A 115,343-nucleotide genomic window follows, 5' to 3' on the forward strand; every position below is an offset into this window, starting at 1 on the left:
TGTCGCCGAAAGCGTGCGGCTGGCGTTGGCGGGGGAGTTCGTGCCCGACGCGGTCAATGTCGGCGGCGGCGTGGTCAACGAGGAGGTGGCGCCCTGGCTGGACCTGGCGCGCAAGCTCGGGGTGCTGGCCGCCGCGCTGTCCGATGGCCTGCCCGCGTCGCTGTCGGTCCAGGTGCGCGGTGAGCTGGCGTCCGAAGACGTTGAGGTGCTCAAGCTTTCGGCACTGCGCGGTCTGTTCTCGGCGATCATCGAGGACCCGGTGACGTTCGTCAACGCGCCGGCGTTGGCTGCCGAGCGCGGCGTGACCGCCGAAATCACCACGGCCACCGAGAGTCCCAACCATCGCAGCGTGCTGGATGTGCGCGCCGTGGCCCACGACGGCTCGAGCGTCAACGTCGCCGGCACCCTGTCGGGTCCGCAGTTGGTCGAGAAGGTCGTTCAGATCAACGGCCGCAACTTCGACCTGCGCGCTCAGGGAAAGAACCTGGTGATCAACTACATCGATCAGCCCGGAGCGCTGGGCAAGATCGGCACCCTGCTGGGTGCGGCCGGGGTGAATATCCAAGCCGCACAGCTCTCCGAGGACGCCGAGGGTCCGAGCGCGACGATCCTGCTGCGGCTCGACCAGGACGTGCCCGCCGACGTGCGCTCGGCGATCTCGCAGGCGGTCGGTGCCAACAAGCTGGAAGTAGTTGACCTGTCATGAAACGCGCCGGCTTCGATGCAGAGCGAAGCGATGAGGTGGGGGCACCTCCCGCTGGCGGGGGAGAGCGGCGCCGATGAAATTGGCGATCATTGGCGGCGACGGGATCGGGCCGGAGGTAGTCGCCGAGGCGGTCAAGATCCTTGATGCGGTCTGTCCGGGCGTCCAGAAGACCGAATACGACCTGGGCGCACGGCGTTTCCACGCCACCGGCGAACTGTTGCCGGAATCGGTGATCGCCGAGCTGCGGCAGCACGACGCGATCCTGCTCGGGGCGATCGGTGACCCGTCGGTGCCCAGCGGTGTGCTGGAGCGAGGGCTGTTGTTGCGCTTGCGCTTTGAGCTAGACCATCATGTCAACTTGCGTCCGGCCCGGCTGTACAAGGGCGTCAGTAGCCCGTTGAAACTGCCGGGAAACCCCGACATCGATTTCGTCGTGGTGCGCGAGGGGACCGAGGGGCCCTACACCGGCAACGGTGGCGCGATCCGGGTCGGGACCGTCCACGAGGTGGCCACCGAGGTCAGCGTCAACACCGCGTTCGGGGCGCGTCGCGTCGTGGCCGATGCATTCGAGCGGGCCCGGCAGCGTCGCAAGCATCTGACGTTGGTGCACAAGAACAACGTGCTGACCTTCGCCGGGAAACTGTGGTCGCGAGTCTTCGCCGAGGTCGGTGCGGACTATCCCGATGTCGAGGTGGCCTATCAACACGTCGACGCCGCCACCATCTTCCTGGTCACCGACCCCGGACGCTTCGACGTGATCGTCACCGACAACCTGTTCGGCGACATCATCACCGATCTGGCCGCCGCGGTGACGGGCGGAATTGGCTTGGCCGCCAGTGCAAATATCGATGCCACGCGGACCAACCCGTCGATGTTCGAGCCGGTGCACGGCAGCGCGCCCGACATCGCCGGCAAGGGCATCGCCGATCCGACCGCGGCCATCGTGTCGGTCGGGCTGCTGCTTGCCCACCTCGGCGAGGCCGAGGCCGCTAGCCGGGTGGACCGAGCGGTCGAGACGTATCTGGCAGCTCGGGGGGACGCACGGCGCTCCACCGCCGAAGTCGGCGAGCGGATCGCAGCCGCGCTGTAGCTGCTGCCCTGGATTCCAAGCCCGGCGGCAACAGCTTGACGGGCACCAACGGCAGTGCAGCCAAAGGGAACAACGCGCACAATGCCCAGGCCGTTGGATATTTGGCCGCGTCGATCAGCACACCGAACAGCGGGGCGCCCGCGGCCGCGATCAGCCGCTGGGTGGTGTTCTGGATTCCCAGCGCGCGTCCGCTCCAGAAGGGGCCGGCGAATTCGGTGATCGCCGTTGCCTCCAATCCGTTGTCGAGCACCGCGATCACCGAGGCGACGATCATCACCGGCACTTCGAAACCCCAGTCGCCGTCGTCGGCGAGCGTGAGCAGGAACAAGCTCAACGTCGCGGCGACGGCGATGATGCGCACCGGGCGCATCCGGGAGCCCACCCGGTCCGACCACCGGCCGACCGCGACGCGCCCCAGCGCGCCAAGGACCTGCGAGAGGGTAACCACGCCACCGGCTTCGGCGACCGTCCAGCCATGGTGCCTCATCAACCACACCAACATGAACGTCACCGTCACGGTCTGCGGCATCATCAGCAGACCAGCCACCGCGTGGATTCGCCACAGCGTCAGTGACTCCCGGTACGGGCTGGCCAGTTCTTGCGGCGTAGCAACTTTGCGGTGTTTGCGCGGCGCGTCGACGATTCCGATCGCGCTGGTTACGGCGGCTGCCGAGCAGGCGATCGCCGGAAACATCAGCCCGCCACGCAGGCCGTGTTGGGCCAGCTCGGGCATCACCAGTGCGCCCAGGGCAATGCCCAACGGCGCAGCGGTCTGGCGGATGCCCATCGCCAGGCCGCGCTGGTGCGCCGGGAACCACGCCGACACCAGCCGACCCCCGGCGGCGTTACAACTGGCTGCCGCCATGCCGCCCAGAAACAGGTAGGCACCGACCACGACGAGCGCATGGGCCGAGGCGGCGGCATAAGCCGCTGCCGCGGTGAGCGCCGAGCCGACCGTCAGCACCACCCGCTCGCCGACGCGGTCGAGCACATAGCCCCACCCGATCAATGTCGTGACCATGCCCCAGCTGGGCATCGACGACAACAGACTGGCTTGGGTCAGCGGAACTCCGCGATCGGCCTCGAGTTCGGGAATCAAGAACGCAACGCCGTTGACGAACAGGAACGAACTCGCCGTTGCCCACAGTGAGATGATGAGGATGCGCCAGCGTTTGACGTCGCTGCGTTGGCCCGTGACTTCCGGGTCCGTGGGCATCCCTCATCGTGGCACATGCATCGGCCCGCCCGGCTTCGCCGCGCTCGCGACCGTCACTGGGCACTATGGTGACGGTCCGCAGCGCCCGGCTTCGCCGCGCTCGCGACCGTCACTGGGCACTATGGTGACGGCCCGCAGCGCCCGGCTTCGCCGCGCTCGCGACCGTCACTGGGCACTATGGTGACGGCCCGCAGCGCCCGGCTTCGCCGCGCTCGCGACCGTCACTAGGCTTTGGTGAATGCGCCTAGGTCGAATCGCCAGTCCGGACGGTGTCTCGTTTGTCAGTATCGAGGGTCCGCTGGAGGATCCCAGCGCGATGACTGCCCGTGAGATCGCCGAGCACCCGTTCGGCACACCGACGTTCACCGGCCGCTCCTGGCCGGTCGCTGACGTCCGGCTGCTGGCCCCGATGCTGGCCGGCAAGGTGGTGTGCGTCGGCAAGAACTACACCGACCACATTGCCGAAATGGCAAGCTTCGCAACGGGCCCGGCCGCAGCCGATCCGATCATCTTCCTCAAGCCCAACACCTCCATCATCGGACCGAACGTGCCGATTCGCTTGCCCGCCAACGCATCACCTGTGCACTTCGAAGGGGAGCTGGCTGTGGTGATCGGCCGGCCGTGCAAGGACGTGCGCGCCGCCCAGGCCGCCGATAACATCCTGGGCTACACGATCGCCAACGACGTGTCGGCACGCGACCAGCAACAGGCCGACGGCCAGTGGACTCGCGCCAAGGGTCACGACACCTTCTGCCCGGTGGGGCCCTGGGTCGTCACCGACCTAAGTCCGCTAGACCCGGCCGACCTGGCGTTGCGCACCGAGGTCAACGGCCAAGTCAAGCAGGACAGCCGCACCTCGCTGATGATTCACGACGTCGGCGCCATCGTGGAATGGATCTCGGCGGTGATGACCCTGTTGCCCGGTGACCTCATCCTCACCGGGACGCCGGCCGGCGTCGGCCCCATCGAGGACGGCGACACCGTCGCCATCTCCATCGAGGGCATCGGCACCCTGTCCAATCCCGTGGTCCGCAAAGGAAAGTCGTGACCGCGCCAGGGACTGTTCGGGTTCGATTCTGTCCGTCGCCCACCGGCACCCCGCACGTCGGGATGGTCCGCACCGCGCTGTTCAACTGGGCCTACGCGCGGCACACCGGCGGCACCTTCGTCTTTCGCATCGAGGACACCGACGCCGAGCGTGACAGCGAGGAAAGCTATCTGGCGCTGCTCGACGCGTTGCGTTGGCTCGGGCTGGATTGGGACGAGGGGCCCGAGGTCGGTGGACGTTACGGCCCCTACCGGCAGTCGCAGCGGAGCGACATCTACCGCGAGGTGGTGGACAAGCTGCTCGCCGCGGGTGAGGCATACCATGCGTTTTCGACGCCGGAGGAGGTCGAAGCCAGACACGTCGCCGCCGGCCGCAATCCCAAACTGGGCTACGACAATTACGACCGCGAGCTGACCGAGGAGCAGCGTGCGGCGTATCGGGCCGAGGGCCGCAAGCCGGTGGTGCGGCTGCGCATGCCCGACGAGGACCTCGTGTGGGATGACCTGGTGCGCGGGAGGACCACCTTCGCGGCGGGCTCGGTCCCCGATTTCGCACTGACCCGCGCAAGCGGAGATCCCTTATATACCTTGGTCAACCCGTGTGACGACGCGTTGATGAAGATCACCCATGTGTTGCGCGGCGAGGACCTGCTGCCGTCGACGCCGCGTCAGCTGGCGTTGTACCAGGCGTTGATCCGGATCGGGGTGGCCGAACGCGTCCCGGAATTCGCGCACCTGCCAACGGTATTGGGGGAGGGCACGAAAAAGCTGTCCAAGCGCGACCCGCAGTCGAATCTTTTCGCCCACCGCGACCGCGGCTTCATCCCCGAGGGACTGCTGAATTACCTTGCGCTGCTGGGCTGGGCGATCGCCGACGATCACGACCTGTTCAGCCTCGACGAAATGGTGGCCGCGTTCGACGTCGTCGACGTCAACTCGAACCCGGCCCGCTTCGATCAGAAGAAGGCCGACGCGCTCAACGCCGAACACATCCGGATGCTCGACGTGGCCGACTTCACCGGCAGGCTGCGCGACTACTTCGCCGGGCACGGCCATCGCCTGAGCCTCGACGAGGTGGAATTCGCCTTCGCGGCCGAGCTGGTCCAGACCCGCATCGTGGTGCTCGGTGACGCGTGGGACTTGCTGAAGTTCCTCAACGACGACGAATACGCGATCGACCCCAAGGCCGCCGCCAAGGAGCTGGGTCCGGAAGCGGGTGCGGTGCTGGACGCCGCGTTGACGGCCCTGGCGGGAGTGACGGACTGGACCGTGGCCGCGATCGAGGAGGCGCTCAAGACCGCGCTGATCGACGGTCTGGCGCTCAAACCGCGCAAGGCTTTCGGACCGATCCGGGTCGCCGCGACCGGGACGACGATCAGCCCGCCGCTGTTCGAGTCGCTGCAGCTGCTCGGTCGGGACCGAAGCCTCGGGCGGCTGCGGGCGGCGCGGCAAGATGCGGTCTAAATCTTTGGTAGTCTGCACTGCGGTTTGCAAAGCCCGACAACGGCTGGCGGCGGCGGACTCCCAGGTTGGCAACAGCCCTTGAAGAAGTACGGGAAACCGCTCTGAGCAGCTGTTTTGGGCAGCCAATGGGGTATGGTGTAATTGGCAACACAGCTGATTCTGGTTCAGCCATTCTAGGTTCGAGTCCTGGTACCCCAGCAAAGTCCGTCAAGGTTGCAAGCAGATGCTGAGCGATTAGGCGGCCCCCGTGGGGTGAGCTATGCTGGCAGCTCGGATCGGTTCTGGCCCCGTCGTCTAGCGGCCTAGGACGCCGCCCTCTCACGGCGGTAGCGTGGGTTCGAATCCCATCGGGGCTACATATTTACTGGCCGGTCCGCAGCGCGGCCGGTGCGGTGGAACCACCCACCGGCATCGGCGCCAATCCCAGTTTGCGGTGATCCCACGAGCGCGCGCGTCGCGCGACGATGCGCACGCAGACGCGCTTGTTCATCATCTGCTCGACGAACGGCTTCATCTCGTCGGTGTAGGGACCGGTGTAGCGCTCCCACACGCTGACGCCGACCCGGTGCGCGACGTCCGGATCGTCGACGATCTCCGCCACGCCTTCGAAGGACACCCCGCGCAGCGTGTCGTAGGTGTCGCCGTCCTCGATCAAGAACGTCACCCGCGGGTCCCGCGTGAGGTTGACCGCCTTCTGCGACTTGGCCTTGGTCTCGATCCAGATCTCGCCGTCGACGACGGCGTACCACATGGCGGTCAGGTGTGGCTGGCCGTCGCGTCCGATGGTGGCCATCGTTCCGGTGCGGCTCTTGACGACGAAATCGGCGATCTCGTCCTCCGACATGACGATGCTCGCGCGCTGATTGGTTCCCATGGCGTCAGTGTTGCAGGTCGGATTGCGATGTGCACCGGCGGCTTACAGGCGGCGCGTGATGGCCTCGGCGGCCGCGAGAAGGTCGGCAGCCCAGCGTGCTCCCGGACGCTTGCCGATCCGGTCGATGGGTCCCGATACCGAGATGGCGGCCACGACCACGCCGCGACCGTCGCGCACCGGCGCCGAGACGCTCGCGACTCCCGGCTCGCGCTCGGCAACGCTTTGCGCCCAACCGCGCCGGCGTACTTCGGCCAGCGTGCGGTCGGTGAACTTCGCTGCCGGCAGCACCGCTTGCTGAGTCGCGACATCGCTATGAGCCAGCAGTACTTTCGCCCCGGAACCGGCCGTCATCGGCAGCCGCGCGCCGACCGGAACCGTATCGCGAAGGCCCGCAGCCGGTTCCAGGGCGGCCACACAAACCCGCGACGTGCCCTCGCGTCGGTACAGCTGCACGCTTTCGCCGGTGGTCTCGCGCAATTGGGGGAGTATCGCGGCACCGGCCGCCAGCAACGGATCGTTGACGTGCGCGGCGAGTTCGCTCAGCGCGGGGCCCAGCTGCCAGCGCCCGTCGTCGTCACGCGCCAGTAGGCGATGTACCTCCAGCGCGGCGGCCAGCCGGTAGGTGGTGGCCCGCGGAAATCCGGTTCGTTCGCACAGTTCGGCTAACCCGCAGGGGGATTCCGCGACCGTGTGCAGCACATCCACGGCTTTATCCAGGACGCCGATGCCGCTATGCTGTCTCATAAAGAGATACTAGCGTCTCGCATTATGAGAACACGGCCCAGGTTGATCAGCGAGTCGCGAATGAGGCGAATAGAGGCGAATTTCACGATGGAAACCACCGAGAGGCAGCGACCAGGCGGAAAGCCGCGCACCCTGGCCGAAAAGGTTTGGGACGACCACGTTGTGGTATCCGGCTCGACAGGTGAGGGGGCCGGAGCGCCCGACTTGATTTACATCGACCTGCATTTGGTGCACGAGGTCACCAGCCCGCAGGCGTTTGACGGCCTGCGCCTGGCTGGTCGCCCGGTGCACCGGCCGGATCTGACGATCGCCACCGAGGACCACAACGTGCCGACCGTCGACATCGACAAGCCGATCGCCGACCCGATATCGCGCACCCAGGTCGAGACATTGCGGCGCAACTGCGCGGAATTCGGTGTGCGGTTGCATCCGATGGGCGACATCGATCAGGGCATCGTGCATGTCGTCGGACCCCAATTGGGGCTGACCCAACCGGGAATGACGATTGTGTGTGGGGACAGTCACACGTCCACCCATGGTGCATTCGGCGCACTGGCGATGGGCATCGGCACCTCGGAGGTCGAGCATGTGCTGGCCACCCAGACATTGCCGTTGCGCCCCTTCAAGACAATGGCGGTCAACGTCGACGGCGAATTACCGCCCGGTGTTACGGCCAAGGACATCATCCTCGCGCTGATCGCCAAGATCGGCACCGGCGGTGGGCAGGGCCATGTCATCGAATACCGGGGCAGCGCGATCGAATCGCTGTCCATGGAAGGCCGGATGACGGTCTGCAACATGAGTATCGAGGCCGGGGCGCGGGCCGGAATGGTGGCCCCGGACGAGACCACCTATGAATTCCTGCGGGGTCGCCCGCACGCGCCGACCGGTGCCCAGTGGGACGCCGCGTTGCAGTATTGGCGACAGCTGCGCACCGACGACGGTGCCGCCTTCGACACCGAGGTCCATCTGGACGCGGCGTCGTTGACCCCGTTCGTCACCTGGGGCACTAATCCGGGCCAGGGCGTGCCGTTGGGAGCTGCGGTGCCCGACCCCGAATTGATGACCAACGACGACGAGCGGCAGGCCGCCGAGAAAGCGTTGGCGTATATGGACCTTCGGCCGGGCATGCCGATGCGCGACATCGCCGTCGACACGGTATTCGTCGGGTCTTGCACCAACGGCCGTATCGAAGATCTGCGCATGGTGGCCGACGTGCTGCGCGGGCGCACGGTGGCCCGGGGGGTACGAATGCTGGTCGTGCCGGGCTCGATGCGGGTGCGCGCGCAAGCCGAAGCCGAAGGCCTCAGTGCGGTATTCACCGCCGCCGGCGCCGAATGGCGGCAGGCCGGCTGCTCGATGTGCCTGGGCATGAACCCCGATCAGCTTGCGCCCGGCGAGCGTTGCGCCGCGACGTCCAACCGCAACTTCGAAGGGCGGCAGGGCAAAGGCGGCCGTACGCATTTGGTATCGCCGGCCGTCGCGGCGGCAACCGCGGTCCGCGGCACATTGTCTACCCCGGCCGACTTGAACTGAAAACGAAATCGAGGACGAAGATGGAAGCCTTTCACACCCACACCGGGATTGGCGTGCCGCTGCGGCGCTCCAATGTCGATACCGACCAGATCATTCCCGCGGTCTATTTGAAGCGCGTCACCCGAACCGGTTTCGACGACGGCTTGTTCGCAACGTGGCGTACAGATCCGTCATTCGTGCTCAACCTCAGTCCATTTGACCGAGGTTCGGTCTTGGTCGCCGGACCCGACTTCGGGACCGGATCGTCGCGCGAGCATGCGGTGTGGGCGCTGATGGACTATGGGTTCCGGGTAGTCATCTCAACTCGATTCGGTGACATTTTTCGGGGCAACGCGGGCAAGGCGGGGCTACTCGCGGCCGAAGTCAGCCAAGACGGCGTGGAACTGCTTTGGAAGCTGATCGAGCAGAGTCCAGGACTGGAAATCACTGCCAATCTTCAAGATCGAAATATCACCGCGGGAACGACGGTGTTGCCGTTCAAGATTGACGACCACACCGCGTGGCGACTGCTCGAAGGGCTCGACGATATAGGCCTTACGCTGCAGAAACTCGACCAGATCGAATCTTTTGAGTCGGCCCGTCCGGAGTGGAAACCACGCACGATACCCGCCCCGTGAACGGTTGATCGGGGTGCAAATTCACCCCGATCGCCTTAGGTAGCAAGGCTTATTTTTCGCCCGTGTCACCGGCCAAGGGCGGCAAGCAGATTCCGAAATTTCCTGTCGCATAGCCGTGAAATTGCGCGTGGCGCTTGGCAATTTGCCAGGTGAGGGTTTACCGTGTTCGCTAGTCGGTTCCCAAAATGGGACCACTGGCTTCGGAGGGTTTTGGATGAACAAAGCAGAGCTCATAGATGTGCTCACACAGAAATTGGGCTCGGACCGTCGGCAGGCGACCGCCGCCGTCGAGAATGTTGTCGACACCATTGTGCGTGCGGTGCACAAGGGCGACAGCGTGACCATCACCGGGTTCGGTGTGTTCGAACAACGGCGCCGCGCAGCGCGTGTGGCCCGCAACCCGCGTACCGGTGAGACGGTGAAGGTAAAGCCGACGTCCGTCCCCGCGTTCCGCCCGGGTGCTCAATTCAAAGCGGTTGTTGCTGGCGCACAGCGCCTCCCGTCGGAAGGACCGGCCGTGAAACGTGGTGTTGTCGCAGGAGCAGCCAAGAAGGTTGCCAAGAAGGCTCCCGCCAAGAAGGCTGCGGTGAAGAAGGCCGCGACCAAGGCTCCGGCTAAGAAGGCCGCGACCAAGGCTCCGGCTAAGAAGGCCGCGACCAAGGCTCCGGTCAAGAAGGCCGCGACCAAGGCTCCGGTCAAGAAGGCCGCGACCAAGGCTCCGGTCAAGAAGGCCGCGACCAAGGCTCCGGTGCGCAAGGCCGCAACCAAGGCTCCGGCCAAGAAGGTCGCGAAGAAGGCTCCGGCTAAGAAGACCGCCGCCAAGCGCGGTCGCAAGTAAGTCAACCGAGTTCAAACGCGAATGCCCTTCGGGCGGCATTGCTGCCTCCGAAGGGTATTTCGCGTGTCAGGCCCGAACGTTGGCGGCCAGCGAACCGCCGATGTGATCGGCCGCCACCAGTCGGCCGTCGGACAGCGACAGCACCCAGGTGCTGCCTTTGTGGTTGCGTGACTTATCCGGGTCCACTCCGTCGCGTTCGCACCACCACGTGATCAGATCCGGAATTACCTTGCCCTGTGTACAGATCACCGGTGTGCCCTCGTGGCCGGCGATGTGCAGCATCCGGTGCCGGCCCCGTTTGGGGCTCTTGGCGTAAGCCTCTTCGGTGAGCGCGGACTCGCTCTCGATGCTCACACCCAGTTCCTCGGCGAGCGGTTCAACGGTCTGATGGCAGCGCACTCGATCGGCGGCATACACGTCGGTGGCGCCGAACGCCATCAGCTGGGGGACCAACGCCTCCGCTTGCGCGCGTCCTCGTTTGTCCAATGGTCGTTTGGTGTCGTCTCCGGAAAAACGTGACTTCCGGCCTGCGGTGCCGTGCCGCACCACCAACACGGTGTGCGTGTCTGCAGGCTGTTTTGTGAAGCGCCGCAACACATTTCGGTCCTGAGCGTAGTCGAGTTTCTTCATCGCGGCGTCGACGGGCAACCAGATCAATTCGTCGACCTCTTTGCCCGGTTCGAATTCGCCACCCGTGCTGCGCGCCGCCCAGTAGTACACCTTCTTGACGCCGGCGTCGATCGGATAGCTCACCTTGGCCAGGCGCCGGCCGAGAACGGCGTGGTGCCCGGTCTCCTCCTGGACTTCGCGTACCGCGGCCACGGGTGCCGTTTCGCCGGGGTCCACTTTGCCCTTGGGCAACGACCAGTCGTCGTAGCGGGGGCGATGGATGAGGGCGATCTCGAGCTCGGGGTTGTCGGAATCAGCACTGCTGTGTCGCCACAGCACCGCGCCCGCGGCGTAGACGATCCGCTTCCCTGAGCGCCGACCGCCTGACGAGTTCTGGTCCGACACCTCACTCCTGCAGGTCAATTCGGCCAGCGCCACTGCCGGCCATTCGGTGGCCATTCGGTGGCCTGGAAAGTTACCAGATGGGTGTTAGGCGCCCCGGTGCCGCTCCATCAGCGACTCCTGGTGGTCGCGCACGGAGTGACCTTCTCGTGGCGACGCGATCCACTGCCCGTCGGACTCGAGTTCCCAGCAGCGCGTGGACGGGTCCAGAGCCGAATCGAACAAGTCGTTCAGATAGGAGGTCAGCTTCGGGTCCTTGACCTGAACCAGCGCCTCGACGCGACGGTCGAGATTGCGGTGCATCATGTCGGCACTGCCGATCCAGAACTCGTTGATGCGATTGAAATGCATGATCCGCGAGTGCTCCAGGTATCGGCCGAGGATTGAGCGCACGGAGATGTTCTCCGAGAAGCCTTCCGCGCCCGGGCGCAGCGCGCAGATTCCGCGCACCACCACCTCGACTTGCACCCCGGCCCGCGACGCGCGATACAACGCGTCGATGACCTGCTCGTCGACCAGAGCGTTCATCTTCATCCGGATCCGGCCGCCGCCATGTTCGCGGTGCGCCGCGATCTCTAGATCGACGCGTTCGATGATGCCCGTCCGGATGCTGTGCGGGGCAACCAAGAGATTGCGGTAGGAAACCTTGCGTGAATAGCCGGTCAGCGAATTGAACAAGTCGGTCAGGTCGGCCCCGATCTCGGGAGACGCGGTGAGCAGACCGACGTCCTCGTAGAGCCGCGCGGTCTTCCCGTTGTAGTTGCCGGTCCCAATGTGGCAGTAGCGCCGGATGGTTGAACCTTCGCGGCGCACCACCAGGCAGGTCTTGCAGTGCGTCTTGAGCCCGACGTAGCCATAGACGACGTGCACGCCCGATTGCTCGAGGGTGCGTGCCCAGCGGATGTTGGCCTGCTCGTCGAAGCGTGCCTTGATCTCCACCATTGCCACGACTTGCTTTCCGGCCTCGGCGGCTTGGATCAGCGCCCGAACGATCGGCGAGTCACCGGAGGTGCGGTACAGCGTCTGCTTGATCGCCAGCACGTTGGGGTCGGCGGCGGCCTGCTCGATGAACCGCTGCACGCTCGTGGAGAACGACTCATACGGATGGTGAAGCAGCACATCGCCTTCGCGCAGCGTTGCGAAGATGCTCTTGGGTGTTTCCTTGTCGGCAAATGCCGGACTGGTGGCCGGAACGAAGGTCCAGTCCTTGAGCGCCGGCCGGTCGATGCCGTATATCTGCCACAGCGACGAGAGGTCCAGCAGGCCGGGAACTTCAATGACATCGCTGGGATTTACGTCGAGTTCGCGCAGCAAAAGCTCCAACATGCTCTCGGTCATGTCGTCGGCGATCTCGAGTCGCACCGGCGAACCGAATCGCCGGCGCGCCAATTCCCGTTCCAGCGCCTGCAATAGGTCTTCGTCGCGGTCCTCTTCCACCTCATAGTCGGCGTTGCGGGTAATGCGGAACGCGTGGTGTTCGACGATTTCCATGCCGGGGAACAGCTCCGGGAGGAACGCGGCGATCAGCTCTTCCGTCGGCAGGTAGCGGACGACGGGGTTGCCCTCCTCGCCGCTGAGTTCGACGAAGCGGTTGACGTTGTCGGGCACCTTGACTCGTGCGAAGTGCTGGCCACCGTCATCCTTGACCGTGACGGCCAGGTTCAGGCTCAGCCCGCTCACGAACGGGAACGGGTGCGCCGGGTCGACGGCGAGCGGGGTCAGGACCGGGAAGACCTGCTCGGTGAAATAGGTCGACAGTTGGTCGCGCTCAGCCTGATCCAAATCGGCCCACGTGACGATATAAATGCCTTCGTGCGCGAGCGCCGGGCGCACCGAGTCGAGGAACTCGCGCGCATGCCGGGTCGCGATCCGCTGCGTCTGCTCGCCGATGCGGGCCAGTTGCTCACGCGGTGTCAGGCCGTCGGCCGAGCGGACCGACAACCCCATCTCGTCGCGACGCTTGAGGCCGGCGACCCGGACCATGTAGAACTCGTCGAGGTTGGACGCGAAGATCGCCAGGAATTTGGCCCGCTCCAACAGCGGCAGCGAGGTGTCAGCGGCCAGTGCCAGCACTCGCGCGTTGAAGTCCAGCCAGCTCAGTTCACGGTTGAGGTAGCGGTCCTCCGGCAGCGAATCATCGATCGCCGCGTGGGTAGTGGCAGGTGGTGCTCCCAGGGCGCTGTCGCCGGGTTGCCACTCGGTTTCGTCAAGCCGCGCTTCAGCTTCGATTTCGGTCACGATGGAATCATTGCTCATCACGGGGTGGTGCTGCTAGCGCTCGGTAGAGATCCATCCGCCGTTGGCGCGCCGTTCATCCCCCGGACAGGTTTGCTACGCCCTTACGGGTGGCCGATAGCGCGGGCGGTTGCCCCGCCGACGCCGAGCCGGCGGGCGGCGGCCAAATCGGCGGGGGTGTCGACGTCACAGCGCAGGCCGGGCCACGCGCCCGTCAGCTCGATTGCACCCGAACGACGATGCCGCGCGGCCGAATCCGACCCGAAGTGTGGATCGAGCGCCGTGCCGAATGCGCACAAAGCCGCGGTGCCGGTCCCCAGCCGATCGGCGACGAAGCTGCGCTGGTGCGCACGTGCCGCGGCAATCGCCTCCGCCAGTTCCTGGGTCTGCAGCGCAGGCAGATCACCTTGCAGCGCAACAACATTGGAGAACGATTCAGCGACTAAGCGTTCGGCGGTGGCGATCGCATGGTTCAGCGGATCGTCGTGGCCCTGGGGCGTCGGGTCGGCGATCACCTGTGCCCCGAGCCTTTCCGCTGCGGCCGCCGCGGCGTTGTCGGGGGTGATGACCGAGATCGAGCCGACGGCGCCGACGCCGGCCGCGGCCGTCACGGTGTCGACCAACATGGCCAGCACCACGGTCTCGCGGGTCCGCGCCGAGAACACCGGAGCCAGTCTGGTCTTGGCGGCGGCCAACCGCTTGACGGCGATGATCAACGCGACATCGCCGGCGCCGTCACCCCGTGTGCCGCTCATAACGTCAATCCTGCCAGCGCGCCGTGTCGCGCCGGTCGCGAGCCATCATGGTGACGGCGGCCCGTCCCTGTTCTAGGGTGTAGCGGCTGCAGATGCCGCGTTTGTTACAGATCGGGATGGGAAATGGCCAGCACAGCGGGCGCCGTTGCGGTGATGGGCGCCGGAGCATGGGGAACGTCGCTGGCCAAGGTGCTCGCTGAGGCCCGCGAAGGGGCTGAACCGGAAGCGCAGATCAGGCTGTGGGCCCGGCGATCCGACGTCGCCGAGCAGATCAACGCCACCCGCTACAACCCCGCCTACCTGCCCGGCACCCCGTTGCCGCCGGGCATCCGGGCCACCGCCGACGCGGCCGAGGCGCTACACGGCGCGACAACGGTGCTGCTGGGCGTCCCGGCGCAGAACCTGCGCAGCAACCTCGAGCAGTGGGCGCCGCTGATCGCCGACGGCGCGACCCTGGTCAGCCTGGCCAAAGGCATCGAGCTGGGCACCCTGATGCGAATGAGCCAGGTCATCGTCTCGGTGACCGGCGTCGACACGTCGCAGGTCGCGGTGATCTCCGGGCCGAACCTGGCCAGTGAAATCGCCGAATGTCAACCCACCGCCACCGTGGTCGCGTGCAGCGACTCCGGGCGCGCGGTTGCGCTGCAGCGCATGCTGAACACCGGCTACTTCCGCCCGTACACCAACAGCGACGTGGTCGGTACCGAGATCGGCGGGGCCTGCAAGAACGTCATCGCGCTCGCGTGCGGGATGGCGGCCGGCGTCGGGCTGGGCGAGAACACCGCCGCGGCGATCATCACCCGCGGTCTGGCCGAGATCATGCGGCTTGGCATCGCGCTGGGCGCCAAGGGGGCGACCCTGGCGGGCCTGGCCGGTGTGGGTGATCTGGTGGCTACCTGCACGTCTCCGCATTCGCGCAACCGGTCGATGGGCGAGCGCCTGGGCCGGGGCGCAAGCATGGAGGTGGCCCTGCAGGGAAAGGACGGCCACGTCGTCGAGGGCGTGACGTCGTGCGAATCCGTGCTCGCGCTGGCGTCCAGCTACGACGTCGAGATGCCGCTCACCGACGCGGTACACCGGGTCTGCCACAAGGGACTCTCGGTCGACGAGGCGATGGCCCTGCTGCTGGGCCGCAGCACCAAGCCGGAATGAGCGCGCCGCCGGCCGGCCCTCCGGCAAAATCCCGCCACCCGTCGGCGCTCCGGCCTGTCGGCTCCCCAACCGGTACCCTCTCCAGGTTGTGAACGCCAGCGATGCGACCAAACGGCCCTCCGTGTCAGGGGGCCGCCGGGTGCGCGTTGCTGTCGTCTTCGGTGGGCGCAGCAACGAGCACGCCATCTCGTGCCTGTCCGCGGGCAGCATCCTGCGCAACCTCGACCCGCAGCGATTCGATGTGGTCGCGATCGGCATCACCCCCGAAGGCTCCTGGGTGCTCACCGACGGCGATCCGGACGCGCTGGCGATCAGTAACCGGCAACTGCCCGGGGTGACCATCGGATCGGGAACCGAGCTGGCGCTGCCGGCCGATCCGCGGCGCAGCGGCCAGCTGGTGTCACTGCCGCCGGGCGCCGGTGAAGTGCTGGGTTCGGTCGACGTGGTCTTCCCGGTTCTGCACGGCCCCTACGGCGAGGACGGCACCATCCAAGGGCTGCTCGAGCTCGCCGGTGTGCCCTACGTCGGCGCCGGTGTGCTGTCCAGCGCGGTCGGGATGGACAAGGAATTCACCAAGAAGCTGCTTGCCGCCGAGGGGATTCCGGTCGGGCCGTATGTGGTGCTGCGCCCGTCGCAGCAGACGCTGGCGCCCGAGGAACGCGAGCGGCTGGGTTTGCCGGTGTTCGTCAAACCCGCGCGTGGTGGTTCGTCGATCGGGGTCAACCGGGTAGCGAGTTGGGACGAACTGGCCACCGCGGTGACCGATGCTCGCCGGCACGATCCGAAGTTGATCGTCGAAGCCGCGATCAATGGTCGCGAGCTGGAGTGCGGTGTGCTCGAAATGCCGGACGGCACAATAGAAGCCAGCACGGTGGGAGAAATCCGGGTGGCCGGTGTGCGCGGCCGCGAGGACGGCTTCTACGACTTCGAAACGAAATACCTGGACGACGCAGCCGAATTGGATGTACCCGCCAAGGTCGACGACGAGATCGCAGACGACGTGCGGCAATTGGCGATGCGCGCGTTCAGGGCCATCGACTGCCAGGGCCTGGCCCGGGTCGACTTCTTCCTCACCGAGGACGGGCCGGTGATCAACGAGGTCAACACGATGCCGGGGTTCACCACGATCTCGATGTACCCGAGGATGTGGGCGGCCAGCGGCATCGACTACCGGAGTCTGCTGGCCACCATGGTCGAAACGGCCCTGGTCCGGGGCACGGGTCTGCGCTAACGTCCGCCGGGCCGGGCGGGGTCGATCGGCACCGCCGCGATGGTGTGGTCGATCACCTCGGAAAGCTGCTGGATCGGTGTCGGTCCGGATCCCGACGGCAGGGTCAGCGCCAGATACACCGGCCGGTCCACCGTGTACCAGGTGGATCTGCCTGCGTCGCCGCCGGATTGCGGCTCGGCCGCTACCTCGAACCACTGCACCCGGTCGACGATCTGGATCGGGGAACCGACCACAAAGGCGGTCGGACGGTCGAGCCCGCAGCGCAATACCACCGGCTCGTTGCCGGTTCCGGTGCGCCAGGCGGTCGCGCCCTCGGGTGCCGGCTGTGCCAACGGCGCACGCTGATAGTCGCCAAGCCGCTGTGGCAGCGCCGCCGACAGCGCGTGGCATGCCGGGCTGCCGGCCTGCGGCGCCGGCACCGTGGGCAGGGCGACCGGCTGCGGCGGCGCTTCGCGGGTCGCCGCGACCACAAGCACGATGCCGATGGCGAGGACCGCCACTACAACCGCGGCGATCAGTAGGGCCCGCGGCGGTCCGCCTGGGTCGTCGGAGTCCGAACCGGTCATCATCGCCCGGCCGTCGACGCCCGTAGCGTCGACCCCCGGGCACCTCCCATCTCATACACTGGCGCCGTCCGCCCGCGCGGGCAGGGACCAACTTACCGCAGGTCGGACCGCTCTACGAGAGCCTTTAGTACCGGAGGAGGTGACGTGCGCGAAGAAGTATCGGGCGAGTCGCCCACCCTGGGGCAGCTCGGTGAATTCGCCGTCATCGACCGGCTGGTGCGCGGCCGGGTGCAGCCCGATGCGGTGCTGCTGGGCCCGGGTGACGACGCGGCGGTGGTTTCGGCCGGTGACGGCCGCAGCGTGGTGTCGACCGACATGCTGGTGGCGGGCCGGCATTTCCGGCTGGACTGGTCCACGCCGCATGACGTCGGCCGCAAGGCGATAGCCCAGAACGCCGCCGACATCGAAGCGATGGGCGGGCGGGCCACGGCGTTCGTGGTCGGCTTCGGCGCCCCCGCCGATACGCCGGCGGCGGACGCGGGCGCGTTGGTCGACGGAATGTGGGACGAGGCCGCGCGCGTCGGCGCCGGCATCGTCGGCGGCGACCTGGTCAGCTCCCCGCTATGGGTGTTGTCGGTGGCGGTGCTGGGCGACTTGGGCGGCCGGGCGCCCGTGCTGCGCTCGGGGGCAAAGCCCGGAGCGGTGCTTGCCGTCGCCGGTGAACTGGGCCGTTCGGCGGCGGGATACTCGTTGTGGCACAACGAGATTAGTGGATTCGACGAGCTGCGTGCCCGCCACCTGGTGCCCGAGCCGCCCTACGGCCAGGGCGCGGCGGCCGCGGCCGCGGGTGCGCAGGCGATGATCGACGTCTCCGATGGCCTGGTCGCCGACCTGCGGCATGTCGCCGACGCGTCGGCAGTGGGAATCGACTTGTCAACCGCGGCGCTGGCTCCCGATCGCGACGCGCTGAGCGAGGCCGCGGCGGCGGCCGGGGTCGATCCATGGTCGTGGGTGCTGGCCGGTGGCGAAGACCACGCCCTGGTGGCTTGTTTCGCCGCTGAAGTGCCATCCGGGTGGCGCGTGATCGGGCGGGTGCTCGACGGGCCGGCCCGGGTACTCGTCGACGGCGCGCAGTGGCAGGGATACGCGGGTTGGCAATCGTTCGAGGGCTGAGGTGGTTTTTAATAAGAGCGTGACCGCGCGCCCGTTGAGTGAACTCGTCGAGCAGGGGTGGGCGAGTGCGCTCGAGCCGGTGGCCGAACAGGTGACCAAGATGGGGCAGTTCCTGCGCGACGAGATCGCGGCCGGCCGCAAATACCTGCCTGCCGGTCCGAATGTGTTGCGCGCCTTCACTTTCCCTTTCGACCAGGTGCGGGTGTTGATCGTCGGACAAGATCCCTACCCGACGCCGGGGCATGCGGTGGGCCTGAGTTTCTCGGTGGCTCCCGAGGTGCGTCCGCTGCCGCGCAGTCTGTCCAACATCTTCGACGAATATTCGGCCGACCTGGGTTACCCGCCACCGTCGTGCGGCGATCTGACGCCCTGGGCTCAGCGTGGCGTGCTGTTGTTGAACAGGGTCCTCACGGTTCGTCCGAGCAACCCGGCGTCGCATCGCGGCAAGGGCTGGGAAGCCGTCACCGAGTGCGCGATCCGCGCCCTGGTCGCCCGGTCGCAGCCGCTGGTGGCGATCCTGTGGGGCCGCGACGCGTCCACCCTCAAACCGGTTCTGGCAGAGGGCAATTGCGTGGCGATCGAGTCGCCGCACCCCTCGCCGTTGTCCGCCTCACGCGGATTCTTCGGCTCGCGTCCGTTCAGCCGCGCCAACGAGCTACTCAGCGGGATGGGCGCCGACCCGATCGACTGGCGGCTGCCCTAAGCTCACGCGAAGTTCACGTCCTTCGTGACGGCTTTCCACTCTTCGATCGACGCCGACATCGCAGCGATCTTGTCGCGTATCGCCTTCAGAACGTCGCGGCCCAGCAGCAGCCGCAACGGTGGTTCGTCAAGCGTGGTGACCATCAGCACCGCCTCGGCCACCTTGCGTGGGTCGCCGGGCAGATGGTCGGCGAACTGCTTGATCAGGTCCTTGCGTGCGGCCACGTCGGCGTAATCGGCGATCGGGCTGCCCGATTCCTTCATCGACCGGGTGGCCCAGTCGGTCCGGAAGGCGCCCGGCTCGATGGCGGTCACCTTGATGCCCAGCGGCCGTACCTCGGTGGCCAGCGCTTCGGTTACCGCCTCGAGCGCGAACTTGGTCGAGGAGTAGTAGGCGTTGGGCGGGTTGGCCACCAGGCCGGTCATCGACGAGATGTTGATGATGTGGCCGCTGCCGCGGGCACGCATGGCGGGAAGTACCGCCTTGATCATGTCAACGGCGCCGAAGTAGTTGACGTCGAACAACTTTCGGACCTCGGCGTCCTCACCCTCTTCGACCGAGGACAGATACCCGTGACCGGCGTTGTTGACCAGGACGTCGATCCCGCCGAACGCCTCGTCGGCCGCAGCCACTGCGGCGGCGATCTGGGCGGCATCGGTCACATCGAGCGCGACAGCGGCGGCCCGGTCCCCGAATTCGTCGGCCAGATCCTGCACCGCCTCGGCCCGCCGCGCGGTCACCACCACGCTGTGACCGGCTTCCAGTGCTGCGCGGGCGATCTCACGTCCGAAGCCGGTGGAGCAACCGGTGATCAGCCAGCGCGCCATCTCAGGCCGTCCCTTCCGGCAGGCGGCGCAGATACGCCTCGCGCCGCTCGGCCAGCGCGGCGGCCCGCTCTTGGGCGGTCACCCGCGGCAAGTGCGGCACCTCGGCGTCGAGCCGGTCCAGCTTGATCACTCGTCCGCGAGCGCCGAGGTCTTCGCGGGGGCCCGTCTCGCCGAATTCCGCCATGCGCAGGGTCAGGATGGCCTCGCGCAGGCCGTCGGAGTCGATCCAGTTCGCGACGCCGGGATCGACCGGCGAGATCACGTAGGTGTAGGTGCCGTCTTCGCCTGCAATCGATTGCGCCTTGTTGAGGCTGCCGGTGCGGTCGACGATATCGAGTGTGGTGCCCCAGATATTGCTCAGTGGCACGGTGAAGTATTCGGCACCCCCGTCGTGCACGTCGACCACGAACGCCTCGTCGGGCTCGAGTTCGAAACGGCCCATCACGTACACCTGGTTGCGCATCGCGCCGACCTTGTCCGCCGACCAGGCCAGGTTGAAATGGTTGGCCGGCATCTTGTACACGCCATGGCTGAGCTTGCCGGTGAAGTTGGCGAAATATTCCATCATCGCCGCGGTCGCCTCGGCCTGTTCGTCGAGCGTGCGCGCCGGAGTTGCCGGGGAGCCGCCAAGTCGTTGCACCTCAATGTAATTGGGGTCGTCGCGGCCCCAGTCCAGCAGCACATCGCGGATGTAGAACTCGTGAGCTTCCGGGGAGGTCTGCACATGGTTTCCCCGCCCGTTGGCCGGGTCGGCGTCCACGGTGATGGTGTAGCCGCCGTCGGAGTCGACCTCCATGGTGCGACCGTTGAGCACGTTGACGGTGCCCATGTTGGCGTCCCACAGGGTGAAGTAGTTCTCGGTCATGCGGTGCTCGCCGACGCGCCCGCGGATCTCGTAACGCTCGTCGCCCGAGATCGGGATCACCCGATACACAGTGTCGGGATTGTCGATGCCCCAGCGTGATCCGGGTATACGGCGGCCCTCAACCGGGTGCGCCAGCCGGGTGATGCAGCTGACCTTGGGCCGCAGCTTGTCCTGATTGGACGACCACATCGCCGCCGAGAACATCACCTCGGCGAACGAATCGTCGAACCGCTCGCGCATCGCATCCGACGCGTTGGCCCGCCCCAGCCAGGTCTCGGCCACCGTTCGATAGGCGGCCTTGACCGTCGGGTGCTCGATCAGGTCGAGGGCGGCCAGCTCCTGTTCGCGCTGGGATGCGGTCGAGACTGGATCGTCAGGCATGTGCAGTTCCTCCGATATGCTGTCCAAAACGCTTGTTGTACAAAGTGAATCGTTCATCGACCTGCTCGGGAAGCAAGCCGTATTTCTCCAGCCCGTAGGGCGGGCGGGCGGCCTCGCGGGGGCGCTCGACCAGCCAGCGCCGCATCGCATCCTCGGCGGCAGCGGTGAGCGGCAGGCCGACGGCGTCGTAGACGCGGGCCACCTGTCCGATCGGATCGGCCACCGCGTCGTCGAATCCGATATCGGTCACCACGGCGGCATCGTCGGTCCAGCCGGCGCGGGTCGACATGGCCCGATCGTTGGTCCAGCCCATCCGCTGCAGCCACTGCGCGCCCACCCGATGTACATCGACGGTGTCGGCGTGCATCGCGTGCAGAGTGGCGTTGAGGCTGGCGCCGGACGCGATCGTGGTGCGCGGGTCGCGGTGCATGTGCACGATGTGCAGATCGGGGAACCGCGCGCGCAGTAGGTCCAGATACCCAAGGTGCGCGGGCGATTTCAGCACCCAGCGCTGCGGGGGTCGGTGCCGCCCCACCTGACGTTGCCGCTTCTGCCATTGGACGAATTGCAGCATGCGGTGCAGGTAGTCGTAGGCGGGGGAGAAGTCCTGTTCGTCGAGCCAGGACCGGTAACGCGGAAGGTGTGCACCGGATTCGGGCACGTGGGACAAAAACGCGTCGGCCAAAAAGACGATCTCTTCTTCGGCCTCGCGTGCGTACATCGGGTGGATCGCGAACAGATCCGGCGCCAGTTCGCGGGATTTCGCTTCGCGCGCTTCGCTGATCGCGATGCGGGGATCGTCGGCGGCGCCGAAACCATAGTCGAGCCGCGGCGCGACCTCGACAACCTCCCAGCCGTAGGCGCAGACGAAACGCGGGTCGGCGGCCAGCAGTCGCTGCAACAGGGTGGTGCCGCTGCGCATCATTCCGACGACGACGATCGGCGCGGCGACCTGCTCGTCGAGGATCTCCGGGTGCCGGCGGATCCACTCCTGGGTCCGAAGCCGCATGCGCAGGCTGTGCACGATGCCGGAGCGCAGGATGTGCACACCGATGGCATTGAGGTCGGCGCCCGCATAATCGTCCAGCAGCACCCGCAGCGGCCCCTCGAATTCGCCTGGGCCCCAATCGGTTAGCGTCTCTTTGCGCTGCGCGTCGGCCAGCACGGCCGCGACGTCAAACACGCGTTTCAGAACTTCAGGTGCTGGCTGACGTCGCCGACCTGGTCGACGAACATGACGCGGCTGTCGAACCACCAGGCTCCGTCCACCCGGTGGAAGGTGTCCTTGTAGTGGCCGGTGACGATCACCTGCAGCGGAAGCTCGGGGGTGGCCTGCGTGACGCAGTAGTAGGACGTGCTGCGTGCGGTGCCCGCGGCCTCGTCGATGTGAAGCTGCACATTGCTGGTGTTGTGTTTGGTCTTCGGGGTGCCGTCCTCGTAGATCCGGGTGGCCATGTCGTACATCTGGCGCACCCGGGCGGACCCCTCGAACACCGTCTCCGGCGGGCCGTCTTCCATGCCGCAGATGCGGCCATGCGCGAAAAGCCCGGCCACCCCGTCCAGGTCGCCGCCGTCGAGGAGCTCGGCGTACGTGTAGATCAGGTTGGTGATTTCGCGTCCGCTGTCACTCATGCAGACCATGTTGGCAGAACTGACCCAAGTTACATAGAACCGCCCATTACTCTTAATCGCCGTGACATTACCTTGGACGCCGAGCCGACTCGGCAACTTGACCGGCAAGCGAGTCATCGTGACGGGGGCAACCAACGGCGTCGGCCTGGGCACCGCGCAGGCGCTGACCAAAGCCGGTGCCCATGTGATCCTGGCCGTGCGCAACACCGACCTGGGCACGCAGCGCGCCGCGGAGATGGGCGGCTCGACGTCGGTGATCAAGCTCGATCTCGCGGACCTGTCCTCGGTGCGGGCCTTTTCCGATCAGGTCGACGGGGACATCGACATCCTGATCAACAACGCCGGCACGCTCTGCGACCAGCGCAAGGAGACCGTCGACGGCTTCGAGATGACGCTGGGCACCAACCTGCTCGGGCCGTTCGCGTTGACCAATCTGCTGCTGCCCCGGGTGCGTTCGCAGATCATCAACGTCGGCTCCGATGCGCACAAGTCGGCGACGCTGCGCCTCGACGACATGCACCTGCGTCGCAACAAGTGGACGCGGCTGGGCTCCTATGCCATGTCCAAGCTCGGCGTCATGCTGTGGGGGCTTGAGCTGGATCGCCGGCTGCGCGCGGCCGCCTCGCCGATCGTCACGCAGCTGACTCATCCCGGATGGGTGGCCTCGAACCTGTCGAACATCTCGGACGCGCCGTTGATGTCGTTGGTGCAAAAGGGCGTCACGGTCGTGGCCGACCGGTTCGCCAACGACATCGCCGAAGGCGCGGCCACCACGTTGTACTGCATCAGCGAGCCGGTGCCGCCGGGCAGCTTCGTCGGTGTCAGCGGCAGGCTCGGGCTGCGCGGCGAGCCGGCGCTGATCGGCCGCACACCGCTGGCGTCAAACTACGACGTTGCCGCCCGCCTGGTGGCTTTCGCCGAAGAACAGACGGGCACCACGCTGCCGCTATAGCGGCCTGTTCAGACGTGCGGTAGCCAGCCGGACCCGTGCGTCGACAGCACGAAGCCATGGCCTTCGGGGTCTTTGCACGCGGTGGTGCCCGCGTTGTCGACGCCGCAGATCACGCCGTCCACAGTGATCGAATGCAGCGGCGGCAGCGTCCTGACTCCGTTGGGCGCACCCCCGGAGGGCGCGATTTGTTGTAGACCTGTCCGGGTTCCTATCCAGTTTGTGCGGACAGAACCCTTGGACGTCGGTGCGGCAGCGGGGATTCCGGGGAGATTGTTTCCCGTGCACTGCGCCTGTCCCGATTGGAAGTTGCAGTTGACGCCGTCAGGGGTAACGAAAAATACTTGCGCCGCAGGTATTCCGGGGGTGGAGGCGTCTAGTTCGTAGTCTGCGACGTTGACCGGTGCATAGCTCGCGACATCAGGGAAAGCCGGCGGATCGGCGTGGGCTGTACAGGCGCCGAGCACCGCGGTGATCGCCGGTGCCGCCAGTGCTGCTGCGAACGCCTTGGTGATCATGTATGTCCTAGCGAGAGTTGCGGTCTATCTATTACTTCGCACCTTCGGGCGCGACGATCATGGCCCCGGATTGACCAGAACCTGTTGCACGTTGTACGGGACATTGCGCTGGGTGTTCCATTGGCTGACGAAGATATTCAGACTGTCTAGGGTCGAGCCGGGCATGATGTAGCCTCGCCGCCGGCATGCGCAATCAGCATGGGGATGTTGATGGACTGCAGCTGCTTTGTCATGGCCATCCTCCCCTGCTGGAGATGTTAGGGCCGCAGGCAGGTACGTTGCCGGTCATGGGTGAACTCGACAACTCGGTCGCCGTCATCACCGGTGCGGCACGCGGTCAGGGACGCAGCCACGCGGTGGCGCTCGCCGAACAGGGCGCCGACATCATCGCCGTGGACATCTGCGCCGATATCGACGCGATTCCCTATCCGTTGGGGACCAAAGCGGATCTCGAAGAAAGCGCGCGCCTCGTCGAAGCCGCGGGCCGCAAGGCGGTGCCCGTCGTCGCCGATGTCCGCGACCTGTCGCAGTTGCAGGCCGGGGTGCAGACCGCGATCAACGAACTCGGCGAGGTCGACATCGTCATCGCCAACGCCGGGGTGGTGGCGATCGGTGACACCGAAATCCGTAACGAGCCGGTGTTCAACTCGATCGTCGACACCAACCTCAAGGGGGTCTGGCACACGCTGCTGGCGACGGTGCCGTCGATCATTCGCGGGGGCAAGGGCGGATCGATCGTGATGGTCAGCTCGTCGCAGGGCCTGACCGGCCGGGGCGGCGACGGCACCGCGGCGATGTTCGCCTACGCGGCGTCCAAGCACGGCGTGGTGGGGTTGATGCGGTCGGCCGCCAATGCCTATGCGCCGCACAAGATTCGAGTAAATTCGATCCATCCGGCCGGAGTCATGACCCCGATGATCCTCAACGACTTCGTGGTGAACCGGATGCTGGAGAATCCGAACCCAGCCGTGGCGCAGATGCTGCTGCCCGACGTGCCGCTGGTCGAGCCGCAAGACGTGACCGAGGCCGTGCTGTGGCTGGTCGGTCCCCGCGCGCGCTACATAACCGGCGTATCGATACCCGTCGACGCCGGACACATCGTGATGTAGCTGCGGCTAGCCGCGTACGACCTTGCCGGCCTTGATGCAGGACGCGCAGACGTTGAGGCGTTGCTTGTTGCCACCCGGACGCGCCACGACGTGCACGGTCTGGACGTTCGGGTCCCAGCGCCGGCTGGTGCGCCGGTGGGAGTGCGACACCGACTTGCCGAAGCCGGGGCCTTTCCCGCAGATTTCGCACACAGCGGCCATCGTTCAAGCTCCTCAAATGTTCGGGGATCCGGCACGGATAGATCGCGCCGCGACAGCCCAGGATACCGACTGTGGTGGGCAACCACCAAAACGATCCACAACGACGGTCGGCTTGCCCCTGAGCGTGTCGCCGCGGCTGGCTAGGCTCAGTAGGCCGGTCGGTGGAGGAGGTGGGTCACAGTGGGCAGTTCGGATCGTCTGCTCGACGCACCGGCGCTGCGGGACTGGGCGCACACCGCCGTCAGCGACCTGATCACTCACATCGACGAGATCAACCGGCTGAACGTCTTCCCGGTCGCCGACTCCGACACCGGCGCAAACATGCTGTTCACGATGCGTTCCGCGCTGGCCGAGGCCAGCGCCGGGGTCGGCGCCGACGGCGGCCCGGGATGCGTCGCCCGGGTCGCATCCGCCCTGTCCGCGGGTGCGCTCAACGGCGCGCGCGGCAACTCCGGGGTGATCCTGTCGCAGATCCTGCGCGGTATCGCCGACGTCACCGCCACCGCGGCCGCGGACCGCGGCGGTGAACTGCCGCACCTGGACGCGGTGTTGCTCGGGGCGGCGTTGCAGCGCGGCGTCGAGTTGGTGATCACCTCGATGGGCGGCCAGGAAGTCCCGGGAACCATCGTCTCGGTGCTGCGGGCGGCCGCCGACGCCGTCGAGAAGCGCGCGAACGAGGGGCTGGCCGCGGCGATCACCGCGGCCGGCGACGCCGCCGTCGTCGCGCTGGAAAAAACCCCTGAGCAGCTGGATGTGCTGGCCGACGCCGGTGCCGTGGACGCCGGGGGGCGGGGCCTGCTGGTTCTGCTGGATGCGCTGCGCTCGACGGTCGGCGGCCAGCCGCCCGCCCGCACGGTCTATCAGCTCGCACCGCGCAAGCAGCAGGTGGCCGTTACCCCCGAACGGCCGACACCGCAGTTCGAGGTGATGTATCGGCTGGACGGAAGCAGTCCGCCGGCGGCCAACGCGCTGCGGGACCGGCTGATGAAACTGGGTGATTCCGTGGCCATCGCCGCCGCGCCGTTCACCAACCAGGCCAGCTACTCGGTGCACGTGCATACCGACGACGCCGGCGCGGCCGTGGAAGCCGGACTAGTGGCCGGACGGCTGAGCCGGATCATGATTTCGTCGCTGAGCTCCGGGGCCGTCGGGCTGCCCGTGGGCAGCTGGACCAAGGAACGAGCCGTGCTGGCGGTCGTCGACGGTGACGGCGCCGCCGAGCTGTTCGCGGGCGAGGGCGCCCACGTGCTGCAGCCCGCTGCGGACGCGGGCGACCCGGTCACCGGTATCAGCGCTCACCAGCTGATGCGGGCCGTGGTCGACACCGGCGCCGCGCAGGTGATGGTGCTGCCCAACGGTTACGTGGCCGCCGAGGAGCTGGTCGCCGGCTGCACCGCGGCCATCGGCTGGGGCATCGACGTGGTGCCGATACCGACGGGGTCGATGGTGCAGGGGCTGGCCGCGCTGGCCGTGCACGAAACGGATCGGCAGGCGGTCGACGACGGCTACACGATGGCGCGTGCCGCCGGCGGCGCCCGGTGCGGGTCGGTGCGTGTCGCCACCGAGAGCGCGCTGACCTGGGCGGGCCGCTGTCAGCCCGGCGACGGGCTGGGCATCGCCGGCGACGAGGTGTTGATTGTGGCCGCCGACGCGCCGGGGGCGGCGATCGGCCTGCTCGATCTCCTGTTGGCGTCCGGCGGCGACCTGGTGACCGTGCTGGTCGGTGCCGGCATCGACGACGATTCGGTGACGTCCGTCTTGCAAGAGCACGTCCACGACCACCATCCGGGCACCGAGTTGGTGACCTACCGCACCGGCCATCGCGGCGACGCCCTGCTGATCGGCGTCGAGTAATCGTGGCGTCGCGCAGCGATCGGCTGGACTACGTGCTGGGCGCCAAGGCGGCGAATTCCCTGGACGAGGTGTTCGGCATCCGCACGGTCGACGACCTGCTGCGCCACTACCCGCGCAGCTACACCGAGACGGCCGCGAGATGGGACGCCTCCGAGGAGCGGCCGGAAGTCGGCCAGCACATCACCCTCGTCGACACGATCACCGACACCGACTCGTTCCCGATGAAGAAGAACCCGCGGCGCAAATGCCTGCGTATCACCGTGGGCTCGGGTCGCAGCAAGGTGACGGCGACGTTCTTCAACGCCGACTACCTCAGCAAGGACCTCACCGAGGGCACCCGGGTGATGCTGTCCGGCGAAGTCGGCTACTTCAGAAACGTCATGCAGCTGACGCACCCGGACTTTCTCATCCTAAATTCGCCGAGCGGACGCAACCGCGGCAGCAAATCGCTGAAAACCATCGCCGACACCTCCGCGACCTTCAGCGGCGAGGAATTGACGTCGGCATTCGACCGGCGCTTCTTCCCGATCTACCCGGCCAGCACCAAGCTGCAGAGCTGGGACATCTACGCCTGCGTGCGCCAGGTGCTCGAGGTTCTCGATCCGGTGACCGATCCGCTGCCCGCGGAGCTGGTCGCCGAATACGACCTGATGTCTGAAGACGCTGCGCTGCGGGCGATTCACCTCGCCGAGGACGAGGCGCAGCGCCGCCGTGCCCGCGAACGACTGACGTTCGACGAGGCTGTCGGTCTGCAATGGGCGCTGGTTGCACGCCGGCACGGCGAGCTGTCGCAATCGGGACCACCGGCGCCGCGAGGCTCAGCCGGTTTGGCCGCGGAACTGTTGGGCCGCTTGCCCTTTGAGCTGACGGCCGGACAGCGCGAAACGCTCGACGTGCTGTCCGATGGACTCTCGGCCAATCGCCCGATGAACCGGCTACTGCAGGGAGAGGTCGGCTCCGGCAAGACGATCATCGCGGTGCTGGCGATGCTGCAGATGGTCGATGCCGGTTACCAGTGCGCGCTGCTGGCTCCCACCGAAGTCCTTGCCGCACAACATCTGCGGTCGATCAACGACGTGCTAGGGCCGCTGGCGATGGCCGGCCAGCTGGGCGGGGCCGACAGTGAAGGCGGCGTGGCGACCCGGGCCGCGCTGCTCACCGGATCGATGTCGACCGCGCAGAAGAACCAAGTGCGCCGCGAGATCGCCGGCGGTGAGGTCGGCATCGTCATCGGCACGCATGCCCTGCTGCAGGACGTGGTGGAATTCGCCAACCTCGGCATGGTCGTCGTCGACGAGCAACACCGATTCGGCGTCGAGCAACGAGATCAGTTGCGCGCCAAGGCACCTGCGGGCATCACACCGCACCTGCTGGTGATGACGGCGACGCCGATACCGCGCACCGTCGCGCTGACCGTCTACGGCGACCTGGAAACCTCGACGCTGCGCGAACTGCCGCGCGGCCGCCAGCCCATCACCACCAACGTCATTTTCGTCCAGGACAAGCCCGCCTGGCTGGATCGCGCTTGGGAACGCATCCGCGAGGAGGTGGCGGCCGGCCGGCAGGCCTATGTGGTGGCACCGCGCATCGACGAGGCCGACGAGTCAGGGAAGGAGCCGCAAGACGCGCGTGCGACGGAGACCGCCGAGGGGCTTTATGCCCGCCTGCGTTCCGGTGAACTGTCGAACTTGCGGCTGGGGCTGATGCACGGACGGTTGGCCGCCGACGAGAAGGACGCCGCCATGGCCGCCTTCCGCAACGGTGAGACCGATGTGCTGGTGTGCACCACCGTCATCGAGGTCGGCGTCGACGTCCCCAATGCCACGGTGATGCTGGTGATGGATGCCGACCGATTCGGGATCAGCCAGTTGCATCAGCTGCGTGGCCGCATCGGCCGCGGCCGGCATCCGAGCCTGTGTCTGCTCGCCACCTGGAGCTCGCCGGAGTCTGCGGCCGGCCGCCGGCTGACCGCGGTCGCCGGGACGCTCGACGGGTTCGCCCTGTCCGAGCTGGATCTGCGAGAGCGCCGGGAAGGAGATGTGCTGGGCCGCAACCAATCCGGCCGGGCGATCAATTTGCGGTTGCTGTCGCTGGCCGACCACCTGGCCTACATCGAAGCGGCGCGCGAATTCTGCACCCGAGCGTATGAGGCTGACCGCGAGAACCCCCAATTGGATTCGCTGGCGGCACAATTCACCGATACCGACCGCATCGAATACCTGGACAAATCGTGACGCGCCAGCGACGATGCTCAAGCGCAGCGATGAGGTGCAGTGGCGCGGATTAACAGCAAGGTGCTGCTGTGGTTATCGGCAGCCGCGGTGCTCGCGGTGTTGGTCGCCTACCAGACGCTGGGCTCGACGTCGGCCAGGCACGCGCAGATCGCCGCGCGCGCCGATGTGCCCACCGTGGCGCCGGGCACCGATGTGCTGGCCGGCATTGCCGTGGCGCCACTTCGGGTTCATCACTACGACTACCGCAGGTCGGCCTTCGGCGATTCGTGGGACGACGACAACGACGCCCCGGGTGGGCACAACGGATGTGACACCCGCGACGACATCCTCGACCGCGATCTCGTCGACAAGACCTATGTGGCGATCAAGCGATGCCCGAACGCCGTTGCCACCGGCACGCTGCACGACCCGTATACCAACACCATCATCGGATTCCAGCGCGGTGCCAAGGTCGGCGAATCGGTGCAGATCGACCACATCGTCCCGCTCGCCTACGCCTGGGACATGGGCGCTTTCGGCTGGCCGGATTCCGAGCGGCTGCGCTTCGCCAACGATCCGGCCAACCTGCTGGCCGTGCAGGGCCAGGCCAATCAGGACAAGGGTGATCTGCCGCCGGCGCTATGGATGCCGCCCAATCGCGCGTTCGCCTGCCAATACGCGATGCAGTTCATCGCCGTGCTGCGGGGCTATCAGCTACCGGTGGATCAGGCATCGGCCGGCGCGCTGCGCCAGGCCGCGGCCACCTGCCCGGTGGGACACTAGTGTCGCATCCGCATCGCCGCGCGGCCCCATGACCGAATCGCAAAAGCGATATCACGGGCGCTATCACGTTCGCGGAGCAACTCCGTCCGATCGACAAGGGGTTGATGTGGCGCCTGTGAAAAAGACGTGCCACCTGTACAACGGAGCATTAGTCGAACCCGGCAACGAGCAGACGGTAACCGAGATCCAGCTCCTCGACGTCCAACAGATCGCGGTATCGGCGGGCCCATTCGCCGCTGTCGAGGTCCGCTTGCAGCTGTGAGAGACCCTGCTCGAGTTCCGATTTCGGTGTCAGGGCGAACAAGGACATCCCGGACTGAACGGCGGAATCGAGATAGGCGTGTGGTCGGCGCCAATAGGCGCCGCCGAAGCCGTCGAGGCAATCGTGCGGAACGGGCACCGGGATGATCCTCGGATCACCCAGCAAAGAAGCAAGTTTCGCGATCGGAACGGCAAGGTCGGCGTCGGTCTGCGCGGCAGCCGGCAGGTAATCGCGGATCAACCAGAACTGTCGGAAAAGGGTTTGGTCCCAGGTAAAGACGACAAGGCGACGACGCGCGATACGCCGCATCTCTTCGATGCCCTGCGCGAGGTCATTCCAATGGTGGACGGTCAGCACGGCAAGCGCGGCGTCCACGGCGTTCGAGCGAATCGGCAGCTGCTCGGCGACGGCGAGAACTGCCGGGGCACAACCGGGAGGCCGCTGGGCGATCATCACCCGGCTGGGTTCAACCGCGACGATGGTGTGCGCCGGTTCGTAGGATCCCGTGCCCGCGCCGATATTGGCGACTGTCGCCATGTCCAGCAGCGCCTCGTCGACCGCCGCGGCGACGCGTGGGTCCGGACGACGAGTGCGTGCGTAACTGCGCCCGGTCCGGTCGTACCGGCTCGTTACGCGCCTTCGTAGGTGTTGGGGTCCGGGCGCAGCCGGGTGCCGTCGTTGAGTGCGTTGATCGCGTCCATGTGCTCGGCCGCCAATTCGAAATCGAACACGTCGAAGTCGGTGGCGATGTGCTCAGGGTTGGCCGAGCGGAACACGACCGCGTTCCCCAATTGCACGTTCCACCGCAGCAGCACCTGCGAGGGCGTCTTGCCGTATTCGGTCGCAATGGAGTTCACGGTCGGGTTGTCGTCGAGCTTGCCCAGGGCCAGCGGTGTGTAGGACTGGGTCACGACATTGTGCTGCGCATTGGTCTTGCGCATGTCGGCTTGGTTGAGCAGCGGGTGCAGCTCGATCTGGTTCACCGCCGGCGTCGTGAAGACGAGGTCGATGACCATCTCCAGGTATTCCTCGGTGAAGTTGGCGACACCGATGGAGCGAGTGTGGCCGGTGGAGCGCAGTTGCAGCAGCCCCGCGAAGGAGTCCACATATTTGCCGAGCGCGGCAGCCGGCCAATGGATCAGGTAGAGGTCAAGGTAATCCAGGCCCAGTCGTTCCAGGCTGGCTTCGCAGGCATCCTGCGCGCCCTTGAGACCCTGGTCGGCAGTGGCGAGTTTGGTGGTGACGAACAGCTCCGCGCGGGGAATCCCGGATGCGGCAATGGCGCGACCGACAGCGGCTTCATTGCCGTAAGCCGCGGCGGTGTCGATCAGCCGGCAGCCGAGCTCCAGCGCCGCCGATACCGCACGTTCGGTCTCGTCCTCCGACAAATCCGCGACGCCGAGGCCAAGCACCGGCATCGTGTTTTCGTCATTGAGAGTGATCGAGGGTACGGCGAGGCCCGCATCGCCAGTCAACGTCATTCACCTACCTGTGAAACTGAAGGTTCGTGGATCAGGACCAAGCCGAGTTCCGTCGTCGAGCGAGGAAATCGTCGCCATTTCATCGGCGCTGAGCTCGAAATCGAACACGTCGAAGTTACTCGCAATCCGGGCCGGGTTCACTGACTTGGGGATCACGATATTACCGAGCTGGATATGCCATCTGATCAACACCTGCGCGGGTGTCCGCCCACATCCTTCGGCGACGGCGGTGACGGTCGGATCTGTCAGCAGCGCTCCTTGCCCCAGCGGCGCCCATGCCTCGGTCGCGATTCCGCGCTGGGCGTGCACGTTTCGTAATTCCGTCTGGGGATAACGAGGGTGCAACTCGATCTGATTGACGGCAGGAACCATGCCGGTGGCATCGATCAGAACCATCAGATGCTCGGGTTCGAAATTGCTGACTCCGATGGAGCGGATCCGCCCCTGGTCGCGCAGGTGCGCGAATGCCTTGAAAGTTTCGACAAACTTTCCCAGCGCCGGCACCGGCCAGTGAATGAGGTAGAGGTCGAGATAGTCGAGGCCGAGCCGGTCCATGCTGGCGTCGAAGGCCGTCAACGTGCTGTCGTAACCCTGCTCGGAGTTCCACAGCTTGGTCACCACGTAGAGTTGATCGCGCGGCACGTCGGAATCGGCGATCGCGCGCCCGGTTTCCCGTTCATTGCGGTAGGCGGCAGCGGTGTCGATATGCCGGTAACCGACTTGCAGCGCCGTACGTACCGCCTGCTCGGTCTCTGCCGGAGGGACCTGGAAGACTCCGAACCCGACGGCGGGGATCGCATGACCGTCATTGAGCATGACTGAGTTTGGTTCAAGGGGGCCGGACATGACACAGAGTCTGCCAGGCGCGCCGGACCTGCATCCCGGAGCTAGACGCGGATCGACGCGCTGGGCCGATCGCGTGCAGGACGTCGTCACCAATGTCGGCGTCAAGGCGATCCCCTGGATACCGACACCGGCCAAGCGGCTGATATTCGGCGGTCGATCGATCATCATCGATGGCAACACGCTCGATCCGACGCTGCAGCTGGCGCTGTCCGCGTCGCGGCTTTCCGGCATCGAGGGGTTGGACGTCAATGACGACCCGGTGGCGTCGCGCGCGCAGATGCGCCAGACGCTGCTGTCGCTACCCGGTCCCCAAATTCACGTCATGGTCGACGACCTCACGATTCCTGGGCCGGCCGGCGAGATCGGGGCCCGCCACTACCGTCCGGCCAACGAGGGGCCCGCGGACTTGCTGGTCTTCTACCACGGCGGCGGCTGGACGATCGGAGACCTGGACACCGCCGATGCGCTGTGCCGCCTGACCTGCCGCGACGCCGGGATTCATGTGCTGTCGATCGACTACCGGCTGGCCCCGGAGCATCCGGCGCCGGCCGCGATCGAGGACGCCTACGCGGCGTTCACGTGGGCCCACGACCATGCCGGAGACCTCGGCGCGAGACCGGGACGCGTCGCGGTCGGGGGAGACAGTGCGGGCGGCAACCTGGCCGCCGTCGTATGCCAATTGGCACGTGACGAGGACGGCCCGGCGCCGCTGCTGCAGTGGCTGATCTATCCCCGGACCGATTTCACCGCGCAGAATCGCTCGCTGAGCCTGTTCGCCCGCGGCTTCCTGCTGACCAAACGCGATATCGACTGGTTCACCGCGGAGTACCTCAACGGCACCGGCATCGACCTGACGGATCCGCGGGTCTCGCCCGCACATGCCCAATCATTGTCCGGGTTGGCGCCCGCGCTGATCGCCGTCGCGGGGTTCGACCCGTTGCGCGACGAAGGTCAGGCTTACGCCGCCGCGCTGCAGGACGCCGGCACCCCCGTGGACCTGCGGTACATGGGCTCGCTGACACACGGATTCGCCAGCCTGTTTCAGCTCGGGGGCGGCAGCGCGGCGGCGACCAGTGATCTGATTTCTGCGCTGCGCGCTCACCTGAGCCGGGCCTGATTTGCCGCGATTCGGCCGCCGGTAATCTAGAGGCGCGGTCTCCGACGTAACGCCCGCACGCCGACCCAACACAGAAGGATCACCAAACCTGTGGCCGACAAATCGAAACGTCCCCCCCGATTCGACCTGAAGGCGTCAGACGGGAAGTCCGGCCGGCTCATCCAGATCGGCGGTACCGCGTTCATCATCGTCTTCGCGGTCGCGCTGGTGTTCTACATCGTGACGTCGCACAAGGACAAAAAGGGCGGCATCGCCGGTCAGGGTGACACCGTTCGCGTGACGTCGAGCAAGGTGGTCAACCAGCCCGGGACCAACAACCCCAAGGCGGTCGTGACCTTCTACGAGGACTTCTTGTGCCCGGCCTGCGGCAATTTCGAGCGCACCTTCGGACCGACGATCTCCAAGCTGATCGATTCCGGCGCCATTGCCGCCGATTACTCGATGGTGGCAATTCTCGACAGCTCCAAGAACCAGAACTATTCGTCGCGGGCGGGGGCGGCAGCGCTGTGCGTCGCCGACGAGAACATGGATGCGTTCCGTCGTTTTCACACCGCGCTGTTCACCACCGGGATCCAGCCCGACGAGCGCGGGAGCAGCTTCCCCGACAACGCGAAATTGATCGAACTCGCCCGCGAGGCCGGCGTCGTCGGCAAGGTGCCGGATTGCATCAACAGCGGGAAGTACCTCTCCAAGGTCAGCGGCGAAGCCTCGGCCGCGAGCATCACCGCAACCCCGACGATCAAGATCAACGGTGAGAACTACGAGCCGTCGACACCCGATGCGCTGGTCGGAAAGATCAAGACCATCGTGGGCGACGTTCCGGGTATCGACGGACCCGTCGCTCCTCCGGCTTCGTGACGGTCGCGGTGTCGGTCGAACCCACCGGGCGATCCGGCGATCCGACATCGGCTTCGACACGTGATTCATCAGTACCGGCGCGCGGCGCGTGGTGGGTGCTGATCGCCGGGGCGATCGGGCTGGCCTCGTCGGCGACCCTGACGGTCGAGAAGATCGACCTCCTGCTCAACCCGTCGTATGTGCCGTCGTGCAACCTCAATCCGATCCTCTCGTGCGGTTCGGTGATGGTCACGCCGCAGGCCTCGTTGCTGGGCTTCCCCAATCCGCTGCTGGGCATCGTGGCGTTCACCGTGGTATTGGTCGCCGGCGTGCTGGCGGTGGCGAAAGTATCGATACCCCAATGGTTTTGGATTTCGCTTGAGGTCGGGCTGCTGGTCGGTGCCGGGTTCGTGCACTGGCTGATCTTCGAGAGTCTGTACCGGATCGGGGCGTTGTGTCCCTACTGCATGGTGGTGTGGGCGATGACGATCACGTTGCTGGTGGTGGTCGGGTCCATCGTGTTTCGTCCGGTGCTCGACGGCACCACGGCGCGGTTGCTCTACCAATGGCGATGGTCGATCACCGCGCTATGGTTCACCGCGGTGTTTCTACTGATCATGGTGCGGTTCTGGGACTATTGGTCGACACTTCTGTAAGGAGTCGCGAGTGATCTCCAAGGTGCTGGTGGCCAATCGCGGTGAGATCGCGATACGCGCGTTCCGCGCGGCCTACGAACTTGGCGTCGGCACGGTGGCCGTATATGCCTACGAGGACCGCAATTCGGTACACCGGCTCAAGGCCGATGAGTCGTATCAGATCGGCGATGTCGGTCATCCCGTGCGTGCTTACCTGTCCGTCGACGAGATCGTCGAAACTGCCTCCCGGGCCGGTGCCGACGCCGTCTACCCCGGGTACGGCTTCCTGTCGGAGAATCCGGCATTGGCCGCGGCCTGCGCGGACGCCGGCATCACGTTCGTCGGTCCCAGCGCCGAAATCCTTGAGCTGACCGGGAATAAGGCGCGGGCAATCGAGGCCGCCCGCGAAGCCGGGCTGCCCGTACTCGCATCTTCGGCGCCGTCGGCGTCGGTCGAGGAGCTGGTGTCCGCTGCCGCCGAGATGCGGTTTCCGTTGTTCGTCAAGGCTGTTGCCGGTGGCGGGGGGCGCGGTATGCGGCGCGTCACCGACATCGATGCGCTCACCGAGGCGATCGAGGCCGCCAGCCGTGAGGCCGAGTCGGCGTTCGGTGACCCGACGGTCTATCTCGAGCAGGCGGTGGTCAAGCCGCGCCACATCGAGGTGCAGATCCTGGGCGACAACACCGGCAACGTGATCCACCTGCACGAGCGCGACTGCAGCGTGCAGCGTCGCCACCAGAAGGTCGTCGAATTGGCGCCCGCGCCAAACCTTTCCACCGAATTGCGCGACAAGATCTGCGCCGACGCCGTCGCCTTCGCCCGGCATATCGGGTACAGCTGTGCGGGCACCGTCGAATTCCTGCTGGACGAGAACGGTCATTACGTTTTCATCGAGATGAATCCGCGGATTCAGGTGGAGCACACCGTGACCGAGGAGATCACCGACGTCGACCTGGTGTCCAGCCAGTTGCGCATCGCCTCCGGCGAGACGCTGGAGGATCTGGGCCTGAGCCAGGAGAACATTCGGCCGCACGGCGCCGCACTGCAGTGCCGGATCACCACCGAAGATCCGGCCAACGGGTTCCGCCCCGACACCGGCCGGATCAGCACCTACCGCAGTCCCGGTGGTGCCGGCATCCGTCTGGACGGCAGCACCAACCTCGGCGCGGAGATCAGCGCCCACTTCGATTCGATGCTGGTCAAGTTGACCTGCCGGGGCCGCGACTTCCACACGGCGGTGTCGCGGGCCCGACGCGCGATCGCGGAGTTCCGGATTCGCGGGGTATCGACGAATATTCCTTTCCTGCAAGCGGTTCTGGACGATCCGGACTTCCAGGCCGGCCGGATCACCACGTCGTTCATCGACGAGCGCCCACATCTGCTGACCGCGCGCGGATCAGCCGACCGCGGCACCAAGATCCTCAACTACCTGGCCGACGTCACGGTCAACCATCCGCATGGCACGCACCCGTCGACGGTGTACCCACACGACAAGCTGCCGTTTATCGATCCGACCGATCTCGAGGCGGAGCCGCCGGCCGGATCAAAGCAGCGGCTAGTTGAGTTGGGGCCCGAGGGTTTTGCGCGCTGGCTGCGCGAGTCGCCCGCGGTGGGCGTCACCGACACGACCTTCCGCGATGCCCACCAGTCGTTGCTGGCGACCCGGGTGCGCACCAGTGGGCTGATGATGGTGGCGCCCTACCTGGCCCGGACGATGCCGCAACTGCTGTCGGTGGAGTGCTGGGGCGGTGCCACTTACGATGTGGCACTTCGCTTCCTGAAAGAAGATCCTTGGGAGCGGTTGGCCACGCTGCGCGAGGCGATGCCCAACATCTGTCTGCAGATGCTGCTGCGGGGCCGAAACACCGTGGGGTACACGCCCTATCCGGAACTGGTCACCTCGGCGTTCATCGAAGAGGCGACCGCGACGGGTATCGACATCTTCCGCATCTTCGACGCGCTTAACAACCTGGACTCGATGCGCCCGGCTATCGACGCTGTCCGCGAAACCGGTTCCGCGATAGCCGAAGTCGCGATGTGCTACACCGGTGACCTGTCCGACCCGGGGGAGCGGCTCTACACGCTGGACTACTACCTCAACCTGGCCGAGCGGATCGTGGACGCAGGTGCGCACGTGCTGGCCATCAAGGACATGGCCGGGCTGTTGCGGCCACCGGCCGCACACCAACTGGTCAGCGCGCTGCGCAGCCGGTTCGACTTGCCGATCCACGTACACACCCACGACACCCCGGGTGGCCAGCTGGCCAGCTATATGGCCGCCTGGCACGCGGGTGCCGACGCCGTCGACGGTGCCGCCGCACCGCTGGCGGGCACCACCAGCCAGCCGGCACTGAGCTCGATCGTCGCCGCCGCCGCGCACACCGAGCACGACACCGGCCTGTCGCTTTCGGCGGTATGCGCGCTGGAGCCGTACTGGGAGGCGCTGCGAAAGGTGTACGCGCCCTTCGAATCCGGGCTGCCCGGTCCGACGGGGCGGGTCTATCACCACGAAATCCCGGGTGGCCAGTTGTCGAACCTTCGCCAACAGGCGATCGCGCTGGGCTTGGGCGATCGATTCGAAGAGATCGAAGAGGCGTATGCGGGCGCTGACCGCGTGCTCGGCAGGCTGATCAAGGTCACCCCGTCGTCGAAGGTGGTCGGCGACCTGGCGCTGGCGCTGGTCGGTTCGGGGCTCACCGCAGACGAATTCTCCTCGGATCCTTCGCGATTGGACATCCCGGAATCGGTGGTGGGGTTCCTGCGCGGCGAGCTCGGGGATCCGGTCGGTGGCTGGCCGGAGCCGCTGCGCAGCGCCGCGCTGGAGGGCCGCGGGCCCGCCAAGCCGGTCCAGCAGCTCAGCGCAGAAGACGAGGCGGGGCTCGCGCTGAGCGGTGCCAAACGTCAAGCCACGCTCAATCGACTGTTATTCCCTGGTCCGACAAAGGAATTCGAGGAGCACCGGGACACTTACGGTGACACGTCGCATCTGTCGGCCAATCAGTTCTTCTACGGGCTGCGCCAAGGCGAAGAGCATCAGGTGACACTGGAACGCGGGGTCGATCTGTTGATTGGTCTGGAGGCCATCTCCGAGCCCGACGAGCGCGGCATGCGCACGGTGATGTGCATCATGAACGGCCAGCTGCGTCCGGTGCTGGTGCGCGACCGCAGTATCGCCAGCACCATCCCGACCGCCGAGAAGGCCGAACGAGGCAATGCCGGCCACATCGCGGCACCCTTCGCCGGAGTCGTCACCGTGTCGGTGGCCGAGGGCGACAAGGTGAGCGCGGGCCAGACGATCGCCACGATCGAGGCGATGAAGATGGAAGCGCCGATCACCGCTCCGAAGGACGCCACCGTGGGGCGGGTCGCCGTGTCGAGCACGGCGCAGGTCGAGGGTGGAGATCTGCTGGTGGTGCTGAGCTGACGCGGATCATCGGCGGCGTCGCCGGAGGGCGACGGCTCGCCGTGCCGCCGCGTGGGACCCGGCCGACCACCGATCGGGTGCGCGAGTCGTTGTTCAACATCGTCACCGCGCGACGTGATCTGGCCGGCTTGGCGGTGCTGGATCTCTACGCGGGCTCGGGCGCACTGGGTCTGGAAGCGCTCTCGCGCGGTGCGGCCTCGGCGCTGTTCGTCGAGTCCGATCCGCGCACCGCGGCCGTCATCGCGCGCAACATCGAGGCCCTGGGCCTGCCCGGCGCGACGCTGCGCCGGGGCCCGGTGTCCACGGTGCTGGCCGGTGGGGTCGCATCCCCGGTCGATCTGGTGCTGGCCGACCCGCCTTACGAGATCGAGACCGCCGAGGTCGAGGCAGTCCTGGCCGCGCTGAGCGCCCATGGCTGGGTGCGCGCGGCAACGGTCGCAGTCGTCGAGCGGGCCGCCGCCGGGGCTTCGCTGACCTGGCCGGACGGCTGGACCCCATGGCCGGAGCGAATTTACGGCGACACCCGCCTGGAGCTGGCCGAATATGACTGAGACGCCCTGCTACCTTGGTCGCTTATGAGCGGCGCCGTATGCCCGGGCTCATTCGACCCGGTGACATTGGGCCACATCGACGTCTTCGAACGCGCCGCGGGTCAGTTCGACGAGGTCGTCGTGGCGATCCTGACCAACCCCGCCAAGAAGGGCATGTTCGAGATCGACGAGCGCGTCGCGATGATCGAGGAAGCGACGGCTCATCTGCCGAATCTGCGCGTCGAGGTCGGGCAGGGCCTGGTGGTGGACTTCGTCACCTCCCGCGGGATGACCGCGATCGTCAAGGGCCTGCGCACCGACACCGATTTCGAGTACGAGTTGCAGATGGCACAGATGAACAAGCACATCGCCAATGTGGACACCTTCTTCGTGGCGACCGCGCCGCAGTATTCGTTCGTGTCGTCGTCGTTGGCCAAAGAGGTCGCGATGATGGGCGGCGACGTCTCGAAGCTGCTGCCGGAGTCGGTGAATCGCCGCCTGCGCGAGAGGCTGTCGTAAGGTCCTTGGCCGGGTTATCAGTAGGGCGGGTCGTCCGGCAACGGCGTCATGGCGTCGGGTACCCAATCCGCGGGTAGTTCCTCGGGCTCGCGGGGTTCGTTGATCCAGGTGCAGAACGGGCTGGTGCTTGCTGCGCCCTTGAATGCGAACAGACTGTTGCGCATATGGTTTCGGAACTTGCGCGCGGCGACTTCCTCTTTGCGGGCCTTTTGCCGCCGGTTGTGCATGCGCGCTTGACTGATCCGAGCACGTCGCTGCTTGGACCTATCGCGTCTCACCGGGATCGGCGTGGCACACGCCGGTCCACGCGGCTGAGGGAAAAGATCCGCCCCTGCCGGATACGTCCGGTACACGCGCCCGCTGGGAGAGGTCCAGACGACGGTGCCGTCGCCAAGTTGTGTGTCACGCCATCCGACGTGGAAGGTCTTGAGTCGATGGTGTTGGCGGCAAAGGCATTTGAGATTCTGCGCCACCGTGAGGCCGCCGGCCGTTGGATCCTGGTGGTTGAACGGGATGGTGTGGTCGATATCGCATACCACTGCGGGACGACTACATCCCGGGAAGCGACAGGTCAGATCCCGGCAGCGAACGAAGCGTTCGAGCGCCGCGGATGGCTGGTAGCGCAGCGCCTCCACCGGGGTGGTGAAAGGGTCGGCAACGAGTTGTGCTGCGGCGGAAGCCAATTCACGAACCTGCTCGGCGTCGATGATCCCGTACCCCTCTAGGTAGCCCGGCTCATCGCTGTTGGCATTGACCGTTTGTTCACTGGCGACCACGTTGATGACCACCCGCACACCGCCTGACTCCGGTTCGCCGTCCCCGGCGCCGGCCGCGGCAGGACAGTCCGACTGTTCGCAGCGGCACACCAAGCCGCGCCCCTGCGTCAGCGCGGCCAAGGCATCGGCGCGGCGCTGCTCCATCGTCCGCGGATCGCCGGCGCACACTTGGCCCGCAAGTTGCGAGAGCCGACGATCGAAGGCGGTCGCGGCAGTAGCCTCGACGGTGCCGTAGACGTCCGCCATCCCGTTGTCCAGCGTGCTGATGGCGATATACCGGTCATTCGCGGCCGTCTCGCGCCGTTCACGGGCGGCATCGGGATCAACGGCCCGCACCGTGGCGTCGACGGCATTGACGATGCGTTGTCGTGACCAGCCGTGCCATTTCCCGATCCGGGTGGCCAGTGACCGGTCGACCTCGGCGATCAACCCGTCATCGGTGATCAGGTCGGTACGGCTGATGATCAACCGGACGGTGCGCCAATCGGTGCGCCCCTCCGACAGCAGAGCCGCGAGTTTGGGCAGCCTGGTGTCGAGCGACTCGGCATATGACACCAGATAGCTTGCCGCCATCGGGGACAGGTTCATCGCGGCGGCCACCTCGGCCGCAGTCCGCTCGAACCCGTCGAGCACGGCATAGCCCCGGCGGTCCTCGGCCTGCTTGGTAGCGGCCACTCGGTGTCGAAGTAAAGCTCCCACCGCCGCCATCCGCCGCGCCACCAACATCGACTCCTGCCGCTGGGTGGACTCGATCTCCGTTACCAGATCACAGGGATCGGTTGATTCGAACATACATTCGATAATAGCGAGGTGGCCCGACAACTTTCTGGACGGAGTTGAGATTCCTCAGCCGCACGGGAGCGGTCCATGAGAAGCTTTCGGCTACCGCGGGGGAAACGCGTCAACGCTGTGATGGAAGGACTCGGCAGTGGAAGAGCGACCTACCGCTGTATTAAGCGATCGCACCGAAGCCGCTGCGAGCCCCAGTCTGGGCGGGTGGCGAGCGACGACCGCGCCGGCCGCATTCGCGCCGCAAGATATCGCTCACGTCCTGCAGTACGTGCGCCACCCGGTTCATGTCGTCCGCGAGGACGCCACCGGTCAGCTGGGCCTGGCGATGGGAGGCGAACTGGTCGGCGCCGGTGCGTCCGACATATCTTTGATGGGAACACTGCCCCCGATCTATCCGGAATGGCTCGGCGACCGCGAGTTCTGCGAGTCTCACGGGATCCGCTTCCCCTATGTCACCGGTGCCATGGCCAACGGCATCGCTACCCCTGCACTGGTGGTGGCCATGGCCGAGGCCGGGATGCTGGGCTTCTTTGGCGCGGGCGGCCTCTCGTTCGCCGCCGTCGAACGAGGACTGGCCCAGATTCAGACCAGGCTGGCGGGCAGACCACTTGCCTGGGGCGCCAACCTGATCCACTCACCCAACGAGGTTGCGCTGGAGGGGCGGGTCGCCGAACTGTTCATCGAACGGGGCGTCCGGGTCGTCGAGGCCTCGGCGTTCATGAAGCTGACCCCCGCCGTCGTGCACTACGCCCTGTCGGGCTTGTCGACCGACCCGGCCGGCGCGATCGTCCGCAAAAACCATGTGATGGCCAAGATCTCGCGTCCCGAGGTCGCCCGCATGTTCATGGAGCCCGCGCCCGCGGCCTTGGTTTCGGTGCTCGTCGCGTCCGGCAAGCTGACCCAGCGGGAGGCCGAGCTCGCCCAGCATGTACCGGTGGCCGAAGACATCACGGTCGAGGCCGACAGCGGCGGGCACACCGACAACCGTCCGTTGCCGGCGTTGTTCTCGGAAATCGTGCTGCTGCGCGACAAGCTGGCGCAGCAGCACGGCTTGGCCTGCCGGATCCGCGTGGGTGCCGCCGGGGGTCTTGGTACGCCGCAGTCGGTCGCCGGTGCGTTCGCGATGGGCGCCGCCTATGTGTTGACCGGCTCGGTCAACCAGTCGTGCGTCGAGTCGGGCCTTTCCCCGCACGCCCGCGGCATGCTGGCCAAGGCCGGAGTGGCCGACGTGATGATGGCCCCGGCGTCCGACATGTTCGAGATGGGCGTGAACCTGCAGGTCCTCAAGCGTGGTGCCATGTTCGGCCACCGGGCGAGGAAGCTCTACGAGTGGTACGCCGCCAATCCCGACCTGAGTGCCGTCGTGGACAAGCACGGTGCGGAGCTGGAAAAGATCCTCGGCAAGAGTGTCGGGGAGGTCTGGGCTGAAACACATCAGTACTGGGAGCAGCGCGACCCCGCGGTGCTTGAACTCGCGACCCGAGACTCGAAATATCAGATGGGGCTGGTGTTCCGCTGGTACCTCGGCAAATCGAGCCGGTGGGCGATCGACGGGCAACCGGACCGTGTACTGGACTACCAGATCTGGTGTGGACCCTCGATGGGCGCGTTCAACAGCTGGGTGGCGGGTAGCTACCTGGAGGACCCTGAGCAGCGGAAGGTCGATCAGGTGGCGCTGAATTTGTTGGAGGGCGCTACCCACATCAGTCGGGCCCACCAGGCTCGCAAATGCGGCGTGCCCGTTCCGGCGGATGCGTTCAACTACACGCCGCGCCCGCTTTCTTTGTAGGTGTTTTCGGCCTCCGACAGACAAATACCAGACGCTTTCCCGTGCCGACAAACTGCGCCTGCATTGCGCAATTGTGAGCTGCTGACGTGCGGTTAGCGCGGAGCGATCCGATAATTGCGCGGGCACGATCCGCTTTCTGGGCGCACCGAAGCTGACACGGTTTATTCAGTTCCCGCAGCAGACGGCGAAACGGGGTGAATATCCCATCAATTCCTGTTACTCGCCAGTAACTGCGTACCGACACATATGGGACCGAACGAATTGAACACTGCCGATCACCGTAATGGCGTATCCGGGCGTCTTGGCAAAGCTCGTGGGGGGCGATTACCGGTCCACCGGGCGACGGTCGCCGCGGTGCCGGTGCGCGCGGTCACGTAGAGCCGAAATGGCTCGTCCGACCCACCAGCATCGCTGTGTCACGGTCCGCAGGCAAGCCAGGAAACCGCCGGATCAACGGCCGTCTGATAGACGGTCAAGCGGTATTGACTGTTCGTCAGTACAAGACCCTGCGTTCTGATATGGTCCCGGCGAGCGCTAGGCCTGCCCCGGGGGTGTAGGTCAATGCAGCAAAACCTCGACGATCAGTCTTCGGTGTGCCGCAAGTAAACACTCGATGTTGCTCGTCTAGCCAATGCAAAGGTGATCGATGGCATCAAAACACCCCCCTGTTGCGGTTGTCGGTGTAAGTGCGCTGTTTCCCGGGTCTCCCGAAGCCGAGCGCTTCTGGCGCAACATCATCGGTGGCGTCGACCTGTTCTCCGAGGTCCCCGAGTCGCACTGGCGCATTGACGACTACTACCACCCCGATCCGCATATGCCGGACAAGGTATACGCGCGTCGCGGCGGATTCTTGCCTGATGTCGACTTTTCACCAATGGATTTCGGCATTCCGCCGAACGTTATGCCCGCAACCGATACCGCCCAGCTGCTGGCACTAAGGGTCGCGCACCAAGTATTAGAGGATGCCGCGGGGGGTGATTTTTCTCACATCGACCGCGAGCGGATCAGCGTCATCCTCGGCGCCTCCGGTGGCACGGAGTTGATCACCTATATCAGCGGCCGGCTACACCGGCCGGTCTGGGAGCGAGGACTGCGGGCTGCCGGTCTCTCGGAACCAGAGGTTGCCGCGTTCAGTGAAAGAGTGACGTCGAACTACGCGACTTGGCAGGAGAACACCTTCCCCGGGCTGCTCGGCAACGTAATCGCCGGGCGGATCGCGAACCGCTTCGACCTCGGCGGTACCAACTGCGTCATCGACGCGGCGTGTGCCAGCTCGCTGGCGGCGCTCGAAGCCGGGCTGCACGAGCTGTACCTCGGCGAAGCGGACATGGTGCTCGCCGGCGGAGTCGATGCCTTCAACGACATCTTCATGTACATGTGCTTCGCCAAGGTGACGGCGTTGTCCACCAGTGGTGACTGCCGGCCCTTCTCCGACAAATCCGACGGCACCATGCTGGGCGAAGGGCTGTCCATGTTCGCGCTCAAGCGTCTCGACGACGCCGAGCGCGACGGCGACCGGATCTACGCGGTGATCCGCGGCATCGGCACCTCCTCGGATGGTCGGGCAAAGAGTATCTATGCACCCAGCCCGGCGGGTCAGGCGAAAGCTCTGCGGCGCGCCTACGAGGCCGCGGGCTACGGCCCGGAAACGGTCGGGCTCGTCGAAGCGCACGGCACCGGGACCAAAGCCGGGGACGCCGCCGAGTTCGAGGCGTTGCGGGAGGTCTTCAACGCGTCGGGCCGCGAGGACCGGCAATGGTGCGCACTCGGCTCGGTCAAGTCCCAGATCGGGCACACCAAGGGTGCGGCCGGAGCGGGTGGTCTGTTCAAGGTGGTGATGGCGCTTCACCACAAGGCGTTGCCGCCGACGATCAAGATCGACCGGCCGAACCCCGCCCTCGAGATTGAGCGGTCGCCGTTCTACCTTTCCACCCAGTCCAAGCCATGGATGGCCGACAAGGGCGTCCCGCGGCGCGCGTCGGTCAGCTCGTTCGGCTTCGGCGGCACCAACTTCCACGTCGCCGTCGAGGAGTACACGGGAACCGGGAAGCGTGCGTATCGATTCCGCTCCTGGGATTCCGAACTGGTCGTGCTGGGCGCCCCTTCTTCGGCGGCGCTCTCCGGGCAAGCCGCTGCGCTGTCCGCATCACTGGTCGACAGTGCCGACATGCTCAGCTGGATCGCGCGCAGCACGCAAGCCGCGTACAACGCTGCGCAGCCGCACCGCCTTGCCGTCGTTGCCGACAGTGTTTCGACCTTGCAGACGATGCTCGACGAAGTTGCGGCGAAGCTGCGCGCGGCGGATGTCCCGTCGTCGTTCGCCTCGCCGAAGGGCTACTTCTACTCCGCGCAGCGACCGGGGCCGGTCGCATTGCTATTTCCGGGCCAGGGCAGCCAGTACGTCGGTATGGGCGCCGATCTGCCGCAGCTCCATGAGCCGGCGTTGGCGGCATGGGAATGTGCGCGAGCTGACCGGTTGAACGCTGATCGCGATCTGCACGACGTCGTCTGGCCGAAGACGGCATTCACCGATGACGAGCGCGCCTTGCAGTCGGCCGAGCTGACGAAAACCGAGTGGGCGCAACCGGGCATCGGTGCGCACAGCCTGAGTCTGCTCTCGGTGATTCACTCGCTTGGCATTGCACCCATTGCCGTCGGTGGCCACAGCTTCGGCGAAGTCACTGCGCTGTGTGCCGCAGGAGTTTTCAGCGGCGAGGTCGCCCTGCAAATCGCGCGCAAGCGCGGTGAGCTGATGGCCGAAGCGGCCACTAACAGCGACGGCGCGATGTGTGCGGTGACCGCCCCCGTCGAGGAAGTCCGCCAGCTGATCGGGGAGTGGGGGCTCCCGGTCGTCATCGCGAACCACAATGCTCCCAATCAGGCTGTGCTGTCCGGGAATAGCACCGCCATCGAACACGCGGCACAGCGCTTTGCCGCGGCGGGCATCAACGCGCGACGCCTGGATGTCGCCACCGCATTCCATTCCGACATCGTCAGCCCGGCAGCGGTTCCCTTCGGTTCCTTCCTGGCCGGTGTCGCGTTCGGCACGCCGGCGGTGCCCGTCTACGCCAATGCGACAGCGCAGCCGTATGCCGGTGACGCGCAACAAATGCGGACCACGCTCGCCAACCAGATCGCGCAGCCGGTACGGTTCGTCGAGCAGATTCAGGCAATGTGGCGCGCCGGCGCGCGCACCTTCGTCGAGGTCGGCCCCGGCGGGGTGCTGACAAATCTCGTCGGCAAGTGTCTGGTCGGCGAAGAGCACTCGGCGGTGTCGCTGGATGCCAAGGGCAAGAACGGCATTCGATCGCTGTGGATCGGATTGGCCCAGCTCGTGGCCGCCGGTGTCCCGATGAATTTCGAGGGCCTGTGGGCCGACTATCGCATCGGCGACGATCCGCGCAACCGCGAGAAGCCGAAGCTGACCTTGAAGATCAATGGGTCCAACTATGGAAGGCCGCCAATAAGCGACGAGCCTGTGCGGCGGCCGTTCGATATCGAAACAACTCTCGACCGCAGTGGCCCCAGCAACGGCCACCGGACCGAATCGGAGTCCAAATATATGCCATCTGAATCCATTACCCCGGTGGTCCACGTCAACGGCACGCCAGCCGCGGTCCCGCCGCCGGCGCCGGTTCCGGTCCCCTCGACGGTGATGCCGGCCGCGCCGGCGCTCAACGGTCATGCCGCGAGCAATGGCAACGGTCATGCACCGAGCAATGGGAATGGTCATGGCCACCTCGGTGCATCCGCGACCGCCGTGATCGCTGCGCCCGCGCCAGTGACTTTGGCGGCTCCTCCGCCGGTCGCAGCACCCGTGCTGAGTGCCGAAGCGGTGACGGAGATGATCGCCGCGGTAGGAACGCTGCGGGACGCCTTCGACAATCTGCAACGCGTTTTGCAAGGTCTCGTGGTCCCGGCGGCGGCCGCCCCGCCTGCTCCAAATTTGGCTCCAAATCCGGCTCCAAATCCGGTTATTGCCAACGGAACGCGGTCGGTGCTCGTTGCGCCGGCTGTTCACAACGAGACGACGCCCATGCCTGCGCCTGTTGCTCCTGTGTCTGCGGCGGTGGTGTCGGGTGTGGATGTGGTGGGTGAGATGTTGGCGGTGGTGGCGGATAAGACGGGTTATCCCGTTGAGATGCTTGATTTGTCGATGGCGTTAGAGGCGGATTTGGGTATCGATTCGATTAAGCGGGTGGAGATTTTGTCGGGGGTGCAGGAGCGGGTTCCGGTGTTGCCGGAGGTGGAGACTGCGGCGATGGCGGGGTTGGGGACGTTGCAGGAGATTGTTGATTATTTGCAGTCACTGTTGGCCCCGGTGGCGCCGATGGCTCCGATGGCCCCGTTGGCCCCGGTGGCTGCGCCTGCGCCGGCTGTTCACAACGAGACGACGCCCATGCCTGCGCCTGTTGCTCCTGTGTCTGCGGCGGTGGTGTCGGGTGTGGATGTGGTGGGTGAGATGTTGGCGGTGGTGGCGGATAAGACGGGTTATCCCGTTGAGATGCTTGATTTGTCGATGGCGTTAGAGGCGGATTTGGGTATCGATTCGATTAAGCGGGTGGAGATTTTGTCGGGGGTGCAGGAGCGGGTTCCGGTGTTGCCGGAGGTGGAGACTGCGGCGATGGCGGGGTTGGGGACGTTGCAGGAGATTGTTGATTATTTGCAGTCACTGTTGGCCCCGGTGGCCCCGTTGGCCCCGGTGGCTGTGCCTGCTCCTGTTGCTGTGCCTGCGCCTGTTGTCCCTGTGTCTGCGGCGGTGGTGTCGGGTGTGGATGTGGTGGGTGAGATGTTGGCGGTGGTGGCGGATAAGACGGGTTATCCCGTTGAGATGCTTGATTTGTCGATGGCGTTAGAGGCGGATTTGGGTATCGATTCGATTAAGCGGGTGGAGATTTTGTCGGGGGTGCAGGAGCGGGTTCCGGTGTTGCCGGAGGTGGAGACTGCGGCGATGGCGGGGTTGGGGACGTTGCAGGAGATTGTTGATTATTTGCAGTCACTGTTGGCCCCGGTGGCGCCGATGGCTCCGATGGCCCCGTTGGCCCCGGTGGCTGCGCCTGCGCCGGCTGTTCACAACGAGACGACGCCCATGCCTGCGCCTGTTGCTCCTGTGTCTGCGGCGGTGGTGTCGGGTGTGGATGTGGTGGGTGAGATGTTGGCGGTGGTGGCGGATAAGACGGGTTATCCCGTTGAGATGCTTGATTTGTCGATGGCGTTAGAGGCGGATTTGGGTATCGATTCGATTAAGCGGGTGGAGATTTTGTCGGGGGTGCAGGAGCGGGTTCCGGTGTTGCCGGAGGTGGAGACTGCGGCGATGGCGGGGTTGGGGACGTTGCAGGAGATTGTTGATTATCTGCAGTCACTGTTGGCTCCGATGGCCCCGGTCGCCGACAGTGGCGCCCCACCGATGCATGCCCCACCGCCGGTTCCCGCCATCCCCAACGGCGCCGTGGCGGGTGACCGCCTCCCTTTTGAGTTGGCCGGAGTAGCGATCGCGCGCCACGCCGTGCGCGCAATCGCTACTCCGGCAAGCGGAATGGCGATGCCAGGCCTCTACAGCGCTGCCAACGTGGAGATTGTCGCCACTGCTCCCGGCGTCGGTGAGGCCCTGGCCGCCATCCTTGGCGACCACGGGATCAGCGCCACCACCGTGGCCGAGCCGAGCACCAATGCCGAGGCCGTGATCCACCTCGGCGGGCTGCAGCAGACAACCAGCCGGGAAGACATGCTGGCCCTCAACCGCGCGGTGTTTGCCGATGCACAACGCGTCGCCGCGCGATTTGAAGAGCACGGCGGCGTCTTCGTCACCGTTCAGGACACCGGCGGCACCTTCGGTCTGCTCACCGAGCCAGGCTCGCGCGCATGGGCCGGCGGGATCGGCGCCCTGGCCAAGACAGCCGCGCAAGAATGGCCAACAGCACAAGTCAAGGCCATCGACATCGCGGCCGGACAGCTGGCCCCGATCGCCATCGCCGAGCGCATCGCGCACGAGCTATTGGCGGGCGGCGCCGAACTGGAAGTCGGTCTAGGCAGCACGTACGGACGAGTCACCGTCGTCGCCGACGCGGCGCCGGTCGCTACCCATACCCGTCGCATCGACCAGCGTGACGTCATTGTCGTGTCGGGCGGAGGCCGCGGTGTGACGGCCGCATCGGTGATCGCTCTGGCGGAACAGACACGGGCCGGCTTCGTACTGATCGGACGCACCGAACTCGGCGACGAACCAGCCGCCGCGCAGGGGCTGACTACCGACGCCGAACTCAAGCGAGCATTGCTGACTAGCGCTGCGGCACAAGGACTTAAGCTCACGCCCAAACAGCTTGAGCAACAGGTGCGGCGCATCCTGGCCGATCGTGAAGTGCGCGCCACGCTTGCTGCCATGACCGCTGCCGGCTCGCGGGTCCGCTACGCCACGGCCGACGTGCGCGATGCGTCCCAACTCGGTGCGCTGCTCGATAGCGTGCGCGCGGACCTCGGGCCCATCACCGGGCTGGTCCACGGGGCCGGTGTACTGGCCGATGCGCCGTTGCACAAGAAGACCCTGGATGGATACGACCGCGTCTTCGAGACAAAGGTCGGCGGTCTGTGCGCCCTGCTCGATGCGACAGCCGGCGACGCGCTGAAGCTGGTCTGCCTGTTCTCGTCGGTGGCGGCGCGCAGCGGCAATGTCGGCCAAAGCGACTACGCCATGGCCAACGAAATCCTCAACAAGGTTGCCCTGGCCGAACAGGCCCGCCGCGGTCCTGGCTGCCTCGTCCGCGCATTGGGCTGGGGCCCTTGGGATTCCGGGATGGTGACGCCCGGTCTCAAGGCGATGTTCGAGTCCCGGGGAATTTCTTTGATCCCGCTCGCCGACGGCGCACACGCATTCGTCTCCGACGTGCTGGACGCGCAGACGGCCAGTCCGGAGGTGATCCTCGGAGATGGCGTATTGGCAGGTGTGCCAACCCATCCGGTGCCCGCCGAGGGCCGGGCCGCACGTGTGGTGGCTCATGCCGGTCGCCAGCCGTATCTGCACGATCACCGCATCCAGGGCAACGTGGTCCTGCCGATCGTGCAGGCGCTGGAATGGTTTGTGCGGATGGCGCAGGCATGCCGGCCCGGTCAGCGCGTGGATCGGATTTTCGACCTCCGGGTGCTGCGCGGGGTGACGCTGTCCGACTTCGACCAACGCGGTGACGCACTGCTGGTGCGTTGCGCGTCGATGGACGGTCACCCACATCGACTGGCGTGCACGTTGTCCGACGCTTCCGGATCGACCGCCTATTATTCCGCGACGGTCGAAATGGGCGGGGGCGCAATGGCGGTGCCGACTCTCGCAATCGCGCCGGCCGGCGGCAAGCAGCTGAACCGCGATACCTGCTACACCAACGGTGCACTCTTCCACGGTCCCGCCTTCCAAGTCCTCGAGAGCGTCGACTGCCAGACGTCCTCCGCCACGGCCCCGCTGTACGGGCTGACGGCGGTGGGTTGGGCAGGCGAAGGCTGGGCGACCGATCCGGCCGCGCTCGACGGCTGCCTGCAAGCGGCGCTGGTATGGAGCTTTGAGCAGCTCGGGGCCAAGGTGCTGCCGCTGCGGGTGGGCGAGATCGTGCGGTACCGAGCCGGTGCGCTCGGCGATGGGTTGCGCTGCGTGCTCTCCAACGGCGTGGCAAAGAACAGCCGGGCGGTCTGCGACCTAGACCTCGTCGATGCGGACAATCACGTCGTTGCCAGCATCAAACGACTTGAGATGTACCCCTACGGCAGCTGATCCGAATGCTGCGGAGTCATCTTGAAATTTGAACCCATCGCGATCGTCGGCCAGGGCTGCGTTCTGCCCGGCGGTCTGAGTCCCGACGGGTTGTGGGACACGGTGCGTGCGGGCCGCGACGCCCTCGGCTCGGCGCAGCCCGGCTACTGGGGTGTATCGGCGGAGCATATCCTGCGCGACCCGAAGAACTCCGCCTTCCTGGACCACACCTGGTCGGACCGCGGTGGATACGTGCGTGGGTTCGATCCGGCTCTCGCGACTGGGGGGCTTCTCCTTGACGCCGAGGCTCTCGATGGTCTCGATCCGCTGTACCTGTGGGCCATCGAGGCGGCCCGCCAAGCCATTGAGGGTGCGGGCTGGCGTGCGGGCGAAGTCCCGGGCTCGGCCGGGGTCGTCCTCGGAAACCTGAGCTATCCGACGAAGACGATGACGGATCTGGCCGAAAAAGTCTGGCGCGGAACAACGCACCGGATCGACTGGCGTAATCGGTTCATGTCCGGTCTGCCCGCTCATCTCATCGCGAACGCGCTCGGCCTTACCGGTGGTGCCGCCGCCGTCGACGCCGCGTGCGCCTCATCGCTGTATGCCATCAAGCTCGCCTGCGACCGGCTGCACGACCGCACCGCGGATGTGATGCTGGCCGGAGGTGTCAACGGGGCCAGCGACTTGCTGTTACACGTTGGCTTCAGCGCGCTGCAGGCGCTGAGCCGTTCCGGCAGGTCGCGCCCGTTCCATTCGGAGGCCGACGGTCTGGTGCCGGCCGAGGGCGCGGCGATTCTGGTGCTGCGCAGGCTGGAAGACGCAATCGCCGACGGTAACACCATATTGGGCATCATCAGGGCGGTCGGCCTCAGCAACGACGGCCGCGGCCGCGGTCTGCTGGTGCCCTCCCAGGAGGGGCAGGAACGTGCGATGCGGCTCGCCTACGAGATGGCCGAGCTTGAGCCGCAAGACATCTCCCTGATCGAATGTCATGCCACCGGCACCGCGCGGGGCGATCTGACCGAACTGATGAGCATGGCACGCATTTTCGACGGTATGACCAACGTGCCGATCGGATCGCTGAAATCCAATCTCGGGCACTCCATCACGGCATCGGGCGCTGCCGGAGCCATCAAGGTGCTCGCGGCGATGCGGGCGCGAGTACGGCCGCCGACCCTGCACACCGACGATCCGCTGCCGTATCTCGCTGACTCTCCGTTCCGGCTGCTCACCGAAGCCGAACCCTGGCATTGTGTCGGACCGCGCCGCGCCGCGGTCAACAACTTCGGCTTCGGCGGCAACAACGCCCACCTGCTGCTCGAGGAATGGGCCGAACCCGCTAACAAGCATGTCGCACCGCCGCAATGGCCGGCGACGCCGACCGGAGCCGACGCGGACATCGCGATCGTCGGGCTGGGACTGCTCGTAGGCGATGGACACGAAACCCTCTCGGTAGCTGATCATCTGGCGAAGAACGAACCGATTCCCCATCGCGAGGACAGCGGTGCGGTAAGGGCGCGGATGTCCGAGGTCTGTCTCGATCTTACTCAGACACGTTTCCCCCCAACCGATCTCAAGCAGACCCTGCCGCAACAGATCGCCCTTCTCGGTGCGACGATGAATGTCGGTGATCTGATCAAAGATCTTCCACCGGACACCACGAGCGTTATCGTCGGGATGGGCTGCGACGCCGAGGTGACACGACTCGGGGTGCGTTGGCGGTTGGCCGGCGAGATCGATGACCCGGATTTGCTGGCGACGGCGCGCGACGCGGTGGTGCAAGGGTGGACAGCCGCCGGGGTGGTCGGCGCCATGCCCAACATTGTGGCCAACCGGTTGAACAGTCAGTTCGATCTTCGCGGACCGAGTTTCACGGTATCCCGCGAGGAGCTTTCCGGAACCACGGCACTGGAGATGGCCGCCCGCGCACTGCGGCGCGGTGAGATCGACGCGGCCGTGGTGGGGGCGGTGGACCTCAGCTGCGAACCCGTGCACGAAGCGGCGGCCCGGGAGCTGCTGGGACCCGGCGAGCAGATCCCCGGTGACGCCGCCGTCGTGCTGGTCCTCAAACGCGCCGACGATGCACGCCGTGATGACGACACGGTTCTTGCCAGCCTGTCCGCCGGCCGGCGACCAAACGGCGATTGCCTTCGGTTGGGCACCGCACCCGGCGCAACGAACCTCTCGCCCCTACTCGGCCACGCCCACGCCGCGTCCGGGCTGTTGCACGTCGCCGCCGGTGTGCTCTACGGCTTTCTCGGTATACGTCCCGATGGCACGCAATGGTCCTCGCCGCATCGAGAAGTCGTCATCGCGCTTGACGCGCTGGCTGGCCAGCAGCAGCAGATCGTGCTGGTGGCACCGCCGGTCAATGACGCCAGCGCGCTCGCCGCACACCGCACCGAGACGGGATCCGGGCCGGGGAAGTCGACGTGGCTGCGTTTTCCCGGTCATCTTCCCGACGTTCTGCTACCGGAGAATGTTATCGAAGTTGACCAGGATTCACGGTTGATCACCAGTAAAGGGGAGCAGCGCATGGCAACACACCTCCCGGTTCCCCCTGCTCTGCCCAAGGCCGCGGAGGCATTGGTGCGGGTGCCGCTCGGCGCGGCTCTGGCCGCGCAGACGCCGCCAGAGCCGCTGGCAGTCGCCTACGACATCGACACGCACCCGGCCGGCACGCGGGGGAGCGTCCGCAACGGTTCTGACCACAACGGCTCTGGCCACGACGACTCCACATCCGCCCCCCGCAAGGGTGACACAGCCTCGAAGCCATTGGCGCCCAAAGAGATTGACAAGTTACCCCTTGCCGGTGCGTGCAGGGCGGTTCAGCCGGTTCGGCCCGCAGACAAGCACGTTCCGGCGCCGACGGCCAAGCGGGCCCCGGTTGGTCTCGCGCTCGACAAGGACGGCCTGCGGGTGCACGCGTCGGGGAAGATCTCCGATATCTATGGCCCGGCGTTCACGGTGCAAGACAACTACCTTCGTCAGGTGCGGATGCCGGAACCGCCGCTGCTGCTGGCGGATCGCCTCTTGGGCATCGACGCCGAGCCGGGCCGCAACGGTACCGGAACCCTGTGGACCGAAACCGATGTCACCTCCGATGCGTGGTATCTGGATCAGGGCCGGATGCCCGCGGGCGTCATGATCGAGGCCGGGCAGGCCGACCTGATGCTCATCTCGTGGATGGGCGCCGACTTCGCCAACAAGGGTGATCGGGTGTATCGCCTGCTGGGCTGTGAGGTGACCTACTTGGGCGGCCTACCCGAAATCGGGGACACCTTAAGGTTCGACATCCACGTCGATGGCCACGCCCGTCAGGGCGACATCCGCATCTTCTTCTTTCACTACGACTGCACGATCGACGGTGTCGAGCGCATGTCGATGCGCAACGGCCAGGCCGGATTCTTCTCCGCCGAGGAGCTGGCCGCCTCCGGCGGAATCCTGTGGCGTCCCGAGGACGAGACCGTCGACGGTCCGATGGAACCGATGCCGTCGCAAACATCGCGGACCTCGCTGTCTCGTGCCGACCTGGAGGCAATGGCGGGCGGAGAGATTTGGCGTACGTTTGGTCAGGGCTTCGAACGCGCGGCCAGCCACACTCGCACGCCCAGCATCGGCGGCGGCGACATGTTGTTCGTCGACGAGGTAATCCAGCTGGATCTATCCGGGGGCCCGTGGGAGCGGGGCTACTTGCGGGCGGTCGCACACGTCGATCCCGAAAAGTGGTACTTCGCAGGGCACTTCAAGAACGACCCGTGTATGCCCGGCACGCTGATGTTCGAAGCGACCCTGCAAACCATGGCGATCTACATGACCGCGCTCGGGATGACGCTGGAGTGTGACGGTTGGCGTTTCGAACCCGTGCCTTTCGAGACATACAAGTTGTCGTGCCGAGGGCAGGTCACACCGCAATCGCGCGAACTGGTCTACGAGGTGTTCGTGCGCGAGGTTCTCGCCGGACCGGAGCCGACGCTCTTCGCCGACCTGCTGTGCACCGTCGACGGTTTGCCGGCATTCCACTGCCGCCGGATGGGTCTGAAGCTGTCGCCCGGCTGGCCGATGGATCTGGGTGCCAAGGAGTTGGTCGGATACGTCGAACCCAAACCCGTCGCCGAAGTCGACGGCTTCCGGTTCGACTACCAAGCGATGCTGGCAAGCGCTATCGCCAAGCCGTCCTTGGCGTTCGGCCCACTGTTCGAGAAGTTCGACTCGCACCGCAAGGTGGCCAGGCTGCCCGGCCCGCCTTACCACTTCATGTCCAGGGTCACCGAGCTGGTCGGTGAGATCGGCGTTGTGAAAGCGGGCGCGGAAGTCGTCGTGGAGTACGAAGTGCCCAGTGATGCTTGGTATTTCGCGGTGAACGGGACGCCGACGATGCCCAACGCGGTGCTGATGGAGGTCGCCCTGCAGCCGTGCGGCTGGCTGGCGAGCTACGTCGGCTGCCCGCTGAACAGCGAAAAGGATCTTTACTTCCGCAACCTGGATGGCACGGGCAGACAGCACCGCGAGGTCACGCCGTCGACCGGAACCCTGCGGACCAAAGTCTCGCTGAAGAGCATCGCCAAGGCGGGCGGCACCATCATTGTGACCTTCGACGGTGAGATCCACGCCGACGAGGGGCCCATCTACACCTTCGACACGGTGTTTGGATACTTCGGCGGCGAGGCGTTGCAACAGCAGGTGGGACTCCCGGTCACCGACGAGCAGCGCGCCATCGCGCAGCGCCCATGCGACGCACCGGTCGTCGACCTTTCAATGCGTCCACACGAGTTCTTCGGCCCCGGAGCACGATTGGCCGATCCAATGCTGTTGATGATCGACTGCGTGACGGGACGATGGCCGACCGACGGCGAGGCCGGCCTCGGGCGATGGCGCGCCGTCAAGGACGTCGACCCGGCGGAGTGGTATTTCAAGGCCCACTTCTACCAAGATCCGGTGCAGCCCGGGTCGTTGGGCATCGAAATGATGCTGCAACTCCTGCAATTCGCGATGCTCGACCACGGGCTGGGCAAAGAGGCGGGACCCTCGGCGCGGTTCGAGCCGGTGGCGCTCAACGATGCGATCACCTGGCGCTATCGCGGACAGATCGTGCCGACGAACAAGCAGATCATGGCCGAAGTCGAGATCACCCGCATCGCGCGCGACGAGGGTGATGTTCCGGGCATTCTGGCTGTCGCCGACGCCTCGCTGTGGGTGGACGGCAAACGGATCTACAGCGCGACCAACCTCGGTATGCGCATCACACGCCAGGTGCCGCAAGGACAATCGGAAGCCGGGATCGGCTCGTCGACGACGGCGCCCTCCTCAACCGCCACGGCCACGACGGCGCCGGCCCGGACTGCGCAGGCCACGACGGTGCAGACGACCATCGATCCGGCCACCGACGGCTGGATCACCGACCACTGCCCGACGTATGTCATTCCGTCCCTCCCGATGATGTCGGTGCTGGACCTGTTGGCGCAGGCGGCCGGCCGCGCCGCGGGCACGGCCAAAGTGGTCGAGGTCACCGACTTGCGGATGGTTCGTTGGATCATCGTCGATTCGCCCAAGCAGCTGAGGGTGGTCGTCGAGCCCACTTCGCCCGGACGTTTCGAGGGCCGGCTCGAGGTGTGGCGCAACGCACCGAAAGCGGCGTTGTCGCGCTGGGAAACTCACGCCCACGCCACGATCGTCACCGCGCCGCAGTACACCGGCGCACCGGCAACTCCGGTCGCGCTGACCGGTGCGGTGCCCTTCGCCACCCCGTACGCCACCAGCGCGGTGTTCCACGGGCCCGCATTCGCGACGCTGACGGACGGTGCCCGGATCGGGCGCAACGGGTCGTCGGGGACGCTTGCGGTCGAACTGTGCAAGGTTCCGGCGGGCCTGCAGCAGCCGGGACTCCTCGACGGTGCGTTGCACATCGTTCCGCACGCCGCGATGAGCGTCTGGACCACGGACAATTGTGCGGTCGAGTCGTATGCGGACGCGGCGGACCCGACCGTCGCATTTCCAAGTCGGGTCGTCTGGGCCCGGTTCTACGGTGACGCCCCCACGGCAGGCACGGTGGACGTGGAATCCCGTTTCGTCGGTTTCGACGACGACGATGGCCGCATGCCGGTCATCGATCTGTGGCTGAGCGTCGCGGGCAAGCCGTGGGCCTACATTCGGCTCGTCGAAATCTTGCTGTCCAAGGGACCGCTTGCCCAAGCCGGGGGCCTGAAGCGCCGCGCGTTCCTGGCGCAGCGGCGGGCCGTACCCGCGATGTCGCTGAGCGAGCGGCTCGGTGATGGCGTGGTCATGCTCGATTCGGTCCGCGCGGCAACGCTCGACTGGTTCAAGGGCACCCTGCACGCGGTGTATTGCACCGACAGCCAAGGGGATTCGCTGCTCGTCGACATCGCGTCCAAAGAAGCGGTCGCCGATGCCGCCCACAACGCGATCCACCCCTCGCAGGTTCTCCTCGACGGGGGCCAGGTGAGCTGCCCGGCGCTGCCGCTGGAGCGAATCCGGATCGAGATCGAGCAACCACGCCAGCGGGTGTGCCGCGCCAGCGCGTCGTTGCAGACGGACTGGCGACCGGTGCGCGACTGGTGGGCCGACACGCTCAGGATGCAGCGGGACGGCTTCGCCGATGTGCTCCACGGGGCCCTGTTGTCGCGCTACGTTAGGCACGTCGTCGTCGCGGACCCACGGGCAATGGCGGCGATTCGGGGCCGTCCGGTCCTGCTGCTGGGCAACCACCAGGTGCAGATCGAATCGCTGTTGGGCACCACCATCGCGTCGTGGCTGACCGGCACGCAGGTGGTGCCGATCGCTCACGCCAAACATGAAAACCGTTGGATCGGTGAGCTTTTGCGGCTGCTCGACGCCGTGGCGGGCCGGGAGCTGCGCACCATCCGATACTTCGACCAGCAGAACCCGCAGCAGTTCCTCGACCTCGTTGAAGAGATCAAGAGCGATGTCGAGGCCCGCGGCGTGTCGACGATGGTGCACGCCGACGGAACTCGGCATGTCCATTCCGGTCAGCGCGTCGAGAGGCTGACTTCTACCTTGCTGGATATGGCGATCGAAATGTCGCTGCCGATCGTGCCGGTGTACTTCGCCGGGGGTTTGCCCGAGATTGCGGTGCGCCACAAGCTCGAGGTGCCGTATCGCCAAGCCGCGCAGGACTACATCTTTGGCCGCCCGATCATGCCCGAGGAGCTGAGCGCGTCGCCGTACGCGCACCGGCGACGTCTGGTCATCGACGCCATCAACGATCTCGCTCCGTTCAGTGATGCGCCGAACCCACCAAACCTGGCTGTGGAGAACCGGATTGCCGCCGCCGCCCCCGGTGCGTCACCCCTGGAGTCGGTATGGGCCTGCATCGAGGACGCCCTGGATTCCGTTGAGGCGAATTGGCGCGAGATGATCAGCACTGAGCAATGGACGGCGGCGCTGGCTCGTCAGTGATGGTGACCGTCCGTCGCGGCCGGGGAGCCGCCCATCATCCGCACCATCGGCATTCCCCCGGACGTGACGAATCGGACGATCAGAACCGCCGCCAGGACCAGGAATACGATATTGAGCCAGGTGGTGTAATTCCACGAGATGGACGCTTCCATTACCGTCGCGTTGCGCTCGGCCGGGATGAGGTTCGTTGTGCCGAAGAGCAATTCGACGAGATACCCGGCGGCAACCATCGAGGCGTAGAAAGTGCCGAGCAAGGTCAGCATCATTCTCGTGCCGTAATACTTCCGGTAGATGTTCAAGATCGGCAGGATCACCAGGTCGGCGTAGATGAAGGCGATCACGCCGCCGAAGCTGATGCCGCCGTTCCACAGCACCGCGGCCAACGGCACGTTGCCGATTGAGCACACGAAGGACACCATCGCTACGACCGGCCCGACGATCGGCCCCCACACCGCGGCCCAGCCGGGGTCGTCAGCCAAAAAGAAACCTCGCCAAAAGGTTTCGGGCACCCACGCCGCGATGGCGCCGGCGATCAACAGACCCAGCACCAGGTCCCGCAGGATCGCCAGCCATTCCATGACAAACACGTGCGAAATTGACGTGAAGCCCGCTGCGGAAAACAGGCGCTGGGTAAACGAACCGTCCCTCTTGATGGACATGTCCATGGCGGCATGTCCTTCCATCGATCCGGCGATGCCCCGTTCGGCCTGCTCGCGCGCGGCGTCGACGAGGCGGGACCGGACGAACAGCCGGAACAACACAGCCAGGATGATGATCATCAGCGGACCGCCGACGAACTCGGCGGCGGTGAACTGCCAGCCCATCAGCAGCGCCAGGATGATTCCCAACTCGACCACCAGGTTGGTGGAGCCGATCTCGAACGCCATGGCCGCGGTGAAATGCGCACCCTTGCGAAACAACGACCGGGCCAGCGCGACCGCCGCGTACGAGCACGACGACGATGCCGCGCCCAAGCCGGCCGCTATCGCCAGGGTGCGCGGACGATCGTCGCCCATCAGCGCCACGATCGTCGAGCGCCGCACCACCGCCTGCACCACCGCCGACAGCAGGAAGCCGAGAATCAGCGCCCATAAGATTTCCCAGGTCATCGACCCGGCCAGCGCCAGGGCATGCTCGATTGCTGCTAGCGCCTTGCCTGTCATGGGCCCGCTTCCTCTCCTGTTCCTCTAATGGGCGTTGATCATCGCGGATGCCCCGGCGCCGTGCAGCGACTATTTCGTGCAGCGACTATTTGTGGGACCAGCGTGCCGATCACCGGGCGATATTGGCTGGTCAACGATATCGCCGATTCGCCAACGTGGCCGACAGAGAACGGGTAGGTTCCTCGCCGTGGAGGTGGTCATGACCGCGGGCGCTCGCTCATGTCGGCTCGCGCAGACTGGATCGTCGCTGAACCGCGCGGCGGTACACTTCGTCGAACAGAGGGTGGAACAGAGGGTGGAGCCCATCGTCGGAGTGCACGTCGGCGCGGTCGCACCAGGCATGCGCTCGCGGGTCGGCGTTGCCGCCGCTGACGATGCCGCGGATACCCGCCGCACCTTTGAAGTCTTCTCATCCAGGGTGGTGCTGCACAGATAGAAGTTCGTATCGGTTAGTGGCATGGGGTGGTGCCGCGAAAAACCGGGCCGCGGCATCCCGTGGGGGGCGTGATGCGCACCAATATTTTGAAGAATCAGAAGGGTAGCGTTATGTCCGTCATCGAGTCCTCCATCCCGGCAGTGCTGAGCGAAAATGCTCGCCGGCAGCCCAATGACACGGCATTCACATTCATCGACTACGACGTGGACCCTAAAGGCTTCGCAGAAAGCTTGACCTGGTCGCAGCTGCACCGACGCGCCTTGACGGTCGCCGCGGAGCTGCGGCGCTGCGGGACGACCGGCGATCGGGTGGCGATATTGGCTCCGCAGAGCCTCGACTACGTCGTCGGTTTCCTTGGGGCGTTACAGGCCGGCTTCATCGCGGTTCCGCTGTCTGTCCCGCAATTCGGCGCCCACGATAGCCGCATTTCGTCGGCCCTACAGGATTGCACCCCCGCCGCAATTATCACGACCTCCGCCGCCGTTGACGGGGTCGTCAAATATGCGGAGTCGCATGGCGGATCGGCGGCGCCGACGGTCCTTGAAATCGACTCGCTCGACTATTACTCGGCCGGCGAATTGACGGCCGAATACGAGCCTGCGAAGGAAGCGTATCTGCAGTACACGTCGGGGTCGACGGGCCAGCCGGCCGGTGTCGTGATCACTCACGAGAACGTGGTGACGAATTGCCGGCAGCTCGAGTCGGGCTTGTTCGACCTGTCCGGGCCGCCGGAAACGCTGGTGTCGTGGCTGCCCTTCTATCACGACATGGGGCTCATCCAGGGGATCTGTTTCCCCACCGTGTGGGGACGGCCCGCGGTGTTGACGAGTCCGATCGCATTCCTGATCGAGCCGGCCCGGTGGATGCGGCTGCTGGCGAGCCATCCCCGGCCGTTTTCCGGAGGACCGAACTTCGCGTTCGATCTCGCGGTGCGCCGAATTTCGGACGACGACATGGCCGGGCTCGACCTGAGTGGCGTGGTGGGTCTGGCCAATGGCAGTGAGCGGGTGCAGCCGGCATCGATCACGCGCTTCATGGAGCGTTTCTCCCGATACGGCCTCCCCGAGACGGCCATCCGGCCGTCCTATGGTCTCGCCGAGGCGACGCTGTACGTGGCCAGCGCGAAGACGGGGCAAGCGCCCAAATCCGTGCGCTTTCAGTACGAGCAGTTGTCGGGCGGGCGGGCCACACCGTGCACCGAGGAGCAGGGCGGCAGCGATCTGATCAGCTACGGCGCCATGAAGTCACCGCTGGTGCGCATCGTCAACCCCGACACCAAGACCGAGACGGCGCCCGGTGTCATCGGAGAAATCTGGGCGCACGGCCGCAACATCGGCAACGGGTACTGGCGCAATCCGGAGCGGACCAAGCGCACGTTCGGTGCCCGGATCGCCAACCCCTCCGCGGGCACACCCGAGGGTCCCTGGCTGCGGACCGGTGACTTGGGGTTCATCTGCGAGGGCGAACTGTTCATCATGGGCCGGCTCAAGGATCTGCTCATCGTGGACGGCCGTAATCACTACCCGGACGACATCGAATCGACGATCGGGCAGATCACCAAGGGCCGCGTGGCGGCGATTTCGGTTGCCAACGACACCACCGAGCAGCTTGTCGCCATCGCGGAGGTCAAGAGCAAGGCCGGCTCCGACGAGGACGCTCAGCAGAAACTCCGCTCGATCAGGCGCGACGTCGCCGCCGCGATTTCCAGCGCACACGGTGTGCGTATCGCCGATCTCGTGCTGGTGGCGCCCGGTTCGCTTCCGCTCACGACGAGCGGCAAGGTGCGCCGATCGACGTGTGTCGAGACCTACCGGCTCGAGGAGTTTGAGCGTTTGGACGTTCCGGCGTGACGTCGGCCGGTCCTGATGAGGCCGGGGGGCTAAAGCGCTGGTTGATCGACTATCTCGTTAACGAGATCGGTTGTGATCGTGAAGATGTCGGCCTCGACGTGGCGTTCAACGACCTGGGGGTGGGCTCGCGCGATGCGGTCGTACTCTCGGGTGAGTTGGCGACATTGGCCGGCCGGGCGGTCTCGCCGCTGGATTTTTGGCAGCACCCGACGATCAACGAATTGGTGCAGTTTCTGACCACACCCGAGTCGGAGTCCCAGGCGCAAGCCGACTCGGCGGATCGTGGGTGGGCCGACGAGCCGATCGCCGTGATCGGGTTGGGATGTCGTTTTCCCGGGGACATTTCAGGACCGGATGCGTACTGGCGCTTCCTTTGTGAGGGTCGTTCCTCGGTAGCCGAGGTGCCGGCGGACCGATGGTTGCCGTTCGACGACGGCTCACCGGAGATCACGAGGGCGCTGGCCGGCACCACTCGGTGGGCTTCGGTGTTGACCGACGTCGACGGTTTCGACGCGGAGTTCTTCGAGATATCCCCGCATGAAGCGACCGCGATGGATCCGCAGCAGCGGTTGTTGCTGGAGGTGGCCTGGGAAGCGTTGGAGCATGCCGGGATTCCCGCGGAATCACTGCGTCGTTCCCAGACCGGGGTTTTCGCCGGCGCGTGTGCGACCGACTACGGGTATCTGGCCGGAACGGATCTGTCTCGTGTCGACGCGTGGAGCAACATCGGCGGCGCATTGAGCATCATCGCGAACCGGCTGTCGTATTTTCTGGATCTTCGCGGCCCGTCGGTGTCGGTGGACACGGCCTGTTCGTCGTCGCTGGTGGCTGTGCACCTGGGATGTCAGAGCCTGCGTACCGGGGATTGCGATCTGGCCATCGCCGCGGGAGTGAACCTGCTGTTGTCGCCGGCCATCTTCCGCAGCTTCGACGGAGCCGAAGCGTTGTCGCCGACGGGGCAGTGCAAATCCTTCGACGCGGACGCGGACGGATTCGTCCGCGGCGAAGGCTGCGGCGCGGTGATACTCAAGCGACTCAGCGACGCCGTGCGCGACGGGGATCGGGTGCTGGCGGTGCTGCGCGGATCAGCGGTCAATCAGGATGGCCGATCGAATGGGCTGATGGCGCCGAACCCGGCTGCGCAGATGGCGGTGCTGCGCGCGGCGTGTGCCAACGCCGGCGTCGCACCGCACCAGGTCGATTACGTCGAGACCCATGGAACCGGAACGCTTTTGGGCGATCCTATCGAGGCGCGCGCGCTGGGTACGGTGCTGGGCCGCGGGCGCACCGAAGACGGTCCGCTGCTGATCGGCGCCGTCAAATCGAACATGGGTCACCTGGAGGGCGCGGCCGGAATCGCCGGCCTCATCAAGGCGGTGCTGGCGGTACACCGCGGGCATATCCCGCCCAACCTGAACTACCAGACCCCTAACCCGCATATTCCGTTCGACGAGATGCGGCTGAAAGTCGTTGCCGAGCCTACGGATTGGCCGGACACCGGGTTGCCGCGACGGGCGGGGGTGTCGTCGTTCGGCTTCGGCGGCACCAATGCCCACGTGGTGATCGAACAGGCCCCCGAGACGGATCCCGTTGCGTCGCAACCAGGCCCGGCGGTGAGCACGCTGGTGCTGTCGGGCAAGTCGACCGAGCGGGTGAGTTCGCTGGCGTCGGCGTTGGCTGACTGGATGGACGGTGACGGCGCGGACGTGGCATTGCCCGATGTCGCGCACACGCTCAATCACCACCGGTCCCGGCACCCCGTGTTCGCCACCGTGTGCGCGCGCGATCGCAAGCATGCGATTGTCGGCTTGCGTGCGCTGGCCGACGGCACGCCGGCCGACGGCGTGGTGGCCCCGCACCAGGCAGCGTCGCGGCCCGGCACGGTGTTCGTGTATTCCGGTCAGGGCTCGCAGTGGGCGGGGATGGGCCGCCAGTTGCTGGCCGACGAGCCGGTGTTCGCCGCGGCGGTCGCCGAGTTGGAGCCGATATTCGTTGCACACGCCGGGTTTTCGCTGCAGCGGGTGTTGGCCGACGGCCAGCCGGTCACCGGAATCGAGCGGATTCAGCCGCTGTTGGTGGGTGTGCAACTGGCGCTGACGGCATTGTGGCGCTCGTATGGCGTCGAGCCGGACGCGGTGATCGGGCATTCGATGGGCGAGGTCACCGCGGCAGTGGTGGCCGGCGCGTTGAGCGTTTCCGATGGCTTGCGAGTGATCTGCACCCGGTCGCGATTGATGGCGCGGCTGTCCGGTCAGGGGGCGATGGCGCTGGTGGAGTCCGACGCCGCGGCCATCGAGGCGCTGCTGGCCGATTACCCGCAGGTGAGCCTCGCGGTGTACGCCTCGCCCGGCCAGACGGTGATCGCCGGTCCGCCCGATCAGGTCGACGCGGTGATGGCCGTCGTGGCCGACGGCGACCGGCTGGCCCGGCGCATCGAGGTCGACGTGGCCTCCCATCACCACATCATCGAGCCGATCCTGCCCGAATTGCGTTCTGAGCTAGCCGATTTGGCCCCAGATACGCCGACCATCCCGGTGATCAGCACCACCACCGGCCCCGCCGACGACACGCCGGCGTTCGACGCCGACCACTGGGCGGCCAACCTGCGTAACCCGGTTCGGTTCAGCCAGGCCATCGCTCATGCGGGTAGCCAAGCCGTTGGGTCCCATGCCACCTTCATCGAAATCAGCCCACACCCCTTGCTCGCCCACGGCATTAACGACACCCTCGGCGCCGGTGACTACCGGATCGTCAGCACCCTGGCGCGCGACGCCGACGACACCCTCACTTTCCACACCAACCTCAACGCGAGCCACACCGACCATCCGCCCCGGACTCCGCACCCGCCCGAACCGCACCCGGCCCTGCCGTCGGCGCCCTGGCACCACACCCGCCACTGGATCGGCGCCGCGGAGCATCGTGCGCAGTTGCCGGCGCGCGACTCCGAGACCGCTGGTGGCCGAACCGTTTCGGTGCATCCCTTGTTGGGTGCGCACGTGCGGCTGCTGGAAGAGCCCGAGCGACACGTCTGGCAGGGCGAAGTCGGCACCACGGCACAGCCGTGGCTCGTAGACCACCAGGTGCACGGCGTGCCGGCCCTGCCCGGAGCCGCCTACTGCGAGATGGCCCTCGCGGCGGCGCGCGCGACGCTGGGTGACGCGTCGGAGGTCCGCGACATCCGATTCGAACGGATGCTGCTGCTCGATGATGAGACGGCGCTGAATGCCGAGGCGTCGGTCCAGGCGCCCGGCGTGGTGTCGTTCGAGGTGCAAACCGACGAGGAGGGCGAGTACACGCGGCGCGCCGCGGCAACCTTGCAGGCCATCGACGAGCTGGGCCAACCACCGGTACACGATGTCGCCGCGCTGCTCGCCGCCCATCCGAACCGGGTCGACGGAACGCAGTTGCGGGAATGGTTCGACAACCGCGGAGTCCGGTTCGGCCCCGCGTTCGCCGGCCTGGCGGCCGCGCGCACCGGCACCGCGGCGACCGGCACGGTGCTGGCCGAAGTCGCGGGTCCCGAGCAGGTTCACTTGCAGCACAGCGCTTTTCGGGTGCATCCGGCGGTGCTCGACGCGTGCTTCCAGTCGATCGCGGCTCATGCACACGATATCGCCGACGGCGGTCTGCTATTGCCGCTGGGTGTCCGCCGGCTGCGCAGTTACGGGTCGCTGCGCGGCGCCCGTTACTGCCTGAGTCGGGTGACCGAGGCGAATCAGATCGGAATGGAAGCCGATCTCGACGTGTTCGACGAGAACGGGACCGTGTTGCTGATCGTGCGCGGGCTGAGCGTGGGCAGCGACGTCTCCGAGAGCGGGGCGCGCCAGCGAGTGCTGGCCGAGCGCCTGCTGGCGATCGACTGGGAGCCGCGCGACCTGCCCGCCGCCGAGAGCGCTGACGCCGGGAGCTGGCTGTTGCTGGCCGACGACGACGACCCGTTGGCCGCCGAGCTCGCCGATGTGCTGAAAAGCGAAGGCGCCCAGTGCGAAATCGCCGGACAGCTCGCCGTGCCGATGGGCGATGTCGCAGGTGTGGTGGTCCTGGCCGGGCCGCAGACCGCCTTCGATGAGCAGTCCCCGGCCCGCGGCTGCGAACAGGTGCGACGGCTGGTGCGGATCGCCCGCACGCTCGACGAAGCCTCCGACGAGCCGGCCCGGCTGTACGTCGTGACCCGCAACGCCCAGACCGTGCTGCCCGATGACCAGCCCAACCTGGACCAGGCGGGCCTGCGCGGGTTGATGCGAGTGATTTCCGCCGAAGACGCCGAACTGCGGGCGACCCAGATCGATATCGATCACGGAACCGACGCCGCGCAGTTGGCGCGCCAGCTGCTGGCCGGATCGGACGAGGACGAAACCGCCTGGCGCGGCGGACAGTGGTACACCGCCCGGCTGCGCTGCGCCCCGTTACGGCCCGACGAGCGGCAAACCGCCATCGCGAACCATCAGCTCGACGGCATGCGCCTGGAGATCCGCACTCCCGGTGACCTGGCCGGCCTGGAACTCGTTGCGTTCGAACGCGCCGCACCGGGACCTGGGCAGATCGAGGTCGCGGTCACCGCGTCCAGCCTCAACTTCGCCGACGTGCTGATCGCCATGGGCCGATTCCCCAGCGTCGACGGGCGTCAACCGCGCCTCGGTATGGACTTCGCGGGCGTGGTGACCGCGGTCGGGCCTGACGTCACCGGCCATCAGGTCGGTGACCGGGTCGGCGGCGTATCCGAAAACGGCTGTTGGGCAACGTTCGTCACCTGTGACGCCGAACTTGCCGTGACACTTCCGCCCAGTCTGGACGCTGAGCAGGCCGTCGCGGCCACGACCGCGTACGCCACCGCCTGGTATGGCCTGCAGGAGATGGCCAGGATCAAGCCGGGGGAGCGGGTGCTGATCCACTCGGCGACCGGCGGAGTGGGCCGGGCCGCAATCGCGATAGCGCGGTTGGTCGGGGCGGAGATCTTTGCCACGGCGGGCAGCCCGCAGCGGCGTGCCCTGTTGCACGACATGGGTATCGAGCATGTCTACGACTCGCGCAGCACCGAATTCGCCGACCTGATCCGACGCGACACCGACGGCTACGGCGTCGACGTCGTGCTCAACTCGGTCACCGGTGCCGCCCAGCGCGCCGGCTTCGAACTGCTGGCTATCGGTGGACGGTTCGTCGAGATCGGCAAGCGCGACGTCTACGGCGACACCCGGCTGGGCCAATATCCGTTCCGCCGCAACCTCACGTTCCACTACCTCGACCTCGCGCTGATGGCGGCCAGCCACCCCCGGCAAGTGGGGGATCTGTTGCGGACGGTGTACCGACTCGTCGGAGACGGTGGGTTGCCGCCGCTCGAGCACACCGCCTATCCACTTGACCAGGCGGCCACGGCAATTCGCGTGATGGGTGCGGCCGAGCACAACGGCAAACTCGTCCTGTCCGTCCCGCGTGACGGGCACAGTACGGTGCTGGTACCCCCGGAGCGGGCCACCGTGTTCCGCGGTGATGGTGCCTACATCATCACCGGTGGACTGGGCGGGCTCGGGCTGTATCTGGCCACCGAGATGGCCAAGGCGGGCTGCGGCCGGATCGTGCTGACCGCGAGGGCCAACCCAACTCCCAAAGCGCGCCGGGCCATTGACCGGATCCGCGCCGGCGGGGCCGACGTCGTCGTGGAGTCCGGCAACATGGCCGAGGCCGACACCGCGGCCCGGGTGGTGGCCGCGGCCACGGCCACCGGGCTTCCGCTGCGTGGGGTGCTGCATGCCGCGGCGGTGGTGGTGGACGCCACGTTGGCCAACATCACCGACGAGGTGATCGACCGTGATTGGGCGCCAAAGGTTTACGGCGCATGGAACCTGCACCGCGCCACGGTGGGCCAGCCACTGGACTGGTTCTGCTGTTTCTCCTCCGCGGCAGCACTACTGGGCACGCCAGGACAGGGTGCCTACGCGGCAGCCAACAGCTGGGTGGATGCCTTCACGTTGTGGCGGCGCCGCCAGGGCTTGGCGTCGCTGGCGATCGCGTGGGGCGCATGGGGAGAGGTCGGGCGCGCCACGCACCTGGCCGAGGGCGGGCGTACCACCATGATCGCCCCCGACGAAGGCGCGCGGACATTCGAAGAACTCCTGCGCTATAACCGTGGCCACACGGGGTATATCCCGATGACCGGGTCGTCCTGGCTGGCCGATTTGGTGGCGCGCAGCCCGTTCGCCGAAGCCTTCCAGCACGCGGGAGCGCACCCGGCCGGCGAGACCACGTTGCGCACCGAACTACGATCACTACCACAGGACGAATGGCCCACCCGGCTTCGGCGGCTGATCACCGAGCAGACCGGTCTGATCCTGCGTCGCACGGTCGACCCAGACCGCCCGTTCGTCGAACACGGCCTGGACTCGCTGGGCAATCTGGAGCTGCGGACGCGCATCGAGGCCGAGATCGGAATCCGCGTCACGCCGAAGGCGATTGCCACCCACAACACGGCCCAGGCATTGAGCGTCCATCTGGCCGAGACGCTGGTGGCGGAGAAAACGTAGCGGCAGAACCGAGCTACCCGAACGGGTTTCAGGCCAACCGGGTCGTCTTGATGGACACGCCCGCGGCCGGCAGACGCGCCAGCAGTGCGTCGCCCATCGCCGCGGCGGGGGTGAGCACCCCCCGCAACCCGGACAGCCGATCGCGATCGAGCGCGAGCGCCAGGCCGCTCTCGCCGAGCATGACCGAGGTCGCGTGGTACGCGTCGGTGTGCTGTGCGTACGTCGCCAGGTAGCGGGCCCCGGTCGTGGTGGTGGCGTACGTCTCCATCCTGAAATGACCACGTCGCTGCGAGGCGTCACTCGGACCGGCGCCCGGCTTGGGCAGCACCCGCTGGACCCATCGTCGCGGCAATCGGTGCGAATGCCGATTCGCCAACCGGAAGGCGCCCGCCAGGGCGCCCGTGACCGTCCTGGCGGCGGCCGGAGCCACAAACGACTTTCCCAGACTCATCGCTTCCGAATAGCGAAACCGCCGGCCATACTTCCATTCCTGTAATGCATTGCTGCGGCGGACAATTCGGGTGTTGTGCGAGGCCAGAATGAACCCGCCGGCCCAGAAGCCGGCCAGCTCGGGGGCGATGTCACACCCGCGGCGGCAGGTAAAGTCCGGCTGCGGACCGATTTCGGGTTCGGCTGCGCGGTCTGTCGTCAGCGTGTACGGGTCATCGAGGAGCCGACGGGCTTCCGGGTCGCTGGATGCGGTGCGCATCGTTCCCAGTAGCGACGCCACCGTGCCGCCGGAGGCCCCGAATTGGGAGAAGGACCGCAACACCATGGTCGTGTCGCAGAGCTCCCCGGCTGCGTCTTCGCGCGCCTTCCGGTACAGCTGGTAGACGTTGAGATCCGAAGGGATCGAGTCGAATCCGCACGACAGCACGATTCGGGCGCCGGTGTCGACGGCCTGCTTGTGGTACTGGTCGATGGCGTTGCGCGCGAACATCAGCTCGCCGGTCAGGTCGGCGTAGTCCGTTCCGGCCGCGGCGCAGGCACCCACCAAAGGCAGGCCGTAGTGCGCGTAGGGGCCGACGGTCGTCAGCACCACTCGCGTCCGGGCGGTCAGCGCGGCCAGCGTCGAGGGCTGCGACGCGTGGGCGACGATCACCGGCCAATCCGCTGCCTCGGGGCCCAGTGTCTGCCGCACCGCCTGCAGGCGTTCACTGCTTCGGCCGGCCAGGGCGATGCGTGCCGGGGATCCGCATCGCGCGAGGTATTCGGCGGTCAGCTTGCCGGAAAAGCCGGTGGCCCCGTACAAGACGATGTCGAACTCACGCTCGGTGGTCACTCCATCACCCAGCTGTCCTCGGCGGGAGCAGCGCACAACAGCGAATGGACTTCCTTCAGGGACTCCTGGTGGCCCGGCAGGTTGCAGTGGCGCTCGATGTACAGCTGACCCGCGAAGGTCCAGCAACTGTAGAGATCGACCGGCGCGTGGGCCGCGAAGTGGAATTCGCCGCCGACATCGGTGATTTCGATGCCTTCAGGCGTGCGCAAGCCGGGGATGGAGCCAACGTCCGTGCACATCACGAACGGGGGCAGTCCGGGCAGGCTGCCTTCGTACTGCAGGCTGAAGTGCAGCGACGACTGCTGAATCAGGCCTTCGGACAGGTCAGCGCGAAACGCCTCCACGATGTCGCCGGCCAACCCGACGAGATCGGTATCGGGTCCGATTTCGGCCAGATAACTCGCCAACCCCAGCGGCATCGTGCCTTCGGTCGCACCGACCGGGGGCGTCAGGTGATAGCGCAGGTCGACCGGATAGAAGTAAGGAATCGGGATGTGTGGGGTATTGCGGATTTCCCATTCGGCCAGCAGCAGCGCCGCGGCCACCAGGGAGTTGAGGCTGAGCTGATTGTCACGGCCCAACTCCACCAACTCCGATGTCTCCTGCTCGGTGAAGCGGACTCGTGCCACCGGAATGTGTTGCATCAGATCGGAACTCGATACGATGGCTGGCTTCTCGACGGCCGGCAGGTCGTAGGCGAAGGCCGCCGGGAAAAGACGTTCCAGTCCCGAACGCTCCTGCTTGGCCACGCCGCGCTGTTCGAGCAGCGCCTCGAGTGATTCGGGTGCGGGCTGCGGGGTCACCGGACCGGCATCGCCGGTTTCCACCACGTTGGTATAGCGGGACAGCAGCTCTTCAAACAGAGCGAAGACATGATGCCCGTCGGCCAGCGCGTGGTGTGCATACAAGGTCAGGTCGCTTTGTTGGCTGCCGATTTGCAGCCGAAGATTCAGCAGGGACTGGTTCTGGTCGAGGCGCATGCCGGCGAGCGCAGCATCCGACGTGTGCTCATCGACGATCCACAGTCCCGGATGCATGACGTCTTCGGCGACGATCTGATGCCGGCCGTCGTCGGCCTGCTCGAGGTGGCCGGCCCAGATGGGGTGCATCTGCAGGAGCGCATCGAAAGCATCTGCCATTGCGTCGATATCGACGTCACCAGTGAGCTGTATCTTCAGCCCGAAGAAGGTCTCATTGGCCGCGAACACTTCTTCGCTGTGCGCGAGCTTGCGGATCACGGATCCGGAAAACACTGCTGACTTCCCCTATCTGCGTGTGCTGGCCCGTCGATAGCCCAGCAGCGTTGGTGCGACGCAGACCGCGGTGATGCCGGCGACCCACAGCAATGTCTGGACCATCGGCGACCGCACCGGCCCGCCCAGCGCCAGTGCGCGCATCGTGTCGGTCGCGCAGCTGATCGGCTGGTGGGCAACCACCGGCTGGATCCACTTGGGAAATTGGTCTACGGGCAGGAACCCGGTCGAGAACAGGATCGCGAGTAGGTGCACCAGCGTAATCGCCTCGAGGAGAAAGTTCTTCGACGCGTACCAGGCAATCGATATGATCAGGGTCGCGAAGGCGAGTCCGAACAGCACCGGGATGCTCAGCCACACCAAGGTGGGCAGGATGCCCTGTTTGAAGCGGAAACCCAGCACCATCCCCGCGACCAACACGATCCCCGTCGTGACGACGATCCGGACCATCTCCGCGAGGATCCGCGAACAGACGCCCGACGCGCGGTGCACGGGCACCACCCACAGCCGGCGCAACAGGCCCTCGTCGCGCTCGACGATAAGGCCGATCGCACCGACCGCAGACCCGTTGACCGCCGCGGCGAGCACGTTCATCGGAACCGTGTTGAACAGCGCGTCGTACCCGGCGACTTGGGTAACCGCATGGCCCAGAACAATATTCATGGTGATCAGGAACAGCACGGGCAACACGGTGACCATGATGATCGCGGTGACGTCGCGTGACCACTTGATCAGTATCCGCCGTGTCTGCACCAGGGTTTGCGGGACCAGCACGCGGGCCGAATTCTCGTGCACGCGCGGCGCGGCGGCGGGACGGGCGGTTTCCTCGTATACCAGAGTCATCATGCCCGCTTCGACAAGACGATGACCGATACCGGAACCAGCAGCGCGGCCAATCCGCACAACCACGCCAGCGTCGGCGCCAGCACGGACCAGGTAAGCGACGTGTGAAACGGTGCGACGTCGGCGGCGGCGCCATGCAGGCTGTCCACCAACGCGGAGATCGGCTGGTTGCGAACGAAGGGCTGGACCCAACGGGGGAACTGCTCCACCGGTTGAACACCGACCGACAGCAGCCCAAAGATCAACGGCGGCAACGTCAGCATGGGAGCCATCGCCTCGGGATTACGGGATCCGGTGCCCAACAGGTCCGCCGCGAACGAGAGCACCGCCCCGAAGACGAGCACTAACAGGCAGAAGGCAACGGTGTCAACGGCCGATCCGCGAAAGCGAAATCCTATGGTGTAACCGCAGATTAGGGCCACCGTCAGGGACACCGTGCACCGGTAGAGGGCGGCGGCGATGCGGGCGGCCACCGGGGTAAACGGTGGGATCGGCATGGATCGGAACCGGCGGTTGACGCCCTGCACCGAGTCCGTCGCCGCCCGAAACGCAGTTGACATGGCGGCAAATGTGATGGCCTCCAAAGCGATCAGTGGCATCAAGTACTGCGCATAGCTGCTGGCCACACCCCTGGTGACGTTGCCCATGATCTGGTGTAGCGGGATGTAGAAGCCGGCGGTGAACACCACCGAGACCGCGATGGTGATGGCGAGCTCACCGTTGCGCACGGTGGGCGCGATGAAGCGGGTGGTGAGCACCCACCACTGGGTCCCCATCGAGGGGTGGGGACGCGCCCGGGATCCCGCGAAGCCGGCGGCGGTCACCTGATCGCCTCGGCAATGGATTTGGCGGGATCTGTTGTCAATGCCAGGAATACGTCGTCCAACGATGGGCGGCGCAGCGCAACATCGGCAACGGCGATGTCGGCGGCGGCGAGCCGTCCCACGGCCTCGACGAGGGTGTTGGCGCCGTCGGGGGCCGGCATGGCGATCCGGTCGGACTCGGTTTTCAGGGTGGCCCGGTTCTGCTGCGCCAACAGCGAGCCGAGGATCTCGGCGATCACCGGCAGATCGTGCAAGTCGCGCGGAACGACCTCAAGGTAACTGCCGCCCGTGCGGGCCTTGAGCTCGTCGGCCGTTCCCTCGGCGATGATCCGTCCGTGGTCGATGACGATGATGCGATCGGCCAGCGCATCGGCTTCCTCGAGATATTGCGTGGTCAACAGCGTGGCGATGCCGCGGCCCTTGAAATTGCTGACCAGATCCCAAATGCCTTGCCTGCTGCGGGGATCCAGGCCGGTGGTCGGCTCGTCCAAGAAGACCACCTGCGGCGGGACCACCAGGCCGCAGGCAATGTCGATCCGTCGCCGCATCCCGCCCGAGTATGTTTTGACGCGCCGATCGCCGGCATACACCAGATCGAATTCCTCGATCAGTTCCTTGGCGCGGCTGCGCGCGGCGGCCTTCTTCAACCCGTAGAGACGACCGAACATGAAGAGGTTTTCCAGGCCGGTCAGCGTGTCGTCGATCGCGACCTGTTGTCCGGTAAGCATGATCGACCGGCGCACACCGGCCGGCTCGGACACCACGTCATAGCCGGCGACCAGCGCGCGGCCCTCGTCGGGGCGGCTCAGGGTCGACAAGATGTCGACCAGCGTGGTCTTGCCCGCTCCGTTGGGCCCGAGCAGGCCGAGCACCTCACCACGGGCGACTTCGAAGCTGACCTCGTGCAAGGCCACGAAATCACCGAAGGTCTTGCGCACCTTGTCGACGACGACAGCCTTGTCAAAGTCGCGATCTACGTTGTTCATCGGGCCCCCTCAGTCGAACGACGACAAGTCCACCAGCGCCAGCTCGACGGGTGCCGAGCCCGTATCACCGTCGTCGGGGATGGCGTCGACAGCTTCGGATAGCAAGGCCCGCAATGCGATCGGGAAACGGTCGGCCAACGCTTGCGCTCGCTGCAGTGGAACGCGGCGGCCGTCGTACCACCAATCCAGATGCAGCGCAGCGGAATACCGGTACACACGAAGTTCGATCGCATGGCCCAGCCCAGGGATCGGATCCCGCACCGGCAGCGCCGCGTCGGAATCGAATTGCACCGGCGCGTCCAGCGGCGGCGGCTCCGGAACCGTGCCGACGTAGCGCAGGTGAATGTCGGAGGCGCCGGCGGCGGCCAGCGTGCGCGCGGTGGGCGCATATACATAGCGAAGCAGTCCGTAGCCGACCCCGAAGTGCGGCACCGATTTCAGGGTGTCGCTCACGCCTGCCAGCAGCTCCGTCGCATCCGCGGTCTTCGTGCACCGCAGCGCTGCCGGATAGATCGTGGTGAACCGGCCGATGGTGCGCCGCAGATCGACGTCCGGTCGCAGCACCGAACGGCCGGTGCCCTCCAGGTCGACCGAAACCACCCCCTCGTCGACGGTGTGGGCGATCGTTGCGCTCAACGCCGCCAACAGAACTTCCTCGATCGACACGCCGAGCCTGCGGCGGGCGTCGTCGACTTCGGCTGTCTGCGGGACGTCCAGCGTCGACGAAAGCCTCAGTAGGTCGCCAGCGCGGGGCCGGTCGGTGATCACGGGATCGCCCAGCTGCACCGTCGCCGTGGTCAGGCTCTGCAGCCAGAAGTCGCGGGTGTCCACGACGGCCGGATGCGTCGCCAGGGCCCCGGTGCGCAGCGACCAATCGCGCCATCCGGCCGCGGTCGGGGGCAGCACGATCTCCTCGCCCGCAAGGTGTTGGGACAAGGCGCTGAACAGATCGGTCAGCAGGATTTCGCGAGAGGGGATGTCCGCGACCATCTCGTGCGCGGACAACACCAGGTAGGAACCGCCGGTTCCCCCGGCGATGTGGGTCGCGGTGAACAGCGCGGTCAGGTCGTCCTGGGCCACCAGCTCGGCCACTATCTCCAGTACCGCGGCGCGCTCGTCGGCAGCGCCGCCGGGCAGGGTTCGCGACGACAGATGGCCGAATTCCCGTGGCGCGCCGATGTGCTGCTCCCAGGTGCCCGATCGGTCGACGAGCTCGAGGCGCAACGCGTCATGGTGGTTGGTCAACGCGGTCAGCACGGCGCGGACGTCGTCGATCGTGACGTTGGGGGCGAGTGAGAAGATCAGCGGAACGCGCCAACGACCCGCTTCTTGGACGCCGTGTTCGAGGAAGCCGGCGATGTTGGCGGGCACCGGTGAATATGCGTCGGCGTCCGGTGGTTGCGTCAGCCCGGCGCCGGTGAACTCGGCGTCGACGGCAGCGGCCAGGCTGGCCAGGGTCGGGTGTTCGTAGAGATGCTGCGGGGTGACGACCAAGCCGGAATTGTTAGCGCTCGTCGAGATGCCGATCGCGATCAGCGAATCTCCGCCGAGGTCAAAGAAATTGGCGTTGCGGTCCAGAGAGGTGACGCCCAGACACTGCATCCAGATGCGATGCAACGTCGCCTCGGTGGCCGATTGACCTTCGACCGGCTCGGCGACGGCGACGCCGTTGCTGGACGAACCGTTGATCTCCGCGGGCGCCCCGGTCCACACGGTGGGCTTCGGGTCGACCCAATGCCGCTCGCGCGCAAAGGGATAACCGGGCAGGCTGACGATGCTGTTCGTCGATCCGGTGACCGGCGACCAGTCCACGGCCACGTTGGCCGTCCACAGCTGGCCGAGGCCGAGCAAGAAGGCGTCCCGGTCGTCGGTGTTCTGCACGGGGTGGCGCATCAGCCGCACGGCGCGGTGCTTGCTCGACCACTTGGGGTGCCGGATCGCCGATCCGGTCAGGCTGCCGCCCGGGCCCATTTCGACCAGGACCCGATCCGGATCGGTCAGCAACACGTCGAGTTCGTCGGCGAACCTGATTGTCGCGCTGATCTGGCGCGCCCAGCTGGCCGGGTCGGTGGCCTGTTCGTCGGTCATCCAGGTACCGGTCAGGTTGGACAGCAGCGGCGTGTTCGGCCGGCGCAGCTCGACACCGGAGAGGAACTCCTGGAACTGCGCTGCCATGGGATCCATTGCGCTGGAATGGAATGCGTGGGTTGCGCGGACCCGTCGAGCGTTGATGCCGCGCTCGCGCAGGCGTGCGGTGAACGCGCGAATCTGGTCGTTCGGCCCGGCGACGACGCAATTGCCGGGATCGTTGACCGCGGACAGATCGACTCCGGGGGTGAGGAATTCGGCGATGTCGTCGGGGCCCAGCGCCACGGCGACCATGGAGCCCGGTGGGGATTCGTGCATCAGGCGGGCACGCAAGGACACCGTCTTGATCGCCGTGTCGAGGTCGAATATCCCCGCGAGCGTGGCCGCGATGTACTCGCCGGTGCTGTATCCGATGTACGCGCCGGCGCGCACACCGTAGGTGTCCACCAATTTCGCCAACGCGTATTCCACCGTGAACAGCGCCGGCTGAGAACGGTCGATGCGTTCCAAATCCGTTGTGGCGTCGCCGAATATCTCCGCGCGCAGGTCTAGGTTTGTTTCGGAGCCCATCGCGTCGTTGAATCCCGCGACGCAGGCGTCGAAGTGCTCGGCGAAAACCGGCTCGGTGTCGTACAGTCCCCGGGCCATCCCGACGTGCTGAGCGCCTTGCCCGGGAAACATGAAAACGACCCGCTCCGCGGTGGATTCGTCGGCGTCACCGTGACTGACGGACTCCCCGACGAAGACGTTGTCGTGCTCGGCCGCCCGCAATACCTTCGCCGCGTGCTCGCGGTCGTGCACCACGGCCGCCATGGCGATGCCGTGCTTGCGCCGCGCGGATAGGGTGAAGGCAGCGTCCGCGAGGTCGGGTCCGTCCGGGTCGGCCAACGTCGCGGCCAGGGCGGTACGCGATTCCTCAAGTGCGGCGGGGGTTCGTGCGGACAGCAGCAGCACTTGGGGACGGTCGGGCGTGGCGGCATCCGGGACCGACGGTGCTTCCTCCAGCACGACGTGCACGTTGGTGCCGCCCACTCCGAACGAACTGACACCGGCCCGGCGCACGCCGTCCCATTCCCAAGGGCCGTACTGGCTTTGCACGGTGAATGGAGTCTCGTCGAGATGCAGTTCCGGGTTGGGACTGGTGAAGTGCAGCGTCGCGGGAATCGCCCGGTGCTTCAGGCACAGAATCGCCTTGACCAGACTCACCACGCCGGCCGCCACCTCGAGGTGGCCGATGTTCGACTTGACCGACCCGAGCACACACGGTCCGGGCCGCGGCGTCTCGGACACGGCGAAGGCGGCTTTGAGGCCCTGGACTTCGATCGGATCGCCCAGCGCCGTACCGGTTCCGTGTGTCTCGACGTAACTCACGGTCGAGGCGTCGATACCCGCGACCGCATGGGCTTCCGCGATCACATCGGCCTGCGCGGTCGGGTTCGGGGCCGCGTACCCCATCTTCATCGATCCGTCGTTGTTGATCGCCGACCCGCGGATGACCGCGTGAATCCGGTCCCCGGCATCGATGGCGGCCTGCAGGGGCTTGAGAACCACGATCGCGGCACCGCTGCCGAACACCGTTCCGTCGGCGCGCACGTCGAACGGCCGGCAATGGCCGGCCGCCGAGACCATCGCTCCCGGCGAGTTCCAGTAACCGACGCGATGCGGGATAGCCAGTGACGACCCGCCGGCCAGCGCCATGTCACATTCACCGGACAGCAGGCTCTGGCAGGCCAAGTGGATCGCGACGAGCGACGACGAGCACGCCGTCTGAACCGAGATGCTCGGCCCGCGCAGATCGAATTGATGCGATACCCGCGTTGCCAGAAAGTCCTTGTCGTTCTGCAGGAACAGGTTGAACTGCTCGAAATCGAGTCCGGTCGCCATGAAGGCGCTGCCGCCGTGATGCGACGCCAGGTTGTGCATCAGATAACCGCTGGGGGAGCTGGTTCCGTAGACGCCGATCGCGCCGTCGAACTCGGCGGGGTCACAGCCGGCGTCCTCGAACGCGTGCCACGCGCACTGCAGGAACAACCGGTGTTGCGGATCCAGCTTGCGGGCGAGCTGCGGTGGGAATCCGAAGAACTCGGCATCGAACTCGTCGAAACCGTCGATCAGCGGCGCGCGCCGCACGTACCCGGGATTCGCGATCACCTCGTCGCTGACGCCGGCCGCGCGCAGGTCGTCCTCGGACAGCGTGGTGATCGACTCCTCGCCGCGCCGAAGGTTGTCCCAGAAATCCGAAACATTGTTGGCACCCGGGAATCTTCCGGCCATGCCGATCACCGCGATCGCATTGTCCGGCGGTGCTGTCGAGTAAGCCTCCGGCGTGGTCATTACTAGCGTCCTCGCTTCCGCCGCTGTGCGGCTTGTTGGCGCGCCGCCGCGCGCTGCTGTGCCCGGTCGCGAACAGCACCTTCTTGCTGGTGTGCTTGCGCGTCACCGGTAAGCCCAAGCTGGCGAAGCAGCTCGGCCGTGAGATCGTTGAGCGTCGCGCCCTGCAGCAGCAGCGCCACCGGCGGCTCGGCGCCGAAATCCGCCCGCGCGGAATTGCGGATACGCACGGCCATCAGCGAATCCATGCCCAATTCGACCAGCGGCAGGTCCGCGTCGACGGCCGATCGTTCCGCGTAGCCCATCACCGCCGCGATGCGTGCGTGCAGCCGGTCGGCGATCGCGGCTTTCGCTTCGGTGGGATCCAACCCGGACAGCGCCTCGGGCCCGGCCCAGTTGCCACCGTCACCGGCGGCCTCGAGTTCGGTGACCACGCTGGTGAAGTAGCCGAGGTTGCGAATCTCGGGGAAGGCGATCAGCGCCCGGTCGGGACGCAGCCGTGCGACGCCGGTGTGGCAGCGAGCGGTGGCCAGCAACGGCTCCAGCGCCGCGACGCCCTCGGCCGGGGTAATCGGATCCAGCGGCCCACCGGTCAGTGTGCGGGCCAGCCCGACCTCGGCCCACGGACCCCAGTTGATCACCGCGGCAGGCAAACCCGATGCCCGGCGCCAGTCGGCCAGGGCGTCCAGCCAGGCGCTCGCGCAGGCGTACGAGGCCTGCCCCGGACCGCCTAGCAGTGACGAGGTGGAGGAAAAGCCGAGCCACCAGTCCAATTCGCATCCGAGGCTGGCCTCGTGCATCCGCAGGGCGCCGCTGACCTTGGGCGCCCACACGCGCTCCACGCTGTCCTTGGTCATCGAGAACACCAGGCTGTCGTCGAGTACGGCGGCAGCGTGCAGGACGCCGCGCAGGGCTGATTCCCCGGCGGCCGCCACCAATTTCTCTGCCACGCCGTCGACCGCGAGATCGCCTAAGACCACTGCGATCTCGGCCTTGCGTTCGAGGTCGGCCAGCACCGCGCGCTGTTCCTCGGAGGGTTCACTGCGGCCGTTGAGGACGATGCGGCCGGCGCCGCGCTCGGCCAGCCAGCGTGCGAACACCAACCCGAGACCGCCCAGGCCGCCGGTGATGATGTAGGACGCCCCGGCGCGGACCACCTCGACGCCGGTGGGTTCCTCGAGGGTCGCCCGGGACAGCCGTTCGACGTAACGCTGGTCGCCGCGCCAGGCGATCACGTCGTCGATCGAGCCGGAAACCGCGGACTCCAGCTCGGCGTTCAGCGCGGTGACCGGATCGCCGGCGGGGTCGAGATCGACGAGTGTGGTTCGCAATTCGGGATGTTCGTAGGCCAGCACGCGTACCAGGCCCTTGAGTGCGCCGATCCCCGGCTGGCCGGCTTCGTCACCGAGGGGGAGGCCGCCGCCGGATACCAGCCATAGCCGCGGGGGCTGGCCATGCCAGCCGCCGATGATCGCGCGCACGACGGTCGAGACCGCCCAGACTGCTTCGCGGGACGCGGCGATGCCGTCCTTGGTCACGCTCGGGTTGTCCGCGACGAAGACGACCACACCGACGGGCGGACGCTCGGGATCACCCGCGGTTTCGGCGAACGCGGCGAGCACGGCGGACTCGTCGTGCAGGTCGGCGGTGACGACCCGGTGCGCCGGCGAACGCCATCGCGCAATGAACTGGTCGGCTAGTTGCCGAGACCGCGCGCTGTGCCCATCGGTGAGCAAAAGCGAACTGCCCGGGATGTCCGACGGCCCGGCGCCGACCGGACGAGGCACCCAGGAGGTATCGAACACCTTCTGCGACAAGGGAAGCGGCACGCTGCGCCGTTCCACCCGTCGTACGTAGATGTCGTTGACCTCCGCGGTGACGGCCCCGGCGTCGTCGGTCAGCACGATTCTGCCGAGCTTTCCCGCGCCGCCCTCGTCCAGGCCGGACAGCTGGGCCCGGCAGCGGGCGCGCCGGCCGGGGTTGGCGTACACCCGCACCGACTCGAAAGATACCGGGAGATAACTCGCTTCGGCGGATCCGGCGAGTTCGTCGTCGGGGATCGCGGCCGCCAAACTCTGCAAAGCGGCATCCAGCATGACCGGATGGAGCCGAAAGTCTGGGTGCCACGGCGACTCGTCGGGAAGAACGATGTCGGTTTCGACAGCACCGCCGGGCAGCCGCCGGATCGCCGTCAAGGCGGCGAAAGCGGGACCGTGAAATTGACCGGCCTGCCGCAGCGCGGCGTACACCTCGCCCGGGTTGATCGCCGTCTCGCCGCTGCCGCCGAGTGGCGGCTGTTCGAGCGGGGTCTCCGGCGTGCGTACCTCGGCCCTGGCCGTCGCGTGCCGGGTCCAGTCGTTACCCGCTGAGCGGGAATAGATTTCGATCCGGATCTTGTCGTCGGCGCCACGCATCAACTGGGTGGTCAACTGGGTGTGATCGTTCAGGGTGAGCATCTGCTCGACTTCGAGCTGGTTGAGCGACACGGCGAGGGCAGGCACGCCCAACGCCTCACTGGCTGCAGCCAAGGCGATTTCGGCGAACCCGGCACCGGGCATGGTCGCCTGGCCGAACACCTTGTGATCGGCCAGCCAGGGCGACACCTCGGTGCCGACATCGGCCTGCCAGACGTGATCCCTGCTGGACGGAACCTCGATGTGCGCACCGAGCAGTGGGTGGGTGGCAACGGAGTTCGACACCGCCGAGCGGTCGGCGATCCAGTATTGCGTGTGCTCCCACGGTGTCACCGGGATGTCGGCCAGCCGACCGTCGCCGGTGTTCGTCGGCCTGCTCGCCCGGACGGCGAACTGCGCGGCGAGCTGCGCGTGGAAGGTGACGGTGTCGTCGGCGTCGCGCGCCAAGGTGCCGAGGGTGTGCGCGTTGGCTTCGCCCAGGGTGTCGTTGATCGAGTGAGTCAGCAACGGGTGCGGGCTGATTTCGATGAAAAGGTGGTCGGCACCCGCGGTGCTGACGGCTTGGTGGAAGCGCACCGGGTTGCGCAGGTTTGCCGCCCAGTAGTCGGCGTCCAGCAGCGGTGCGGGACCCTCCGTCACCGTGGTGATCATCGGGATGGTCGGCGGCTTGGGTGCCAGATCGCTTAACGCCGAACGCAATTGCGGCAATATCGGGTCGATGATCGGGTGATGGGAGGCCACGTCGACCTCGATGCGCCGGGCCAGCAGATTACGGGTGGTCACCGCCGCGATGACCGCGTCCACCTGATCGGGCGGGCCCGCGATCACGGACTGGCTCGGTGATGCGTACACGGCAAGCGTGACGTCCGGGTACTCGGTGATCAGTGCCTCGACGGCCAGCGCGTCGAGTTCGAGCAGGGCCATCGCGCCCTGGCCGGACAACTGCGCCATCAGTTTCGAGCGGGTGGCGATCACCCGCAACCCCTCGGCGGCGGTGAGCGCCCCGGACACCACTGCGGCCGACACTTCACCCATCGAGTGTCCGATCACCGCGTCGGGTTCGACGCCGTAGTGGCGCCACAGCGCGGTCAGTGCCAGCTGGATGGCCACCAGCAGCGGCTGGATCTTGTCGATGCCGGTGACCGGGCGGCCGTCGGCCAGCGTCTGCTGCAGCGAAAAGCCGGTCTGTGCAAAGAATTCAGGCTCCAGTTCGGCGACGGCGGCGGCGAAGGCCGGTTCGTCGGCCAGCAGCCGACGGCCCATGCCGGCCCACTGCGCGCCCTGACCGGAGTAGAGGAACACCGTGCCGGATACGGAGCCGGCCTCGGTTGCGGCCACCACACCGGGTGCCGGCGTGCCGGTGGCCAATGCCCGCAGCCCCGTCACCGCGGCGGCGTGATCGCGCGCGACGACGGTGCCCACCCAGCTGTGCCGGGCCCGGCGATGATTCACGGTATACGCGACATCGGCGAGCGGTACCGCGGCGCCGGGACCGGCGAGCCAGTCGGCCAGCGTCGCGGCCGACGCCGCCAGCCGCTGCGGAGTCTTACCCGACACCACCAACGTGGACACCACCGGCTCGGCCGCCGGTGGTGCGGACGTGGCGGGCGGCTGCTCGACGACCACGTGTGCGTTGGTTCCGCTCAGCCCGAACGACGACACCGCGGCCCGGCGGATGCCGTCCGTGGGCCACGCGGTGTCCTCGGTCGGCACGAACAGCCGCGTCCCCGACGGGTCGATGGCCGGGTTCCACCGGTTGAAGTGCAGATTGCGCGGAATGTATCCGCGGTTCACCGACAGGATCGTCTTGATGAATCCGGTGACGCCGGCGGAGGCTTCCAGGTGGCCGATGTTGGTCTTGACCGAGCCCAGCGCGCAGCGGCCATCGCCGGCGCCGTAGGTGGCCGCTAGCGCCTCGAATTCGATCGGATCGCCCAAAATCGTTCCGGTGCCGTGTGTTTCGACGTAGTTCACGCTGTCGGCGGTGGCGTCGGCCATCTTCAGCGCGGTGCTGATCACGTCGCGTTGCGCGGCGGCGTTCGGTGCGGTCATGCCGTTGGACCGGCCATCGGAGTTGATCGCCGAACCGCGGACGACACCCAACACCCGATCACCGTCGCGTACTGCGTCGGCCAATCTCTTCAGCACCACCACGCCGCAGCCCTCGCCGCGTACGAACCCGTCGGCAAGAGCGTCGAAGGTCTTGCACCGGCCGGTCGGCGACAGGGCCGACCACTTGGACAACGCGATGCTGGTGAACGGCGACAGGGACAGATGCACCCCACCGGCGAGTGCGACGTCGCTTTCTCGCAGCCGCAGGTTCTGGCAGGCCAGGTGGATGGCCACCAACGACGACGAGCACGCGGTGTCGACGGCCACCGCCGGACCGCGCAGCCCCAACAGGTACGAGATGCGCCCCACCGCGGCACTGTGCGGGTTTCCGGTGCTCATGTAGGCGTCGATCTCGGTGTTGCGCTCGAGGTTGAGGATGGTGTAATCCCATGCCGACACGCCCATGATCGCGGCGGTCCGGCTGCCGCTCAACGAATCCGGCGCCAGCCCGGCGTGTTCGAGGGCTTCCCAGGCGACCTCGAGCAGGATCCGCTGTTGCGGGTCCATCGCGACGGCTTCGCGGGGGGTGATGCCGAAGAAGTCGGCGTCGAATCCGGCGACGTCGTCGAGGAAGCCGCCCCACTTGGTCGTCATGCGTCCCGGTGCCTGCGGATCGGGATCGTAGAACGCGTCCGCGTTCCACCGATCGGCCGGCACCTCGCCGACGGCGTCGCGGCCGTCGATCAGCAGCTGCCAAAAGCTTTCGGGCCCAGTCACATTCCCGGGCAACCGGCAGCCGATCCCGACGACGGCTATCGGTTCAGCGACGTCGGTTGGAAATGCCGTGCCCGCGCGAACAAGTTCACGCGCCAGCACCTCGCGCGCCTTGGGGGACATCTGTGCCGCGCGTTCGGCGAGACTTGTCATTACTCACTGCCCCCCGTGGCTGTTTCGAGCTCGCTCGCCGCGACGAGGTCGGACAGCAATTCCATTTCCTCGTCGGATAGCTCGGTCTCGGCGTCGGCCTGCGGTCCGGCAGCGGCCACCGTGTCATAGCCCAGGCGTTCGCACATCGCGCCCGCGAGATCGTGGATCGTCGGGTAGGCCCAGACCAGGGCGGCCGGCAATGTGGTGCCCAAGCTCGCCTCCAGCCTGTTGCGCAGTTCGAGGGCCATCAGCGAGTCGAGACCGAGCGACTCCATCGGCCGGTCGTGAGCGATCGGCTCGGTGGAGCGCAGCACCGCCCGGATTTGGTCGGCGATCGCGGCCGCCAGCCGGCCCGGGCGCTCGGCGGGGTCGCTGGCATCCAATTCGGCGCGGATCGCGCCGCCGCCGCGCCGCTCGGCCTTCGCGGCGTCGTGCAACTTCGCGAACAACGACGAACCACCTGCGGCGGGGAAGGATTGGAACCACTGCCTCGTGTCGAGCTGGATGACGCCGGTGCGGGCGCGGTCGGCGGTCAGCAGCAGCTGCATGGCCGCCAGCCCTTCTTCGACGGTGATCAGCGAGACGCCGAGATCGGCGAAGAACTGGGCGCGGCCGACGTCGGCCCAAGGGCCCCAGTTGATTCCGACGGCGGGCAGCCCGCGCGAGCGCCGATAGGCGACCAGCCCGTCGACCCACGAGTTGGCGGCGGCGTAGGTGCCCTGGCCGGGTGTACCCAGCAGCGAGGATGCCGAGGAGAAGGTGAGCCACCAATCCACGTCCAGCCCGGCAGTGGCCCGATGCAGTCGCCAGCTGCCGGTGACCTTCGGGGTGAACACGCGCCGCGCGGCCGAATCCGAGATGTTCAGCACGATCTCGTCGTCGAGAACCATGGCGCTGTGCAGGACTCCGGCCACCCGCAATCCCGCGTCGTGGACCGCTTGTACCAACCGGTCGGCCGTGCCCGCTTCGGCGATATCGCCGGTGACCACTTCGATGCGGGTTCCCGCGGTGCCGAGTTCCGCGATCGCCGCCGACACGTCCGGTCCGGGTGCCGAACGTCCGTTCAGGACAATCAATCCCGCGCCGTGGTGGGCCAGCCACTCGGCCACGACGAAACCGAGACCACCCATGCCGCCCACGATGATGTAGCCGCCGTCGGGGCTGACCAGTCGCTGCGGAGTTGCGGCGATCGCGTCGATGCTGCCGGACGCCGGTACCGTGACGGCGATCTTGCCGGTGTGCCGCCCGGATGCCATCAGCGCGAAGGCGTCGGGCGCGTTTTCGAGAGAGAACGCGGTGACGGGAAGGACCTGCAGCGTGCCGTCCGCGACGTGCCGCAGGATCTCGGAGAGCATCGCGCGGTAACGCGCCGGCTGCAGCTTGAGATTGAGGTCCAGGTCGACGACGGAGAACGACGCGCTCTTGGTCAGTGCGGCCAATCCCAGCGTGGCGTTGGCGTAGACGTCCTTCTTGCCCAGCTCGATGAACCGGCCTCCGGGCGCCAGGATCTGCACCCCGCGCTGAATCGCCTCGTCGGGAAGCGAATTGAGGATGACGTCCACGCCGTAGCCGTCGGTGATCTGGAGGATCTCGTCGGCGAAGTCGACGGTGCGCGAATTGCCCACGTATTCGACGCCAAGCCCGGCGAGCATGTCGCGCTTGGCATCCGAACCGGCCGTGGTGTAGATCCGGGCGCCGATCATCTTGGCGATCGCCATCGCGGCCATACCGACACCGCCGGTGGCCGAATGGATCAGCACCCGTTCGCCCGGGGCCAGCCGCCCGACCTCGACCAGCGAGTGCCAGGCGGTCAGATACGCGATGCCGAACCCGGCCGCTTCGGCATCCGGCAGCGTGTCCGGAATCGGGGTGCACAGGTCGGCCAGCGTCGTCATATGCGAGCCGAAACCGCCCGGGCCGATGGCGATCACGCGCTGTCCGACTTCGACGGAGTCGACATCGCTGCCGACGGCCGTGACGACGCCGGCGCACTCGCCACCGATGATGGGCGCGGCGTCGTCGAGGGTGGGGTAGATACCCATCGCCTTGAGCACGTCACTGAAGTTGAGGCCCGCCGCGGCGACACGGACCTCTACCTCGTCGGGCTCCGGCGACATGCGCTGCACCGCATGCAATCTGAGAGCATCCAGGCGTCCGGGCTCGTCGATCTGCAGCCGCACCGCGCCGCCGGTGTCCAGGTTCACTTTCGCGTGCCGGATTTCGCCGAGCAACTCACCCTTGGCCGTGGTGGGGGCCGGCAGCAGCCGGTTCAGGTAGCGATGCCCGTCGCGCAGCGCGACCTCGTCGGCGTCGGAGCCGGCCAGCAGCTCGCTTGTCAGCGCGGCGACCGACCCGGCGCCGTCCGCGTCGATGTCGACGATTGTGGTCTTCAGCTCGGGATGTTCGAAGGTCAGCACCCGCGCGATGCCGCGAAGCTCCGTCTGCGCCAACGTGACCGGTTCACCCGTGCCGACTTTCTGTGCGCCGCGGGTGACGATCCACAGCCGCGGGCTGTTGCGGGCACCCAGCCGGCTCACGGTCTTGGCGATTTCGGCGATCAGCAGGGTGCGCGCCAGCGCCAGGTCCAGTTGAGCCGCCTCGGGCAGCGATTCGTCCGCGGCGCGCGGCGGGCACAGGACGACGATGCCGTCCCAGGGTTTTCGGGTGATCGCCGCGCGCAGCTTGGCGGTGTCGGCCGGGGACACCACGTCGACTTCGGCGACGCCGTCGCTCAGCGACGACCGCAGAGCGGGCAGCAGCGGATCGTCCGCGTCGGCGTCGCCGATCAACAACAACCCGCCGAGGCTGGTGGTTGCTTTGTCCAGTGCTGCGGGCTCCCACTCCAATGCGAGCAGGTGATCGTTGAGATGTGCTGCGCCGCTTGACGACCCGAGGACGGCCATTTCCACTTCGTCGATGACCAGTAGTTGTTGACCGGTGGCGTCGGTCAGCACGACCTGGCCCAGTAGTCGATCCGGACTGTCGGTGGCCGCAAGTGAGCCCGTCGAACACACGCCGTCGGCGATGTCGCCGTACACGTGGATGCCCGCGAAACGGATTGGCAGCACCAGGGTTTGCCGGGCGTTGCGCCCTCCGGCCAGATCGGTCGCGGCCCGGGTGGCACCGAGGGCCTGCACCGCGATGTCCATCATGACCGGGTGCAGCACGAAGTTGCGGGAACCGGCCCTGGCCGCCGAGGGCAGCCGCACGTCCGCGCGGGCCGCACCCGAGGCTGCCACGGCCAGCCTGCTGATGCCGCGAAACGCCGGTCCGTGTTGTTGCCCGGCGGCGCGCAGCCGGTCGTACAACTCGTCGGCGTTGATTTGGGCCGCAACATCATTCGCATCGACGGTCGGGCCGACCGACTGGCTGCCGGTCTCGCGCGCCACGGTGGCGCTGGCGTGCTTGATCCATCCCGACGATGCGCTGCGGGTGCGCATTTCGATCTGGCACGTCTGCTCGTTGCCGGTGAGCGTCGTGACGAGCACCGTCCCGTCGGTCACCTGCAGCATCTGGTGCAGGCTCAGCTCGCGGATCATCCACGGCCGGTCTGCCGACTCTGACGCGAATGCGTCCCTCGCCGCGGCCAGCGCGACATCGGCGTAAGCGGCGCCCGGCAAAACGCACAGGTCGTCGATCACGTGATCGCCGAGCCACAACAGCTCGGGGTTGAGCTCGCATTCCCATACCCGGGTGCCGTTGGTGGGGTCGGTGACGCCAAAGCCCAACAGCGGGTGGGTGTTTGGCGTGTGGTGCGCGGTGGTGCCGGGGGAGATCCAGTGCCGGCCGTGCTGCCAAGGGGTGGTCGGCAGGACGGCCTGTCGCCCGCAGGTGTGCGGCGTCAGCGGTGGACGGGTGGGGTGCGCGGCGTTGAGGTTGGTGTGGAAGGTCAGGGTGTCGTGCGTATCGCGCTGCAGGGTGCCGATGCTCAGATAGCCGTCACCCTCGTCCGCGGTGAGGGTTTCGGTGATGGCGTGGGTGAGCAGGGGGTGTCCGCTGATCTCGATGAAGGTGTGGTGGGCGGCCCCCGCGGCACTGATCGCCTGCTGGAAGCGCACCGGGTTGCGCATATTGGTGGCCCAGTGCTCGGCATCGAATGTTATTGGGCGATCCAGGTTTTCGTAGGTCGTCGAGATGATCGGAATGGTCGGTGTGCGCGGGGCGAGGCCGGCCAACTCGGCACGCATCGCCGGCTGCAGGGCGTCCATCGCCGGGTTATGCGGAGCCACTTCGATGTTGACCTTGCCGGCGAACTGTCCCTGCGCGCGCACCTTGGCGATCAACTCGTCGATCTGCCCGGTAGGTCCCGAGATGACGGTTTGGCGTGGTGAGGCGTAGATCCCGAGGGTGACCTGCGGATAATCGGCGATCAGCTGCGCGGTGGCGGTGGCGTCGAGTTCGAGCATGGCCATCGTGCCCTGACCCGACAGCGGGGCCATCAGCCGCGACCGGGTCGCGGTGACCCGCAGACCCTCGGCGGGCGTCAGGGCGCCGGCCACTACCGCCGCCGCCACCTCTCCCATCGAGTGGCCGATCACCAGATCCGGCGTTACCCCGTAGCAGCGCCACAGCGCGGTCAGTGCCAACTGCATCCCGATCAGACCGAGCTGGATCTGCTCGATGCCGACCAGTTCCTTGCCGCCGGCGATCACGTCGTGCAGCGAAAACCCGGCCTCCGCAACGAAAACCGGCTCGAGTTCGGCCAGTGCCGTGGCGAATGCGGGCTCGTCGGCCAACAGCCGGCGCCCCATTCCGGCCCATTGCGATCCGCGGCCGGAGTAGACGAACACCGTGCCCGGTCCGGCGGATGTCTCGGGGCACCCGACCACACCCGGCCCGGGCTCACCGGCGGCCAGTGCCCGCAATCCCGCGACCGCCTGGTCGCGGTCGACGGCGGCCACCGTGGCGAACTTGGGGTGCCGGGCCCGGTGGTGGTTGAGGGTGTGCGCCACGTCGGCCAGCGGCACGGTCGCACCTGGGCCCTCCATCCAGTCGGCGAGCACCGATGCCGTCGCCGCCACCCGTTGCGCCGACTTGCCGGACAGCACCAGCGTCGAGATCGCCGGCTGCGGGTCGGGTTGCGGTGCAATTACCGGCTCCGGCGCCTGCTCGATCACCACGTGCGCGTTCGTCCCGCTCACGCCGAACGACGACACCCCGGCCCGGCGGGGCCCCCCGGTCGACGGCCATGCCATGTCCTCGGTGGCGATCTTCAGCCGCGAAACACTCTGGCTGGCATGGGGAGTGAGCTCGGTGAAGTTGAGGTTCGCCGGGATGCGGCCGTGTCCGACGGCCAGCACAGTCTTCATGAACCCGGCGATCCCGGCCGCCGCTTCCAGGTGGCCGAGGTTCGTCTTCACGGCACCCAGCACCAGCGGCGCACGGCCCTCGCGATCGCCGAAAACCGTGCTCAGCGAGTCGAGTTCGATCGGGTCGCCCAGTGGGGTGCCCGTGCCGTGTGCCTCGATGTAGTCGATGTCGGCCGGCGTGAGCTTGGCCACCTTCAGCGCCTGGCGAAGCAGTGCCTGCTGGGCGGGGCCGTTGGGCACCGTGACCCCGCTGCTGGCGCCGTCTTGGTTGACCGCCGAACCACGTATCACGGCGAGGATGCGGTTGCCGTCTGCTTGCGCGTCGGACAGGCGTTTGAGCACCACCACGCCGGCGCCCTCGCTGCGCACATAGCCGTTCGCGCCGGCGTCGAAGGTCTTGCACTGACCTTCGGGCGACAGCATGCCCCACCGCGAGCACGCGATGCTGGCCACCGGGCTGAGCAGCAGGTTGGTCCCGCCGACCAGCGCGGTGTCGCTTTCGCGCCAGCGCAGGCTTTGGCAGGCCAGGTGGATGGTGACCAACGACGAGGAGCAGGCGGTGTCCAGCACTACCGCCGGACCGCGGGCACCGAGCAGGTAGGCGGTGCGCCCCGCGGCGAAGTTCGCGGAGTTTCCGGTCAACAGGTAGGCGTCCAGCTCGTCGGGTCGCACCGCGCCCGACATCTTCAGCATGTAGTCGTAGGCGGTGACGCCGACGAACACCCCGGTCTGGGTGCCGTGCAGGGTGTGCGGCGGAATCCCGGCGTCTTCCAACGCTTCCCAGGCGACTTCGAGGAATAACCGCTGCTGCGGATCCATCGCCGCGGCCTCGCGTGGCGGGATCGCGAAGAACTCCGCGTCGAATTCGTCGGGCTGCCAGCCGGACAGGAAGCCGCCCTCGCGGTTGCAGATGGTGCCGGGGACGGTGTGATCCTCGGTGTACAGGGCGTCGGCATCCCACCGCTCGGGCGGAACTTTGACGATGCCGCTTCGCCCCTCGCACAACAGGTCCCAGAACTGTTCGGGGCTGCCGATGCCGCCGGGCAACCGGCAGCCCATGCCGACGACGGCAATCGGTTCGGTGCTCGCCTGTTCGGCGATTTCCAGCCGCGCGGTCAGATCATCGATTTTGTGCAGCGCCTCGGTGATGATCGCCCGGCGGTCCGGTGTGGCGGCGGTCATCGAGAGCCTCGTAGCCTTTCCGAAAGTTCGGCCAGCAACTCGTCCTCGTCGAGTTCGTCGTAGGCGTCGGCGACGGTTTCGGCGTCGGTTTCGAGTTCGGGGAGCACGGTGGCCAGATAGTCGGTCAGGCTGTAGACGGTCGGGTAATCGAAGACCACGGAGACCGGCAGCGGCTCGCCGAGATCGTCGGACAGCGCCCGGCGCAGCATCGCGCTCATCAGTGAGTCCATGCCGAGCTGGAAGAACCCGGTCGACGGATCGAGTGTCTCGGTAGGCGGCAGTCCCATCGCCTGGGCGGCCAGCATGCCGACCCGATCGAACAGCATCGTGTGACGGCGTTCCGGCTCGCATGCGCGCAGCGAGATACGAAACTCGCTGTCGCCCTTAACCGTCACACCGGGCGCCGGCAGCAGGTCGTCGACGATGTGCAGCGCTCCGCGTGCCCGGTATGCGTCGGCCAGCAGCGGCCAATCGGCTTCCACCACAACGGAATGCACGCCGGCGGCCGGGCTCATCAGGTAGGGCAGCGCGCCGATCGCGACCTCGTCGTCCATGGGCAGCAACCCCGATCCGACGCTGACCTGACTGGCCTCGTCGGTGTCGGCAAGCGATTTCCACAGTCCCCAGTTGACGGTGGTCGCCGGCAACCCCATCACGCGACGGCCGTAGGCCAGCGCGTCCAGGTACCCGCTGGTGGCGGCGTAGTGGCCGAGCCAGCGCGAACCGGTCAGCCCCGAGATCGAGGAGAACAGCACGAAGTGGCGCAGCGACGTTGTCGTCAGCGACAGCCGATGCAGCAGCGCGGCGGCGTCGAGCTTGGGGGCGAACATCGCCCGCACGTCGTCGTCGGTCATGTCGCTGAGCAGGACGGGCTGGCCGGCGAAGGCCGCCAAGTAGATTCCCTGCAGCGGCGGCAGGTCGGCGCCGAACCGAGCAAACAACTCGGTCATCGCGGATTCGTCGGTGGCGTCGGCAGCCACCGTGACGAGGTTCGTGCCTTCGGCGGCAAGGGTTTCCGTCAACGCGTGCAGGCGCGACCCGGGGTTGCGGGACACCGCGACGACGGTTTTGGCGCCCATCACCGCGAGTTGGCGGATCAGGTGCGGACCGATGTTTCCGGTTGCCCCGATGACCAGCTGACTGCCGTCGGCGCCCAGCGTGACCGGCGATTCCGTCGGCAGCGTCCGCCGATGCAGCCGGGCCACGTGGCGTGCGCCGCGCCGGTAGACGACCTGGTCTTCGCCGTCGGCGCTGCCGACTTCCCCGAGTAGTTGCCTGGCCACCACCGCCGCCGGTACGGAAGCGTCGAAATCGACTATGCCACCCCAGATTTCGGGGTGTTCGAGGGCTACGGTGCGGCCAAGGCCCCACAGTAGTCCGTGGGTGGGGTTGGCGCGATCGCCGTCGAAGACGGGTTGGGCGTTGCGGGTGACCAGGAACAACTTCTCCGACGAGTCGCCGGCCGCGAGCACCGAGACGAGCCGGCGCACCTGGTCGAACAGCTCGTAGGCCAACCCGACATCGAACGGATCGTCGGCTACCGCCGGTGCATACAGCACGTGGTCGACCTCGCCTAGGGCCTCGGCCAATTCCACCGGGTCGGCATCGGCGGCCACCGTTTCGGTTGCTAGTCGGGTGGCCAATTGGGCCGCCAGGGCGGGATCACCGATCACCAGCCATCGTCCGGAGCCGGCACCGGCCGTGAGCTCGGCATCGGCCAATGGAACGGCCGGCCACGCCAGCCGGTAGCAGCTGTCACCGAGCGGGCCTGCCGCTGCGGGTGCAGAACCATTGCAGCTCAACGTTTCCGATGTTTGCCAAGCAATGGGCGTGCGGTCGATCCAGTGCCGGGTGTGGTGCCACGGAGTGGTGGGGATCTGGATGTGCGGCTCCGGCGGATGTGGCGTCTGGGGCGGATGCGTGCTGCGCACGGTGTTGAGGCTGGTGCGGAAGCTGATGGTGTCGTCGGTGTCGCGTTGCAAGGTGCCGATGCTGACGTATTTGCTTCCGTGCTGGGCGTTGTGCAGGGTTTCGCTGATCGCCTGGGGCAGCAGCGGGTGCCCGCTGATTTCGATGAAGGTGTGGTGGGGCCCACCGGCCGGGCTTCCGGCACGCGCGATGGCCTGCTGGAAGTGCACCGGGTTGCGCATGTTGGTGGCCCAGTGCTCGGCGTCGAAGGCCGGACGGATGTCGAGGTCGGCGTAGGTGGTGGAGATGATCGGAATCGTCGGCGTCTGCGGAGCCAGGTCGGCCAACTGCGCCCGCATCGCCGGCTGTAGCGCATCCATCGCCGGATTGTGCGGCGCCACTTCGATATTGACCCGGCTGGCGAAGCGGTTCTGACCGCGCAGCCGGGTGACCAGCTCGTCGATCTGCTCGGTGGGCCCGGAGATCACGGTCTGGCTCGGCGAGTTGTAGATCCCCAGCGTCACCTGCGGGTACTCGCGGATCAATGCCTCGGTGGCGGCGGCATCGAGTCCTAGCAGCGCCATCCCGCCCTGCCCGGACAACGGTGCCATCAGCCGCGACCGCGTGGCGGTCACCCGCAATCCTTCGGCGGGTGTGAGCACACCGGCCACCACCGCGGCGGCCACCTCGCCCATCGAGTGACCGATCACCATGTCGGGTTCGACGCCGTAGGAGCGCCACAGCGCGGTCAACGTCAGCTGCAGGCCGATCAGGCCGAGCTGAATCTGTTCGATACCGATCAGTTCCTTGCCGTCGGCCAGCACATCGTGCAGCGAGAACCCGGCCTGGTCGACGAACACCGGCTCGAGCTCTGCGACTGCCGCCGCGAAAGCGGGTTCGTCGGCCAGCAATTGGCGGCCCATGCCGGCCCACTGCGATCCGCGACCCGAGTACACGAATACCGTGCCCGGTCGCGGCTCGTCGCTGTCCTGCGGGCCCACCACTCCGGGCGCATGCCGGCCCGCGGCCAGGGCGCGCAACCCGGCCACCGCCTGGGTGCGGTCGCGGGCTACCACGGTGCCGAACCTGGCTTGCCGGGCCCGGTGATGGTTGAGCGTGTGAGCTACGTCGGCCAGGGCGACGTCGGCCCCGGCGCCCTGCATCCAGTCGGCCAGCGCCGACGCCGTCGCGGCCACGCGTCGCGCCGTTTTACCCGCGACGACCAGGGTCGAGATGTTCGGATCGGAGCTGGGCGCCGGCGGGGCCGCCACCTCTTGGCCCTGCTCGAGCACCACGTGCGCGTTGGTGCCGCCGAATCCGAAGGACGACACCCCGGCCCGGCGCGGATGCTGTGTCTGCGGCCAATCCATTTGTGTGTCAACGACCTTCATGCGCAGGTCGGCGAACGGGATGTGCGGGTTGGGGCTTTCGAAGCGCTGGTTCGGCGGAATCTGGCCGCGCTGCAACGCCATGACCGCTTTGATGAAGCCGGCAATCCCGGCCGCCGCCTCGGTGTGGCCGATGTTCGTCTTCACCGCGCCGATCAGCAGGGGCGAGTCTTCCGGGCGCCCGCGACCGAGCACCGTGCCCAGCGCCCGCGCTTCGATCGGATCTCCCAATAGTGTTCCGGTACCGTGAGTTTCGACGTAGTCGACCTCGTTCGGCTGCATTCCGGCATTGGTGTAGGCGGCGCGCAGCACCGCCATCTGGGCCGCGGGGTTGGGGGCCATCAGTCCGTTGGAGCGCCCGTCCTGGTTGACGGCCGAGCCGCAGATCACCGCGAGCACCCGGTCGCCGTCACGCTGCGCATCCGTCAGCCGCTTGAGCACGACCACCCCGGCGCCCTCGCCGCGCACGAACCCGTCGGCCGCGGCGTCGAACGCGCGGCACTTACCGGTCGGCGACAGCGCGCCGGCCTGGTCGAAGCCGCGAAATACCGACGGGGTCAACAACACGTTCACCCCGGCCGCGATGGCCAGATGGGAATCCTGAGTGCGCAGGCTCTGGCAGGCCAGGTGGATGGCCACCAGCGACGACGAGCACGCGGTGTCGACGGACACCGACGGGCCGCGCAGATCGAGGAAATACGAGAGCCGGTTGGCGATGATGCTCATCGCGCCGCCGGTGTTGTTCCACGCGTCGACTTGGGGCAGATCGCCCAGCGAGATGGCGCCGTATTCACTCGAGCACGCTCCGGCGAATACTCCGGTCTGCGTTCGGCTCAGCGAGGTCGGGGAGATGCCGGCGTGCTCGAGGGCCTCCCAGGCGACCTCCAGCAGCAGCCGCTGCTGAGGATCCATCTTGTTCGCTTCGTGAGCGGTGATCTCGAAGAACTCCGCATCGAAGGCGTCGATGTCGGGCAGGAAGGACCCCCACCGCGTGGTGCGGGCCAGCGCCGCCATCACCTCGGGTGACCCGTTGTCGAACGGCTGCCAGCGTTCGGGCGGCACCTCGGAGATCGTGCAGCCGCGGTCGCAGAGGAATTCCCACAGGGCGTCGGGCCCGCAGATGTCGCCGGGGAAGCGGCATCCCATCCCGATGACGGCGATCGGTTCATCGAGCGAGTTGGGAGCCGGGCGCTGCAGCGCGGCATCCGCGTCGGCGTCCGGCGCGGACGCGGTCAAGTGCGCGGCCAGCGCATTGATCGTGGGGTGCTCCCAGAAGTCGACGGGCGAGACTTTGCGGCCCAGCAACTCCGACAGCTCACCGGAAAGCACGACCACCTCGCGAGAGCTCACGCCGTGGTCGGCCAGCGACAGTTCGGGATCGACCTCGTCGGGTGTGCGACCGATGTTGGTCACCAGATAGTCGACCAGCCAGTGGCGCAGGTCGGCTTCGCCCCGGACGCTCGACGTCACGCCGCCACACCCAGGCGCGTCGAATCTGGCGTCGAATCGAGCGTCGAATCGAGCGTCGAATCGAGCGTCGAATCGAGCGACGCCACGCTGATCTGTCGCTCGGCCCGCTCGCGCAGCAAAGCGTCGATGGAAGTTTCGGTCACCGGTGTCGCTTCACCTTCCAGGTCGCTGCGAGTGCTGTCGGCACGCACCCTGTGTGGCGCCCCGTTCAGCAGCGGTCGCGGCCCCCCCACGGGGCGCCCCCGGTGACACGGCAGCTGCTGGCGGAAACGCCGGCGCGTAAGAGCCGGACGGCCACGGCGCGACGATCGTCCACCCCGACCATCCGTCTCTTTAAGCAAGGTAAGCAATCTTTCATGGGGAAGTGTGGGGAATTGAGAAATCCACACATTTTGGGCCGGCGCAGTCTGGCCCTATTTTGCGCGCGTCTACTATAGTGCCAGGCCCCCACGTTACTGCAGCTCAGTGGGGGTATCCACCTCTGTGACAGGTGATACTGGTGGGGCAGTGGTTGTGATTTGGGGTCAGGGTGAGATGAATCTCACCTGCTCACCGAGATCGCCGGGATGTCGCGTTCTGGGACCTGCGCACCATTTTCACCAGCAACGATCTCGCCTGCCACGGGATGGAGGGGTGGCGGCGGTCGACCGCACAGCCCGGCCGCGCGTCGCGGGTCTGTGCCGCTCTCGGCCCGGCGTCGACCGGCGTGCGGCGAATGCGTGAGTGTGACCGATCCGGGGTGAATGCGGGCCGGCCGGCGACTGCGCGCCCAGCTAACTTTCGCGGGCGGAGTGCAGGATGACTTCCTCGATGTCCTTCACCAGCTCCGGCAAATGGGCATTGAGGTAGAAATGGTCCCCGGGGAACACCCGAATGGAAAACTCCTCGGTGGTGCGATCGGCCCAGGCCGTCATGTTCTCCTCTGCCACGATGAGGTCGTCATCAGCGACGAATGCGTGGATCGGGCATGACAGTTTTATCTCCGGGGGCCGGGTATAGGCCGCAATGGTCCGGACGCTTTGCAATGTGGGCAGGATGCTCGAGGCGAATTCGTGATTTGCCAGATGCTCGGGATTCGTCTCGGTGACCTGGGCGACCAGGCTCAATATCTCGTGGTCGGATCCCTGCAATTCCTTGTATCGGATGTGGCCCGGCGCCGCGCAGGACGATATGAACAGCGCGCTGATGGGGTGTCCGGCCGATTGGAATCTCAGGGCCACCTCGAACGCAGCCAGTCCGCCCATGCTGTGTCCGAAAAATGACACCTGACCTCCGGCTTTGGCGGCCGGCGCCATCATGTTGAAGATTTCGTCGGCAAACTCGGGAATGCTGGCGAGTTCGGTCAGCCCGCGGTCGCGCCGGCTCGGGTATTGCACGGCGACCCGTTTGATATCCGCCGAGAACGCCTTGGCGAAGGGCACGTAATAGGTCGCGGATCCGCCGGCATGCGGAAATATGAATAACGTCGGCGGCGGCGCGTTCACCGGCTCAGCGTATCGCGGGGCGGTTGTTCGCCCGGCCGCTGCCGTGCGATCGCCCTGGCGGGTGACGCCAGGCATTGCCGACCTGCGCGAGCGGTGCCGCGGAAATCCTGGAAGAATCCATTTCGTGGGGTGATTGCCACCCGGGTCGCAATTCCGGCGACCGATGCGGCTGCCGCAGGGCCGCGGCACGCGCCCGGTCGCGGCAAGCCGGATGGCCAATGCCCGACACACCGGTGTCGCCACCGCCGTCACAGAGGTAACACCAGGCACACTGGTAACAACGATGGTTTTCCGGAAGCCAGGAGGGCATGGCCGTGTACCGAGTCTTTGAAGCGCTTGATGAATTGGGCGCCATTGTCGAAGAAGCCCGCGGCGTGCCGATGACGGCGGGCTGTGTGGTGCCTCGCGGTGACGTGCTGGAGCTGATCGACGACATCAAAGACGCGATCCCCGGCGAGCTGGACGACGCCCAGGACGTGCTCGATGCCCGCGATTCGATGCTGTCCGACGCCAAGGCGCACGCCGAATCCATGGTTTCCTCGGCGACCACCGAGTCGGAGTCGATGCTGAACCACTCCCGCGCCGAGGCGGACCGGCTGCTGTCCGACGCCAAGGCGCAGGCCGACCGGATGGTCAACGAGGCGCGCCAGCACAGCGAGCGGATGGTGGGCGAAGCCCGCGAGGAAGCGATGCGCATCGCCACGGCGGCCAAGCGGGAGTACGAGGCCAGCGTCAGCCGTGCCCAGGCCGAAGCCGACCGACTGATCGAGAACGGCAACATCTCCTACGAGAAGGCCGTGCAAGAGGGCATCAAGGAGCAGCAACGCCTGGTCTCGCAGAACGAGGTCGTGCAGGCGGCCAACGCGGAGTCGACCCGCCTGATCGACACCGCACATGCCGAGGCCGACCGGCTGCGCGGTGAGTGCGACATCTATGTCGACAACAAGCTGGCCGAGTTCGAGGAATTCCTCAACGGCACGCTTCGTTCGGTGGGGCGTGGTCGCCACCAACTCCGTACCGCCGCCGGCACGCACGACTACGCGACCCGGTAGGGGCACCACCACACTCGGCCTGCCCGAGCGTGGCCACCTGGGCGAATGGTCGCAGTGCCGCCCGGAGCACCGGGACGGCGCCGTAAGATTTTTGCCATGGCGCGCGAACACAGCATGACTGCGCAGCATCATCCGGCTTCGCCGATGACGGTGGACGTCACCCGGCTCGGGCGACGACCGGGATCGATGGTGACGCTACGTCACACCGTGCCCAGCCCGTTGCGCATCGGATTGGACATGATCGCGATCCCGCAGGGCGCTCCGCTGGACATGGATCTACGGGTCGAATCGGTGTCGGAAGGCGTGCTTGTCACCGGGACCGTGTCGGGGCCGACGGTCGGCGAGTGCTCGCGGTGCCTGACCGAGGTGCGCGGGAACGTGCAGGTTGGCTTGACCGAACTGTTCGCCTACCCGGACAGCACCACCGAGGCGACCACCGAGGAAGACGAGGTCGGCCGGGTCGTCGACGACCGCGTCGACCTCGAGCAGGCGATCATCGATGCCGTCGCACTCGACCTTCCGTTTGCACCGGTATGCCGACCGGATTGTCCCGGGTTGTGCCCGGAATGCGGCGTGCTGCTGGCCAACGACCCCAGCCACCACCACGACACCATCGATCCGCGGTGGGCCAAGCTGGTGGACATGCTCTCCGACGACGCCGCGGACTCCGACGCCTCGCGAGGTGACCGGTGACCTCGCGGCAACCACTGCTCGACGCGCTCGGGGTCGGCCTGCCCGAGGAGCTGCTGTCGTTGGCGTTGACCCACCGCAGCTACGCCTACGAGCATGGCGGACTGCCGACCAACGAGCGGCTGGAGTTTCTCGGCGACGCCGTGCTGGGCCTGACCGTCACCGACGAGCTCTACCACCGTCATCCCGACCGTTCCGAAGGCGACCTGGCCAAACTGCGCGCCAGTGTCGTCAACACCCAGGCGCTGGCCGATGTCGGGCGGCACCTGTGCGAAGGCGGGCTGGGCGTGCACCTGCTGCTGGGCCGCGGCGAAGCGAACACCGGTGGGGCCGACAAGTCGAGCATCCTGGCCGACGGCATGGAGTCGCTGCTCGGCGCGATCTACTTGGCACACGGCATCGAAACCGCACGCGAGGTGATCCTGCGGTTGTTCGGTGCGCTGCTCGACGCCGCGCCGACGCTGGGCGCCGGACTGGACTGGAAGACCAGCCTGCAAGAGCTCACCGCGGCGCGCGGCATGGGCGCGCCGTCCTACCTGGTCACCTCCACCGGCCCAGACCACGACAAGGAGTTCACCGCCGTGGTCGTCGTGATGGAGACCGAATACGGGTCGGGTGTCGGCCGGTCGAAGAAGGAAGCCGAGCAGAAGGCGGCCGCCGCGACCTGGAAAACGCTGGAAGCGTTGGACACCGCGGGGAAAACGCCCGTCTAGATGCCCGAGCTGCACTAGATGCCTGAACTGCCCGAGGTCGAGGTGGTCCGCCGCGGCTTGCAGGCCCATGTAGTGGGCAAGACGATCACCGCGGTGCGGGTGCACCACCCCCGCGCGGTGCGCCGCCACGAGGCCGGGCCCGCCGACTTGACGGCCCGGCTGCTCGACGCGCGGATCGAGGGCACCGACCGGCGCGGCAAGTACTTGTGGCTGCTGCTCGACGGTGATGTCGCGCTGGTCGTTCACCTCGGCATGAGCGGGCAGATGCTGCTCGGCAGGGTGCCGCGGGCCGACCACGTCCGGATCTCCGCGCTGCTCGACGACGGCACCGTGCTGAGCTTCGCCGACCAGCGGACCTTCGGTGGCTGGATGCTGGCCGAACTCATAGAAACCGACGGCAGCGTGGTGCCGCAGCCCGTCGCGCACCTGGCGCGGGACCCGCTGGATCCCCGGTTCGACACCGATGCCGTCGTAAAAGTGTTGCGGGGCAAGCATTCCGAAATCAAACGCCAGCTGCTGGATCAGCAGGTGGTGTCCGGCATCGGCAATATCTATGCCGATGAAGCGTTGTGGCGGGCCAAAGTTCATGGTGCCCGGGTGGCGGACACGCTGACCCGCCGCCAGCTGACGGCCGTGCTGGAGGCCGCCGCGGAGGTGATGGGCGAGGCGCTCGCCAAGGGCGGGACCTCGTTCGATTCGCTGTATGTCAACGTCAACGGCGAATCGGGCTACTTCGACCGGTCGCTGGATGCCTATGGACGTGAAGGCAAAAGCTGCCGGCGCTGCGGCGCGGTGATCCGCCGCGAAAAGTTCATGAACCGCTCTTCGTTCTACTGTCCGCGGTGTCAGCCCCGGCCACGCCGTTAGGATTTCTCGCGCAAAGCTGAGGCTATCCTCAGCATCGTGAGGTTATCCTTACCGGAATGATGAACCTCCGGTGTTGGGGCGGGCAATGCGCGATTCGGCGCTAGATGCGGACCGTATTGCGGGTTCGCCGACCGTGCTGGCGCAGCTGTCGCCGGGCGAGCGGGCCACGATCCTGGGCGTGACGCCGGCGGCCTCCGGCGTGGTGGCGGGCCGCCTGCGCCAGCTGGGATTTCGGCCCTCCTCCGACGTGCAGGTGATCCGCCGGGCACCGCTGGGCGACCCGACCATCTACCGGGTTCAGGACACCGAACTATGCCTGCGCCGGCGCGAGGCGCAGTTGATCGAGGTCACCCCCGGGACCGACGCATGACGTCGTGCCACGAAGAAGGCGGTTCCGGGGTCGCCGTCGCGGGCAAGGCACGGATCGCCCTGGTGGGAAGCCCCAACGCGGGCAAGACTTCGGTGTTCAATCACCTGACCGGATTGCGGGCCAAGACCGGCAACTACCCGGGCGTCACCGTCGGGCGCAGCGTCGGCATCACCAAGGTCGACGGCGTCGAGGTTGCCATCGAGGACCTGCCCGGTACCTACAGCCTCGACCCGATCAGCCCGGACGAGCAGGTGGTTTCCGACTTGTTGGGCGGACAGGTGTACGGCGACGGCCCGCCCGACGCGATCGTCATCGTCGCCGACGCCACCACGCTGCACCGCTCGGTGATTCTGCTGGCTCAGGTGCTGCGGCTTGACCTGCCGTGCCTGGTGGCGCTGACCATGACCGACGAGCTGACCGCGCGCGGCGGCGGCATCTCCGTCGACGCGCTGGCGACGGCGCTGGGTGTCCCGGTGGTCGCGGTGGTGGCCAACCGTGGAGTGGGCATCGATACCCTGCGGGCCCAACTGGCGTGCTTCGACCGCTGGCTTCGGCCCCCGCTCCTGCCGCCGGGCGATGACGATGCCATCGACGGCTGGGGCAAGTCGGTGCTGGATGCGGCGTATTACCATGCGCCACAGCCGGATCGGCGGACACGCCGAATCGACGCCGTGGTGCTGCACCCGCTGTGGGGGACGGTGATCTTCTTCGCGGTGATGTTCTGCTTCTTCCAGGTCGTCTTCACCGTCGCCGCGCCCCTGCAGGATCAGGTGGGCGACTGGCTCAACTCATTGGGCACATTGGTCAGCAACCACGTCGGCAACTACGTCGTGCGTGGGCTGCTCGGCCAGGGGCTGATCGGCGGCGTCGGAACGGTGCTGCAGTTTATCCCGCAGATCGTGTTGTTGTTCCTGCTGATCGCGCTGCTGGAGAATGTCGGGTACATGGCGCGCGCCGCGTTCCTGATGGACAGGGTGATGGCCTCCACAGGGTTGGAAGGCCGCGCCTTCGTCGCGATGCTCTCGTCGTTCGCCTGCGCCATCCCGGGGATCATGGCCACCCGGACGCTGCCGTCGTCGAAAGACCGGATCGCCACCATCATCACGGCGCCGTTGATGACCTGCTCGGCGCGTCTTCCGGTGTTCACTCTGTTGGTCGGCATACTGGTTTCCCCGAAGACGCACTGGGGCGGGTTGAGCGCGCAGGGCGTCGCGATGTTCGCGCTCTATGTTTGTGGCGGCACCTCCGCGTTGATCGCCGCCGCGGTGTTCAAATCGACGATCCTGCGCAGCGATCTGCTCCCGTTCACGATGGAGCTTCCGCCGTACCGCTTCCCGTCGCCCAAGAACGTGCTGATCACGATGTGGGATTCGGCGAAGATGTTCTTGCGCAAGGCCGGAACCATCATCCTGGGCACGTCGGTGGTGCTGTGGGTGCTGCTCAATCTGCCGGCGCGCGAGGCCGAGACCGCCAAGATGTCGCCGACCGACGCGACCGCCTACGTGATGGATCACAGCCTGGCCGCCGACCTCGGCAAGGCGGTCGGGCCGGTGTTCAAGCCGCTCGGATTCGATTGGCACGTCAACATCGCCCTGCTCGGTTCGATGTCGGCGCGCGAAGTTTTCGTGTCCACCCTGGGCCAGGTCGCGGCGGCCGAGAGCCCCGACGATCCGCACGAAGCGCTGGTCTCCTTGACCGACGACGAAGGCCACAAGGTGTTCACCGCGCCGACGGTCATCGCGCTGATGGCGTACTTCATCTATGCGCTGCAATGTATGTCGACCGTTGCGGTGATGCGCCGCGAGACCAACTCGTGGCGATGGCCCGCGATCGCGTGGTCCTACATGTTCGTTCTGGCCTGGCTGATGGCGTTCGCCGCCCGGTCGGCCGCGATAGCGCTGGGCGCATGATTCCGCTGCACGCCACTGCCACCGACGATCCGCGCCAGCTGCGCTGGGTGGTCGCGGCCGAGCAACTCCCCGCCCGCGGCACGGTCCGCGTCGCCCCGGGCCGGCTGGGCGCCCTGCTGCACGCCCGCGTGATCGACGAAATCGTGGTGAGCGGCGTCGGCATCCTGATCACGCTCGGGGCCGCCGGCAACTGGCGTGAACTGGGCGACGACATTCGCGAGGCGCTCAGCGGCGCGCTGCAGGATCCGGCGGGCTGGACGGTGGACGAAACACCCGTTACCGCAGGCGCTTTAACAGCCGCTGTGACGGAACTGCTGGCCGGGGCGGTGGGTGCGCTGGCCGCCTCGCACGGCGGATCGATCGAGCTGGTCTCGGTGGTCGACCACCACGTGACGGTGCGGATGGCCGGCGCCTGTGACGGATGCCCGGGCGCATCGGCCACGCTGCGCGACGCGCTCGAGCGCGAACTGCGCCGACGCGTCGACGATCAGGTGGTTGTCTCGTCCGAAAACGATTCGGCTTCAATGTCTTTCGGCAAGAAGCTGCTGTCGTTGATAGTCCGCTGAGTGGGTATTCGCCCGTCCCCGGTAGAAATGAGCCATGACGGAACTGTGGGTCGAACGCACCGGGACACGCCGCTACACGGGCCATAGCTCGCGGGGTGCCCAGGTTCTCGTCGGCTCCGAGGACGTCGACGGCGTGTTCACCCCCGGCGAGCTGCTCAAGATCGCGCTCGCCGCATGCAGCGGGATGTCCAGCGACCAGCCGCTGGCCCGCCGGCTCGGCGACGACTACCACGCGGTGATCCGGGTGTCCGGCGACGCCGACCGCGAGGAAGAGGTCTATCCGCTGCTCTCCGAAACCCTGGAACTGGACCTGTCGGGACTGTCCGCGGACGACAGGGAGCGCCTGCTGGTGGTGGTGAACCGCGCGATCGACCTGGTCTGCACCGTCGGGCGCACCCTCAAGGCGGGCACCACCGTCAGGTTCGAGATCGCTTCTGAGACTGGCAATGCCGGGTCCTGACGTCCGGCTCACCGCCTGGGTGCACGGCATGGTCCAGGGGGTGGGTTTTCGCTGGTGGACTCGCTGCCGGGCGCTCGAGCTGGGCCTGACCGGCTACGCCGCCAACCAGCCCGACGGCCGCGTCCTGGTCGTCGCCCAGGGGCCGCGGGAGGCGGCCGAGAAACTGCTGGACCTGCTTAACGGCGGTCATTGCTGGCCGCCGCGGCCCGGTCGCGTCGACAAGGTCGTCGCCGACTGGTCGCAGCCGCAGGAGCAATTCGACGGATTCGTCGAGCGGTAAGGGCGACCACACCACCGAGCGTCACACTGGCGTGGCACCGGACCGCGACGGTCACGCTAGCGTGACGCTGGCGGCTAGACGGCCTCGCTTTCAGTGACTGAAGTGGCCACTGTGGCCAGTGCGTCAGAGTGTGAACAACGGGTGTATTTCAAGCGAGCCGACACCCCTCGGTGACGCCGAGTCGGGCGATTTGAGCGGTAGTCTGGCTCGCCGTGTACCTCAAGAGTCTGACGCTGAAGGGCTTCAAGTCCTTCGCTTCGCCGACGACTCTGCGCTTCGAGCCGGGCATCACCGCCGTCGTCGGGCCCAACGGTTCCGGCAAATCCAACGTGGTCGACGCCCTGGCGTGGGTGATGGGGGAGCAGGGCGCCAAGACGCTGCGCGGCGGAAAAATGGAAGACGTCATCTTCGCCGGCACCTCGTCGCGAGCCCCGCTGGGCCGTGCCGAAGTCACCGTCACGATCGACAACGCCGACAACGCGCTGCCGATCGAGTATTCCGAGGTGTCGATCACCCGGCGGATGTTCCGCGACGGCGCCAGCGAATACGAAATCAACGGCACCAGTTGCCGTTTGATGGATGTTCAGGAGCTGCTGAGCGACTCCGGCATCGGCCGCGAGATGCACGTGATCGTGGGCCAGGGCAAGCTCGACGAGATCCTGCAGTCGCGGCCCGAGGACCGCCGCGCGTTCATCGAAGAAGCCGCGGGTGTGCTCAAGCACCGCAAGCGCAAGGAAAAGGCCCTGCGCAAGCTCGACGCGATGCAGGCCAACCTGGCGCGGCTCACCGACCTGACCACCGAGCTGCGGCGTCAACTCAAACCGCTGGGCCGCCAGGCCGAGGTGGCCCGTCGCGCGGCGACCATCCAGGCCGACCTGCGCGACGCGCGGCTGCGGCTGGCCGCCGACGACCTGGTCAACCGGCAGGTGCAGCGCGACGCGATCTTGGAGGCCGAGGCCACCATGCGCCGCGAGCACGACGAGGCCGCCGGCCGCCTGGCCCTGGCTTCTGAGGAGCTGACCGCGCACGAAACCGCGCTGGCAGAGCTGTCGGTGCGCGCCGAGTCGGTCCAGCACACCTGGTTCGCGCTGTCCGCGTTGGCCGAGCGGGTGAGCGCCACGGTGCGCATCGCCAGCGAGCGCGCCCAGCACCTGGATCTCGAGCCCGTGGCGACCAGCGACACCGACCCGGACGCGCTGGACGCCGAGGCCGAGCAGGTCGCGGCCGCCGAGCGCGAGCTGCTGGCCGAGCTGGACGCCGCCCGGACCCGGCTGGAGGCGGCCCGCGCCGAGTTGTCCGAGCGGGAACGCGAAGCCGCCGAGGCCGACCGGGCACATTTGGCCGCCGTGCGGGCCGAGGCCGACCGCCGCGAGGGCCTGGCCCGGCTGGCCGGTCAGGTCGAGACGATGCGGGCCCGGGTCGAATCGATCGACGACAGCGTCGCGCGGCTGTCCGAGCGCATCGAACACGGCGCCGCCCGCGCGCAGCAGGCCCGTGCGGAGTTCGAAACCGTGCAGAGCCGCGTCGGCGAACTCGACCAGGGCGAGGTCGGCCTGGACGAACACCACGAGCGGACGGTGGCCGCGCTGCGGCTGGCCGACGAGCGCGTCGCCGAGCTGCAGGCCAGCGAGCGCGAAGCCGAGCGCCGGGTGGCGTCGCTACAGGCCCGCATCGATGCGCTCTCGGTCGGCCTCGAGCGCAAGGACGGCGCAGCGTGGCTCACCCAAAACCACAGTGGCGCAGGACTTTTCGGACCCGTCGCGAAGCTGGTCAAGGTCCGTTCCGGGTATGAAACGGCCCTGGCCGCGGTGCTCGGGTCCGCGGCGGACGCGCTGGCCGCCGAAAACTTCGGCGCCGCCCGTTCGGCGGTCGCCGCGCTGAAGCAGGCCGACGGCGGCCGCGCGGCCCTGGTCCTGGGCGACTGGCCGAGCCCAGAAAGCGATCCCGAACCGCCGCCGCTGCCCGACGGTGCCCGGTGGGCGCTCGACCTGGTCGACACCCCGCAGCGGCTGCGCGGAGCGATGATCGCCATGCTGTCCGGCGTTGCGGTGGTCAACGACCTGGGCGCGGCCCTGGATCTGGTCGCGGGCCGTCCGCAGCTGCGCGCGGTCACGCTCGACGGCGACCTGGTCGGCCGTGGCTGGGTGAGCGGCGGTTCGGACCGCAAGCCGTCCACCCTGGAGCTCACCTCGGAGATCGACAAGGCCAGCAGCGAGCTGGTCGTCGCGGAGTCGCAGGTGGCGCAGCTGTCGGCCGCCCTCTCCGGCGCCTTGACCGAGCAGCGCGGGCGGCAGGACTCCGCCGAGCAGGCGCTGGCCGCGCTCAACGAGTCCGACACCGAGATCTCGGCGATGTACGAGCAGCTGGGCCGCCTCGGGCAGGACGCCCGCACCGCCGAGGAAGAGTGGAACCGGCTGCTGCGCCAGCGCGAGGAGCTGGAGGCCGGACGCGCCCAGACCGTCGAAGAGGTCACCGAGCTCGAAACCCGGCTGCGCAACGCCCAGGCCAGCCAGCTTGCTCCCGCGGAAGACTCCGTCGATCGTCAGCGGATCGCCGCCGCGGCCGACGCCGCCCGCGGGATCGAGGTGGAGGCCCGGCTCACGGTGCGCACCGCCGAGGAACGGGCCAACGCCGTGCGCGGCCGGGCCGATTCGTTGCGCCGCGCGGCCGCCGCGGAGCGCGAGGCGCGGGTGCGCGCCCAGCAGGCACACGCGGCGCGATTGCGGGCGGCCGCGGTGGCCGCGGCGGTGGCTGACGCCGGCCGCCTGCTCGCGCAGCGGCTGAACCGGGTGGTGGCCGCCGCATCGCAGATCCGCGACGCGATGGTCGCCGAACGCGAGGCGCGGTCGACGGCGATGGCGGCGGTGCGCAACGAGGTGCACATGCTGGGCACCCGGGTGGCCACGCTGACCGACTCGCTGCACCGCGACGAGGTGGCCAACGCCCAGGCGGCGCTGCGCATCGAGCAGCTCGAACAAATGGTGCTCGAGCAGTTCGGCATGAGCCCGGCGGATTTGATCGCCGAGTACGGGCCGGAAATCGCGCTGCCGCCCTCCGAGCTGGAGATGGCCGAGTTCGAGCTGGCCCGCGAGCGCGGCGAGCAGGTCACCGCGCCCGCGCCGATACCGTACGACCGGCCCACCCAGGAGCGCCGCGCCAAACGCGCCGAGCGGGAACTGGCCGAATTGGGCCGGGTCAACCCGCTGGCGCTGGAAGAGTTCGCTGCGCTCGAGGAGCGCTACAACTTCCTGTCCACCCAGCTCGAGGACGTCAAGGCGGCCCGCAAGGACCTGCTCGACGTGGTCGCCGACGTCGACGCCCGCATCCTGCAGGTGTTCAGCGAGGCGTTCGTCGACGTCGAGCGCGAGTTCCAGGAAGTCTTCACCGTGCTGTTCCCCGGCGGCGAGGGCCGGCTGCGGCTGACCAACCCGGACGACATGCTCACCACCGGCATCGAGGTGGAAGCGCGTCCGCCCGGCAAGAAGATCACCCGGCTGTCTTTGCTGTCCGGTGGCGAGAAGGCGCTGACCGCCGTCGCGATGCTGGTGGCGATCTTTCGCGCCCGTCCGTCGCCGTTTTACATCATGGACGAGGTCGAGGCCGCGCTCGACGACACCAACCTGCGCCGCCTGATCTCGCTGTTCGAGCTGCTGCGGGCACGCTCGCAGCTGCTGATCATCACCCACCAGAAGCCGACCATGGAGGTCGCCGATGCGCTGTACGGCGTCACCATGCAGGGCGACGGCATCACCGCGGTGATCTCGCAGCGCATGCGTGGACAAGAGGTCCAGCAGCTCGCCACTGCTTCTTCTTAAGCGCCGTCGGCTGAGCAGGCCGGCGGCTGCCGCCGTCAGCTGCGCGGTGGGCCCCTGAAACAATGTCAGCGTGTCGCAAGGTCTTTGGATCGCCATCGCCGTCTTAGGCGTGTTAGCCGCCCTGGTTGTCATCGCAGCGCTGGTCCTGGGACTGACCCGGTACCGCCGCCGGCGGATCAGCCTGACCCGGCCCGAGCCGAGCGCACTGGACCGTTCCGGTGGCTACACCGCAGCGTCGGGGATCACCTTCACTCAGGGCGCGACATCGACCGAAGACCGGATCGACACCACCGGGCTGCCCGCGGTGGGCGACGACGCGACCATCCCGCGCGATGCGCCGCGGCGCCCGATCTCCGACGTCCACCTGCCGGCCCCGGCGGCCGAACCCGAGACCGTCACGCCGCCGCCGGCTCCCGAGCCGCCCGTCGCACCGGAGGCACCGCCGGCGCCCGAGCCGCCAGCCCCCGCGGCGGCCGAGATCGAGGAGATAGCACCGACCGAGGGGCGGCTGGAACGCTTGCGCGGCCGGCTGTCCCGGTCCCAGAACGCGCTCGGGCGCAGCATGCTGGGCCTGCTCGGCGGCGGCGACCTGGACGAAGACTCCTGGCAGGACGTCGAGGACACCCTGCTGATCGCCGACCTGGGCCCCGTCGTCACCGAATCAGTGGTCTCGCAGCTGCGCAGCCGCCTGGCCAGCAGCACCGTTCGCACCGAGGCCGACGCCCGGGCGGTGCTGCGCGACGTGCTGATCACGGAGCTGAAACCCGAGATGGATCGCTCGATCCGGGCGCTGCCGCACGACGACCACCCCTCGGTGCTGTTGGTCGTCGGCGTCAACGGCACCGGCAAAACCACCACGGTCGGCAAACTCGCACGGGTGTTGGTGGCCGACGGGCGGCGCGTCGTGCTGGGCGCCGCCGACACCTTCCGGGCCGCGGCCGCCGATCAGCTGCAGACCTGGGCGTCTCGGGTGGGCGCCGAAGTGGTGCGCGGAGCCGAGGGCTCCGACCCGGCGGCGGTGGCCTTCGACGCCGTCGACAAGGGCATCAAGACGGGCGCCGACGTCGTGCTGATCGACACCGCGGGCCGGCTGCACACCAAAGTCGGCCTGATGGACGAGCTGGACAAGGTCAAACGCGTAGTGAGCCGGCGTGCCGCCGTCGACGAGGTGTTGCTGGTTCTCGACGCCACGATCGGGCAGAACGGCCTGGCCCAGGCGAAGGTTTTCGCCGAGGTCGTCGACATCACCGGCGCGGTGCTGACCAAGCTGGACGGAACGGCCAAGGGCGGCATCGTTTTCCGGGTGCAGCAAGAGCTCGGCGTGCCGGTGAAACTGGTCGGCCTCGGTGAAGGCCCCGACGATTTGGCGCCGTTCGAGGCCGCCGCATTCGTGGACGCCCTGCTCGGCTGAAACCCCTTACACGAGGGCCGTTTCGTTAATGACGCCGAAACATGGTGGCCCCAACTCGGAAACAACCATTGCGCAAGGTTCTGGATCAGGTCATCGGGCACATGTCTGATGACCCGTTCAGGGCCGACCGGAGGTGATAGCGAGTGAGTTTCCCAGTAATGGGCCAGCCCAATACCGGCGATACCGCATGGATGCTGGCGAGTTCAGCGCTGGTGCTGTTGATGACGCCAGGTTTGGCGTTCTTCTATGGCGGCATGGTGCGCGCCAGAAGTGTGCTCAACATGCTGATGATGAGCATCAGCGCCATGGGCGTGGTGACGGTGCTGTGGGTGTTATATGGCTATTCAGTCTCGTTTGGCACTGACGTTGGCAACGTCATGGGAAACCCGACGGAATACTTCGGGCTGAAGGGCCTGATCGGCGGTAACGCCGTGGCCGCCGACCCCACCAAGGGCGTTGCTGCGACCGACATTCCGTTGGCTGGCACCCTGCCGGCGACCGTGTTCGTGGCATTCCAGCTGATGTTCGCGATCATCACCGTCGCCCTGATCTCGGGCGCGGTGTCCGACCGCCTCAAGTTCAGTGCCTGGCTGGTCTTCTCCGGTCTGTGGGCGACGCTGGTCTACTTCCCGGTCGCGCACTGGGTCTTCGCGTTCGACGGCTTCGCCGCCGAGAAGGGTGGCTGGATCGCCAACAAGCTGCACGCGATCGACTTCGCCGGTGGGACCGCGGTCCATATCAACTCCGGTGCTGCGGGTCTGGCCCTCGCGTTGATCCTGGGCAAGCGCAAAGGCTGGCCCACGACGCTGTTCCGCCCGCACAACCTGCCGTTCGTGATGCTCGGCGCCGGCCTGCTGTGGTTCGGCTGGTACGGCTTCAACGCCGGGTCGGCCACCAGCTCCAACGGTGCCGCCGGGTCGACCTTCATGACCACCACGATCGCGACGGCTACCGCGATGCTGGCCTGGTTGCTCACCGAGCGCATCCGTGACGGACACGCCACGACGCTGGGAGCGGCGTCGGGCATCGTCGCCGGACTGGTCGCGATCACCCCGTCGTGTTCGTCGGTGAATGCCCTGGGGGCGCTGATCATCGGTCTGGTGGCCGGCGTGCTGTGTGCGCTGGCGGTCGGGCTGAAGTTCAAGTTGGGCTTCGACGACTCGCTCGACGTGGTCGGTGTGCACCTGGTGGGCGGATTGGCGGGCACGCTGCTGGTGGGCCTGCTGGCCGCACCGGAGAGCGTGGCGATCAACGGCGTCACCGGCGTATCCAAGGGATTGTTCTACGGTGGCGGCTGGGATCAGCTGGAACGGCAGGCGGTCGGCGCGTTCAGCGTGATGTTCTACTCGTTCGCCGTGACGATTATCCTGGCGTTGATCCTGAAGTACACCATCGGGCTGCGGCTGAATCCTGAAGCGGAAGCTTCCGGCATCGATGAGGCCGAGCATGCGGAGAGCGGATACGATTTCGCCGTGGCCACGTCGTCAGTCCTTCCCCGTGCCACCCTGCCGGACAGCTCTAACGGACTGGACGTCGCAGTGGCCGAGAAAGTGGAGGCGGAATAATCATGAAGCTGATCACCGCGATCGTGAAGCCGTTCACCCTCGATGACGTGAAGACCAGCCTCGAAGACGCGGGCGTCCTGGGGCTGACCGTCAGCGAAGTCCAGGGTTACGGCCGCCAGAAGGGGCACACCGAGGTTTACCGCGGTGCTGAATACTCGGTCGATTTCGTGCCGAAGGTTCGGATCGAGGTCGTTGTCGACGATTCCATCGTCGACAAGGTCGTGGACAGCATCGTCCGGGCGGCCCGCACTGGCAAGATCGGTGATGGCAAGGTCTGGGTCAGTCCCGTGGAAACCATTGTGCGAGTGCGCACCGGTGAGCGCGGGACCGATGCGATATGACACTAGCCGCAAGCTGAGGTTCCAGCCCGGGCGGGCCGGGAGGTTATGAAACCGACCGAGCCCGACCGGGAATCTGGAGCGAACGCCGCGCAGACAGAAATCGCTTCTGGTGCAAGCGATTTAGCCGCTGCGCGGCGTACGCTGCTGTCTGAGGGCAGCACCCTGCACGCCGCCGAACTGCGGCACGCCTGGCTGGAATTGCATGAGTCGTGGCTGGCGGCCAAGTCCGCCGAACTCGGGATCACGGATACCAGTGGCTTTGCGCTCGTCGGCGTCGGCGGCCTGGGCCGGCGCGAACTGCTCCCTTATTCCGACCTCGACTTGATGTTGTTGCACGACAACGTGTCTGACGACGTGCTGCAGCGTGTCGCCGACGGGCTGTGGTATCCGTTGTGGGACGCCAACGTTCGGCTCGACCACAGCGTGCGCACGGTATCCGGAACACTCGGTGTCGCCAACGGCGATATGATCGCCGCCCTGGGCCTGTTGGACGCGCGCCACATCGCCGGTGATCCCGCGTTGTCCGATGAGTTGATCGCCGGTGCAAGAAAGCAGTGGCGCACCGCAATTCGCTCTCGGATGGACGAGCTGGTCGAGATGACCAACGCTCGCTGGCTGCGCTGTGGCCGGATCGCGCAACGTGCCGAGCCCGATCTGAAATCGGGCCGCGGCGGCCTGCGCGACGTCCAATTGCTGGACGCGCTGGGCGTCGCTCAACTGATCGACCGCCACGGCATGAGTCGCCCGGAGATCCCGGGCGGTTCACTCGACGACGCGTATCTGACGCTGCTTGACGTGCGCACCGAACTGCATCGGGTGTCGGGCCGCGGACGCGACCAGCTACTGGCTCAGTTCGCCGATGAGATCAGCGCAGCCCTCTACATGGGTGATCGATTTAGCTTGGCGCGCATGCTTTCCGACGCAAGTCGCACGATCGCGTACCACGCCGAAACCGGACTGCGGACCGCGCAAAACGCGCTGCCGCGCCGTGGCATCACTGCTTTGGTCCGACGCCCGAAGCGTCGACCTCTGGACGAGGGCGTGGTCGAGTACGACGGCGAAATCGTGCTGGCCCGCGAGGCCCAACCCCAAACCGACGCCGGACTTGTGCTCCGGGTGGCAGCCGCGTCGGCCGACACGGGCCTGCCTATCGGGGCGGCCACGTTGAGCCGGCTGGCCGCCAGCGTCCCCGACTTGCCGACACCGTGGCCGCGGGAGGCGCTGGACGACCTGCTGGTGGTGCTGTTGGCCGGCCCCACGATGGTCAGCACGATCGAGGCGCTGGACCGTACCGGCTTGTGGAGCAAGCTCTTTCCCGAATGGGACGCGGTGCGCGACCTTCCGCCACGCGATGTCTCCCATGTGTGGACGGTGGACCGCCATATCGTCGAGACCGCCGTCAATGCGGCACCGTTGACCACTCGTGTGGCGCGATCGGACCTGCTCGCGCTCGGCGCGCTGCTGCACGACATCGGCAAGGGCCGCGGCGTCGACCACTGTGTGTTCGGGGCGGATTTGGTGCCCCCCATCGGCGAGCGGCTGGGGCTGGAACCCCGGGACATCGAGACGCTGGCGGGCATGGTCCGCCATCATCTGCTGCTGCCCATCACTGCCACCCGAAGCGACCTCAACGATCCGAAAACCATTGCGTCCGTGACGGAGGCGTTGGGCGGGGATCTGCAACTGCTCGAGCTGCTGCACGCGCTCGCCGAGGCCGACTCGAAGGCCACCGGGCCGGGGGTGTGGAGCGACTGGAAAGCCTCGCTGGTGGAGGACCTGGTGCGCCGCTGCCGGTTGGCGATGGCCGGTGAGCCGCTGCCGGAAGCCGAACCGACTGCGCCACACTATCTTTCGCTGGCCGCCAGCCACGGGGTACACGTGGAGATCAACTCGGGGCAGTCCGAACGCCTCCACGCGGTGATGGTCGCACCGGACAAGCGGGGACTGGTGTCGAAGGCCGCCGCGGTGCTGGCGCTGAATTCGCTGCGGATCCATTCCGCGACGGTCACCACTCGCGAGGGTGTCGGGATCGCCGAGTTCGTGGTGTCACCGCTGTTCGGTTCGCCGCCCGAAACGGGCCTGCTGCGTCAGCAGTTCGTCGGCGCGCTGGGTGGCGACGTCGATGTCCTTGGCGCGCTGGAAAAGCGCGACACCGATGCCGCCAACTCGGCGATGGCCCGCGCCGGGGAGATTCAGGCGGGGGCGCCGCTGACCCGGTCCACGGCCCCGCCTCGCATTCTGTGGCTCGACGCCGCGGCGGCCGCGCACCTCGTCGTCGAGGTGCGCGCCATGGACCGGCTCGGGCTACTCGCGTTGCTGGCGCAGGCGCTCGAGCGGGCGGGCGCGGATATCGCTTGGGCGAAAGTCAATACGTTCGGATCGACGGCCGCCGACGTGTTCTGTGTGACCATGCCGGGTGACGCTGCAGACGGCGACCAGAGCACGGCTGCCCGCGCCGAAGTGGAGAAGCAATTGCTGGCGGCGCTGGGCGCCTCCGCGGACGCGGTGGTCGAAGAGCCCGTCACCGAGTGAACTACGCCAGCTCCGAATTCAGTTGGCGCAGTGCCACAATGCGGTCCTTGAGCTGATCGCGGGTCGCCGCGGCGATCGGCGGCCCGCCGCAGCGGCGGCGCAGTTCGTTGTGGATCCAGCCGTGCGGCTTGCCGGTGCGGTGATGGGCGACCGACACCAGACTGTTGAGTTCGCGGCGCAGCTCGCGCAGCTGGCCGTGCATGGGCCCCGGCCCCGAGGGTGCCGGTGCGGGTTGCCCGGCTTGCTTTTGCCGGTGGGCCCGTTTCTGCAGCTGCTCGTCCTGGCGGCGATGCAGCAGCGCCCGCATCTGGGTGGCGTCGAGCAACCCCGGGATGCCCAGGTAGTCGGCCTCCTCGTCGCTTCCCGCCGCGGCGGCGGTGCCGAACGAGGACCCGTCGAAGATGACCTGATCCAGTTCGGCGTCGGCGCCGAGCGACGTGAAACCCTTTTCCAGGTCCGTCTTTTCGTTCTGCTCCGCGACGGCGGGATCGGCGAGCAGGGGATCGTCGAGCGATTCGCGGTGCGGTTCTCCGAGCACGTGATTACGCTCGGCTTCCAACTCACTGGCCAACATCAGCAAGTTGGGCACCGACGGCACGAAGATGCTCGCGGTCTCGCCCGGGCGACGCGACCGCACGAAGCGCCCGATGGCCTGGGCGAAGAACAGCGGCGTAGAGGCGCTGGTGGCGTAGATCCCGACCGACAGCCGGGGAACGTCGACACCTTCGGAGACCATCCGCACCGCGACCAGCCAGCGTGAGGTGCTTTCGGCGAACTCGGAGATCCGCTGCGACGATCCGGGATCGTCGGAGAGCACCAGCGTCGGCACTTCGCCGGTCAGCCTCGCCAGCAGGGTCGCATATGCCCGAGCCGCGGTCTGGTCCGACGCGATGATCATGCCCCCGGCGTCGGGCACCTGGGTGCGCAGCTGGCGCAGCCGCTGATCCGCGGCGGTGATCACCGCGGGCATCCATTCGCCGGCCGGGTCCAGCGCGGTGCGCCATGCCCGCGCGGTCTGCTCGGCCGACAGCGGCTCGCCCAGGCGCGCCTCGTGTTCCTCGCCGGCGTTGTCGCGCCAGCGCGCTTGACCGGAGTAGGCGAGGAACACCACCGGGCGCACTACCCCGTCGGCGAGGGCTTCGGCGTAGCCGTAGGTGTGGTCGGCCTGCGAACGGCGAATCCCGTCGGCGCCCGATTCGTAGGTGACGAACGGGATCGGGCTGTCGTCGCTGCGAAACGGGGTGCCCGTCAAGGCAAGTCGGCGTGTCGCGTCGCTGAAGGCTTCGCGGATGGCGTCACCCCAGGTCTTGGCGTCACCACCGTGGTGGATCTCGTCGAAGACGACCAGCGTCTTGCGCTGCTCGGTGCGCACCCGGTGCAGTGTCGGATGGGAGGCGACCTGGGCGTAGGTGACCATCACGCCGTGATACTCCGGCGAAGTCGCCGCGCTGCTGTTGGAGAATCGCGGATCCAGAAAAATGCCGTACCGTAACGCGGCCTGCGCCCACTGCACCTTGAGGTGCTCGGTGGGCACCACCACGGTGATCTGCTCGACGGCACGACTGCTCAGCAGTTCGGAGATCACCCGCAGTGCGAACGTCGTCTTCCCGGATCCGGGCGTGGCCACGGCCAGGAAGTCGCGCGGCGAGTCGGCCACATACTTCACCAGCGCGCGGCGCTGCCAGCCTCGCAGCGGTCGCGTTTCGATTCCAACGCTCGCCGCGCTGACCGGCTGCATCGACACGACTCCCCTCCGCGCGCCGTTTCCAGGTCGCGCGCTCTAGTCTTAGGCCCCGGCCCGCGATGCTAACCGGTGTGAAGGCGGGTGTGAAATGTAGCATGGCAACGCTTTTCGGCATTGGAACGACTCGACGGAGTCGTCGCAAGGTTATCCCGAAAGCGGTGAAGGGCTCGCTAAATCGCGGGTCCGCAGCCATGAATTTATCCGCGCGGCGACGTCGGCCCAGCCCGGTTCCAGCATCATGTTGTGGCCCATCGCGAAGAACTCCGGCTCGGTCGCATACGCGCGCGCCGTGGCGCGCACCTCGTCGACGCTGACGAACCCGTCGTACAGCGCACCGAGGACCAGGATCGGCGTCTTGACCCGCCGCGTCCTGACGCGGCGGAGCACTGGATCGGTCATGGCGGCGCGAATGCTCTCGGCTCCGGCGCGTCGCCTACAGGATTCGACGATGGCCTCGGGCGTGTCGGCGCAGAAGAGGTACTCGCGGGTCAGCTCCGGGGTGGCCAGGAATTTCAGCAGCGTCGGGTCGCTCCAGGCCTCCAGGGTCATCGACGGCCGGCGCCGCCACACCCGTATCGCCAAGCTGAGCACGCCCGTCGGCGGCACCGAGCCCAGCAGCACCGCGGCCGGGGCGGTGTGCTCTTCGAGGTAGCGCTGGATCACGAAACCGCCCAGCGAATGGCCGATCAGCACCGGCCGGCCACCCAGGTCGTCGGCCACCGACCGGAGATCATCGAGGTAGTCGGCGATCGAAACCTTGGGCAAGGGCTTCGCGGTGGGGCTGGCGCCATGCCCGCGCAAGCTGATCGACACCGCGCGATAGCCCGCGTCGGCGAAATAGTCCAGGAAGTGGTCGTCCCAGCACCACGCGCCATGCCAGCCGCCGTGTACGAAGAGCAACGGCACCGG

72 protein-coding genes and 2 tRNA genes (2 of these 74 running past the window's edge) are annotated in these 115,343 nt (G+C 67.0%); 43 read left to right on the forward strand and 31 right to left on the reverse strand.

From position 1 onward, the window contains the following. On the forward strand, positions 1–706 hold the end of the coding sequence (gene serA / locus MJO58_RS08555) for a phosphoglycerate dehydrogenase (protein WP_090601100.1). 881 nt of this gene lie to the left of the window's left edge; only the last 706 of its 1,587 coding nucleotides appear in the window; the start codon falls outside the window, past its left edge; its stop codon occupies positions 704–706. A gap of 73 nt (positions 707–779) precedes the next feature. Beyond that, positions 780–1,796, forward strand: coding sequence for a 3-isopropylmalate dehydrogenase (locus MJO58_RS08560; RefSeq protein WP_239722588.1), 1,017 nt, complete (start codon positions 780–782; stop codon positions 1,794–1,796). Here the strand turns inward: MJO58_RS08560 and MJO58_RS08565 are convergent. After that, positions 1,696–3,012, reverse strand: coding sequence for an MFS transporter (locus tag MJO58_RS08565; RefSeq protein WP_090601102.1), 1,317 nt, complete (start codon positions 3,010–3,012; stop codon positions 1,696–1,698). The two genes, MJO58_RS08560 and MJO58_RS08565, sit on opposite strands and share 101 nt — an antisense overlap. Before the next feature lie 238 nt (positions 3,013–3,250). On the opposite strand from MJO58_RS08565, the gene MJO58_RS08570 reads away from it, so the two are divergent. The 4 genes from MJO58_RS08570 (at position 3,251) to MJO58_RS08585 (ending at position 5,879) form a co-directional block, all read left to right on the forward strand. Next, positions 3,251–4,060 (forward strand): fumarylacetoacetate hydrolase family protein, encoded by an 810-nt coding sequence (locus MJO58_RS08570; RefSeq protein WP_090601103.1) that lies wholly within the window; start codon positions 3,251–3,253, stop codon positions 4,058–4,060. Then, on the forward strand, positions 4,057–5,523 hold the full coding sequence (gene gltX / locus MJO58_RS08575) for a glutamate--tRNA ligase (RefSeq protein WP_239722589.1): 1,467 nt from the start codon (positions 4,057–4,059) through the stop codon (positions 5,521–5,523). The genes MJO58_RS08570 and gltX overlap by 4 nt, the downstream gene beginning before the upstream one ends. A 126-nt stretch (positions 5,524–5,649) precedes the next feature. After that, positions 5,650–5,721: transfer RNA gene (locus MJO58_RS08580), tRNA-Gln, on the forward strand. A gap of 85 nt (positions 5,722–5,806) precedes the next feature. Then, positions 5,807–5,879, forward strand: a tRNA-Glu gene (locus MJO58_RS08585). A 5-nt stretch (positions 5,880–5,884) separates the two neighbouring features. Here MJO58_RS08585 and MJO58_RS08590 read toward each other — a convergent pair. Together MJO58_RS08590 and MJO58_RS08595 are read right to left on the reverse strand one after the other, a co-directional pair. Beyond that, positions 5,885–6,397, reverse strand: a complete 513-nt coding sequence (locus tag MJO58_RS08590) for a pyridoxamine 5'-phosphate oxidase family protein (RefSeq protein WP_090601105.1) — start codon at positions 6,395–6,397, stop codon at positions 5,885–5,887. Between the two features lie 42 nt (positions 6,398–6,439). Next, positions 6,440–7,141 carry an IclR family transcriptional regulator gene (locus tag MJO58_RS08595; RefSeq protein ID WP_239722590.1) on the reverse strand — a complete coding sequence of 234 codons (702 nt, stop codon included), beginning with the start codon at positions 7,139–7,141 and terminating at the stop codon, positions 6,440–6,442. A gap of 87 nt (positions 7,142–7,228) precedes the next feature. On the opposite strand from MJO58_RS08595, the gene leuC reads away from it, so the two are divergent. The 3 genes from leuC (at position 7,229) to MJO58_RS08610 (ending at position 10,132) form a co-directional block, all read left to right on the forward strand. Continuing rightward, complete coding sequence (leuC, locus tag MJO58_RS08600; protein ID WP_239722591.1) at positions 7,229–8,677, forward strand: 3-isopropylmalate dehydratase large subunit; 1,449 nt, start codon at positions 7,229–7,231, stop codon at positions 8,675–8,677. Between the two features lie 20 nt (positions 8,678–8,697). Continuing rightward, entirely contained in the window at positions 8,698–9,294 is a 597-nt protein-coding gene (gene leuD / locus MJO58_RS08605; RefSeq protein WP_239722592.1) for a 3-isopropylmalate dehydratase small subunit, read from the forward strand. 214 nt (positions 9,295–9,508) lie between these two features. After that, positions 9,509–10,132 (forward strand): HU family DNA-binding protein, encoded by a 624-nt coding sequence (locus MJO58_RS08610; RefSeq protein ID WP_090601108.1) that lies wholly within the window; start codon positions 9,509–9,511, stop codon positions 10,130–10,132. A gap of 66 nt (positions 10,133–10,198) precedes the next feature. Here MJO58_RS08610 and mutT1 read toward each other — a convergent pair whose 3' ends face one another. The 3 genes from mutT1 to cofC form a co-directional block, all read right to left on the reverse strand. Continuing rightward, a complete protein-coding gene (gene mutT1 / locus MJO58_RS08615; protein WP_090608650.1) occupies positions 10,199–11,146 on the reverse strand; it encodes an 8-oxo-(d)GTP phosphatase MutT1 in 948 nt (315 codons plus the stop codon). Between the two features lie 84 nt (positions 11,147–11,230). Next, positions 11,231–13,402 carry an RNA degradosome polyphosphate kinase gene (locus MJO58_RS08620; RefSeq protein WP_090601109.1) on the reverse strand — a complete coding sequence of 724 codons (2,172 nt, stop codon included), beginning with the start codon at positions 13,400–13,402 and terminating at the stop codon, positions 11,231–11,233. Between the two features lie 80 nt (positions 13,403–13,482). After that, positions 13,483–14,133: a 2-phospho-L-lactate guanylyltransferase gene (gene cofC, locus MJO58_RS08625; protein WP_239722593.1), complete on the reverse strand. Its 651-nt coding sequence runs from the start codon at positions 14,131–14,133 to the stop codon at positions 13,483–13,485. Between the two features lie 123 nt (positions 14,134–14,256). On the opposite strand from cofC, the gene MJO58_RS08630 reads away from it, so the two are divergent. Both MJO58_RS08630 and MJO58_RS08635 read left to right on the forward strand, forming a co-directional pair. Then, positions 14,257–15,285: an NAD(P)H-dependent glycerol-3-phosphate dehydrogenase gene (locus MJO58_RS08630; RefSeq protein ID WP_239722594.1), complete on the forward strand. Its 1,029-nt coding sequence runs from the start codon at positions 14,257–14,259 to the stop codon at positions 15,283–15,285. Positions 15,286–15,406: 121 nt separating this feature from the next. Next, positions 15,407–16,516 (forward strand): D-alanine--D-alanine ligase family protein, encoded by a 1,110-nt coding sequence (locus MJO58_RS08635; RefSeq protein WP_239723198.1) that lies wholly within the window; start codon positions 15,407–15,409, stop codon positions 16,514–16,516. Here the strand turns inward: MJO58_RS08635 and MJO58_RS08640 are convergent. After that, complete coding sequence (locus MJO58_RS08640; protein WP_175364614.1) at positions 16,513–17,082, reverse strand: DUF3515 domain-containing protein; 570 nt, start codon at positions 17,080–17,082, stop codon at positions 16,513–16,515. The genes MJO58_RS08635 and MJO58_RS08640 overlap by 4 nt on opposite strands. Before the next feature lie 144 nt (positions 17,083–17,226). Between MJO58_RS08640 and MJO58_RS08645 the strand changes: the two genes are divergently transcribed. Together MJO58_RS08645 and MJO58_RS08650 are read left to right on the forward strand one after the other, a co-directional pair. Continuing rightward, positions 17,227–18,195, forward strand: a complete 969-nt coding sequence (locus MJO58_RS08645) for a thiamine-phosphate kinase (protein WP_239722595.1) — start codon at positions 17,227–17,229, stop codon at positions 18,193–18,195. 19 nt (positions 18,196–18,214) lie between these two features. Continuing rightward, positions 18,215–18,898 (forward strand): uracil-DNA glycosylase, encoded by a 684-nt coding sequence (locus MJO58_RS08650; protein WP_239722596.1) that lies wholly within the window; start codon positions 18,215–18,217, stop codon positions 18,896–18,898. A 2-nt stretch (positions 18,899–18,900) separates the two neighbouring features. Here the strand turns inward: MJO58_RS08650 and MJO58_RS08655 are convergent, their stop codons facing one another. The 4 genes from MJO58_RS08655 to MJO58_RS08670 are packed head-to-tail and all read right to left on the reverse strand — an operon-like array spanning position 18,901 to position 22,603. Next, on the reverse strand, positions 18,901–19,725 hold the full coding sequence (locus MJO58_RS08655) for an oxidoreductase (RefSeq protein WP_239722597.1): 825 nt from the start codon (positions 19,723–19,725) through the stop codon (positions 18,901–18,903). 1 nt (position 19,726) lies between these two features. Then, entirely contained in the window at positions 19,727–20,971 is a 1,245-nt protein-coding gene (locus MJO58_RS08660; RefSeq protein ID WP_090601116.1) for a hypothetical protein, read from the reverse strand. After that, positions 20,964–22,154: a sulfotransferase family protein gene (locus MJO58_RS08665; RefSeq protein WP_239722598.1), complete on the reverse strand. Its 1,191-nt coding sequence runs from the start codon at positions 22,152–22,154 to the stop codon at positions 20,964–20,966. Before MJO58_RS08665 ends, MJO58_RS08660 begins: the two co-directional genes overlap by 8 nt. Positions 22,155–22,159: 5 nt before the next feature. Next, positions 22,160–22,603, reverse strand: a complete 444-nt coding sequence (locus tag MJO58_RS08670; RefSeq protein WP_239722599.1) for a nuclear transport factor 2 family protein — start codon at positions 22,601–22,603, stop codon at positions 22,160–22,162. Positions 22,604–22,664: 61 nt separating this feature from the next. Between MJO58_RS08670 and MJO58_RS08675 the strand changes: the two genes are divergently transcribed. Next, entirely contained in the window at positions 22,665–23,555 is an 891-nt protein-coding gene (locus MJO58_RS08675; RefSeq protein ID WP_239722600.1) for an SDR family NAD(P)-dependent oxidoreductase, read from the forward strand. Between the two features lie 8 nt (positions 23,556–23,563). On the opposite strand, the gene MJO58_RS08680 is transcribed toward MJO58_RS08675, so the two are convergent. Further along, positions 23,564–24,070, reverse strand: coding sequence for a hypothetical protein (locus MJO58_RS08680; protein ID WP_239722601.1), 507 nt, complete (start codon positions 24,068–24,070; stop codon positions 23,564–23,566). A 287-nt stretch (positions 24,071–24,357) separates the two neighbouring features. Between MJO58_RS08680 and MJO58_RS08690 the strand changes: the two genes are divergently transcribed. After that, complete coding sequence (locus MJO58_RS08690) at positions 24,358–25,179, forward strand: mycofactocin-coupled SDR family oxidoreductase (protein ID WP_090601119.1); 822 nt, start codon at positions 24,358–24,360, stop codon at positions 25,177–25,179. 6 nt (positions 25,180–25,185) lie between these two features. Here the strand turns inward: MJO58_RS08690 and rpmB are convergent, their stop codons facing one another. Further along, positions 25,186–25,380: a 50S ribosomal protein L28 gene (gene rpmB, locus MJO58_RS08695; protein ID WP_090601120.1), complete on the reverse strand. Its 195-nt coding sequence runs from the start codon at positions 25,378–25,380 to the stop codon at positions 25,186–25,188. 180 nt (positions 25,381–25,560) lie between these two features. On the opposite strand from rpmB, the gene MJO58_RS08700 reads away from it, so the two are divergent. The 3 genes from MJO58_RS08700 to MJO58_RS08710 are packed head-to-tail and all read left to right on the forward strand — an operon-like array spanning position 25,561 to position 30,230. Next, positions 25,561–27,234, forward strand: a complete 1,674-nt coding sequence (locus tag MJO58_RS08700; RefSeq protein ID WP_090601121.1) for a DAK2 domain-containing protein — start codon at positions 25,561–25,563, stop codon at positions 27,232–27,234. A 2-nt stretch (positions 27,235–27,236) separates the two neighbouring features. Continuing rightward, positions 27,237–29,468, forward strand: coding sequence for an ATP-dependent DNA helicase RecG (gene recG, locus MJO58_RS08705; protein ID WP_239722602.1), 2,232 nt, complete (start codon positions 27,237–27,239; stop codon positions 29,466–29,468). A 48-nt stretch (positions 29,469–29,516) separates the two neighbouring features. Continuing rightward, a complete protein-coding gene (locus MJO58_RS08710; protein ID WP_239723199.1) occupies positions 29,517–30,230 on the forward strand; it encodes an HNH endonuclease family protein in 714 nt (237 codons plus the stop codon). Between the two features lie 148 nt (positions 30,231–30,378). On the opposite strand, the gene MJO58_RS08715 is transcribed toward MJO58_RS08710, so the two are convergent. From MJO58_RS08715 to MJO58_RS08725, 3 genes are all read right to left on the reverse strand, one after another. Then, positions 30,379–31,029, reverse strand: coding sequence for a class I SAM-dependent methyltransferase (locus MJO58_RS08715; protein WP_239722603.1), 651 nt, complete (start codon positions 31,027–31,029; stop codon positions 30,379–30,381). 92 nt (positions 31,030–31,121) lie between these two features. Further along, positions 31,122–31,973, reverse strand: a complete 852-nt coding sequence (locus MJO58_RS08720; RefSeq protein ID WP_434086319.1) for an aldo/keto reductase — start codon at positions 31,971–31,973, stop codon at positions 31,122–31,124. Next, a complete protein-coding gene (locus MJO58_RS08725; protein ID WP_239722604.1) occupies positions 31,974–32,819 on the reverse strand; it encodes an aldo/keto reductase in 846 nt (281 codons plus the stop codon). On the opposite strand from MJO58_RS08725, the gene MJO58_RS08730 reads away from it, so the two are divergent. From MJO58_RS08730 to coaD, 6 genes are all read left to right on the forward strand, one after another. Next, positions 32,818–33,936: an alpha/beta hydrolase gene (locus tag MJO58_RS08730; RefSeq protein WP_239722605.1), complete on the forward strand. Its 1,119-nt coding sequence runs from the start codon at positions 32,818–32,820 to the stop codon at positions 33,934–33,936. The genes MJO58_RS08725 and MJO58_RS08730 overlap by 2 nt on opposite strands. 90 nt (positions 33,937–34,026) lie before the next feature. Further along, complete coding sequence (locus tag MJO58_RS08735) at positions 34,027–34,794, forward strand: DsbA family protein (RefSeq protein WP_090601125.1); 768 nt, start codon at positions 34,027–34,029, stop codon at positions 34,792–34,794. Further along, on the forward strand, positions 34,791–35,429 hold the full coding sequence (locus MJO58_RS08740; protein ID WP_090601126.1) for a vitamin K epoxide reductase family protein: 639 nt from the start codon (positions 34,791–34,793) through the stop codon (positions 35,427–35,429). The genes MJO58_RS08735 and MJO58_RS08740 overlap by 4 nt, the downstream gene beginning before the upstream one ends. 10 nt (positions 35,430–35,439) lie before the next feature. Next, entirely contained in the window at positions 35,440–38,832 is a 3,393-nt protein-coding gene (locus tag MJO58_RS08745; RefSeq protein WP_239722606.1) for a pyruvate carboxylase, read from the forward strand. Then, entirely contained in the window at positions 38,829–39,383 is a 555-nt protein-coding gene (gene rsmD, locus MJO58_RS08750; protein WP_239723201.1) for a 16S rRNA (guanine(966)-N(2))-methyltransferase RsmD, read from the forward strand. Before MJO58_RS08745 ends, rsmD begins: the two co-directional genes overlap by 4 nt. 24 nt (positions 39,384–39,407) lie before the next feature. Beyond that, positions 39,408–39,881 carry a pantetheine-phosphate adenylyltransferase gene (gene coaD / locus MJO58_RS08755; RefSeq protein WP_090601128.1) on the forward strand — a complete coding sequence of 158 codons (474 nt, stop codon included), beginning with the start codon at positions 39,408–39,410 and terminating at the stop codon, positions 39,879–39,881. Between the two features lie 17 nt (positions 39,882–39,898). On the opposite strand, the gene MJO58_RS08760 is transcribed toward coaD, so the two are convergent. After that, positions 39,899–41,449 (reverse strand): HNH endonuclease signature motif containing protein, encoded by a 1,551-nt coding sequence (locus MJO58_RS08760; protein WP_239722607.1) that lies wholly within the window; start codon positions 41,447–41,449, stop codon positions 39,899–39,901. A gap of 136 nt (positions 41,450–41,585) precedes the next feature. Between MJO58_RS08760 and MJO58_RS08765 the strand changes: the two genes are divergently transcribed. The 3 genes from MJO58_RS08765 (at position 41,586) to MJO58_RS08775 (ending at position 58,410) form a co-directional block, all read left to right on the forward strand. Further along, positions 41,586–43,238: a PfaD family polyunsaturated fatty acid/polyketide biosynthesis protein gene (locus tag MJO58_RS08765; RefSeq protein ID WP_239722608.1), complete on the forward strand. Its 1,653-nt coding sequence runs from the start codon at positions 41,586–41,588 to the stop codon at positions 43,236–43,238. A 646-nt stretch (positions 43,239–43,884) separates the two neighbouring features. Beyond that, positions 43,885–50,991 carry a type I polyketide synthase gene (locus MJO58_RS08770; protein ID WP_239722609.1) on the forward strand — a complete coding sequence of 2,369 codons (7,107 nt, stop codon included), beginning with the start codon at positions 43,885–43,887 and terminating at the stop codon, positions 50,989–50,991. Between the two features lie 21 nt (positions 50,992–51,012). Next, complete coding sequence (locus MJO58_RS08775; protein WP_239722610.1) at positions 51,013–58,410, forward strand: beta-ketoacyl synthase N-terminal-like domain-containing protein; 7,398 nt, start codon at positions 51,013–51,015, stop codon at positions 58,408–58,410. Here MJO58_RS08775 and MJO58_RS08780 read toward each other — a convergent pair. Beyond that, positions 58,404–59,573 carry a permease gene (locus tag MJO58_RS08780; RefSeq protein ID WP_090601132.1) on the reverse strand — a complete coding sequence of 390 codons (1,170 nt, stop codon included), beginning with the start codon at positions 59,571–59,573 and terminating at the stop codon, positions 58,404–58,406. The two genes, MJO58_RS08775 and MJO58_RS08780, sit on opposite strands and share 7 nt — an antisense overlap. Positions 59,574–60,119: 546 nt before the next feature. On the opposite strand from MJO58_RS08780, the gene MJO58_RS08785 reads away from it, so the two are divergent. Continuing rightward, positions 60,120–61,859 (forward strand): AMP-binding protein, encoded by a 1,740-nt coding sequence (locus tag MJO58_RS08785; RefSeq protein WP_239722611.1) that lies wholly within the window; start codon positions 60,120–60,122, stop codon positions 61,857–61,859. After that, a complete protein-coding gene (pks2, locus tag MJO58_RS08790; protein ID WP_239722612.1) occupies positions 61,856–68,377 on the forward strand; it encodes a sulfolipid-1 biosynthesis phthioceranic/hydroxyphthioceranic acid synthase in 6,522 nt (2,173 codons plus the stop codon). The genes MJO58_RS08785 and pks2 overlap by 4 nt, the downstream gene beginning before the upstream one ends. Before the next feature lie 28 nt (positions 68,378–68,405). Here the strand turns inward: pks2 and MJO58_RS08795 are convergent, their stop codons facing one another. From MJO58_RS08795 to MJO58_RS08845, 11 genes are all read right to left on the reverse strand, one after another. Beyond that, positions 68,406–69,659, reverse strand: a complete 1,254-nt coding sequence (locus MJO58_RS08795; RefSeq protein ID WP_239722613.1) for a saccharopine dehydrogenase family protein — start codon at positions 69,657–69,659, stop codon at positions 68,406–68,408. Then, positions 69,656–70,912 carry a phthiocerol/phthiodiolone dimycocerosyl transferase family protein gene (locus MJO58_RS08800; RefSeq protein ID WP_090601137.1) on the reverse strand — a complete coding sequence of 419 codons (1,257 nt, stop codon included), beginning with the start codon at positions 70,910–70,912 and terminating at the stop codon, positions 69,656–69,658. Before MJO58_RS08800 ends, MJO58_RS08795 begins: the two co-directional genes overlap by 4 nt. Positions 70,913–70,924: 12 nt before the next feature. Further along, positions 70,925–71,758: an ABC transporter permease gene (locus MJO58_RS08805; protein WP_239722614.1), complete on the reverse strand. Its 834-nt coding sequence runs from the start codon at positions 71,756–71,758 to the stop codon at positions 70,925–70,927. Then, positions 71,755–72,531 carry an ABC transporter permease gene (locus tag MJO58_RS08810; RefSeq protein WP_090608667.1) on the reverse strand — a complete coding sequence of 259 codons (777 nt, stop codon included), beginning with the start codon at positions 72,529–72,531 and terminating at the stop codon, positions 71,755–71,757. Before MJO58_RS08810 ends, MJO58_RS08805 begins: the two co-directional genes overlap by 4 nt. A 44-nt stretch (positions 72,532–72,575) precedes the next feature. Then, positions 72,576–73,565 carry an ATP-binding cassette domain-containing protein gene (locus MJO58_RS08815; protein WP_090601139.1) on the reverse strand — a complete coding sequence of 330 codons (990 nt, stop codon included), beginning with the start codon at positions 73,563–73,565 and terminating at the stop codon, positions 72,576–72,578. A 9-nt stretch (positions 73,566–73,574) separates the two neighbouring features. Then, positions 73,575–77,987 (reverse strand): type I polyketide synthase, encoded by a 4,413-nt coding sequence (locus tag MJO58_RS08820; protein WP_239722616.1) that lies wholly within the window; start codon positions 77,985–77,987, stop codon positions 73,575–73,577. A gap of 2 nt (positions 77,988–77,989) precedes the next feature. Then, the gene (locus MJO58_RS08825; RefSeq protein WP_239722617.1) at positions 77,990–83,377 is read right to left on the reverse strand and encodes a type I polyketide synthase; all 5,388 of its coding nucleotides are present in this window, start codon (positions 83,375–83,377) and stop codon (positions 77,990–77,992) included. Then, positions 83,377–89,868 carry a type I polyketide synthase gene (locus MJO58_RS08830; RefSeq protein ID WP_239722618.1) on the reverse strand — a complete coding sequence of 2,164 codons (6,492 nt, stop codon included), beginning with the start codon at positions 89,866–89,868 and terminating at the stop codon, positions 83,377–83,379. Before MJO58_RS08830 ends, MJO58_RS08825 begins: the two co-directional genes overlap by 1 nt. Next, the gene (locus tag MJO58_RS08835; RefSeq protein WP_239722619.1) at positions 89,865–94,634 is read right to left on the reverse strand and encodes a type I polyketide synthase; all 4,770 of its coding nucleotides are present in this window, start codon (positions 94,632–94,634) and stop codon (positions 89,865–89,867) included. Before MJO58_RS08835 ends, MJO58_RS08830 begins: the two co-directional genes overlap by 4 nt. Next, positions 94,631–94,825 (reverse strand): hypothetical protein, encoded by a 195-nt coding sequence (locus tag MJO58_RS08840; protein ID WP_239722620.1) that lies wholly within the window; start codon positions 94,823–94,825, stop codon positions 94,631–94,633. The genes MJO58_RS08835 and MJO58_RS08840 overlap by 4 nt, the downstream gene beginning before the upstream one ends. A 582-nt stretch (positions 94,826–95,407) precedes the next feature. Then, positions 95,408–96,193, reverse strand: a complete 786-nt coding sequence (locus MJO58_RS08845; protein ID WP_434086320.1) for a thioesterase II family protein — start codon at positions 96,191–96,193, stop codon at positions 95,408–95,410. Between the two features lie 239 nt (positions 96,194–96,432). Here MJO58_RS08845 and sepIVA point away from each other — a divergent pair, with 239 nt between their 5' ends. From sepIVA to MJO58_RS08915, 14 genes are all read left to right on the forward strand, one after another. Continuing rightward, positions 96,433–97,170, forward strand: coding sequence for a cell division protein SepIVA (gene sepIVA, locus MJO58_RS08850; protein ID WP_090608671.1), 738 nt, complete (start codon positions 96,433–96,435; stop codon positions 97,168–97,170). 96 nt (positions 97,171–97,266) lie between these two features. Next, a complete protein-coding gene (locus MJO58_RS08855; RefSeq protein WP_217493114.1) occupies positions 97,267–97,863 on the forward strand; it encodes a YceD family protein in 597 nt (198 codons plus the stop codon). Further along, positions 97,860–98,573, forward strand: coding sequence for a ribonuclease III (gene rnc, locus MJO58_RS08860; RefSeq protein WP_090601145.1), 714 nt, complete (start codon positions 97,860–97,862; stop codon positions 98,571–98,573). The genes MJO58_RS08855 and rnc overlap by 4 nt, the downstream gene beginning before the upstream one ends. A gap of 18 nt (positions 98,574–98,591) precedes the next feature. Next, on the forward strand, positions 98,592–99,440 hold the full coding sequence (mutM, locus tag MJO58_RS08865) for a DNA-formamidopyrimidine glycosylase (RefSeq protein WP_239722621.1): 849 nt from the start codon (positions 98,592–98,594) through the stop codon (positions 99,438–99,440). 85 nt (positions 99,441–99,525) lie between these two features. Continuing rightward, positions 99,526–99,810, forward strand: coding sequence for a FeoA family protein (locus MJO58_RS08870; RefSeq protein ID WP_090601147.1), 285 nt, complete (start codon positions 99,526–99,528; stop codon positions 99,808–99,810). Next, on the forward strand, positions 99,807–101,720 hold the full coding sequence (gene feoB, locus MJO58_RS08875; protein ID WP_239722622.1) for a ferrous iron transporter B: 1,914 nt from the start codon (positions 99,807–99,809) through the stop codon (positions 101,718–101,720). The genes MJO58_RS08870 and feoB overlap by 4 nt, the downstream gene beginning before the upstream one ends. Next, entirely contained in the window at positions 101,717–102,286 is a 570-nt protein-coding gene (locus MJO58_RS08880; RefSeq protein ID WP_239722623.1) for a NifU family protein, read from the forward strand. The genes feoB and MJO58_RS08880 overlap by 4 nt, the downstream gene beginning before the upstream one ends. A 34-nt stretch (positions 102,287–102,320) precedes the next feature. Continuing rightward, the gene (locus MJO58_RS08885) at positions 102,321–102,746 is read left to right on the forward strand and encodes an OsmC family protein (RefSeq protein WP_090601150.1); all 426 of its coding nucleotides are present in this window, start codon (positions 102,321–102,323) and stop codon (positions 102,744–102,746) included. Beyond that, positions 102,733–103,026 (forward strand): acylphosphatase, encoded by a 294-nt coding sequence (locus MJO58_RS08890; protein WP_239722624.1) that lies wholly within the window; start codon positions 102,733–102,735, stop codon positions 103,024–103,026. Before MJO58_RS08885 ends, MJO58_RS08890 begins: the two co-directional genes overlap by 14 nt. Positions 103,027–103,238: 212 nt before the next feature. Then, complete coding sequence (smc, locus tag MJO58_RS08895) at positions 103,239–106,841, forward strand: chromosome segregation protein SMC (RefSeq protein WP_239722625.1); 3,603 nt, start codon at positions 103,239–103,241, stop codon at positions 106,839–106,841. A gap of 70 nt (positions 106,842–106,911) precedes the next feature. After that, the gene (ftsY, locus tag MJO58_RS08900; protein WP_239722626.1) at positions 106,912–108,252 is read left to right on the forward strand and encodes a signal recognition particle-docking protein FtsY; all 1,341 of its coding nucleotides are present in this window, start codon (positions 106,912–106,914) and stop codon (positions 108,250–108,252) included. A 158-nt stretch (positions 108,253–108,410) separates the two neighbouring features. Further along, positions 108,411–109,817 carry an ammonium transporter gene (locus tag MJO58_RS08905; RefSeq protein ID WP_090601154.1) on the forward strand — a complete coding sequence of 469 codons (1,407 nt, stop codon included), beginning with the start codon at positions 108,411–108,413 and terminating at the stop codon, positions 109,815–109,817. A gap of 2 nt (positions 109,818–109,819) precedes the next feature. Next, on the forward strand, positions 109,820–110,158 hold the full coding sequence (gene glnB, locus MJO58_RS08910) for a nitrogen regulatory protein P-II (protein WP_090601155.1): 339 nt from the start codon (positions 109,820–109,822) through the stop codon (positions 110,156–110,158). A gap of 45 nt (positions 110,159–110,203) precedes the next feature. Then, positions 110,204–112,690 carry a [protein-PII] uridylyltransferase gene (locus MJO58_RS08915; RefSeq protein WP_090601156.1) on the forward strand — a complete coding sequence of 829 codons (2,487 nt, stop codon included), beginning with the start codon at positions 110,204–110,206 and terminating at the stop codon, positions 112,688–112,690. Position 112,691: 1 nt separating this feature from the next. On the opposite strand, the gene MJO58_RS08920 is transcribed toward MJO58_RS08915, so the two are convergent. Beyond that, positions 112,692–114,428: a DEAD/DEAH box helicase gene (locus MJO58_RS08920; RefSeq protein WP_239723202.1), complete on the reverse strand. Its 1,737-nt coding sequence runs from the start codon at positions 114,426–114,428 to the stop codon at positions 112,692–112,694. Between the two features lie 150 nt (positions 114,429–114,578). Further along, on the reverse strand, positions 114,579–115,343 hold the 3' portion of the coding sequence (locus MJO58_RS08925; RefSeq protein WP_090608677.1) for an alpha/beta hydrolase. The gene runs 42 nt beyond the window's last position; 765 of the gene's 807 nt are visible here — the last part of the coding sequence; its start codon lies off the right edge, out of view — the gene reads right to left on this strand; its stop codon occupies positions 114,579–114,581.

It is taken from the genome of Mycobacterium lentiflavum (assembly GCF_022374895.2).
In the GTDB taxonomy this organism is placed as follows: domain Bacteria; phylum Actinomycetota; class Actinomycetes; order Mycobacteriales; family Mycobacteriaceae; genus Mycobacterium; species Mycobacterium lentiflavum.

What these genes read in the sequence shown, in the direction of transcription:
- coaD (WP_090601128.1), top strand. Translation starts at nt 39,408, where the DNA reads ATGAGCGGCGCCGTATGCCCGGGCTCATTCGACCCGGTGACATTGGGC.
- MJO58_RS08805 (WP_239722614.1), bottom strand. Translation starts at nt 71,758, where the DNA reads ATGATGACTCTGGTATACGAGGAAACCGCCCGTCCCGCCGCCGCGCCG.
- MJO58_RS08760 (WP_239722607.1), bottom strand. Translation starts at nt 41,449, where the DNA reads ATGTTCGAATCAACCGATCCCTGTGATCTGGTAACGGAGATCGAGTCC.
- MJO58_RS08570 (WP_090601103.1), top strand. Translation starts at nt 3,251, where the DNA reads ATGCGCCTAGGTCGAATCGCCAGTCCGGACGGTGTCTCGTTTGTCAGT.
- rpmB (WP_090601120.1), bottom strand. Translation starts at nt 25,380, where the DNA reads ATGGCCGCTGTGTGCGAAATCTGCGGGAAAGGCCCCGGCTTCGGCAAG.
- MJO58_RS08655 (WP_239722597.1), bottom strand. Translation starts at nt 19,725, where the DNA reads ATGGCGCGCTGGCTGATCACCGGTTGCTCCACCGGCTTCGGACGTGAG.
- glnB (WP_090601155.1), top strand. Translation starts at nt 109,820, where the DNA reads ATGAAGCTGATCACCGCGATCGTGAAGCCGTTCACCCTCGATGACGTG.
- MJO58_RS08810 (WP_090608667.1), bottom strand. Translation starts at nt 72,531, where the DNA reads ATGGGGACCCAGTGGTGGGTGCTCACCACCCGCTTCATCGCGCCCACC.
- MJO58_RS08730 (WP_239722605.1), top strand. Translation starts at nt 32,818, where the DNA reads ATGACACAGAGTCTGCCAGGCGCGCCGGACCTGCATCCCGGAGCTAGA.
- MJO58_RS08680 (WP_239722601.1), bottom strand. Translation starts at nt 24,070, where the DNA reads ATGATCACCAAGGCGTTCGCAGCAGCACTGGCGGCACCGGCGATCACC.
- MJO58_RS08670 (WP_239722599.1), bottom strand. Translation starts at nt 22,603, where the DNA reads ATGAGTGACAGCGGACGCGAAATCACCAACCTGATCTACACGTACGCC.
- MJO58_RS08830 (WP_239722618.1), bottom strand. Translation starts at nt 89,868, where the DNA reads ATGACCGCCGCCACACCGGACCGCCGGGCGATCATCACCGAGGCGCTG.
- MJO58_RS08820 (WP_239722616.1), bottom strand. Translation starts at nt 77,987, where the DNA reads ATGACCACGCCGGAGGCTTACTCGACAGCACCGCCGGACAATGCGATC.
- MJO58_RS08825 (WP_239722617.1), bottom strand. Translation starts at nt 83,377, where the DNA reads ATGACAAGTCTCGCCGAACGCGCGGCACAGATGTCCCCCAAGGCGCGC.
- MJO58_RS08690 (WP_090601119.1), top strand. Translation starts at nt 24,358, where the DNA reads ATGGGTGAACTCGACAACTCGGTCGCCGTCATCACCGGTGCGGCACGC.
- MJO58_RS08715 (WP_239722603.1), bottom strand. Translation starts at nt 31,029, where the DNA reads ATGGCGACAGTCGCCAATATCGGCGCGGGCACGGGATCCTACGAACCG.
- MJO58_RS08785 (WP_239722611.1), top strand. Translation starts at nt 60,120, where the DNA reads ATGTCCGTCATCGAGTCCTCCATCCCGGCAGTGCTGAGCGAAAATGCT.
- MJO58_RS08660 (WP_090601116.1), bottom strand. Translation starts at nt 20,971, where the DNA reads ATGCCTGACGATCCAGTCTCGACCGCATCCCAGCGCGAACAGGAGCTG.
- MJO58_RS08885 (WP_090601150.1), top strand. Translation starts at nt 102,321, where the DNA reads ATGACGGAACTGTGGGTCGAACGCACCGGGACACGCCGCTACACGGGC.
- MJO58_RS08565 (WP_090601102.1), bottom strand. Translation starts at nt 3,012, where the DNA reads ATGCCCACGGACCCGGAAGTCACGGGCCAACGCAGCGACGTCAAACGC.
- leuC (WP_239722591.1), top strand. Translation starts at nt 7,229, where the DNA reads ATGGAAACCACCGAGAGGCAGCGACCAGGCGGAAAGCCGCGCACCCTG.
- leuD (WP_239722592.1), top strand. Translation starts at nt 8,698, where the DNA reads ATGGAAGCCTTTCACACCCACACCGGGATTGGCGTGCCGCTGCGGCGC.
- mutM (WP_239722621.1), top strand. Translation starts at nt 98,592, where the DNA reads ATGCCTGAACTGCCCGAGGTCGAGGTGGTCCGCCGCGGCTTGCAGGCC.
- MJO58_RS08610 (WP_090601108.1), top strand. Translation starts at nt 9,509, where the DNA reads ATGAACAAAGCAGAGCTCATAGATGTGCTCACACAGAAATTGGGCTCG.
- MJO58_RS08560 (WP_239722588.1), top strand. Translation starts at nt 780, where the DNA reads ATGAAATTGGCGATCATTGGCGGCGACGGGATCGGGCCGGAGGTAGTC.
- cofC (WP_239722593.1), bottom strand. Translation starts at nt 14,133, where the DNA reads ATGAGCGGCACACGGGGTGACGGCGCCGGCGATGTCGCGTTGATCATC.
- MJO58_RS08770 (WP_239722609.1), top strand. Translation starts at nt 43,885, where the DNA reads ATGGCATCAAAACACCCCCCTGTTGCGGTTGTCGGTGTAAGTGCGCTG.
- MJO58_RS08815 (WP_090601139.1), bottom strand. Translation starts at nt 73,565, where the DNA reads ATGAACAACGTAGATCGCGACTTTGACAAGGCTGTCGTCGTCGACAAG.
- MJO58_RS08880 (WP_239722623.1), top strand. Translation starts at nt 101,717, where the DNA reads ATGATTCCGCTGCACGCCACTGCCACCGACGATCCGCGCCAGCTGCGC.
- MJO58_RS08870 (WP_090601147.1), top strand. Translation starts at nt 99,526, where the DNA reads ATGCGCGATTCGGCGCTAGATGCGGACCGTATTGCGGGTTCGCCGACC.
- MJO58_RS08905 (WP_090601154.1), top strand. Translation starts at nt 108,411, where the DNA reads ATGGGCCAGCCCAATACCGGCGATACCGCATGGATGCTGGCGAGTTCA.
- MJO58_RS08890 (WP_239722624.1), top strand. Translation starts at nt 102,733, where the DNA reads ATGCCGGGTCCTGACGTCCGGCTCACCGCCTGGGTGCACGGCATGGTC.
- MJO58_RS08845 (WP_434086320.1), bottom strand. Translation starts at nt 96,193, where the DNA reads ATGCCTGGCGTCACCCGCCAGGGCGATCGCACGGCAGCGGCCGGGCGA.
- MJO58_RS08780 (WP_090601132.1), bottom strand. Translation starts at nt 59,573, where the DNA reads ATGACAGGCAAGGCGCTAGCAGCAATCGAGCATGCCCTGGCGCTGGCC.
- MJO58_RS08725 (WP_239722604.1), bottom strand. Translation starts at nt 32,819, where the DNA reads ATGTCCGGCCCCCTTGAACCAAACTCAGTCATGCTCAATGACGGTCAT.
- MJO58_RS08630 (WP_239722594.1), top strand. Translation starts at nt 14,257, where the DNA reads ATGGCCAGCACAGCGGGCGCCGTTGCGGTGATGGGCGCCGGAGCATGG.
- MJO58_RS08915 (WP_090601156.1), top strand. Translation starts at nt 110,204, where the DNA reads ATGAAACCGACCGAGCCCGACCGGGAATCTGGAGCGAACGCCGCGCAG.
- feoB (WP_239722622.1), top strand. Translation starts at nt 99,807, where the DNA reads ATGACGTCGTGCCACGAAGAAGGCGGTTCCGGGGTCGCCGTCGCGGGC.
- MJO58_RS08920 (WP_239723202.1), bottom strand. Translation starts at nt 114,428, where the DNA reads ATGCAGCCGGTCAGCGCGGCGAGCGTTGGAATCGAAACGCGACCGCTG.
- MJO58_RS08720 (WP_434086319.1), bottom strand. Translation starts at nt 31,973, where the DNA reads ATGACGTTGACTGGCGATGCGGGCCTCGCCGTACCCTCGATCACTCTC.
- MJO58_RS08640 (WP_175364614.1), bottom strand. Translation starts at nt 17,082, where the DNA reads ATGACCGGTTCGGACTCCGACGACCCAGGCGGACCGCCGCGGGCCCTA.
- MJO58_RS08595 (WP_239722590.1), bottom strand. Translation starts at nt 7,141, where the DNA reads ATGAGACAGCATAGCGGCATCGGCGTCCTGGATAAAGCCGTGGATGTG.
- MJO58_RS08590 (WP_090601105.1), bottom strand. Translation starts at nt 6,397, where the DNA reads ATGGGAACCAATCAGCGCGCGAGCATCGTCATGTCGGAGGACGAGATC.
- MJO58_RS08855 (WP_217493114.1), top strand. Translation starts at nt 97,267, where the DNA reads ATGGCGCGCGAACACAGCATGACTGCGCAGCATCATCCGGCTTCGCCG.